The organism is uncultured Parasphingorhabdus sp., assembly GCF_963975735.1.
GTDB lineage: Bacteria > Pseudomonadota > Alphaproteobacteria > Sphingomonadales > Sphingomonadaceae > Parasphingorhabdus.
This window is the reverse complement of the sequence record NZ_CAXBIA010000013.1, coordinates 1-93,183: the sequence shown is the minus strand read 5'-3', so window position 1 is coordinate 93,183 and position 93,183 is coordinate 1. Positions and strand designations below refer to the sequence as shown.

Genomic DNA, 93,183 nt, shown 5'->3' with positions numbered 1-93,183 from the left:
GCTTCAACAAGATGAAGGGCATGGGCCAGATCGTCACCTGGTCGATCCGCGACGAAAGCCTGCACTGCGAAGGCATTATCAAGATGTTCCACACCTTCGTGCAGGAACGCGACTGCCTGACCAAGTCGGTCCGCGACGATATCATCGACTGCTGCCAGAAGACCGTGCGGCTGGAAGATGCGTTCATCGACCTCGCGTTCAGCGACGGCCCGGTCACCGGCATGACCGCCAAGGAAATCAAACGCTATATCCGCTATATCGCCGACTGGCGTCTTGGACAGCTCGGCTTCCAGCCGATCTACATGGTCGAAGACCACCCGCTGCCATGGCTCGCGCCCCTCCTGAACGGCGTCGAACACGCCAATTTCTTCGAAGCCCGCGCCACCGAATATTCAAAAGGCGCGACCAAGGGCGAATGGAACGACGTCTGGTCAAGCTTCGACCAGCGCAAGGGCAAGGTCGCCAACGAAGATGCGCCGGTTGATGACGGGCCGGATATGTTTGAAGAGGCTGGCGTTGCTGCGGAGTAGGGTGGTTTGGATCCGATCGTCATAGGGCTTCAGAAAGATTGCTTGAAAGCGGATGCGCCCATATCGATCTTGCTCCGCAAAGCCAAATTAATTGCATCAAAGTTGAAGTTGGAAGAATCGCAGGAGTGGATCGAATCCGAACTAAATGGGTTCCGTTGTCCACTGGGAGATTTGCCGCAATACAGAATTGGAATAGGTCAACCAAAGTTTCATAATCCGGTCCACGGATGGTTGGATATTGTAATCACGAATTCATCAACTAAGGAGATGGTGAGCACAGCCTATTTTGCCCAACCTATAGCTGAGATCGAGTCACTAGCAGGTGGTGAAGGCCAGTTTATTATCATTGGCTTTCTACCACCAATTAACGATTTCCTTCATGATAATTTGCAAATCCAATTTAATTGCGGACTGCACGTATCCAAAACAGTTTTGATCGGTGCGCTGGAGGGTGTGAGAAATTTAATACTCGATTGGGCGATTGATCTAGAATCACAAGGAATTGTCGGAGAAGGAGTTACGTTCTCAACCGATGAACTAGAAAAGGCACAATCTGTGGTTACAAATATTTATGATAGTAATGTTGGTGTGCTCGGTAATGTGGGAAAAAACGCAAAAGTCAGTGACTTTTCAGTACGCAAGGACCTAAATAATTTTGAAGAGATATTGTCATTGGTCAAAAAAATTAGGGAGGCGAGTCTTGGTCTGCCTTCTGATATTCGGCCCAAACTAGATATTGAAATTGAACGACTTGAAGGCGCCGCGAAGCAACAGGACCAAGGAAAGGTAAAGAAGGCAGTTAATGCTATGATTGTGCTTCTCCAAAACACGGGAGGAAGCTTAGCTGCCACGGGTATACTAGCAGCACTTGGCGTAACTTAGATATTCCAGTGATTAGAGACTAGGCATTACGGTGACAGGCGTAACAGTCCCTGAATTCGGCGACAGTGTTCAAACTATCGCCAGTTAGGGTGACAGGTTACTAAATGCACCAAATACACCACTTGTCACCGCCCATAAATCTCCCTCTCCGAAAGGTTATATCCCCCGGACCGCAAGCCGATTGATAGTTCCGGTCAATGGGTCGAAGCGCGGGTGATCGGACCCGACCTTTGTCCTAATCCCGATGGCGAACGCATTGCTGGGGGCCGCGCATGCCGAAGATTTTCGAATGGCAGGGCTATCGCTTTTACTTTTATTCCAACGAAGGCAATCCCCGGGAACCCGTGCACATCGAATTACGGTGAATTACGGTGACAGTTTACTAAATGCACTAACTCCTCGCCTTCATACCGGCCTGCATTTTCTCTTTGTGAGCACGGTCAAAATCCTTGAGATGGCCGTTACAACTCTTGTGGCAGAGCGCGAGATTTTCCATTGCAGAGGTGCCGCCTTTGGAAAGAGGCTGCAAATGTTCAAGCGTCGCATATTTGCGTGTATTCGGAATGCCGCCGAAGCGCATGACATTGCCGCAAAACCAGCAGTCGTCCCCGTCCCGCTGTCGCACGGCAGCGAGTTTGGACTTCTTGGCCTTCCGCTGGAAGAACCATGACTTTCCCGGATAATATTGCCATTTTGTCGCCGCGCTTGTCATGCAGATAGCTAAGCGAGTTTCGGTTAGAAAATAGTAAACAACAATATTTCCTACATTCGCAACAATCCATCCAACATCGCGCAAAATAACGCGTCCTTGGCCCTAACTTTGACTAACTTTGGGCTTTGGGTCCTCTCCCATAGGGAGTTTGGGATCGGGTCAGGTAAATTATGCTCCCAGCATAATTTAGAAACAGTTCGGGGAACTGTTTCGACCTGAGCCGCTCACAAACTCAAGGGGAGCTTGCCAGCTTGCTGGCTAGCGGAACTCGGTGAGGGGTTGGGAAGCTCTGAAGGGTTAAACCCCTCACCGACTGCGACTAAGCCTTTCGGCTAAGTCTTCGTTGCCTCTCCCTGCGGGAGAGGAAAGTAGAGCGCCTAAGCTCCGTTCAAACTCAACCACTATTCCCGAAATCCGCGCCGCCCTTCTCGCTCAGCGGCGCATCATCTTCCGCTGCGTCCAGGATGCCGAGGTCGCTTTCCTCGTCGTCGTCGTTGCGCTCGCCGGCAAAGGCACCGCCTTCGATGCGGCCGCTTTCGACCATTTGTTTCATATGGTCGACCGTGTCCTGGGTATCGTCGGGGATGATCTGCGCCGGGTCGCTGTGGCCGCCGTGCGTGCTGTCGGCGATATCCTCGCGCTTGGCCTTGGTCTGCCGCTGCGCCTGCTCGGCCACTTTCTGGGCTTGCGCGTCGTCCCGCTGGGACTGGTTGATGCTGCGTTCTTCGGTCATGATGTTCCTCTTTCTGTTGGTATTCCAACACAGAGGCGAGGCATTTGTTCCGTGGAGCGCGAGGATGGAGCGATCATAGGGGAAGGTCCCGTCATTGCGAGGAGCGGAGCGACGCGGCAATCCAGAACGGCGAGCGACGCACTGGATTGCTTCGCTGCGCTCGCAATGACAAAAGCCGATTGACGCTACGACGGGCTTGGCATAGCTTCGGCGCATAGAAACAGGGGAGGAAAAATTCATGAAATTTCTGGATGGATATACCGAGCATAGTTACGCGCTGCTGCGGATTGTCGCGGGGCTGTTGTTCATGGCGCATGGCGTACAAAAATTCTTCAATTTCCCGGTCGCCTTTGATTATCCGCTGAACCCGGTGCTTTATGCCGCCGGCGCGATCGAGCTGATCGGCGGCGCGATGATCGCGCTGGGGCTGTTCACCCGTCCCGTCGCCTTCATCGCCAGCGGCATGAGCGCAGCGGCTTACTGGATGGCGCATGGCTCGACCGGCCTGTTCCCGATTGCGAATGGCGGCGAACTGGTCGCGCTCTACTGCTTCATCTTCCTTTACATCGCCGCGCGCGGTGCCGGTATCTGGAGCGTCGATAGCAAGCGGGGATAAGACGAGGCTGCGGCGCGACGGGTCGCCGGTGCGGGTGTTTCGCGTCACAGGCCGTTCATATTGCAACTTGTAAATCCCGGTCACGTTATAAGAAAAACCGCAACGGGAGTTACATCATGCGCAATATCCTCATGTCCATCGCCGCCGCCTCTCTGGTCGTGCCCGCCGCCGCCGTCCTCGACAGCGCGCCGGCCTATGCCAAGAGCAAGCACAAGCATCGCTATGATGACCGCGGCCGCTATTACGAGCCTCGCCGCGTGAGCCGCGACGAACGCATCTGGCGCGGCAAGGACGGGCGTTATCATTGCAAGCGCGACAATGGCACCACCGGTCTGATCATCGGCGGCGCCGTCGGCGCTCTCGTCGGCCGCGAAATCGACAGCCGGGGCGATCGTACGGTCGGCACATTATTGGGCGCTGCCGGTGGCGCGCTGCTGGGCCGCGAGATCGATCGCGGCGGGATGAAGTGTCAGTAGATTAGGGGGAGGGGGGAAGCGTAATTCATCCCCCTTCGTCGTTATCCGCTTCCGCTCCATTGACGCCACTGCTGCCATGGCATAGCCTTCCCCGCCAAGTGGGGGATGATTGCGCATGATCAGATTTGTTTTTGCCTTTTCCGTCACGCTGTTCGCGATGTCGCCTGTCCTAGCCCAGCCGGTCAAAGATGCGCCGACAGCGAATCATTCTGTGGACGATCCGGAGACAGTTGTGCGCGGTCTCTATTCCGAAGCGGTTGATGTTGACGCACTGCCAATGTCGCAGCGTCTGGAGAGCCTGTTCCTGCGGGAGCGCGACTATCTCGAAGCCAGCGGCCACCCGTTCGACCGACTCGATTTCGACTGGATGGTAAATGGTCAGGATGCTTTGATCACGGAATTGGGCATCGAGACCATGGAGGTGCCGATGCGCGATTATGGCGATGAGGCGCTCGACCAGTTTGACCGCAAAATCGTGACTGCCTCTTTCAAGAATTTCGACAGCCCGACAATGATCCGATATTATTGGGTCCGGGAGCGCAGCGGCTGGAAGCTGGATGATGTCACCGGCCATGGTGAGGACAGCATGACCTGGACATTATCGCTGTTGCTGGCTTTCGGCGGCTAGGACTTCGTCATCCTGAACTAGTTTCAGGACCCCTTGATGATCACGCTCTGCCTTAGCCGAAGAACAGCGAAGCGAAACAATTTCAGGACGGCGAGCGTTGGTTCACGATTGATTATCGGCATTAAACCGTTTTTTACCGGTCTTTAAGCATGATCCTGTAAATTTGTACGATGGCATTCATTCTTACTTTGGTGCTGGCCTTCGCGGCGCTCAACTTGTGGACATTTGTTTTGTTCGGTTGGGACAAGATGCGGGCTGAACAGGGCGGCTGGCGGGTTAGCGAGACCAGTCTGCTAAGTCTTGCGCTGATCGGCGGTATTGGCGGGGCCTATGCGGGCCGGGCCTTGTTCCGGCACAAGACACGGAAAAAATCCTTCAATACTGCCCTGCAATCAATCGGATTTTTCCAGCTGGTCGCGCTAACCTTTTGCGGCGTCTATTTCTATGAACCGGGCGGTCTATCCACGCCAGCGCAGGCAGAGATTGTGCAGACTTTCGTCGAGCAACCCCGATCACTCGCCTATTATTCTAATTGCTCCGATGCCAGAAGCGCTGGCGCTGCGCCGCTTTATAGCGGCAATCCCGGCTATCGGCCAGCGCTGGACCGCGACAATGACGGTATCGCCTGCGAACCCTATCGCGGGCGCTAAGCTTTTTCCCTCTCCCATAGGGAGAGGCAACTAAGACTTGGTCCGTATGGACCTAGTCGCAGTCGGTGAGGGGTTTTCACCCTCTCGACAGTTCAAACCCCTCACCGAGTTACGCTAGTCAGGCAAGCTGACAAGCTCCACTTGCCTCTCCCTATGGGAGAGGAAAAAGTGATAGTGACCGCGAGTCTGGTTTCACCGCTGCGGCAACAACCGCCGCCAGTCGCCCCACAACACCACCGCCAGACACGCTCCGATCACCGCAAGATCAACCACGGGTGCGACCGGATCATATTGCAGCCCGGCGAGCGCCGCCAGACCCGAGATCGCGGCCCAGATCACAAACAGCTTCCGTCCGCCGTCCCAGCCTTTGACCAGACCGATGCCGGCGGCGAAGAGAAGCATCGGGGAGATCATCATCAGGATCGGACCGATGGCGGGCAGCAGCAGGAACATCGAGGCCGACAGCATCGGTGGCAGAGCGGGCAGGAAGGAGAGCGGGAGAAAATTGAGCGCCGCAACGACGATCGCGCCCCAGCCGATATATTCGCGATATTGTTTCATGCCGACCGATTATCATAGCCCGCCGGATTTGCCATCTCTTCTTGCGTTTTTCCGGACCGGCCTCTGTCCTACACCATCGCATTGTGGTAAAGACGCGCTCATGAGACACTATCGCGCCCGTCCGGTTCAACCACCTGTAAAAACGCCGTAAATTGCGTTTTCGGGGGGAGCGGGACTTTTTTCTTTTAACACTGTAAAGTTTGTCAAGATCATGCCGGAGCTATCATGAAATTTGTCCGAATCATTTTTGCCGTTGCCGCCGCCTGGGGCTTCGTCGCGCTGGTCCCCGGATTATTTGCAGAAGCAGGGCCCCGACCCGAATATTATTACGGTTTCATCGGGCTGGCTTTGGTGTTCCAGTTGATCTTCATCCTGATCGCCCTTTATCCGGCCCGTTATCGCGCGCTGATTCCGATCGCGATACTGGAAAAGCTGTCTTTCTTCCTGCCGGTCGCGATTCTCTATCAACAGGGCAGGGTGGCGATGGGGCCCGTATTTGTCGGCGCAATGGTCGACGGGCTGTTGATGCTGTTGTTCGCGCTTGCGTGGCTGGTTTCGCGCAGGGCGGGGCAGTCCGGCTAGCACCAGTCGCGGCGATAACCCTGCCAGCGTTCGGCTAGCCCCTCGGTGACCAATATCTCGCCCAGGCTGTGCCCGCCGCGGGTAATGATGCGCAGGTCGCGACCATATTTATCCTGATCGCGGTCGATCGATTGCAGGGAGAAACTGCCTTCGTTGAGCAGGGCCAGAAGCCTGAACTTGGCCTGCTCGCCGAGCCGTTTTTCGGAGGCGCAGCCGGGGCTGGAGATTTCCGGTGTGTTGATATCGGCGATGCGGATCTTGCGGCCCTCGAACCAGATCGTGTCGCCGTCGACGACGCAGGTGGTGCGGTCGGAGCCGAAGCAGATGCCGAAGCTGGCGCGATGGGGATCAATGCCGACCGCTGCGCTGGTGGTGGCCGGGCCGCCGCTGAGGAAGATCGCCAGAAACAGCGCGGCGCACATGGCCGCGGTGATGGTGATGAAGGTGGGCCAGCGGATGTTATCCATCCGTCTGAAAATAGTGGAGAAATGTTAAAAGAGATTGAAGCGCGATCGTTTTGACCGGCGGAACCGGGAGCCATCGCGGCAGCGGCTGCTGCGAGCGGAGATTAGAACCAATATGAGTCTATCTCTGTCTACCCGACGGCCCATCTTGCTGTTAGGACATCTATCATGTTGAAAAGATACACCTTGTCCGCCGCCGCCATCGTCCTCGCTTTGGTGGCATCCTCTGGCAACGCTACCCAATCCGGTGCTGTTGAAGATGAAATGGCCAAGCCGGCCATCCCGTCGCGCGAAGATTATCCCGATGCCGGTCAGGCGTTCGGGATGGTCTGGCACAATGAAAGCGATGGCAAACGGCCAATGCTGACGTTCATGGTGCCGGAGACCGACAACCGGCTATGGACCATGCGTTGTGAAAAGCTCGACAACGGCAGCGTCCGGATCGCGCATATGATCATCGCGACGCCGCGGGAGATGGTCGCGGAAGACCAGTTCGGATTCACCGTCCGGGTCGACGACGGCGCATCGATCGGTGTGCTGGCGCGGATGTTGCCGACGCAGATCGAGGGCCAGGACCTAGTAATGCCGCAATTCTATCTGCCCAATAATCATGCGCTGTTTCCGGCGCTGGCGCGGGGCAATCGTGCCTTTGTCAATCTCAACGGCAATAAATTCTCCCTTCATCTGAAGGGATCGGGCGACGCACTGATCACATTCTTGCGCGCCTGCCAATAGCGGCGTCTCCGGTGATCAGATCACCAAGGACGCGCTGTTGTTCACCGCGGGGCCGATAGAGGCCGTGACGAAGACGGCAGCCGAAACGAACGCGGCAAAGGCGGCTGCGAGGCGGTTGTGAAATTCGGGGGATAACATGGTCAGGGTTCCTTTGATGGGGGTCTGGCTAATGAAGGTCTAGGCGATCAGGGCGGCGGCATTGTTGACAGCCGGGCCAACGCTGGCGCTGACAAATACAGCGGCTGCGAAAATTGCGGCAAAGGCGGCGGCGATCTGGTTCTGGATGTTGCTGTTGGTCATGATGAAGTTCCTTTTTGGTTCAATTGGGTGCTTCACAAATTGTTCTGCGAAGATGCCAATAACATTGCACAGGCCGTGCCAGTTCAGGAAAATCTATATATATCAGAATGTTATTGGAATTAGCCAGTCGGCCAAATGTGAACCGAAACTGAATAATGGTAAAAATTACCAATGATTGGCTTGGGTGGGTCGCGTAAGTATGGGGTAATCTGTTAACGCTGCTCTGCTATCTGCAAAGCCATGTTCGGACCGCGCCTCAATCGAGTCTTCGCCAGCCGCGCCAATGCACTTTGGTGGTCAGCCATGGTGCTGGTCACGGCCTATTGCGTCGCCGCCGATCCCCCCGCCGAAGTGGCACCAGCGCCAGACGCCGCGGTGGCCCACGCCGGGGAGAAATCGGGAGATCCCTGGGCCGCTATGAAGGATGTCGCGAAAAAGCGCCAAGAACTGCTGCGCTGACCCCCGCAAACGGTGTCGCGAGGGTTCAGTCAGGCCACCTCAATATTGTGAGGTGCCGCCGTCGACGCTCAGCGTCCCGCCGGTGATGCCCCCGCCTGCGTCCGATGCCAGCAACACCGCCATCGCCGCGACTTCCTCGACTTTGCCCGGCCGCTTGAGCGCACTTTCCTGAGAGAACATATCGATCATCTCGTCAAAGGTCATACCGAGGCCTTCGGCTGTGGCAGGACCGCCTTCCATGATCAGGTCGGTCAGGATCAGTCCGGGGCAGATAGCATTGACGGTGATGCCCGAAGTGCCGACTTCCTGCGCCACTGCCTTGGTCATGCCGTTGATGCCATGTTTGGCGATCGTATAAGGTGCAAAGGTCGGCTTGCCCATCTTGCCCTCGGTCGAGCTGATATTGATGATGCGACCCCATTTTTGCGCGATCATGGGTTTGAGTGCCCGGCGGGTCGCCCAGAAGGTGGAGTAGATGTTCCATTTCATCGCCTGATCAAAGGCTTCGTCAGTCAGGTCAACCAGAGGCGCGAGATCTCCGGCGCCGCCCGCATTGTTGACGAGAATATCGATCGAACCGAAATGCGCGGCAGTCTGGTCGATAAAAGACTCGACCTGGTCCTGCTCCATCACGTCGCCGGCAATGAATATCGCCCGGTCTCCGGCATCCAGTTCCGCAATGACTTTCGCACCCTTGTCCGGATTGCGTGCCATCAGGGCGACATTCGCCCCCTCTGCCAGAAACGCCTCGGCAATCCCGCGCCCGATACCCGCCGTGCCGCCCGTAATCGCAGCTGTCTTGCCCTTCAGTTTCATCATTTTTCCTCTTCGCTATATTCGCCATTTGCTATCGGAGAGGATGAAACTCGGCAATGGCCTAAAACGCTAGTCCCTCTGCTTCCGGTCATCTTATTCAGAAAAACCGTATTGAATATGAACCTGAGATAAAACGGCCATTCAGTATGTGGACAAGGCCGCACTAGTAAACCGGCAAATGTAGGGCAGCAATTGATTCGGGTTCCGGAAGAACCCTTTTGGAGTGAAGAAAATGATCAACAAGATTTTGGGAAGTCTAGCAATTTCAACAGCAGCCATGGCGACAATGGCCTTCGCTGCTCCGGCAGAAGCGCGTGGCGGCTATTATAATGGCGCCTCATATGAGCAAGTCCGAAGCAATGGCCGCCGCGAATACCGTCGGGGCGATACTTATCGCGGTGATCGCTATCGGGATCGTCGCGATTATCGTGACCAGCGCCGTTACCGGGATACCCGTTATTCGAACAACAGTCGTTACCGGGGTTGCGATCGCGGAACCGGCGGTACCATTATCGGTGCAATAGCCGGTGGTTTGCTCGGTAACGAAGTCGCGGGGCGCGGCAGCAAAACCGAAGGCACAATCATTGGCGGAGCCGTCGGTGCACTGGCTGGCCGCGCGATCGACGGCAATTGCTGATCCGTTTCTATTCTAAGCTATAAAGTTAAACCCCTGCGTACGTGCGCGCAGGGGATTCCATTCCCTCGAGTTGTGTATTGGGGGACAGGGGGTCGGCGTCTTTAGACAGTCCGGCCCCCGTTCATTTTTACGGTTTGGCTAGCATCGCTGGAACGGGACCAATCCAGTCCGCCAAATCCGGTTCGTCTTTGACGAAATAGGGCTTGCCCTTGCTGTTCAGGTAGAAGCGCTGCATCTCGCTGCGGGTGAACGGTCGCGAACCCAGCCGACCAAAAACAGCCATCTGCCCGCCAGTCTCATCCACCGCCCGGTCACGATCGAGCCCCTTAGACAGCGCCAGTGCCGGTTTGGGCGTGCGGGCAAAGGCAATCAGTTCCGGCTTCGGTGCCGGTGAGAAACCATAGAAGTTCTTCTGACTGTCCGGGGTGGTCAACTGGACTACCTTCAAGCCATTGCGTCCGTCGGCCACGTAAGCAAATAGTGTTGCATTGGTCGAGCCGACGATGACGTCCTCTGCATCATTCATCGTGCCGCCGAATGTTTCCTTCAGGTAGACCGTCGGTGCTTCAGGCCGGGTAATATTGGCAATCACCAGGCCTTCATCCTTGGCCGCGATATAGGCATAGGTGCGCGCGAGATAGAGTCGGCGGGCGTTGCGCAGCGGGATTGTTCCTGACGGCACCGCAACCGGATTTTCCATGTCGGTAACGTTGAACAATTTTACGCCATCGGCATCGGTCACCCAGAGATAGCGAAATTGCAGCGCCGATGCTCGTGCGTCAGTCAATGGCAAAGTGATGACGTGACGGGGTTTCAGCGGATCATCCAGATCGATCAGGGTCAATCCTGCCGCAGTGGTAATATAGGCATAATGACCGGCCAGGGTGATATGCTGCGCTCCGTCAAGCACTCCGCCTTCGTTCCAAGTCAGGCTGCGCTTGAAGAAATTGTTGCGGAATTCGCCGTCGGCTAATGTGTTGATATTGACGAGGATCAGGCCTTCTTCGCTGTCGGTAACCACGGCGTAATTGTAGATCGGATGGAATGCCTGTTCTTCGTTGACTTCCCGTAGCTCCTCTGTGTTGCGCGTTGGCGCAATCGGCTGGTTGGTCGCCAGCGCCATACAGGTCGCGTTCTTGGTGTCGACATGCGTGTCATGGCCAAGCGACGAGAAGGGTGCCTTGATGATGCGTTCTGAGAAGCCTTTGTTGCCGATCGACGCGACGTCATAAGCGCGGAAACCGCCTTTGCCTTCGGCTACGAACATATATTCGCCGCGTAATTGCAAGCACCGGACCGCATCGCCAGTTCCCTGAACGACATTCTTGAATTCTTCGAGCGCCTTGGTCTCGCCGGACAGGTCCTTGTCGAGCCGCTCTCCGCGCACCCAGTCGATCAGTTCGCGACCGTTATTCTCGACATGCATCCGCCAATAGTCGGGATAGGCATATTTTTGCAGATACGAACCGATGACCGCTTGCGGTTCATCCCATTCGGTAACCCTGACCGCTTCAAAGCCTTTTTCCAGACCGACCCAGGCGTGGAGGCCGATGAAGTTGACGAAGTTGGTGCCCTGCAACAATGTTTGCGCTATGATCGCATTATTGTCATTGGCCTCGCTAACGTGACAATCCGAGCATTGCTTGGTTTCGGTCTTGCGCACGGTATGCGGGAAATGCGGCGCAAAAGCTTGTGACGAAAAGCCGATACCGGAAATCGGGGGCTGCTGGACGTAGATGCGTTCGCGATTGATGTTGGTCGAGGACAGGATCAGTGCCGAGGTTGAACGGACCGGAGCGATGACATTGCCCTTGGTTGTCTGGTGACGGCCGAGCTGGAACATCTGGTCACGGGCAACCTGCGGATTATAGGTCGCGTAGTTCCGGGTCGTGCCACCTTCATATTTGTGATTGTCGGCCTGCCAGTTTGCTTCGATCGGCAGATGGCAACCACCACAGCTGGTGGTCCAGCTGAGATGACAGGTGAAGCAGACCATATTCTCATCTTTATGCGCCCGATCGTCTTTGGCAACGCCGCTTCCGAAGGCAAAATTACCCGTTTCTGCTCCGCTTTTTGACATGAGCTTGGCTCGCGCCGCCTTGACGTTGAAATCAGGATGGGATCGGTCGACGCTGTTCTTGACTAGACTGACCCGCCAGCTGAGTTTTGGATCGACGATGGACCTCTGGATCAGAACACGTTTGCCATTGGGTTCTTCGAACCATTCGAAGCGCCGCTCGCCATTGGCGTTGCGCAGAAGGCCGAGATTCTTGCCCTTCGGCCGCGCCGCCAGATTGCTGGTCATCAGTGTCGGATAGGCGTCGGCGGTGCCGTGGCAATCCTTGCAGCTGATTTCGACAGCATTGGCGACTTCGCCGTAGATCAGGCCATTGCCGTGGCTGTCTTGCGAGAAATGGCAATCGGCGCATTGCATGCCGACTTCGGCATGGATGCTCATCATGTGGACGGATTTGCCCGGATTTACGCCCGGTTCGACGAATTTTCCTTCGCCTTTCTTGCGGAATTTTTCAGGATCGTCATTGGCCACGATATTCTCGGTATCGGTGCTGTAGCTTGCCTGATTGCCCTCGGCGTCGAGCAGATTGCCGTCGCGATCACGCTTCAGAACCGCGCGGAAATTCCAGCCATGACCGTGATAGTCGGCAAATTGCGTGTCCTTGGCGTCGCTGTTGACGTCGTAGACATTGCGCAGGAAATCGATGTCGGCCCAGAGACCTTTGGGCGCCGCGCCTTCGGGGTTTCTGTCGAGCACCTTGCGGACTTCTTCGGCATCGGGATATTTCTGCTGTTTGTAGGTCTTCTGATATTCCTCGTCGCTCATGCCTTCGGGCTTGGGTGTCTTGTTGTCCGGGCCCGGCCACATGTAAGGCGCGTCGGATTCATAGTCCCACATCGTGTAGCCGAGATAGCTGTTCAGGAATATATTCGGCTGGTGCATGTGGCAGTTCATGCACTGGGCGGTCGGAATGGCGCGGGTGAAGGCATGTTGTATCGGATGGCCTTTTTCGCGCTTGGCGGGATCTATGTCGGCGGCGTGATCGTCGCCATGGCCGGTGTCACCTCCATGACCGTCTTTTGCGCCGTGAGATGCATCATAGCTGCCGAAACTGCCGAAACGATGTTCGCCCTCTTTCAGATTGCGGATCGTCGGGTCCACCGTCTGCGTCTGGCCGTCGCGACCAAATTTCGCCCAGATCGAACTGTGCCGCGGTTCGCGGTCATTGGCGTAGACAACGTGACAACCGGCGCAGCCTGACTGGCGATAATCGCCCGGTTGGTCATTGGTGCCCATGAACCACATGAAGGGATCGTTGAGGCGGGTCTTGTGGATATTGAGCACCGGAATGGCGACGCGCAGGCCGGTGCCGGGGCCGCGATTGCTTTGCTTGAGATCTGGACGGCCGGGCTCTTCCAGCCGCTGGATGATGCCACCGATATTGGGCAAGCCGATCTCGGGGAACTGGGTGTTGATATTCCGGCCACCGCGTTCAAACACACGGAAGATATCGCCCGGCGGAACCGTGTGCCAGGTCGGGAGCGGATAGAGGATTGGCAGCGCGCCGCGTTTCTTTTCTGCCTCGGTCACCGTGCCATGCGGGTTGCCGGGAGACTTGATCGTCGCTGGTTCGCCCTTGCGGGTATAGGCCTCGCCGAACACATAATTTTTGAACGGCACAATGCCGTTATTATAGGCCGCGCCACCCCATAGCATCGCACCGGTGGCCATCAGCGACCGTTCCGAAGCCTCGATGATTTCCATATGACAAGCGCCGCAGGATTCGCGCGCAACCCGATAGTCCGATGGATTGACGAATCGCACAAATTCCGGCGATTCACTGTTCAGCAGCCCATAGCTGCGCTTGGGATTGGCGGAGGAGGGCCAGTGCCAGCTTTCCGGATATTTGGGCAGGACGTGCGCCTTGGTCAGCGCGTCCATATAGGCGAGGCTGTTCTTGCCCCATTTGTTGTCACCGACAATTGAGGCATCACCGCCGTGACAATCGACACAGCCAAGAACCACTGCCGGCGTTTCGTGCATGGTCTTCTGGTCACTGTCCGTATGGCAGGTCTGGCAACCGCTGCTTTTGGCTTGGGCTTCGTCCCAGGTCTGATTCTGGGGGGCAGGGGGCGTGAAACTATAGTCTACCTTTTGCGGCTTTTCCTTGCCTGCAGCGAGCAGCAGAGAGGCAGGGGTGGCGGTCAGCGCCAAAGCGCCCAGTCCCGCGAGAATCAATTTGCTATTGCCGGTCAGGAGGTTCCGAAAGCCCATCAGAAAGCCAGTATCGCGTTGAGCAGAATCGAATAGTGGAAGTCGCGTTTGTCGGTCTGGTCGAACAAATCCTTGAATCCTTTTCCGGGTATCAAAGCAGCGCCCGAGAGGCGAAATACCATATTCTGCGTAGCTTTCGGGCGGTAGATGGCAGCCAGCGACAGGTCCCATCCGATATCCCTTGGAATTGATCCTTCAACGCGCAGGGTTTCGAGACTCTCGGTCTTGTGAAACCAGAGATGGTTGGCATTGCCGGAAAGCCGGAAATCAGGCGTCAGATCAGCGTCAACGCCCACGCCGGCCAATATCGTGCCGGGGTTGTTGAAATTGCTCTGGCCCTGTTCCTTGGATGAACGGAGGCTGTTGAGGATACCGTTGCGGCCGTTGATCGAGATCACCCGACCACCGCCGGCGAAAGGAATAGTCTGGCGGATCCAGTAGCTGGTGTCGGCCCCGGCAAAAATCGGGTTCTCGAATATCGCGTCAAAGCCGGCTTCTGTATTGTTATAGGGATTGCCGTCGCCGCTGGCGAACAGGCCGGAAGCGCGAAAGCGTAAGAAATCAACGTCATAGCTGGCTTCCAAAGCGCCAAAATAGGCTTCGATTTTCGCCGGTTCGCTGGTGAAGAAGCTGTTCCGGTCCTCGCCAAAGGCGCCGTAAACCTGTCCGGTGAGATTGATCCGACCGATCCGGCCGTCAAAGGCATAGCCGGGATAGACGACATCATAGGCCCGGCCCCTGAGGTCGCCGAGCAGGGCGGGGCGAACCGGAAAGCCGTTGTCGTCAATCTCGATATCCGATTTCTCGCGGTTCATATTATAGGTCAGGCTGAACTGGCTGGTCAGGCCGACAAAGGGCAAATCCTGCCGGTAGAGATTGGCGAAGAAAATATAGCTTTCGCGCGGGGTCTGGGTGATGTCGTTGAGACCGGAATTGGTGTCTTTTTCCAGCTGGACAAAGGCCCCCAGATTATACTGGATCCGATTGTTGTCGCGGGTCCCGAACAGGCGGAAGCCAAGCTGGTTGTCCTGAAACAGAAAACCCCGGAAATCTGCCTGCATCGGCTGGATACCGATGCGGAAACTGTCGAAGTCATAGCGCGCCGAAGTGTTGCGGATATGATAGTCGAAAAAGGCTTCCTGCACGCCGACAAACCAGTCGGTGCGATGCGAGGATTTCGACGGCTCGACGAACAGGACCCGGCGTTCCGGCACATTCACATGATTCACCTGGGTCGCCAAAGTCAGGCGATATTCCACATCAGGTGGCTTGTAGGCGGTGGAGCCCTTGATCAGGGCAAAGCCGGTGATGAATGTCTGGGCATAGACTTCCGAACCGGAGCGTCCGAACACGTCGATGCTGTTTGGCCGTTCGGTGGTCTGGACGCCGACGGGAATAGGAAAACTACGGGGTTCGACGACCGTGTCGGAAATTACATTGGCGACGAAGAACCAGTCATCGCCCTTGAGAAAGCCCGGCTTTTTGTCAGCCGGGATCGGCTTGTCACCCTTCAACACATTCTGATGATAGGGATTGAGCGTGCTGTGGCAATTGTTCCGCAGTGCTCCGAACAAAGTGTAGATTGCTTCATCGCCGCCTTTGGCAGGGCAGAGGCTTTGCATGATCCGCCAGCGATCAGGAACCGGAAATTCGTCGGTCGGAAAGGCTTCCGGTGGCGGGGCATTGACCGCGCCGGGGTTGTTCTGGGTCACCCGATCCGGCAGTGTTTTCTGGACACCAGGGCGGCGGCGGCCGTCGATCAGGGCGTCATCGGCGGCCAGTCCATCAAAGTCCATTTCCAGCTGATCGGGGGTTTCGGATTGCTCTAAATTGGAAGATTTGGAAGCATCTTTCTGGTCTGGCTGTCCGGCGCTGTCCTGTCCGTCCTTTTCAGCCTCTTCTTCGTCCGGATCCGGTCCGCCCATGCCCGTTTGTTGACCAAAACCGGCAGATTTACTACTTATCCATGCAAATCTTTCCCCGGCCAGCAGCGCCGTCAACGACGCTTCCATATCCTCGACCGAGGCACGCTGCGCCTCCATCTGCTCGGCCTGACCCGACATCACCGCCATGATCGGCACAAAGGAGGCTGAGAGTCCCGACATCGGTCCTATAGTCCCTCGCAGACATTTTGTTCGGCGCTGTCGAGAAATGGCGCAAAGGGACAGTTTACATAGCGCAAGCGGACATTGGCGTTGCCAAGATCTACCACGATATTGTCGGCCCGCATCGCCTTTGGCGCGTTGCCGATGGTTGTGAGACGCTGGCCGGCATTGTGCAATCCGAGAAAGCTGATCATATCATCCTGATCGATACCGTCACCCGACACGCCGAGACCGCCGATCAATTGATTGCCGCGATAGATCGGTACGCTGCCGGGGAAAATCTGGATGCCGTTTTCGAGCCGGTTCTGTCCTGCGACCACATCCGGCGTGTTGGTGCAGCGCATGGGCGTGTCCATGGCGGAAGCTCCGGTAACAAAGGCGAGATGCTGCCCCAAATTGGGGAAGATCAACGCCGCCTGCAGTCCGGTCGCGAACGGATTAAAATCTTCAATTGGTCTCGATAATGGCCCGTTGGGGCGACCCAGTTCGCCATCCGGAAAATAAGGGCGGGAGAGATTGCCGCCCGAGCGATCGGCAAAGGCAACCGTACCGGTGAGGGCATTGGGATCGTTCAAAAAGGTTCTGACCCGTCCGACAAAGGCGGCAACATCGCCGTCGGGATTGCCGAGCAGGTCCGATGCCGCAGTGCTGTTGGAAAAGAAGGAGGCTGTCCGTGCTTTCTGCAGGGAAACATCCGTCCCGAAAATCGGTGCATCGGGCGAACGGACAATGCCCAGTATCTCGCCATGGGTATCGACTATGGAAATCGACACCTGCGCGCGGCTGTCGAGTGGTTGACGGATCTGTGCCCGGGCGCGCGACATGACGATAAAGGCTTCTTCCAAGATCGCCCGTGTTTCGGCGGCTGTCAGCGGTACAGGGACGTCCGCAGCATCGGTTGCTGCGCGTATTGTGAAACGATTGGTTCCGGCTCCATCGGTCAACACGAAAGCATCGCGGTTCTTGAACTCGGCTGCCGTCGATGCGCGGATGCCGGAAGCTTCCGTACCATAAGCTGTGCCAGCGATGATGACGTTCGAGGCATAGCCGGTAACGGCGATCAAATTGCCCGCAGTGCCGTTGATGGCAGCAAAATTATTCTGAAGCGGGGACAGAACGCTTACCACGACGTCGCTGAACCGAAGCTGCGTGCCATCAACATTGATTCGATTGGCGGTCACCGCTGCGGGCGGAGCAAAACCCTGAATGCCTGCCAGGGCGATCGCTTCCTCGTCATCGTCATCGATATCGAGGGTGTTGGAATCGAACCCATAGTCGCCATCACCCATCACGCCGATGGCTCCGACAACGACGCCATTCTTGTAAAGCGGCAAGCCGCCGGGATCGGCAGACAGGCCGAGCGGAGAACGCTTCGGTCCGATCAGCGCTGCGCTTCCGATATTACCGAATCTCTGGTTGAGATCGGAACATGGCAACTGGCTGAATTGCACGCCGAATAGCGGGCCGCTTTCCAGACCCGCCGTGGTCGGGGCGGGCGGGAAATGTTCCTGAACGATCTGGCTGGCGGTACGGCTGGAAAATGCATTGCCGGCACTGGACAGATAGGCGCCAGTCACGGCTTTTGCGATAGCGCCTGCTGCTGATGGCACAACGACGCCCTGAACGTCGACCAGGGGATTGTTGATCGCTCCCGATGCGGTGCGCGCGCTGGTGGTTGCGGTCGGCCTTGCGCCGTTCATTTCAAACACCGCCAGCACATTGCCGACCCTGTCCGTCACCGCGATAACCGAAGGCAGGTTGCGGGCGGTCGCTTCACCGACGGCCTGCGCGATAATGGTCTGTACGTCGGTAACGCTAAGCGATTCTTGTGCCGGTGGCGTATAAGCGCCGCCATTGCCGTCAACCGTTACTGGTGCGGGTGTCGGAGTTGGCGAGGGTGCCGGTGTCCCGCCAAAATCATTGCTGTCGCCACCGCCGCCGCAGGAGGTCAGCACCAGCGCGAAGGCAGAGATGGCGGAGGTCAAATAGGGGTTGCGCATTATCAGATCCCCTACCTGAGCGACCGGATCGTGCGCACGGCGCTGCCGAGTGCCCGGCGATATTTCAGCGGTTCATAATCATTGGGCTCGGCAACGGCGGCATAAGCGACATTGATCTGTCCGCGCAGGCTGGATGCGGCGGATTCGCTGACCTGACCGCTGTTGACCAGTCCGTTGAGCAAAGTGTCGACGGCCATGACCGCCTGTACGCTGCCTTCATAATCTGTGAAGCGTGGCGATATCGCCTGACCGGCAATGGTCTCCATGATCTGGAAGGTCTGGTCCCGGCCAAAGCTGGCGCGGGAGAAACGATCGGCCAGCTGGTTCGCATATTGCCGCAATTTCGCCGCTTCCTGAACGGCGGGCTCCCGACCTTGTGCCATCGCCGCATGGAAGGCTTTGGACCGGCTATCGAAATCAGCCGCAATGTCTGGCGCCGCTATTTTGATCGCAGCGCTGAGCATGATCATATTTTCGTCATTATAGGGCGGCATGCCTTCGGGAATGGGGCGTCCGGGATTGTCGATCGATGTCGGACGGGCGGATGCATCGTCATAAATCCGGCGGTGACAGCTGTGGCAGTCGTAGAAATAAAATTCCGGAAAAATACCCTCGGTGCCCAGAGATGGTTTGGTGAACAGGTTCAGCGAGCGTTCGAGCGCCATTGCCTGACCCACCGCCCAGAACTGGACGCTGTTGGTCCGGCCCTTGCGGCGGACGTAATCGACATCCTCGTCATGATGCTGTTGCAGGGTGGAGAAAAGATCCATTTCAAAGGAAATGCGCGGATGGCCGGCGGCCATGATCTTGTGGTCGACAAACTGGCCCTTTTTGGCACTGCCGAAATGGCAGTCGAGGCAGACGCTGGCGCGGGCCTTGGGATTGTCCAGTGGCACAAGTCCCTTGGCAACATTGCGGGCATGGCTGGCGCCGACCGCATAATGGCTGGAGAGCCAGCCGGACGATGCTCCGTGACAGGATTCGCACCCGACGCCGTCGTTTAGCTGGAACCTTGGTCCCTTGCTTGCTGCGGTCGTGGTGTGACAACCGAGGCATTCCGATGCGGACGCCGCATCCTTGAGGCCGAGACGCTTGGCTATTGCAATGCTGCGCGGTTCGCGGAGAACACGGAAGGCGCGGCTATGGGCTCCGCCGGGCGTCGACTCTTCCTGCCAGCGCATAATTTCATCCTGCCTGACAATTTTTCCGTCCGCTTCCTGCCGTCCGTGACAGGTCGTCGCGCCGCAGGAAGCCACGCCCAGATAGGTGCCGCTGGCGACATCTGTGGCGGCCTCGACGGGAGTGGTGCTGGCCATGGTCGAGATGAACAATGCCGTGCCGACGAGTGCCGAGCAGAACAGGCTAGCGGCCAGTAACGACCAGCCAGGAATCCAAGATTTTATATTCCCCATTTGCATCGTTGCCCATTTCGGTTTTGCAACCGATCCCCTGATCCAGCACGACGCGACCCTTGCCGTTCAATATAACGATCACGTTACCTATCCTCCAACCCATGCTCAATGCAAACGAAAATCGCCCGATTTCTTTTATTTTTTAGGGCTTTGCTGCTCGAACTGTTGAGTAACGGAAACAGTCTGTTGCGCACAGGCAACGGTTGTCGCCTGATCGCCTAGCCCGGTTTGCGCCGGATCACCAGATTGCGGATTTCGGTCATATCTTCCATGGCGAAGCGGATCCCTTCACGGCCCAGACCGCTGTCCTTGACGCCGCCATAAGGCATATTGTCGACGCGGTAGGATGGTACATCATTGATCACCACGCCGCCGACATCAAGATGATCCCAGGCGTCGAGCGACTTGAACAGATCGCGGGTGAAGATACCGGCCTGCAGCCCGAACTTGCTGTCGTTGACTTCGTTCAGCGCGGCACCGAAATCGCTGAATTTTGAGAGCAGGGCGAGCGGACCAAAGGCTTCTTCGCGATAGGCGTCCGCGCTGGTGTCGACATTTTCCAGCAGCGTGGCTTCGAGCATATTGCCCGTGCGATTGCCGCCGCAGAGAAGCGTCGCGCCTCCCGCCACAGCGGCTTCGATCCAGCCGTGCAGGCGGCTCGCTTCGCCCTCGGAAATCATCGGACCGATGAAGGTCTCGCGTTCCTTGGGATCGCCAGCGATCAGGCTTTTGGTCTTGGCGACCAGCATGTCCTTGAACCTGTCGTAGATGCTCTCGTGGATGATGATCCGCTGCACACCGATGCAGCTTTGGCCGGATTGATAAAATGCTCCGAAAACGACACGCTCCAGCGCATCGTCCAGATCGGCGTCATGATCGACGATCACGGCTGCATTGCCGCCCAGTTCGAGCACGATTTTCTTCTTGCCGGCCTTGGCCTTGAGATCCCAGCCAACGCCCGGCGAACCTGTAAAGGATAGCAGTTTCAGACGCTCGTCGACCGTGAACAAATCGGCGCCGTCCCGACTTGCGGGCAGAATCGAGAAGGCGCCTTTTGGCAGATCGGTCTCTGCCAGTATCTCGCCCATGATGATCGCGCCGAGCGGTGTCTTGCTTGCCGGTTTCATCACGAACGGACAGCCCACAGCAATGGCCGGTGCGATTTTATGCGCTGCCAGATTGAGCGGGAAATTAAACGGGGAAATGAAGCTGCACGGGCCGATGGGCACGCGTTTCCACATGCCCATATAGCCTTTTGCACGAGCGGAAATGTCCAGCGGCTGGACCTCGCCATAATTGCGCACCGCTTCTTCGGCGGCTATCCGGAAGGTGTCGATCAAACGTCCGACTTCGCCTTCCGCATCCTTGATCGGCTTTCCCGCCTCGACACAGAGGGCATATGAGAGTTCGTCAAACCGCTCCTTGAACCGGTCGACACAATGTTGCAGCACATTTTGCCGCTCGTAGCTGGCCATGGCCGCCATCGGCGCCGCTGCCTCCACGGCCCCCGCGATTGCCTTTTCAATGACATCGGGGGTGGCGAGGGCAGTCCGGAAGGCGACTTCATTGGTATATTTGTCGGTGACTTCCAGATCGGTATTGGGCTGCACCGCTTCATTGTTGAGATAAAGCGGGTAGACGTCTTTTAACTGTGTCATACGTGTCTCGTTCAAACCTTCGCGCTGAGTTCCTTGATCTCGTGATTCAAGATTCGGTCATTGTCGGAATAGTCGACCGGAACCTCGATCAGATGCACGCCATGGCTGTTCAGGCATTTGTCGATCGTTTCCTGAAGATCTTTCGCGCTGGTGATCCGGTAGCCGTTGGCACCATAAGCCTCTGCATATTTAACAAAATCGGGGTTACCATAAGTCAGGCCCCAGTCCTTGAAGCCCATGTTTGCCTGTTTCCAACGGATCATGCCGTAGCTGTTGTCGTTCAGCACCAGCACGGTGATGTTGAGCTTTAACCGAACAGCGGTTTCCATTTCCTGACTGTTCATCATGAAGCCGCCGTCGCCGCAAATCGCCATGACCTTGCGGTCGGGATAGACCATCGCTGATGCCATGGCCGACGGCAGGCCGGCACCCATTGTCGCCAGCGCATTGTCGAGCAGGACGGTATTGGCCTGGCGCGCCTTGTAGTTGCGCGCGAACCAGATTTTATAGACACCATTGTCGAGACAGATGATGCCGTCGGCCGGCATCGCTTCGCGGACGACCTTGACGAGATGGGGCGGATAGATCGGGCAACGGACATCGTCGTCCATCGAATCGGTATGCTCTTCCTCGGCCCGGCGCGCCTTGTACATCGCGTCGAAATTCCAGCTGCCGGAGGGAACGATATCTTCCTTCATCTGCCAGATCGCGTTGCCGATATCGCCGATCACCTCGATCTGCGGGAAATAGACCGGATCGACCTCGGCGCTGTTCATCGAGACGTGAATGACTTCTGTGCTGCCGGTCGCCATGAAGAAGGGCGGCTTCTCGATCACGTCATGACCGACGTTGATGATCAGGTCGGCGGCGCCGATGGCGCGATGGACAAAATCATTGGCCGATAGCGCTGCGCAACCCATGAATTCCTTGTGGGTCTCGTCGACCACGCCCTTGCCGAGCTGGGTGGTGACAAAAGGTATACCGGTCTTCTCTATAAATTGCGTGAGCATGCGGCCGGTGGTGGTCCGGTTGGCACCACCCCCGACGACGATGATCGGGGATTTGGCATTTTCGATTTTCTTGGTCGCGGCGCGGACGGCTTTCGCTTCGGCGACGGGACGCCGGGCCAAGCTCGGTTTGATCGGGGTGGAGTCCGTTTCCTCGTCGGCAATATCTTCCGGGAATTCGATATGGGTGGCGCCGGGCTTTTCTTCTTCGGCGAGACGGATCGCTTCGCGCACGCGGCTTGGGATATTATCCGCCGAAGCGAGCTGGTGGGTGAATTTGGTGATCGGTCCCATCATGTCGACGACGTCGAGAATCTGGAAGCGGCCCTGCTTGGATTTCTTGATCGGTTTCTGGCCGGTGACCATCAGGATCGGCATGCCGCCGAGCTGGGCATAAGCCGCCGCGGTCACCAGATTGGTGGCTCCGGGACCGAGTGTCGCCATGCAGACGCCGGTCTTGCCGGTATGGCGTCCGTAGGTCGCGGCCATGAAGCCGGCGCCCTGTTCGTGACGGGTGAGAATGAGCTTGATTTTCTTCGAGCGCGACAGGCTGTCGAGCATGTCGAGATTTTCTTCGCCGGGAACGCCGAACAGATATTCAACGCCTTCGTTTTCCAGACATTCTACAAAAAGATCGGATGCTTTGGTCATGTGGGTCCTTCCCTGATCGTGATGACCAGTGTTTGTGCGAGTAATTGGCAACGACCCCAATGATCCTCAATCCCCCTCAAGAACGAGACTCACTCTACCCCTATGTTCTTGGATGGTAAGTCAAAAAAGCCGCGAAGTCACCCCCTCAATATCCCCGATCAAAGTCGGCGACGGCAATCATATCGTCGCCATTTTTATAGCGCTTCAGGTTTTCGACGAAGCGGGCAGCGGCACGCTGGAACATGCGGGTTTGTGCTACCCCCGACAAATGCATGGTGATGATGCAATTGGGCGCGTCCCACAGCGGGTGGTCGGCCGGTAGCGGTTCGGGGTCGGTGACGTCGAGGGCAGCGCCGCCGATCGCCTTGTCATTGAGCGCTGCGAGCAGGGCATCCTGATCGACCAGAGTTCCGCGCGCGACATTGACCAGCCAGGCAGAGGATTTCATCGCGGCAAATTCGTCGGCGCCAAACATATGTTTCGTATCGCTGGTGGCGGGCGCGGAAACAAAGACCCAGTCAAATTCGCCGAGCCGGTCGCGCCAGTCCTCGAGGCCGATGACATTGGCTTCGCCGGTTGCGGTGCGGCGGACGGCGGTCACATCGACGTCAAAGCCGGAAAGTTTTTTGGCGATCTGCTGGCCGATACCGCCATAGCCGATGATCAGCGCCTTGCTGTCGTCGATCTCGGTTGTGCCCGGTGCCGTTTCCAGCCAGTTGTGCTGACGCTGGTTGTCGACGATCTGATCCATGCGCTTGGCGGCGGCCAGCATCATCATGACGGCGAATTCAGCGATTGGAGCGCTGTTGAGACCGGCGCCATTGGTCAGTTTCGTGCCCTGTGCCTTGAGCTGATCGAGCGGGAAATGTTCGACACCCGCATAAATGCTGTTGAGCCATTTGAGGTTGGTCGCGGCGGAGATGATTTCCGCCATCTTCTCCTTGTCATACATGTCGAACCAGCCGATCTCGGCGTGCGGCGCGATTGCCATCGCTTCTTCGGTGCTGGTGAACCAGGTGACATCGAGGTCGCCGCAATGCGGTTCAACCAGCGGACGGACGAGAGAAGCCATCGCGGCTTTCGGTTTGGCGGTCATAGCGTCATACTCCTAAAATTACCGTTCCCGTTTGACGGGAATCTCTATTTCTATTCAAACGTTGTGCAACCGGCTCGCCCGTCTGGATGCGGATAACAGGAAGCAAAAACTATATTTCTATCTTCCAGTCCCAGCGCAGCGGATCGCCATCCATCAATTCCACACCCCGGGCGGTGAGTTCATCGCGGATGCTATCGGCGGTCGCGAAATCCTTTTCCACCTTCGCCTGTTGGCGCTGGTCGAGTTTTGCCTCGATACTGCTTTCATCAATTTTCGCGTCTGCCGGTCGAACGCGCAATTGATCGCGTTTAAGAGTTGCAAGCTCCAGACCCAAAACCGAGTCCATTTCAGTCAGCAGCGCGAGCCTTTGATCGGCGGGCAGTTTTTTGAGGCCGAGCAATTCTTCCAGCAGAGGCAGGCTTTTCGAACTGTTCAAATCCTCGCTCAACGCAGCATCAAACTTGTCCCGCAATTGCACGAGGGCCGGGTGGACTAACTTTGCCGTTTGTCCGTCCGCTTTTTCCTGCAGGCGTTCCACGCCCATCACGATGCGTTTCAACCGTGTCAGCGCCGCAACCAGATTGTCCCAGGTGAATTCCAGCTCGCTGCGATAATGGGCCTGCAGGCACATCAAGCGATAGGCGAGGGGATGGATGCCCTTGTCGATCAGCAACTGCACCCGCAAAAACTCTCCCGAAGATTTGGACATTTTCCCGGTCCGGTCGATCAGGAAATTATTGTGCATCCAGATTTTCGCGCCGCTGTGATCGGAGCAACTATGCGCCTGGTTCTGCGCGATCTCGTTGGGATGGTGAATCTCGCGATGGTCGATGCCGCCGGTGTGGATGTCGAACGGCAGTCCGAGCAGGGCTTCCGACATGACTGAACATTCCAGATGCCAGCCCGGCGCGCCCTTACCCCAGGGACTGTCCCATTCCATTTGCCGCTTCTCGCCGGGCGGTGTCTTGCGCCAGATCGCGAAATCGGCAGCGTTGCGCTTGCCCTCGACTGTCTCGATCCGGCCTTCGCCATCGTCGGTGGATGCGCGGGCGAGGGTGCCGTAATTGGCGACGGTCGAGACATCGAAGTAAAGACCGCTCTCGAGCTCGTAGCAATGTTTGCCGGCAATGCCTTTGGCATAGTCGATCATCGCCGGAACATAATCGGTGGCAATCGACCAGTGGGCCGGTTGCCGGATATTGAGCGCCTTGATGTCCTGCCAATAGGCCTCGGTATAATGTTTCGCGATATCCCAGATCGACTGGGCTTTCTCGGCCGCCATTTTCTCGAGCTTGTCTTCGCCATCGTCCGCATCATCGGTCAGATGGCCGACATCTGTGATGTTGATGACATGGGTGAGTTTATAGCCCTTCCAGCTCAGCGTGCGCCCGAGAAGGTCGGCAAAGATATAGGCCCGCATATTGCCGATATGGGGATAATTATAAACCGTGGGGCCACAGGTATAGACGCGTGCTTCACCGGGGTGAACGGGGACAAACTCTTCCATCTGGCGAGTCAGACTGTTGAACAGTTTTAGCGGATGCGCGGCAGTGTCATTCATCATCCATCGCCTAATGGCTTTCCGCGCAAAAGGTCAACCGATCAATTGTTTGCAGGTGTCATTCTGCGGGTTGGACCTCTTCCACGTCTTCATCCTTGTCGATCAGGCATTTTCCGTCATTGTCGAGCTCGCAATCGAAGCCGTTCACCCACAGATCATCATTGCCCGCGCCGGTCACCGGTTCATCGATCAGCGGATCATCCACCCGTTCTTCATTTTCCTTGATCTCGATCAGATTGCTCGCGAACGGATCCGCAGCATATTCTTCCGGCGTTACCTCTTCTTCAATCACATCCTGAACCGGTTCCTGAGTGGGATCTGGCGTAGGAGTAGGCGTTGGGGTCGGAGTAGGCGTTGGCGTCGGCGTCGGCGCGCAACTCGCCGGATCGTTGATAACGCAGCCATTGATGGTGGACGCAGCATTGAAGCCAGCCCCCGTTATATTTGTTGCAGGGATCGCAGGTATACCCGCTGCGCCATTGACAGTGCCGTTGATGACTATGGGCGTGATGCCACTGGGACCAGAATTGATCGACAGCCCGCCAGAACCGGCAACAAAGCCGCGCCGGGCATCGAAGGCGGTGCCGCTGCCGGTATTCTGGACATAGAACTGGCTGGCAAGCAGAGTGACGGTGATAGCGTCCGCCCGGATAAACCCGTTGTCCCGGACATTGCCGTCATTCTCGGCAAGACGCGCATCAATTTCAGCGGTGCTCATGCCTTGAATATCGTCAAAAGCCTGATCCGTCATCGCATATATATTGCGCGCGGTGAGGGAAAGATTACCAGCCAGACTAGCGTCATTGGCCATCGTGATTGAACCGGTTGCGGCGTTTACAAACAGATCATCGCCGGCGGCGAGGTTCAGATTCGTGTTTGAGTCGCCCTGGACGGACAGGTCGCCGATCACATTTATCGATTGATCGGCCGTAATATTGAAGGTCCCATCCGCACCGAAATTGCCCTCGGAAAAGGCGCTTGCCGAAAGGGTTTGGATCGTTAAGTCAAATCCGCTGAGTCCGGTATCCGCTGCGTTGATCGTCAAATCGCCGCCCGAATGAATCCGGCTGAATTCGTCATTTGTGAGAGAGAATACGCCTCCCAGATCCGTTTCGTCGCCGAGCCTCATCTGCGTGGTGCCGTCGGTGGAAATCCGGATGTCGCTGGTTGAAGCGTTCTGGCCCAGACTGCCGGCAGATCCGATATTCATATCGGCGCTGACCGTCTGGATAGTGCCGCCCATTGCATCCGCCTGAATGTCGATTGCACGGCCAGCTGTGATCTGCAGGTCATTCGACGCGCTTACCGAGCCGTTGATCAAAACATTGTCGCCGGCGCTGAGGGTGATGTCGCCTGTGGCTTGCGCGGCCTCGACTTCCAAACCGGTCGCTGAGGACAGATTCACGTCACCATCCGTGGCTTCGGCACTGACCGTCATATCCTGCTGTGTAACGATAGAGACGGCTTCACCCGACGCGACAATGCTGTTGGTCACGTCGACGTTATTGGTGACATTGACCAGGCCGGTTGCCGCGGTCAAGAATATGTCATTGCCCGAGACATCGGCTATATCGATTCCATTATTGGCGCTGATATCGACTTCGCCCTCGTCCGCCTTGGCGGCATTAACTTCACTTGCAACGAAGGCGCCCTGCAATTGGGCGCTGACATTTGTGCTGCTGTTAACCGACCCCAGATTGGCGTCACCGCTACCCATGATCGTGACATCGTCGTCGGACGTCATATCGTCGCCGGTGATATCACCACCGGCATTCAGGGTCGTGCCACTTGTGCTGGCTGCGCTGGCGAAGTTTATATTGCCGCCGGCATCGACTGTGAAAGTGCCGCCCTGGGCATCAAGGTCGCCAAATCCGACATTGCCGGTGGCATCGAGGTCGATGTCGCCGCCCACAATCACGCTACCGTTGCCATCGATATCGCCTGATAGAGCTGCCAGCGTCAAATTGCCCCCAATAGTGCCGTTGTTGAGGGTAACGGAGGCACCGGTGATAGTGGTGTCGCCCCCGCTGATTGCGTTGGCAACGGTCGGCGTTCCGGTTGCGGTGACATTGATATCATCCAATGCATCAAGCGCACCGGTGGCCGTCACATCGCTTCCGCTGTCCAGCTGGATGTTCGAGCCGGTCAGTGTCTCGCCGGCAAAGGCGATCGATCCGGCCTGACCGGCATTGGCGGTGTTGAACGACAAGGCGAACAGGTCGATTCCGGTGCCGCTGGTGGTTGCGCTGGTCAGGCTGATCGAACCGTCCGCGTCAACCGACATGTCGTCGCCCGCCGATACGGTCGTCAGGGCAACATCGCCCAGCGCCCGGATCGCCACGTCTTCGCCGGCGTTCAGAGTGCCGGTCGAGGCAATGTCGTTGCCGGCGAGCAAGCCGATCGAGCCTGCCGTCGGCGTGCCGGCACTGGTGGCCGCGGAGCCGAGCGTGATATCCTGTGCCGCTGAAACCAGAATGTCACCGCTATTTGCAGTGAGAGCATCGGCTGCGATATTATTGGCGGACATGTTGATGCTTTGTCCAAGACCCGTGGTAGTGGCGTTGCCGATATCGATAGCATTGACAGCGTCGAGATTGACACTGCCGCCTGCCGTCAGGTCACCGGGACCGGTTCCGGTCAGGTCGCCGGTCGTGGCGCTGAGCGTGATGCCGCCGGATGACAGCAAGTCATTGAAGCCGACATTATTGCCCAGAACCGAGATTGATGTCGCGCTGCTGTTGCTACCGAGAAAAGCGTCTCCGGTAGCGGCGGTCAGCGTGATGGAACGGTTTGCGGGCAGGTTGATCTGGTCAAAGCTGATGTCGCCGCCAGCGCTGATGTCGATATCGATATCGGCGCTTTGCGACAGGGCACCAACATTGATGCTGCCCGGCACCGTATAGCTGGTTTCAAGCGGAGCACCGACCAGCGCGACGGTCGTCAATTGACCGCCGGTTGTGATCGAAGCAGCGTTGATGTCCGCGCCGACCGTGATACCGATATCATTGGCGCTGTTGAGGTTGGCGGTTCCCAGCAGGCTGCCAGCGGCGTTGACGGTTATGGCGTTGCTGGTCGCGGAAACGCCGGCCAGATCGATATCGCCCTCGGTACTTTGGAGTGCCAATTGATTGCTGGCGTCTAGCGTGGTTGCGACGCCGGTCGTACCCATGACTATGTCGCGGCGTGTGGTGACCAATATGTCAGTGGACGAGACGGTCCCGCTTTCGACGATCGCCTGGATCACATCATTGTTGCTCGCCTGGCCGATATAGACCAGATTGTCGGCATTGAGCGTGCCCAGACAGACATTGCCTTCCAGACATTGGGCGCTCAGCAGGCCGTTATCATCGCTCTGGGTCACGCCATTGGCGGGAGCGTCGTTGACGTCCGCGCTGATCGAACTGGCGGTGATCGTGCCGCCAAGACCGTCGACTGCGTTGGCGGTCATGACGACGGCGAAGTCATTGGCGTCGAGATCACCGGCTGCGACGATTGACGCAATGGGCGTCAGCGGCGTGGTGCCGAGCGTCCCGATCGGCGTGCCGAACAGACCGGTGAAGTCACCCGCCTGCAAAATGAGATTGCCTGGATTAGTGAATGTAAACGCAGTGCTGGGTGTGGTCGACGGATTAGCGCCCGCCGTCAGACTGGCGCCAGATTCGATGATGATATCGTCGCCGGTCCGGACGGCCAGACCATTGTCTGACACGACATTGCTGCCGGTGCGGAAATAGGCGTTGCCACCCGCACCGATGGCGATGAGCCCGGTCGATGTGACATCGCCAGTTATGGTGGCGTTGTAATTCGGATCGAAGATCGGCGAGGGCGATCCGGTCGGATCATATCCTGCGTTGATCGTCAATTGCGGGGCTATCACATAGGAGATCAGTCCCACTGAAATGACCGCGGGAATCCCGGTAACGGCGGCATTGTTGACAGCGACATTCTGCAGCGCCGAAATGTCGACCGAGCCGACACCTGCGATATCGGCGACGGTGGCATTTTGTTCTGCGCGAACCGTAGCGGCGTCGCCTGCATTGATCCGCGAGCCGTCAGTGCTGATAAAATCGCCCTGCGCCGTCGCATCGAAAGTCCCGGCGACGTCGAGGGAGTTCACTAGCGTCGAGTTGTTGCTGTGATTGATCAATATGTCCTGGTCGCTGACCAATGCGGCATTGCCGCCGACGGTCATCTGCGCGTCGCCGTCGAGATCATATTCGATATTGCCGGCGACGATCACCGTCAGATTGCCGAGAACCGACACAGCTCCGCTGTCACCGGTCACGAAAAAGCCGCCCAGAGGGGCCGAAGCCGAACCGACCCCGGGGCCGATCGCGGTATCGAAGGCGGTGGCGGTCAGGTTGCCCAGCGTTATCAGTCCGGCAGGATCGGTCGAACTGTCGGAAATTTCGATGCGGCCACCCGCGCCGGAACCGACAATAGGGCCGCCGCCGCCCGTACCGCTGGAATTTATGTCGACATCGGCGAAGGTCACGATACCGGGACTGCCTTCCTGAACTTCGATAATGCCGGTTCCGCCGGTGCCGCTCCCGCCGGTGCCGTCGACCCCGTTGGTGCCGAAAGCGCCATAATAGCCGCGGGTCCCGCCATCACCGGCCAAACCGGCTGTGGTAATGGTCAGATTATTGCCGGAAATCGTGCCACCTTGCGCGAGCAGGCGGCCGGTACCGCCAGTTGCGTCCCCGCCATTGCCCGCGTCGCCGGCAGCGCTGTCATAAGAGTTGCCGCCATCTCCACCAGTTCCACCGGAACCGGTGCTGGTCATGGTAAAATCGCTGGATAACAATGTAAGGGTTCCGCCCGTGCGCGCGATCAGTTCGACGGTGCCGCCTGTGGCATTACCGCCCGTTCCGCCATCACCGCCATCTAGGCCACCGCCAAACTGATAGAAGCCGTCTGTGCCGCTGCCGCCGGTTGCATCGGCTTCCAACGCAATGAAGCCGAGATCGATATTCCCGCCCGCGCCAGTGACCTGTAATCGTGCCGTGCCCGCGGTCGCATCGCCGCCATTGCCGCTGTTGCCGGTGTTATTTGCCGGGTCAATCCGGCCCTGACCGCCATCACCGCCGGTGGCATTCGCCAATATCGTCGGATCGTCCAGATCGACGGCTGCATTATTGACGTTGATTGCGGCGACACCGCCATAGGCGCTGCCTCCGTTGCCGCCGGTCGAGCCATAGTCGCCTTGCCCGCCGGTAGCGCTGGCATCGACGGTGACCGTCCTGCTTGTGGCATTATCCTGATTAAGATTGAGTGTTGCATTCCCGCCTCGAGCGGTTCCGCCATTCCCGCCCGAACCATTCCCGTAGAATGAGCCGCGGTTGTCGGAATTGCTCCCTCCGTCACCACCTACAGCCACCGACTGTATCGTCGCAGACGTGAAGTCTAGCGTGCCGGATGTGTCGTTCATAACAGCATCACCGCCGGTCGCATCGCCACCAGACCCCGCCGGTCCGCCACTGATGAAGGTGTTGACGACGAATCGATCGCTGGTAGAGCCCCCGTCGCCGCCGCTTGCGGAGGTGCTAACCTGTATGTCTCCGGCGTTAATGGTAGCCGTTCCTGCCATGTTGAATGTTGCCGTACCACCCAGTCCGGCACCACCGTCGCCGCCGTCGCTGCCATAGCCGAAGCCACCTGAGGCGCTAGCCCCGTACGGAGCAGAGGCCGGGTTATTCGCATCTGCCGACACGGTCAGGGTATTGGTGATGGTCAGGTTGCCAGTTATGGCGTTGAAGGTCGCGTCGCCGCCGATGCCACGACCGCCATCGCCACCGGCGGTTCCGCTGTCGATATCGCCATAAGCGCCATCGCCGCCAAAGCCGTTCGCGCTAATCGTCAAATTGGTGACGGTGGCGTTGCCGCCATTGAGATTGAACGTCACACTTCCGCCCTGGCCATCCCCGCCATCGCCTGCCGAAACGCCGCCTGCAAATGGCGTATCAACCACCGTAAGATCCATCGGCGCGGCAAAAGCGGAAACGGCAGGTATCAGCAGATTCTCTGTCACTTCGGATCCGCCCCGGCCACCGGCACCGCCCGCACTGACTTCGATATCGCCTGCAATGAATGTACCTCCGAGAAGGTCAAAGATCACGCTGCCACCAACACCGGAGCCGCCATTTCCTTCAAACGGCCCTGAAAATTCCGGACCGGAAACAATCGATCCGTCGGAATTGAAATCAATGTCGGTAAAAGTCATTCTGCTGGTGATTGGCGACGTGCCTTCCAGCAGGATTGTGGTTGAACCACCTTGGGCAGATGTCGGTGCAAAAGTTGATGAGTCATTTGCGCCCGCTTGTGCACTGGCATTTACGGAGAAAAGTCCGGTCAGGGTTATGAAACCATCATTCGCGTTAACCAGAATATTTCCTCCGGCCGCATTCACGCCGTTCGTGCCTGTGGTGTCAGAAAAGCTATAAAAATCGACATCGCCACCGGAAATTCGTCCATTATTCCGGGCGACTAAATCGATATCACCTGCGGTCAGAAGCGAACTCAATTCGGTTGAGGAAAATCCAATTGAGGCGCTGGTATCGACGGCCAGGCTGCCGAAGCCTATAGTGCCGTTGTCGGCAGTTATAGAGACTGATCCGGAGGTGAGGCTACTGCCTGCAAGACCACTGGACGCCTCGGTCAGTATCGAGATTCCGTTCGTAACATCGAGTCCTGCACCTTCGTCGCTTGTGTTGAGAATGCTGATTGTTACCGCGTCTATCGCAGGATCGCTCACGATATTGCCGGATGTTCTGGCGTCAATAACCATGTTGTCGGTTATGGATACATTGGTGCCGGAATTGCTGACGGCAAAATTAACCGTGCCGCGGCTGAGGTTGCCTGCGATGTCGTTGCCGCCGGCGTCAAGGGATACTCCTCCCTCTGCAAAACTGGAGATTCCCACGCTTCCAAAACTGTGCAACCCACCTGAGATGGCAAGATCAACTGCGCCTGCGACGGCGACATTGTTCTGGATTGCTGAAGTGTCTGACCCGCTGGTACGTTCCGCATCGGTTGTTATCTGAAGATTTCCGTCGACCGTCATCTCGCCGCCCGACAGATTCAGCCCGACATTGCCGGCGATGCCGTCACTACCCAGTAAGCCGGCTCCGTTTCCGCCAATCTTTCCCGACCCTGTATCTATGGCCGAAGCGTTGAAAGCAATGTTGCCGCCGAATTGCGCTGTGCCGCTGTCCATGTTGAACGCGATATTGCCTGCCTGACTGAACCCGTTCTGGATCTCGCCTTTTCCGCCTTGGGCGCTGGTCAGGAAGGATGCGTTTCCACCTACATCCAGCACGCCGCCGTTGGTGATGTTGATGGTGACGTCTCCGCCGGTGGCATCCTGACCTATCCCGGTACCGCCATTGTTAAGTACCGTAAAGAAATCGTCGGCACCGATACCGCGGCTGTCGAAGTTCAGATCGCCGGACAGGGCAAGTCCGGTATTGAACTGAGACCCAAAGCCGGTGCGATCGATGTTGAGGTTGATGTCGCCGCCGGTGGCACCGGTTCCGGCAGTCAGGTTCACATCACCGTTGACCAATATCTGGCCACCGGCCGATGTGTTCAGATTGATTTGGTTACCCGCAGTCAGGTTCAAGTCCTGCGTTCCAACCAAGTTACTGATAACGACTCTGCCGGTTTCCGATTGCGAGGAAATTGTGATGTCATTTGACGCAAACATCTCGAGCGTCGAGCCGAATGCAGTCAGGCCCGCGCCGCCGATCTGAACATTGGTGGCAGCGGTTGACGTCGCATTTTCTTCGATTGCATTAACCGGTGCGGCAAGCGACCCGGATGCCGTGACATTCCCGCCAGCGCTGAGGATGATTTTGCCATTGTCAATCATGGCGGAAGCTGCTTGCAGATAACCCACTGTACCACCGACAAGCATGGTCACGGCATCATTCTTGGGTACTGCAACCATGTAAATGGCGCGGGCATCGGCATCGGTAATCTGGTTGTCGCCGTTCAATGTCGGGGTAGAAGCGGGACCGATGGTCGATCCTGTATGGACAATACCATTGGCATCGGATGTTCCAACGCCGATCGAAATGTCAAATAGCCCGTTGTTGATGGTCAGATCGGCTTGTTCCGCAGCGACATAAGCGACGGCACCGTCGGCGTTGACCCTGCCGCCTTGCACGACACGCGGCGCGACCAAAGCCACATAGGTTTCTCCGCCGAGGGCATCATTGACGGTTATCTGATCTGTGCCGGGGCTGACGTTCAAAAACGGTTCTATGGTGACGGCACCGCTCGAGGAGTCGCCCCTGAACCGTATCTCGCCCGAAGGACCGAATAGTCCGCCGGTTGTATCAATGTCATTGGTTGTCAGCAAAAGGCTGCCCACATTGAAACGTGCGTTCCCGCCCACGAGGATACCGCCGGGGCTGTAGAACCAGACGTCGCCACCGACCGGCCCACTGGGATTGCCCAGCAGGCTGGCAACACTGCCACTGAAGGCGATACCACGGAGGTCGCCGGACGCGGTCGTACCTGTGGGTATAATCCGGTTCAGCACCGTATATCCGGTATTGGGGCCAACAAATGTCAGCGCCGTGCCGGAAGGGAGAATATTGATCAGGTCATCGCTGTTCGCCGTGTCCTGCGGAGACCAGTTGATAACTGTTTGCGCCGAGCCAAGCGTGTAAATATCCGCACTGGCTCCCCTCTGGATTATCACGGGTGCCGACACGGAATCGATATTTGCCTGAAATGCTCTCCCGGCGTCAATTCTGGAGCCGATGGTCTGAGACTGCGCCTGCGCGGTTTGTGGAGCCGAGGCCAACAAGAACGCTGCCGCAGCCATCGAGCCTCCAGCCAGCCAGCGCATTTTTCTGGCTGATTTCGGGGCGCTTTTTGCGCTACTGTTTTGGGTTCTTATAGTCATCTTGCTGTCCTCGGTTGAACTGCGTATTCTCTGGTCGAATGATGATCTCATCATCTGCGCTTCCACGGCGCGAGCTGGATGGTCAAGCTCAGCAGCGCCCGCGCGCTATCACGCCGGGTTTGGAAACCAGCGCGTTTGAGCGGTACGACCGCGGTCAGGTCCAGACTGGCGTGCTGGCCAATGGTCGTGCGGACCCCCCCGCCAGCGGAATAGAGTTTTTGCGGATCACCCGGACTGTTCTTGTTCCAGACACCCATCAGGTCAAAAAACAGATAAGGCTGCACCGCGATGCCTTCGGGTGAATCGGGCACCAGGGAGCCGTAGCTGATCTCTGTCTGCAGGCCATAGCCACTATCGCCGATGATCGTTCCGGGATCATAGCCACGGCCGGTGGTGTAATTGCCTCCCGATATTTCTTCGTAGGAGAACAAGGCATCCGGCGAATATTGGAAGCGCGGCTTCAGCGTGAAGGCAAGCAGCGGGGTAGGGCGATAGTCGATTTTTGCCTGTCCCCTGACGACAAATGCTGTCGGGTCGCCATCAGCGCGGGTTGGAAAGACCGTCTGGCCAATACAGTTGACGAACGCCGCACCGCAGCCCTCGCTGGCACCCAATATGTCAAGGCCCTGGCGGAGCTCCAGCGAACCGCCGATTCCCCATTTGGGTTCAAAGGCGGAATAGCCGCCGCGTCCTGAAATGCTTCCCGGTTCGATCTGGCTGAAGTCGAGGCGGGCGTACGCTACGCTCAACCGGTCTTCGTTGGTGCGGGCGCTCAGAATATCGGTGCGCTGGTCGATATAGTCGAGGCCGATGGTTCCGAAGACATTGCGCGATTGTTTGCGGAGGAAGGGATAGCTTGCATAGGCGCTGGCGACCAATGTCTCGGATTTGATCGATAATCCGCCGGCCAGTTCCGGCTTGGTCCAGGCATAGGTGACATTGGCACCGAATTTCAGACCCTCGCCGCCAACACGGAATTCGTGGCTGGCCTGCAGAACCTGCTGCTCCTTCAGATCGGAGGTCGTGTAGCCGCTGATCACGGTTTCATCACCCATTCCGGTGAGCCCGTTGAACCGGAGCCGGCCAAGTCCGCCAAAGCGGCCGACAGCTTCGGACCCGAAATTCTGAAAATTGACGTCGGCGTAGACCGGCGTGCGGATAACGTTAAACTCACCGACCACTTCCCCGGGCTGTCCCCCGGATTCCGTCGATACCGGCCGCAGCGAAAGTCGTACATCCAGACCCGGAATGTCGCGCGCGAGCAACAGATAGCGGTCTGCGGTATTGATATTGAAAACCGGTTGTGCGGCAAGCTTTTCGATATATTTCTGCAACAGGCCTTCGGACGGTCCGGCATCTCCCCGGACTTGCACCGAGGTCATGCGTGCCATCAGCACATCGAAACGGACATTGCCCTGGTCAATTGTCTGAGGGGGGACTTGCACGGCGGCAAGATAACCATTGCCGCGCAATATCGTCGCTGCCCGGTCACGGATATCGCAGACGACCGAAACCGGAACTTCCTGACCGACATAGTCTGCGTAGGACGAAGCCAGCGAACCGGGGTCGACTGAAATCAGCCCGGTAAAATCAACCGTCTTCAGTGTGAAACGGACATCGGAAAATTCCGGTCCGGCTAGCGGGCAGGCGGACCGCTCGACGTCGCCGTCAACGGACAGTGTCTGGGACTGGCCCTTGAGCGCTTTGTCCACGACCCCGCGCTGGATTTCTTCCCTGGTCGGTCCCGCGACAGACGATTGCCCCCAGGCAGGCAGGCTTGCTGTCAACATGGCGATCCCCGCCGCCATAGTGGTTGTTCGAATTGTTGTGCGCGCGCGCGACATATTAATCCCCGTTTTTCGATGATCCATTTGCGACCCACTGAACCATCTTATCCCCATTCTGCCGTCCAGCCCTCATTCCGGACGGCAGAATCTATTCATATAAGCTAACCCTGATCTGCGGGTTCCCCGTTGTTCAGTTCAAGTGTTTCGACCAGCAGATCCAGTTGGCCGCTACATCCGTTTTCTATCAGCATGGATGCCGTATCATCGAGGTCTGTCGGCTGATTCTGCAATACCACGAAATTTACCTCGACAGACTGTGGTACATTTGAACCGAGCAGGCGATAACGTGCGCCGTCAGTGACTGGCAGAACGTCCTTCGGCCATGCTTTTAACGGATTGCCTTTCCGCCATGCTATCTCGGTGACGTTGCCGTCTTTCGGTTCGACAATCGATGCTGTCGCCGACCCTGTATAGTCGGGCCGCCAGACAACCAGTCCATCCGGATCGGCAACGCAGAATTTTCCGCCCTTGGTCACGTCAAGATACCAGAGATTCGGATTGTTCGGTGTTTCGACCGTTACGTTGCCTGCAGCGCGAACCGCTCCGGTCCTCGCCCGGCTGCTGCCGCGATTGCTGATGAAGCTCGACAGCCGGCGCGATGCGCTGGATGTGGATCCTGCGCCTTGCGCAAGGGAATAGGTTCCCGGACCCTTGAGAACGCGCGTTCCCGATTTGGTCAAAATGGTCACCTGGTCTTGCGCCTTCAGCGAGACTTTTGCGTCATTGGCCATTTTCTTGCCGGCAGGATAGCTGCTGGCCGAAGGTCCGGTCGAACGGACGACCATATTCTGTGCCATCGCAACGCCGCCAGCGCCGAACAGCAGAAGCGAACCGAGCGCCGCTTTCGCAAGAAGGGGAAGGGCTCCGCCGGATTTTGCCGGATCAATCTTATCCAAGTGCATAGCTTTCTCCATTTTTTGTCGTTTGCAGTCGTTTGAGCAAATTGACGAGACCCTGGTCGTCGCCATTTTGATCGATCATGGCACCCAGTGCCTGAATAGAACCAGTATCACCAATTTCGTGGGCCGCTATGACTGCGGTCACTGCTGCGCGATCTTTTTCTGCCCAGTCGGGGACCGGTTCGAACACATCGACCGGCGTCGATCGACCGCGCAGGGTGATCCGGCCCATCGGCCGGAACCAGTCGAGACCGGTCCGTTCCATCGCTTCCCTGCTCAGCAGGACCTTGGTCCCGAGGGTCTTGTTCGCCGCTTCCAGTCGTGCCGCGGTGTTCATGGCATCACCGAGAGCGGTATATTGGATACGGCCTTCACCACCGAAATTGCCGACAATGGCATCGCCATAATGCATGCCGACCCGCGTTCTGCCAATCGGCGGCACACCCTCGGGGACGTTCTTGCGAAACTCTTCACCCGCCTGATAAAGTGCGTAGGCCGCTTTGGCTGCGCGTTCGCCATCATCCGGATAGGCGATGGGCGCACCCCAGAAGGTGACCAGCGCATCGCCGACAAATTTGTCGATTGTGCCGCCATATTCCAGCGCCACATCGCTCAACCGGTCGAGATAATCATTCAGCAACGTTGCCACCATTTCCGGCTCGATCGCGTGGGTCAATTTTGTAAAACCTTCGAGATCGGTAAATACCGCGAAAATCTTCCGTTTCTCGCCGTGCAAAGCCAGTTTCTCCGGATCCTTCAATATCTCTGTTGCGATCGATTTTGGCAGATATTTGCCGAGGGCATTTTGCGCAAAGGCCCTCTGTTTGGAATTGATGGTCCGCGCCGCGGAACCGACCGAAGCATAGCCAAGCAGCCACCCGACACCCCAGCCGAAGGCGGGGAGGGTCAGCGTATCGATGCCGATATTCTGCAGCAGGAACGGGAAGATGAGAAAAAACACGAATTGGCCGAGCAGGATGAAGCCGACTTTCAGGGCGTCCCCGATGATCAGAGCCGACAGGCCACCGCAAATTGCGACAATCAGGGCGCCGACCCACAGGGTCCATGTGGCAATCGGGGTAGGCAGATCGTCATTGAGCAACTGGGCGAGCATATGGGCATGCACTTCCAGTCCGATCATCTTGCCATCATCACCGCTGATGTTGGTCAATCCGCCAACCGGGGTTTCGAACCGGTCGCGGTCGATGAAATCGCCGCCGATCAGTACGTGTTTGCCGGCAATGAACGAACCGAGCATTTCCGCAATGTCCGGATCTGCGAAACTCTCGATCGGGAATTTGTCGAAAACGGGAACATCGGTCGCTGCCGGAACATGGTAGCGGATTGCACCGTCATTTTTGGCAAATTTCGGATTGGGGCGGGTCAGCGCAATAGCCATGAACGGCGGCGCACCGGGTCTGTGCGGCGTCCACCGGCGCTGGACACCATCGCTATCGGTTTCCAGCTTGATATCGGTGGGCTGAACATTCTCGCTGCGGGCATCTTCGAAAAATTGTTGAAGAAACTCGTGTTCAGCGAAAGTGATTTCGGGGTTTTCCTTGGGATCGGCATAGGCAAGGAAGGTCGGCGTTTTCATGTTCTTGAAGGCCGAAATGAGCAGGTCATCGTCATCCTGCGGCATGGTGAAGAGAATATCTATGCCGATCGATTTGGGCTTCGCTGCGTCGATGCTTTCGAGCGCTTGCGCCAAAATTGTCCGGTCAACCGGAGACCGCTGGCCGGTCAGCTTCAGCGTGTCCTCATTATAGACGATCATGACGATATTTTCGTCTTTCTCCACTTCCGGCGCAAAGACGGAGGCGCGCAAATCATAGAGCGCGCGTTCGGCTTCCTGGATCAGCGGCGTCGTCCAGCTGTACCGCGCGACGAGAAGCGCGAGGATCATGAATATTATCGTGGATCCGAGGCGGATTGGTCCGAGTTGATCGAACAGCCGGCGCATGGATTGCAATATGCCCTTGGCACCTTCTTTCACATCGCGGTTATTATCAACCGGGTTTGATGGCTTGACGGATGCCGCCATTATTTCAGCGCTGCTTCCGTTGTGGACGCTTCATTGTTCATCGCCGTGTCCGTCGTGCCGGGCAAGAGCGGCCGGGCCCCGTCACCGATCAAGGCGAAACCCGACCAGTAATAGGGATGTGAAGTGACCGGGTCATCCATCAATTCCAGCTGGGATAATCTGAGTGCCTCGGTTATCGATCGTCCGCGACCGTCGCTGAAAAATCCGTTTATCAGCCGTTCCGTGGCGCGGAAATCATCCGGAGCAGGCCAGTGGCTGGCCAGTACCGAACGTCCGCCCGCTCCGATGAAGGATCGGACCAGACCGTCCAGAGCAGTCCCGCCGCCGCTGCTGACACCCGCGCTGCGGGTTGCCGCTATGCTGGCCTTGCCCGCTGTATCGCAGGCGGAGAGAATGACAATATCTGCATCCAGTTTGAGATCAAAAATTTCATCAAAGGCCAGAAGCCCGTCTGAATCCTGTCCCCCGAAAGACGTCAGCAGCGCGGGCTTCGCAGGGCATGACGGGTTAGGGGCAGTGACCAGACCATGGGTTGCAAAATGCAGGATGCGATAGTCGCTGATTTTATCGTTCGAAAGGATGGCGGTATCGGTGAAGGCGGCACCGGTTACGATGTCGGAACTGCCAGTGCCGACCAGAGACTGGGCTTCGCGCAGTTCGCGATCGGATATCGGACTGTTCCACTGGCTGAGTGGCCATTGGCAATTGGCGTTCATATTCTGGGAGCCGCCACGGATACCGGACATGTTGCTGCCCGGCGATACCGGTACGTTCTTTCCCAGACCGAGATATTGTCGAGAAGCACCCGACTGGGGAGCCTGCCGCGCGTCGGCGAATGCCCGTGCGGAAACGGCCGTGCTGATATCAATATTTCTGCCAAGCCATTTGACCCCGGAAAAATCGAAAGGATCGCTATCGGGTGCTTCGCTTTCTGCGAGATATCGCGAGACCGAGGCATCATCCGCAACCAGCAGATTGATCGGCAACCGGAGCATCGCGCCGTCCGGTTCGAATATCAGATGTTTCTTTGCTGCGAGCCGATCCGAGACCGGCTCGAAAAGATCGGCATATAGCGCGCGCGCTGCTTCGATATCGAAGGGATAGGTGACATATTGACCATTTTCATAAGCCGATATCGAGGCGCGCAATGTGTCGACCTTTCTATCGAGCGTGTTCTCGTCAAGCGGCACCTTGTACGTCTTCGCCTCAGTCTGATCGGAATAGAACATGAAAATATCGCTGCCGATGACCGTCAGCCGCATATAGGCTTCGCCGGGTCGCATGGTGGCGCGTAATTCGTCGAGGCTGAGAAAGCGGGCCGCTACCGCACGATATTGCGGAAATTCGGCAAGCCGGACCTGGGTGAGCTGCTGGCTTCGTTCCAGCGTTTCAATTTCGGAAGCGAGATCATTGCTCTGCTTGAGCGTCGATGCCGACTGGCTGCTCTTGCTCAACGCCGAAAATCGGATCCGCAATCGTTCGATGTTGCGCGCCAAATTGGTGGATTGTCTGAACAGTCGCGCGGCATCATCTGTGCCCGCGCTCAGTTCACGTGAAAGAACCGCCTGTGTTTCGGCGACGCCCGGGCGAACCAGTATCTGGGAAGCCTTGAAAAATTGTTCTGCCGCAGTTGTATCTGCGGCGAGAAGTCTGAAATAAGGTGCGAGCTGGTTCGCCATACCCGAAATTGCACTCCGTTTGCCCAGCGAATTGTCCACAACTTCACCATATAGCTGGCGTGCTTCGGCTTCTTCTCCATATCGCAACAGAAAGGCTGCGAGCCGCGCCTTGGCAGCGTTGACCGCCCGCGTTTCCGGATATTGAACGTTCAGCAAATCCAGACCGTCGCGGAGCAATTGTTCCGCCTCGCCCAAGTTGCCGTTGGCTTCCGCAACCAGGGCCAGTTCGGAGAGAATCTGGACTCTCAGCCGTGTGATCGACGTGACCCGGCCATCGCGAACGGTGATGGCGCGGTTATAAGCGGTTATCAGCGATTCACGCGCGGTCTTGTAATCGCCATTTATCCGCTGGGCAGTGCCCAAAAGTTGCAAGGCTTGTGCATCGATGATCTCGGCACGTTCCCGCTCGCTCAATTTCGTTTCGTCAACGAAGCCGAGCAGGCTGCGGGTACGAATGCTGCCGTTAATCCGCATCGAAATCGGATCGGTAATTTCGAGGCGCTCTGTCAGCGCGATTTGCTGGGCCAGCGACGTCTGTAGCGGGACATTGAGCCGCTCGACGGCCGCATCAAACAGCCCGTGGTTGAGCAGGTGCATGGCTTCAAAATTGCGTTGCAGCCGCTCGGTCACCGGGTCAGCGCCATTCAGTTCCCGGGCTTGTTCGAACAGATCATTGGCTTCCGCAAATTCACCCAGATTGGACTTTTGCAAGGCCCGGTTGATCAGATATTCGTGGGGGTTGATGTCCTCCCCCTCCATGCCGGACGTCCGTTGTTGCAGGGTTTCGAAAAAGGCTGCTGCCTCCGCATAGTCGCCGCTGAGATTCCGCCTGTACCCTTCCGCAAGTGCCTGATCGGGTTTCAGCGTTGCCGCCTGAACCCGGGCGAAGGCAAAGGGATCTTCTACAGAGGTAGAGGCGACATCGATTGTGCCTTCGGCAATTGAGTCATTCAAGATGGATCTGAGTGCCAGCAAGGTCGCGCCATCGTAAACGGCCAATCCCTCTGCGACATAGGAAACGCCGTTTTGCCGGCCAAGAAACTGTGAAAAGGCAACCGGTTCGGTCGTCAGATGGCATTCGTTATGACGAAAATTTCCGAGCGCGGTTGCGGCCCCGCTAGTGGCACAAGATACGGGTTCGTTGCGATGGGGCGCAATACGGTCAAGCAGGTTCTGCTCCGGCGATCGGGACGAATAGACAAAGCCGACCGGTCTTGCGGAATCGCGGCAGACGACTGCCCAGCTGCGGTCGAACATATCGGCTTTCGCCTTGTTCTCGATGCTGCGATCCTGCACCTGGCACAAAATGCCCTGGCTGTTCCCTATGGGAAAACTGTCACGCAGGGAAACCGGCTTGCCTTGAGCAAAAGCAGTGACCGGGGTCGACGCCAATCCCAATGCCAATATTATTGAACCGATACTCGTCCGGTGCACGATATTCTCCCCACAATATTTGTGCATTGCCATGTCCCCTCAGACACCGGCAACCGCGATAGCGACCCTGTTATCCTCCTAACTACACCAATTAATTGGAGAATCCCAGTCTCGGATAGGAGAATATCGACTTTGATGTCGAATGGAGTGATGATTGTCACATCGCGGGACATTTCCGGGCGAAGATTGCCCGAAACCCGGAAGCTTCAATGGTTAAAAACCGCGAAACTCAATTGCATCGGCGATCGCGACGCGGGGCACATCGAAATTGTTGATCGGCGCTTCGGGGTCGCGGTGGCCGATGGCCATGCCGCAGAAGAAAATATAATCGTCGCTGATGCCGAGCAATTCCCGCATATAGGTGCCGTACATCGCCCAGATTTCCTGAGGGCAACTGTCGAGTCCCTCTTCGCGGAGGAGCAACATCACCGTTTGTAGCCACATGCCCATGTCCGACCATTGCGGCGGACCCATATATTTTCTGGTATAGGTGAACAATTGCACCGGTGCGCCGAAACTGTCCCAGTTTTTCGCCATCTGCGCGACCCGTCCGGCGCTATCGCCCCGTTCCAGGCCGACGGCGTCGAACATCCCCTTGCCGACTGCGCGGCGCTGCTCTTCATAGCGGCCGTCGAGATCCTTGGGATAGATGGCATATTCCATATTCTCGCCCATTGGCGCAGTCGCGGCCTTGGCCTTGATCTTGGCGGTGATGTCCTTGAGCGCATCGCCGCCAACGACAACCGCGCTCCAAGGCTGGGTGTTGCCGCCGGAAGGGGAGCGTTGGGCGGTTTCGAGAACGCGTTCGAGCGTCGCCTGGTCAACCGGCTTGTCGAGAAACTGGCGGACGGACCGGCGGGAGGTGACGGCTTCGGTTACGTTCATTCAATCAATCCTCATCAAACAACCCGGCGAGCTGCTCGACCATCGTGCCGCCCAGTTGCTCGGCATCCATGATCGTCACGGCTTTCTTGTAATAGCGGGTCACGTCATGGCCGATGCCGATGGCGACCAGTTGCACCGGCGAACGGCTTTCGATCCATTCGATCACCTTGCGCAGATGGTTTTCCAGATAGGCGCCATGGTTGACTGACAGGGTGCTGTCGTCGACCGGCGCGCCGTCGGAGATCACCATCAATATGCGGCGTTCTTCGGGGCGGGCGATCAGCCGGCTGTGGGCCCAGAGCAGGGCCTCGCCGTCGATATTTTCCTTTAGCAGGCCTTCGCGCATCATCAGGCCGAGATTTTTCTTGGCATGGCGCCAGGGCTCGTCGGCTTTCTTGTAGACGATATGGCGCAGGTCGTTGAGTCGTCCGGGATTGGCCGGGCGGTCCGCCGCGAGCCAGTCTTCGCGGGTCTGGCCGCCTTTCCAGGCGCGGGTGGTGAAACCAAGAATCTCGGTCTTGACGCCGCAGCGTTCCAGCGTGCGAGCCATGATGTCGGCAGAGATTGCGGCGATCGAAATCGGACGCCCGCGCATCGAACCGCTGTTGTCGATCAGCAGGGTCACGACCGTGTCGCGGAAATCGGTCTCGCGCTCGATCTTGTAGGACAGGCTGTGCGACGGGTTGCTGACCACGCGGGCGAGCCGGGCGGCGTCGAGCATGCCTTCTTCCTGATCGAAATCCCAGCTGCGGTTCTGTTGCGCCATTAGGCGGCGTTGCAGGCGGTTGGCGAGCTTGGTCACCGCGCCCTGCAAATTGGTCAGTTGCTGGTCGAGGAAGGCGCGCAGGCGCGTTAGTTCTTCTTCGTCGCACAGCTCGGTGGCGCTGACCACTTCGTCATATTTTTCGGTCCACGGCGCATAGTTGAAGCCGGGGGGCAGGTCGGACATCGCCCGGTTGGGACGGACCGGCATCATGCCGTCGTCGCCGGCATCTCCCATTTCCTCTTCGGCGCCTTCTTCCAGCTCTTCGGCATTCTGGTCGCTTTCGCCGTCCTGGCTATCATCGTCCGATGGTTCCGACCGCATTTCAGATTCGCCCTGATCGCCGGTTGCTTCCTCGTCGGCGCCGTCATCTTGGCTGTCGTCGCTATCCTCGTCGCTATCGTCATCGTCGCTGTCGTCGGCTTCGGACTGGTCATCGCTTTTGATCAGATCGAGATGCTGGAGCAGCTGGGTCGACAATTTGGCAAAGCTATTCTGGTCGTCGAGCGTCAGGTTGAGACCTTCGAGATCGGCGCCGGCGCTTTCCTCTATCCACTCGCGCAGCATGTCGAGGCCCTTGATCGTGCCCGCTGGCGGTGCCTGCCCGGTCAGTTTTTCGCGGGCCAGCAGGGCAAGAGCCGTGGAAATCGGGACTTCATCGCGATTCTGGGCCCGCGCGATCGGGTCGGAACGCATCCGCATTTCCAGCGCGGCGTTCAGATTCTCCTTGGCGCCAGCCATGACCCGCGATCCCAGCGCGTCGGTGCGGACCTGTTCGAGCGCATCGAAACAGGCACGTGCCACTGCTTCGTGGGGTGCGTTCTTGCGGTGCATGGCTTCGTTGTGATGACGCAATTTCAGCGAGAAACTGTCGGCAAACCCCCGCGCTTCGGCGACTTGCGCCGGTGGCAGGTCGCGGGCCGGCATCGGCACCTTGAGATGCTGGCCAGCCTGGGAAGGGGCTTCTGCGGTATAGGCCAGCTCAAGGTCCGGATCTCCGGCAATAGCGCGCGCCGCGCCGCCCAGCACGTCTTTCAGGTCATCAAGTTTGGAACGGTCAGCCATAGAAGCGAACAGCTTTAAGCGGAAAGGCGAAGGGAATCAAAGGCCTAATTTCCTGCATTTTTGTTAGGCGGAGCAATGCGCCTAGCGATCCTGTCCGGCGGGCGCTTCCTCTTGTCGCCGTTCGATCGCCACGCCGTCGCCGTTGATCTTGACATCTACCGGCACGCCGCCAATTTCGGTACCGAGCCGGACGCCGCTATCGCCGTTTATCCTGACTTCGGCGCCGCCGATATCTAGCGGAATATCCGGGATTTCCGGAAGATCGAGGGGGGTGACCGGTCCTTCGGGATCGGGCTTGGTGTCGGATTTGACGCTGCTGGCGGGCTTTTTCGACTGGAGGGCCTGCTGCATGAAGTCCTTCCAGATACTTGCGGGCAGGCTACCGCCGCTCACGCCTTTCAGCGGCTTATTGTCATCATTGCCGATCCAGACGCCGACAACCAGCCGGTCATCGCCGTCGCCAGCATAGCCGACGAATAGCGCATCGCGATTATTCTGGCTGGTGCCGGTCTTGCCGTAATTGGGGATGGTCAGCATCGCGCGGCGCCCGGTGCCGTCGTTGACCGCGGACCGCAGCAGCGCTTCCATATTGCCATGGATTCTGGATTCGAAACGTCCCGGCCAGTCGAACAGCCATTCGAACCATGTCTGTTTCTCTTTTTTAAACGCATAAGGCTCGACCGGCCAGCTGTTACCGGCAACCCCTGCATAGGCAGCGGTGAGTTCCATAAGGTTCATCGTCGATGTGCCCAGCGCGAGGCTGGGGTCATCTTCGGCCAGTCGCGATTTGACCCCGAGATTGCGCGCTTCGCGGATCACGGCCTTGTCGCCGACCTGACCGAACAGGCGGACCGCCGCGACATTGCTCGACTTGGCGAAAGCGTCTTTCAAACTGAGCGTGCCGCGATAATTTTCACCGGCATTTTTCGGGAGATAGCCGCCTTTGGTGATCGGGCTGTCGTCGACCATGTCATCGGGGCTCATGCCCGAACGTAATGCGGCCAGCCAGACGAACAGCTTGAAGGTCGAACCCGGCTGACGCTGTGCCTGGGTGACCCGGTTGAAGGCGGATTTTGCATAATCCTTGCCGCCGATCATTGCCACGACTTCGCCGTCCGGCCGCATCGCGACCAAGGCAACCTGCGCCTGTCCAAGCGGTGCGCGAGCGACCGCGCGGCGGGCAATTTCCTGCATCCGCGCGTCGAGGGTGGTGGTGAGGTTCAGCTTCTCATAGCTGAGGTCGGTCAAAGCCCGCGCTTGCGGCATCGCCCAATCGGCAAAATAGGTACCGGTGGGCAGAGCGTTTTTGGCGCGGACATCCAGTCGGGCGATACCGAGACGATCGGCTTCTTTCTGGGTCAGATAGCCGGCACTGACCATCGCTGCCTTGACGAGACTGGCCCGTTTCGCGGCCAGTTCCGGATTTCGGGTCGGGGCGAGGCGGGACGGGGCCTGAACCAGTCCGGCCAGCATGATTGACTGCTCGAGCGTCAGCTTTTCCGGCTGGCGATAGTAATAATGCAGCGATGCGGCGCGCAGGCCGTATACATTGTCGCCGAAATAGACGTTGGACAGATAGCGCTCCAATATCTCGTCCTTGGTCAGCCATGCCTCCAGCCAGAAGGCGATCAGCATTTCCCGTGCCTTGCGGGTCAGGCTGCGTTCCGGTGTCAGAAATGTGGTCTTGGCCAGTTGCTGGGTGATCGTGCTGCCGCCCTGTGTCATCCCGCTGCCGGAAATATTGCTCAACAGCGCTCTAGCGAACCCGCGTGGATCAACGCCCCAGTGCGTATAGAAGCGCCGGTCCTCAATCGACATGAAGGCCTGCATCACATGATCGGGCAATTTTACGACCTGTACCGGATCATCGACCACTGCGCCATTGCGTGCGAACGGCTGGCCGTCAGAGGTCAGCAGCGTGATTTGCGGCGGAACAATCGGTTGCAGGGATTTGGACAAAGGCGCTGTGATCGCGAGATAGGCAACCAGCAGGATGAATATGAAAAGCGCTGCCGCCGAGCCTCTGCTGATCCACCACCATTTGCCACGCGGCTTTTTGAGCGATGCAACCGGTTCCTCGATGCGCGGCGGGATGGCATCGCCATAGGGTTCGTAGAATGTGGTTTCGGCGGTCTTGTTCCGGCCGAATGGCCAGTACCAGCGACGTCGCCCGGTTTCAGAAGAGGTTCTATCGTGCATCAATTTGCTGTATTACAAAAATAATACGCCATAAGCGAGCGGAAATAGTCGATTAGCAATTGCTGGCCGATGAACATCAATCTTTGGTAATATGTTCGCGGAACCATGAGGCGAGTTCTTCTTCCGGGAGTTCTCCGGCTGCGAGGGTTTGGACTGTTGCAATTGCCTCCTCCCGGTCAAAAACTAGCTGGAGATCGTTCAGTACCATAAAAGTTCGCGCCAGCACCCAGGCCGTACGCTTGTTGCCATCGGTAAATGGGTGGTTGCGGGCAACGCCAAAAGCGTAAGCCGCCGCCAAGGCGAACAAATCATTTTCGCCGTAACCCCATTTGTTGACCGGTTTTGCTAGAACGAACTCGAGCAGGCCTTGATCACGGACACCCGATGGGCCGCCATGTTCGGCAAGCTGTCGATCGTGAATGGCAAGGGCAATGTCGGCACCGAGCCAGATTGGCTCAATTCGGTCGCCGGTCATTTTGCCAAGACACGAAGGATATCGCGATCTTCGCGCATCACACCTTCGGCGGCAGCCATTTTCTTCTGGAAGTCGGGGTTGATCGCGGTCAGCCTGACACCATCAGGTGACTCGGTCAAAAAGACTGTATCGCCCTGAGAAACGCGAAGCTTCTCGAGCAAATCCTTGGGCAGGATTACGCCGGTGGAGTTGCCGATTTTGACCAGCTTGAGCGCATGGCCAGAGGGAAGCGGGGTCATCTTGTTCATACGGGCGTTATAACAAAAGCATGAAGTGAACGCAATCGGCATCAAATAGCCGGTAGCTTAGCAGCACGGGGTGAGTTAGTTCTCAGCCAATATAGTTAGGACGCGATCAAGAATGCCTGACTGTAAGCCTAACTACCCATCACGCTTTCCGGCAGATCTTCACCAAAGACCCGCTGATAATATTCGGCGACCAGCATCCGCTCCGCTTCGTCGCATTTGTTGAGGAAGGAGAGGCGGAAGGCGAAGCCGATATTTTTGAAGATCGCGGCATTTTGCGCCCAGCTGATCACCGTCCGCGGGCTCATCACCGTGGAAATATCGCCATTGACGAAGCCTTGCCGGGTCAGATCGGCGACCTTGATCATATTCTCGACCGTCTTGTCACCGGCGTCCGGCACTTTCGACAGGATCACCTTTGCTTCGGTCGCCGCGGGCAGATAGTTCAATGTCACGACGATGTTCCAGCGATCCATCTGGCCCTGGTTGATCTGCTGCGTGCCGTGATAAAGGCCGCTGGTGTCGCCGAGACCGACGGTGTTGGCGGTGGCGAACAGGCGGAAATAAGGGTTGGGGCGGATGACGCGGTTCTGGTCGAGCAGGGTCAGCTTGCCTTCCGCTTCCAATATCCGCTGGATCACGAACATCACGTCGGGGCGACCGGCGTCATATTCGTCGAACACCAGGGCGGTCGGCGTCTGCAGCGCCCAAGGGAGCAGGCCTTCGCGGAATTCGGTGACCTGCTGGCCGTCCTTCAGGACAATCGCATCGCGTCCGACCAGATCGATCCGGCTGATATGGGCGTCGAGATTGATCCGGATACAGGGCCAGTTGAGACGTGCGGCAACCTGTTCGATATGGGTCGATTTTCCGGTGCCGTGATAGCCCTGAACCATCACCCGGCGGTTGAAAGCGAAGCCGGCCAGGATGGCAGTAGTGGTTTCGGGATCAAAAACATAGGAGGGATCGAGATCGGGAACCCGTTCGTCCTTCACGCTGAACGCAGGCACCTGCATGTCGAGATCAATACCAAATATTTCGCGCGCATCGACCATCTTGTCGGGTGCATCCATTATGGTTTCGCCGCTGGTGTCGGAATTGGTATTTGGTATCTCAGTCATGTTCGCCCTTCGAAATTGGTCATCCGTTGGCCCTAGCCCCTATCATCGGGCCTGTCGAAACACGTTCATCAAAATCGACAGGCGCCGAGGACCTGAAGCGTCCCTCGACAAGTTAAGGACCAACGGGAATTGGATTCTCATCGAAAATCCGGTGATTCCTTAAGCTGCGTATAGGCCTCGATCACATTTGCCAACTGTTTCTCGTGGCTGCGGTCGCCGCCGTTGCGATCGGGATGATATTTGCGGACCAGCGCGGAATAGGCACGGCGGATGTCACTGCGGCCTATGGACCCGGCGTCACTGTCGCCAAGCCCTAGCGTCTTCAGAGCTTTCTGGTCTGCGCGAGAGACAGCGGGTCCCGAGGTCTGGCGGCGGTTGAGACCGCCTGCAAATCGTGCGCCGATTGCATCGAGCGGGTCGGCAAAATCCGCCCATGCCGGTTGTGCACCGGCACCGCCGTCATAGACTCGTCGCGTCGAGTCCCACCCGCGCACCGGATGTTGCGCGTCGAAAATCTGCTCCGCATCCATCCCGGCAAAATAGTCATATCCCTGATTAAACTCGCGGACATGGTCGAGGCACAGCCAGCGATATTCGCCGGGTCCGTCGGAGCTGCGGCTACTGCCATAGATTGGCGGCGCGCGAAATTCTCCCGCTTCGGGGCATCCCTCGATGGTGCAAGGTTGGCCATCGGTTTCGACGCGGCCATGAAAGCGGTTGGGTTTTCTTTTGGGAGAAACGGTCAATCTTGCTCCGTTGGTCCCGCGCGGTTCGAAGGACGGTTTGAAAGCCGCAAAGGCGCTTCGACAAGCGCAGCAAAAACGGCTAATATGTTGAGTGAAAATGCAATATGGAGATTCGATGTCAAAAGGTCCAGTCCACAGCGAGATCGAAAAGCGGCTCACCGCCGAACTCTCGCCAATATCGCTCAATGTCATCAACGATAGCGCCAGCCATCATGGCCATGCCGGCGATGACGGCAGCGGCGAATCGCATTTTACTGTCGAGATTGTTTGCGCGGCCTTCGAAGGGCTGTCCCGTCTCAACCGCCAGCGGATGGTCAACAAGGCGCTGGGCGACATGATGCGTGACAAGGTCCACGCGATGGTGATTCAAGCAAGGGCGCCGGGGGAGTGATCCGTTGCGCCTGCCTTTTGGAGACAAAAGACAAGGCGATCATGCTGGTACGGGTTCGTGACAACGACCTGTGGTATTTGCCCGGCGGGACAATCGAAGATGGTGAAACACCCCCCGATACGTTGATCCGTGAAATTGCTGAAGAGCTGAACGTCAGGATCGACGAAGCTTCGGTCGGGTTTGAGCGGGTTGTCGTCGGGCCAGCGCTTGGCAGAGCCGGAGATGTCGAGCTGAATTGTTTTCGCGCCCGATGGGCTGGCGACATGCGTGCAACCGCCGAGGTGTCGGAAGTTGCTTATCTGGGCTTTGACCAACGCGACAGAATGGCGCCAGCTGTCAGAATATTGGTGGAGCAATTGCAGAGCGAGTTGGCGGCGTCATGATCGAAACAGCAAGCCTCGCGAACGTCATGTGCTTTAGCTTGAGGCAAAATCGACCCTGAATAGGGGCAGCGCGATAACAGAGAAAACCAATGGAAGGCTGGATAAATTATGACCAACATCATGCAAACCATCACTCCCACCACCCACGATCTTGGCGAGTTTGAAGTTCGCCGCGTTCTGCCTTCGCGGCACCGCCGGACGGTCGGGCCGTTTATCTTTGTCGACGAATTTGGTCCGGCGGTCCTGCCGGAAGGCGATGGCATGGGCGTCCGCCCGCATCCGCATATCAATCTGGCGACGGTGACCTATTTGTTTGAAGGCGCGATCGATCATCGCGACAGTCTGGGCACATTCCAGACGATCCGGCCCGGTGCGGTGAACCTGATGACGGCGGGCAGGGGGATTGTCCATTCCGAGCGGTCTCCGCTGGAGAGTCGCGATCAAAAGAAGCCGATGTTCGGCATGCAGACATGGCTGGCTTTGCCCGATGGCAAGGAAGAGATTGATCCGGCGTTCGAGAATGTCGGAGTAGATGATTTGCCGCTGGTCGAGGACAATGGCGCAAAGGCACGGATCATCATGGGGTCGCTCTGGGGACAGACTGCTCCGACCACCTGTCATTCCGAGACGATCTATGCCGATATCCTGCTCTACGCCAATGGCGGGATACCGGTTGACGCGGAGGCCGACGAACGGGCGGTGATGCTGGTTGACGGCGACGGCGCGCTAGATGGGGTGCCGCTGGAAAAATATGTGCTCTATGTCATCGCGCCGGGGGCGAAAGTCTCGCTCTCGTCTCTGTCAGGTGGCCGTGCGATGCTGCTCGGTGGAGTGGCCTTTACCAGCGAACGGCATGTCTGGTGGAATTTTGTTTCCTCGAGCAAGGAACGGATCGAGCAGGCAAAGTCGGACTGGTTCGAAGGGCGCTTTCCCAAGGTACCGGGTGATCCGGACGAGTTTATTCCGCTGCCCGAGGGGCGGCCCAATACGATTACGGATTAGATAACCCTCTCCCTTTGGGAGAGGAAAATTCAATATTTTTACTCCTCAAGCCACTCGACCCACGCGCCATGGGCATGGGCGCTGCCCAGTAGCGTCGGTTGCTCGCCGCCGGGCCAGTAGCGGATGGTCAGTTCGTGTCGGAAGGTCTTGCGGTTGGTTTCCAGCGACATCCATGCGAGCGGCCTGTCCGCCGTCGCGGCTTTGCCTGCCGTCTCCATCGCCATGGTGATCCGGTCCTTGGTTGGCTGGGGCAGATATTGCCAGACGATCGAATGCATCAACACCCGGGCCACGCCGCTTTCCTGCGGCCGGGTCAGCTGCTCTTCGGTCCAGTCGGCGGCATCGGCCTTTACCAGATCGGGCGCGGCCTGTTTTGCCAGGGTGATGGATGCTTCCATGCGCTCGAAGCGGGCGGGCATTTCGGGCCAGATATAGCCTTTGAGCCGGGCTGCGGTTTCGTCGTCGGTTAGATCAATCGGATTCTGGTCGCAGCCGCGGATGCTGACGATATCGACCGGTGCTTGCGGGGGCGGGGGGCCGCGCCATTCCGGCTTGATCCGCATCGGCGAATCCTTCGGCCCGGCAAGCACGCCATTCAGGTCATAATGATAGCGTTCCATCATCGTATTGACCCCGGCGCTGGCACCGAGCTCGAGCAGTTCGAATCGGGGGCCGACAGGTTCCGATAACCACAATAGCCCCGCCATGAAGCTGGCCGAACGACCCGACTCGTTGGTCTGGGGCGGGCTGTCGAACCAGGGCAGTAATTCTGCATCATGGTCGGCCACGACCTGTCCGACGAGAAGGTCAATCGCATCCTGATCGCTGGTCCGGCCTTCGTAAATTTCGGCCAGACGCGGTTCCTTGCCGCTGAGATAGAGATGGTGGAGGCCGCCGGTAAGGCGCAGCGGCATCGCGTCTTCCAGCGGTTTTCCCGGCCAGTTGGCGATTTTCTTTCCGCAGGCCGTCGGGCCGTTGATCAGGGCCAATTGGGCGATGATGATCGAGGCGGTAACCGGTGCATCGTTACGCAAACAATGTTCCGCCTGACTGCGCATTCCCTGCGCGATATCTTCCACGTCCAAAATGTCCATAACTCGTTGCCCTTTCATCTGCGAACCCGTAAAGCCGCGGCCACCATGGCCAAACCACTAATCTTTGCAATTCCGAAAGGGAGGATTCTCGACGATGCCTTGCCGCTCCTGGAGCAGGCGGGGATCGTGCCAGAGGACGCCTTTTTTGACAAGTCCAACCGCAGTCTGAAATTCGCGACCAATCTGCCGCATATGTCGATCATCCGGGTGCGGGCGTTCGATGTGGCGACCTTCGTCGCCCACGGCGCAGCGCAGATCGGTATCGTCGGATCCGATGTGATCGAGGAATTCGGCTATAGCGAGCTTTACGCGCCGGTCGATCTCGGCATCGGCCGCTGCCGCCTGTCGGTGGCGCAGCCGAAGGATGATGCGGAGCAGGTCGGCAATATTTCCCATCTCCGGGTCGCGACCAAATATCCCAATCTCACCAGCCGCTATTTCGAGAGCAAGGGCATTCAGGCCGAGTGCGTGAAGCTGAACGGCGCGATGGAACTGGCACCATCATTGGGCCTGTCGCGGCATATCGTCGATCTGGTCGAATCGGGCAGCACGTTGAAAGCGAACAATCTGGTCGAGACCGACCGGATACTGGATATTTCCGGCCGTCTGGTCGTCAACCGCGCGGCGTATAAGATGCGCAGCGCCGAACTGACGCCGCTGGTGCAGAAATTCCGCGAGCTGGCGGGGCAGGTCTGATGTCGATGCGGATGGCTATCACCGACACCGGTTTTGCCGAAGCCTTTGACGCGCTGGTCAACGCCCGGCGCGAGGCGGACGACGATGTGTCTGCCGATGTGCGGGCGATTATCCAGGATGTCCGCGATCGCGGCGATGAAGCCGTTGCGCAGCTGACCGGCAAGTTTGACCAGCATGATCTGGAGCAGACCGGCTGGCGGGTGGACAAGGCCGAGTCAGCCGCTGCATTGGAAGATTTGGAAGCATCTTTGCGGATCGCGCTGGAACTGGCGGCCTTAAGAATTCGTGATTATCATGAGGGACAACTTCCTGATAACAGGGACTATATGGACGATGCCGGCGTGCGCATCGGCGCTCGCTGGAACGGCGTAGAGCGCGCAGGCATCTATATTCCCGGTGGCCGCGCCGCCTATCCGTCTTCGGTGCTGATGAACGCCATTCCGGCCAAGGTTGCCGGTGTCGAGCGGATCATCATGGTGACCCCGGCACCCGGCGGTTATATAAACCCGCTGGTGCTGGCCGCAGCCGAACTGGCCGGAGTCGACGAAATCTGGCGGATTGGCGGCGCGCAAGCGGTGGCGGCGCTGGCTTATGGTACGGAAAAAATTGCGCCGGTTGACGTCATCACCGGCCCCGGCAACGCCTGGGTAGCGGAAGCGAAACGGCAGGTTTTCGGGGTTGTCGGCATCGATATGGTCGCTGGTCCATCGGAAATTGTCGTCGTTGCCGATGGCAAGAATGATCCCGACTGGATTGCCGCCGACCTGCTCAGCCAGGCCGAACATGATCCGACCAGCCAATCAATATTATTCACAAATGATGAGAAGTTTGCCGAACAAGTTTCTGCAAAAATTGATGAACAGTTGAAGATTCTGGCAACGTCGGAGACCGCGACGACCAGCTGGAATGACAATGGCGCGATCATCATCGTCGACCGGCTGGAACAGGCGCTTCCTCTGGTCGACCGTTTGGCTGCCGAACATCTCGAGCTGGCGGTCGACGATCCCGACGCCATGTTCAAGAAGATCCGCCACGCCGGTTCGGTCTTTCTCGGTCGGCACACGCCCGAGGCCGTTGGTGATTATGTCGCCGGGCCCAACCATGTATTGCCAACCGGAAGGCGGGCGCGTTTCTCGTCCGGCCTTTCGGTCACCGACTTCATGAAACGCACCAGCTTCATACATTGCGATGAACAGGCTCTTCGCAACATCGGTCCGGCTGCGGTTGCTTTGGCAAAAGCAGAGGGCTTGCCAGCACATGCCGCCAGCGTACAGAAGCGGCTCGACCGGCGCTGACAATCAGCAGAAAGAAGATATCCATGACTATTTCCCTATATGATGCCGTAATTCCAACCCAGTTGCAGATCATCGCAGCCGTCCGCGAGCTGGTTGACGAAGCGAAAGCCCATTGCCAAGAAAAGGGCATGGCGCCGGACGAGATTATTGGCGCACGGCTGATCGAGGATATGCAGCCATTTTCCTATCAGGTGAAATGCTGCCGCGAACATTCTCTGGGCGCGATTGAAGCTGTCAGAGAAGGCGTGTTTACGCCAAGTCTGGCCGCGCCACCCACCGACTGGGCCGGCCTGTATGAAAAGCTCGACGAAGCAAAGGCCGGGCTGGAAGCGGTCACGGAAGCCGAGATGGAGGGATTTATCGGCCAGCATATGGAATTCCGGTTCAAGGATGCCGTGATGCCTTTCACCGCCGAGAATTTTCTGCTGAGCTTTGCCCAGCCGAATTTCTATTTTCATGCCACAACGGCCTATGACCTGCTCCGCGAGAACGGACTACGGATTGGCAAACGTGACTTTCTCGGCATGCCACGGATGAAAAAAATATGACCGCAAAATCCACATCCCGCTCCGCCGCCCGGCTGGCAGCGGTCCAGGCGCTGTTCCAGCACCAGATGGAAAAGACGCCGGTGACGAAGCTGATCAAGGAATTTCATGATCACCGTCTCGGCAAGGAAATCGAGGATGACCAATATCATCCGGCCGAGCGTGATTTTTTCGATGATCTGGTCATTGGCGTGACATCGCGCCAGCCGGAAATCGACGAACTGGTGGCTTCGAAACTGGCCTCGGGCTGGACGCTGGGGCGTCTCGACAAGACGATGGTCCAGATACTTCGCTGCGGAACATTTGAATTGGTCGCACATGAGGATGTGCCGATCGCAACCGTGATTGACGAGTATCTGGATGTGGCGCATGCCTTTTTCAACAAAAAGGATGCCGGTTTTGTAAACGGGCTGCTGGATAGTATCGCGAAGCAGGTTCGGGGTTGATCGAAAACCCCCGGCTGCCACGGGGGAAACGGATTGTCAGACTTCACGGGCCAGACTGATATTATAGCCCGTGACATTTCCGTTCCGGAAATCTTCGCGGCAGGACCGCTCTGTTCATCCGCTGTTCCAATTGCGCCTGCTATGCGGGCCGGCGCGCCGCATATATTCATTGGATTTGCCCCACAGGCAGCGGTCAGCAAGCGCGCCAACGCTTCCATCAGAATGGCACTGGAGCACGCCCTCTCTTGAACGAATTACAATTTATCGACCGCTTAAAGGCCATCACCACCCATCCGGCAGCACGCGGACTGGTCGACGATGTCGCGATGATGCCGTTCGGCCGGCACAAGCTGGTGATGACCCATGACATGATGGTCGAGGGGGTGCATTTCCTTCCCGATGCCGACCCTGCCGATGTCGCGTGGAAGCTGGTTGCGGTGAATCTTTCCGATCTGGCGGCAAAGGGCGCGAAGCCGCTCGGCGTCCTGCTCGGTTACGGCCGCACGTCCGGTGATCAATGGGATGCCGCTTTCGTCGAGGGTCTGAAGCAGGCAATTGACCGCTTTGCGGTGCCGCTCCTTGGCGGCGACACGGTGGCAATGGGTGAAAATGCTCCGAGAACCTTTGGCCTGACCGCCATTGGCGAAGCAAAAGGCCATATCGTGCCCTCGCGCAGCAACGCGAAGCCGGGCAACGCCGTCTATGTCACCGGAACCATTGGTGACGCCTGGGCAGGCCTGCAGATCGCTTCGGGATTGCTCCGGTCAACCGACATCGACGTCACGGCGTCGCTGTTGAAAGCGCACACGCGTCCGGTGCCGAGACTGGAAGAGGGCCGGGCATTGTCCAATCTGGTCAGCAGCATGATGGATGTTTCGGACGGGCTGTTGCTCGACGCATCGCGGATCGCAGCGGCCAGTGGCATACAGATTGAAATCGATCTGGCGGAAATTCCGCTATCCAAACAATTCCAGACTTTGGTCGGTGACGATCGCGAGGCACGGATCAAGGCAGCGACCGGTGGCGATGACTATCAGCTGCTGCTCACCGCCAGCCCGGAAACCGTACTGTCCATTCCGCTGACCTGCGTCGGCGTTTGCCGGCCGGGATCGGGAGTGAGCTTGCACAGCCATGGGGAAAGACTGGAATTGCCGGAGCATCTCGGCTTCGTGCACGTCTGATCCGGGCCAAGCCGGTTTCATGCGACATGTTTGAAATGTGCCGTGTCACCCCCTCAAAATCAACGCTTGCAGGTTTTTACTCCCGCCCTATAGTTTGAGCCGACAGCCCCGCGTCTGACGGGGCGTTTAACTATAACAATGGAGGGGATTTGAATCGATGACCGTTGTCACCATTTCAATTTTATGCGGATTTATCGCCATATTATATGGCTTTATAACCAGCCGTCAGGTGCTCAATGCGCCAGCCGGCAATGAAAAAATGCAATCTATCGCAGGGGCAATTCAGGAAGGCGCACAAGCCTATCTGAACCGCCAGTATCGGGCAATCGGGCTCGTCGGAATCGTGGTCGCGGTTCTGGTGTTCGTGTTCCTCGGTGCTATTTCAACAGTAGGCTTTCTGCTCGGCGCGATCCTTTCGGGCGTCGCAGGCTATATCGGTATGAACATTTCTGTTCGTGCCAATGTCCGGACGGCTCAAGGTGCCAGCGAAAGTCTGCAAACCGGTCTGACCGTGGCATTTCGCGCCGGTGCGGTGACGGGTATGCTGGTGGCCGGCCTCGCATTGCTGGCGATCTCGATCTTCTTCTACGTGCTGACCACCCAGATGGGCATGGCCGCCAATGACCGTACGGTCATTGACTCGCTGGTCGCTCTGGCCTTCGGCGCTTCGCTGATTTCGATCTTCGCGCGTCTCGGCGGTGGTATCTTTACCAAGGCTGCGGACGTCGGTGCCGATCTGGTCGGCAAGGTGGAAGCGGGCATCCCCGAGGATGATCCACGCAACCCTGCGACCATCGCCGATAATGTCGGCGACAATGTCGGTGACTGCGCCGGCATGGCCGCCGATCTGTTCGAAACCTATGTCGTGACCGTTGGCGCGACGATGGTGCTTCTGGCGCTGTTGTTTGGCGATCTGGTCGGTAGCGCAATGCTCTATGACCTGATGTCCCTGCCTCTGATCGTTGGCGGTGTCTGTATCCTGACCTCGATCATCGGTACCTACATGGTTCGCCTTGGCAGTGGCACCAATATCATGGGTGCGCTGTACAAGGGTTTCATCACCACTGCGGTGCTTTCGATCCCGGCGATCTATTATGTCACCATGCGTACGCTGGGTGACATGAACACGGCAATCGGAACCGAGCTTGATGGTTCTGGCGGATTTACCGGCATGGCCCTGTTCTGGTCGATGATGGTTGGTCTGGTCGTAACCGGCCTGATCATCTGGATCACCGAATATTACACCGGTACGCAATATCGTCCGGTGCGGTCGATCGCCAAATCATCGGAAACCGGCCACGGCACGAACGTGATCCAGGGACTGGCGATTTCGATGGAAGCAACGGCCCTGCCGACGCTCGTCATCGTTGTCGGCATCGTTGTCGCGTTCCAGCTCGCTGGTCTGATCGGTATCGCCTTTGCGGCAACCGCCATGCTGGCACTCGCCGGTATGGTTGTGGCGCTCGATGCTTATGGTCCGGTAACGGATAACGCAGGCGGCATCGCTGAAATGGCTGGTCTGGACGAAAGCGTCCGGAACAAGACCGATGCGCTCGACGCCGTGGGCAATACCACGAAGGCTGTAACCAAAGGCTATGCCATTGGTTCTGCCGGTCTTGCGGCACTGGTGCTTTTCTCGGCTTACACGGCCGACCTCAAGGAGTTCTTCCCGAACCTTGAAGTCAGCTTCAGCCTTGAAAATCCCTATGTGATCGTGGGTCTGTTGCTGGGTGCATTGCTGCCCTATCTGTTCGGGTCCATGGGCATGACCGCTGTTGGTCGTGCTGCCGGTGACGTCGTCAAGGACGTTCGCGAGCAGTTTGCCAGCGATCCGGGCATCATGGCGGGTACTTCTCGTCCCAACTATGCACGGACCGTGGATCTGGTGACCAAGGCGGCGATCAAGGAAATGATCCTGCCGTCCTTGCTGCCGGTTCTTGCACCGATCGTGGTCTATTTCGTGATCACCGCGGTTGCAGGGCAGGCAAACGGCTTTGCCGCTCTCGGCGCCTTGTTGCTTGGCGTGATCGTCTCCGGCCTGTTCGTTGCCCTGTCGATGACAGCGGGTGGCGGAGCCTGGGACAATGCCAAGAAATATATCGAGGACGGTAATCACGGCGGCAAGGGCTCGGACGCCCACCATGCTGCGGTGACCGGCGATACCGTAGGCGATCCTTACAAGGATACCGCGGGTCCGGCCGTCAACCCGATGATCAAGATCACCAATATCGTCGCGTTGCTGCTGCTCGCAGCGCTTTATGCGGCGCAGGGCGGCGTTCACTAGAACGTCATTCCCGTTGGTTTGAAACAAGACCCCGCCGGAAGCGATTCCGGCGGGGTTTTTTCATGGTTGATGCCACTGGTCATGGCCAGGCATAGCGTTAATCACATATTACCCCTTTGCTGCTAGCCTGATGACCAGACCAGAAACCAGTGTGAGCAGGCGGATTTTGATGAATTTGAACGGGTTACAGAAGTTGGAAGGCAAGGATATCCGCGCCAGCCGGTTTCGCGACAGCCTGTCCGAATCCGGAGTCCGGGCGATATTCCATCCGGTAAGCGCGATAGACGCCAATCTGGCGGCGGCGTGGGGCGAATTGGCCAACCAGGCGAGCGAGCCGAATATTTTCTACGAGCACTGGTTCCTCAATCCCGCTCTGGCCCAGTTTGATCATCACCCAGACTTGCAGCTGTTCCTGCTCTGGGCAGGGCAGCCGGGGCAATCGCAACTGCTCGGCCTGCTGCCGCTGGGGCCGGACAACCGGTTCGGCCGCTGGCCGGTGCCACATGTCGAGAACTGGCTGCATCATAATTGTTTTCTCGGTACCCCGCTGGTCCGCAAGGGTTTCGAAACGGTTTTCTGGGACCATCTGCTCGCCGCGCTAGACGAAGGGGACTGGCCGGGTTTTCTGCATATCAATGGCATGACCATCGGCGGACAGCTGGATAGGGCCTTGCGGGCGCTGTGCAGCGACCAGCACCGCCGCTGTGACCTTGTCCATAGCGAAGCGCGGGCGCTGTTGCAGAGCGACCTTGGCTCCGAGGACTATCTGAACGCGACGGTTCGCGGGAAAAAGCGCAAGGAGTTGCGGCGACAGGCCAAGCGGTTGAGCGAATTGGGCGAGGTAACATTTTGCCACCTTGAAGACGCCACCGGTCTGGAGCCGTGGATCGACGAATTTCTGCAGCTCGAACGCAGCGGCTGGAAAGGCCATAACGGATCGGCGCTGGATTCCTCCGGGCAGACGCGCGCCTTTTTCCGCGAGGCTCTGCTGGGCGCAGCGCGGGCAGGGCAGCTGGAGCGCCATGACATCCGCCTCGAGGGAAGCCCGCTGGTGATGCTGGTGAATTTCCATAGCGGTCGCGGCAGCTTTTCCTTCAAGACCGCCTTTAACGAAGCCTTTGCCCGTTTTTCTCCCGGTGTGCTGCTGCAACTGGAAAATCTCAAGATACTCGAGAATCCGGCAATCGACTGGATGGACAGCTGTGCTTCGGAAAATCACCCGATGATCGACAGCTTATGGTCGGATCGCCGGCATATCGGGCGCTTCTCGATCGAATTGAAGGGCGTATCCCGCCGCGCTATCTTCCGTGGCTTGCGGCTCGGCGAAGATCTGATGGGGAAGATCAAGGGCCGTACAATTTTTGATCCGACAGAGGTGCAGCAATGAACCAGATTTCCGGCAGGGACAGCTTTCGGCAAGCGGTTTTCGGCGAAGAAACCCGGCGGCAATTCGATGCCTGCTATCCCGAACAGGCGCGGGTGCTCGATCATGCGATGGCGTCGCACGACCTGCTGACCCTCGAAGCGCTGGCCCGGCTGGGCACGGCGCTCCCGAAAGCCAGCGTCGAGTATAATCCCGGTGATCTACCGGTCGGGATCAAGCCTGAAGATGTGCCGGAAAACGGCATGACCATCGGCGACACGATCCGGATGATCGACCAGTCGGCAAGCTGGGCTGTGCTCAAGAATATCGAGCAGATGCCGGAATATGAAGAATTGCTGCTTTCGCTGCTCGGTGAAATCCGCCCGATACTGGAAGCCAAGACCGGCAAGATGCTGAAACCGCAGGGCTTCATCTTCGTCTCCTCGCCCGATGCGGTCACCCCTTATCATTTCGATCCGGAGCATAATATCCTGCTGCAGCTGCGCGGCGAAAAATGGATGACGACATTTCCCGCCGGCAACGCCCGCTTTGCTGCCGATGAGATCCACGAGGGCTATCATGTCGGCGGCCATCGCAATCTCGTCTGGCAGGATCATTTTGAAGGCGAAGGCACGCGGCACCATCTGACGCCGGGCAAGGCTATATTTGTGCCCGTCATGGCCCCGCATTATGTGCAGAACGGGCCGGAGCCGAGCATATCGCTGTCGATTACCTGGCGCAGCGACTGGAGTTTTGAAGAGGCGGATGCGCGGGCCTTTAATGGCTGGTTGCGCAAGCGTGGCATCACGCCCAAGGCACCGGGGCGGTTTCCGGCGCGGAGCAAGGCGAAGGCGCTGGCGTGGCGGGTCTTGCGGAAGTTTGCTGGCTAGTGATCGAATAGGCGCTGGTAAAAGCCCCTCATCTTAAGAGGAGGGGTTTAATAAGGCTTAGACTGGCGCGGGCTTTTACGTAGAAAAATACCGAGTGGTTCAAATTTTGGGGCGCTATCGTGACAGGCGCAGCAATCCCCATATCCCCAAAAACCAACCACCACTTGACATTCCCCCCACCACCGTCACTCTCACCAAAAAGACAGGGAGAGAGAATATGGCCACCATTGTCGCCGCAGCCGCACCAACCACCATGGACGCCTTTGTCGAGAGGCAGGCGCGGGCGGATGCGGTGGTGAATATCGTGCTGGCGGGCGGGATCAATTACTGGCTGACCCGCGATCTGGCCTTTGTTCCCGCTACTTTGCCCTTCGGCGATTCGGCACCCAATCTGGGCGGAACCCTGATTGCCATTGCTGTGCTGATGAGCATTTTGCTGACGCTGATCGTCTATCCGATCACCGTGTCGCAGCGCAAATCGGGCAAGGTCACGCCGGGGCTGCCGGCGGACAGGCGGGTCGGGCTGGCGCCCTTTGTTCTGGCGTTCAAACATCTGGCAATAACGCTGATCCCGGCCTTTCTGATCGTGATGGTCCTGCAGGGCGCGGGGCCGGCGCTGCGGTTCACTCCGATGGCCTTTACGGTGATTGTCACGATCATCGCGGCGGTACTGGCCTATTTCATGTCGAAGAGCACCACCAGGGCGACACTGAAACTATGATCATTATCACCGCGACCATTTCCACCGCCTTTGCCGCCATTCCCGAAGACATTGTCGCGCTGTGCGTCGAGCATAGCGCCCGGTCCCGCGCCGAACCGGGCTGTATCTCGCATCATATCCACGCGGATTGCGAAGATCCGGCGCGGCTGTTCTTCCACGAAGAATGGCAGGATGAAGCCGCCGTCGCCGCCCATTTCGCGGTTCCGGAATCGGGCGAATTTGTGAAGCGATTGACCACATTGCTTGGCGAACAACCGAAGATTAAGATCCACCGGGCGGACGTTATCTCGGTGGGAGACCTGAGCTAGTTTTTAGCTTGTCACCCCAGCGCAGGCTGGGGCCTAGCCCGCGTATTGCGAGAGAAGTGAACGCGGTTTGGATCCCGGCCTGCGCCGGGTGACTTCGTCAAAACCGCTTGCGGAAATCAATCTCGACATAACGCCCGACCGGATCGACGAAGCCGCTCTGGTAACTGAGCGGGATCAGGCCGTTGCCGTCGCGGATGGTCTGGATATCATCGAAGATGTTGTCGACCTTGAAGGCGATACGGCTGCCTTTCAGGAACGGGATTTTCTCGGTCAGATTGCCGCGGTCATCAAGGTTGATGAACATGCGCAGGTTGAACGTGGTCAGATCGGAAAAGCGCAGGTCGGAACTGGTCAGCCCGCCGTTGACGCGCGTTGCCACCTGATGCTTGCCGTCGAGACGGAAGCCGATGCCGTTGTTGAACCAGCCACCGTTGATCTCGAACTCGTGCCGCGGGCTGCCGCCGGTCGAGCCGACAGCCGAGCCGTCCAGCAAGTCCAGTTCATCGACGCCGTCCCTGATCTTGATACGGTCTTCGAGGCGGATGGTGTGAAATGCCGACAGTTGCCAGCGTCCGCCGCTCGGGCGACCGCCTGCGCCGGGACCACCGCGCGGTGCTGGTGGCCGCGCTTCCGCGTTGCCTTCGGGAGTGGCACCCTCAGCCGGTTTGTCGCCTTGCGGCTGACCGTCAGGCGCTCCTCCGCCAGCCGGGCGCGCTGCCCGGTCCGGTCTTCCCGATCCGCCACCGCGTTCCTGACCAAAGCGTTTGGAAAAATCGATGCCGTAGCGAATCCGTTCGCTGCTGACATTGGCGTAATTGACCGGTCGCCGGTCGATTGCAATCAGCTGACCGCTGGCATCGCGAGTCACGCGGTCGGGGAAGGCTGCCTCGATCTCGGGCGTCAGCAGCGGGAAGCTGGACGCGACATTATCGCTGTTGTTGCGGAAATATTCGCCAAGAAAAGTAAAGCCGTCGAGCCATTCGGGACGATAATTGACCGCCAGCTTGATATCCCGCTGTTTCTCTGCCGGTAGCGAGAAATTGCCGCCGGTGGTAATCGCAGCGAGCACGGTTTCGCCATTGGTAAAGTCGAAGACCGTGACATCGGGTGTGATGATGACCGGATTGCCAAGCTGGGCGATGCTCGGTGCTGCGTCTTCGCCGATGGCCGAGGCTGAGAAGACCAGCCCGTCAAACGGTTCCCAGTTCAGGCCGAAGCCGAATTCGACCAGGCCGCCGAAGTCGGACAGGTCGGAATATCCGAAATTTCCGTTGATCGACAATTTGCCGATCGCTTCCACGACATCGATATTCTCGTCGGCCAGCGGGATATCGATATTGATCCCGGTGCTGAGCTCGTCGCGACTGAGACCTGTGGTGGTAACAATCGCACCGCGCGTTTCCCGACTGTCCAGATCTTCGCGGTTATAGCCGGCGCGGACGGTGGTGGTCACGGCGCCGGATGGCAGAACCAGCAAGGTGCCCGACAGGGTGGCGAGATTGTTGATCGTCTGGTCGACAACCTTGGCGCTGTCGGTAACGGGCGCGCCGAGCAGGGGACCGAAACTGGTCGCCAGAGGATCGACCGAACCGGCATCAATTGCCGCCTGCAGTGCGGTGATGTCGCCGGACCTGTCGGTGTCGGTGTTGACCTGCGTGCGGGTGTAATCGCTGGTCAGCGACCAGCGCCAGTCGCTAAGCGTGCCGTTCAAAGTCAGTCCGGCCTGCGCTGTATTCGTTTCCTGCACCCGGTTCAGCGGGCCATATTCGTTGAAATAACGAAACAGCGGATCGCCTGCTACTTGCAGCGTGCCGCTGGGAAGACCCTGCAGACCATTGGATTTATCATATATATAGCCGCCGTTGAGCGAGAGCGACATGCCGTTGTCGAAATTCCGGCTGTAATTGGCGTTGAGTTCGACATTGTCCGATGGCGCGACCAATGTGCGGAACTCCCCCAGGTTGACCAGGTCACCGGCTTCATCCTGGATGATATTGCGCTCGCTCTCGGTGATCGCGGTGTTATTCTGCCATTCCAGATTGATATTGACCCGGCTGTTCTTGCCGATGCGTGTGATGGTCGTCTCGACCTCGGATCGTCCCTGCGCGCCGCGTGTCGGCACGCCATATTCGGCTGACGCGCTGACCCCGGTATAATTGTCCTTGAGGATGAAATTGATCACCCGCTGATCGGGGCGATAGCCATATTGCAGCGCCAGTTCTTCCGGAAAGACCTGGACCGTGCGGATGGCTTCGGGCGGAAGATCGCGGATTTCGCGGAAACCGGAAGTGCGCTGGCCGTTGATCAGAACAATCGGCCGTCCGCTGCCGCGTCCCCGGCTGGAAGTGGTTTGCGAAGAAATTGCCTCGAGAAGGTCCTGTACCGACGAAGCGCCATAGCTGGCGATGTCTGCTTCGCTCAGTTCAACCACTGGGGGAATTTCGCTGACAACCGCACCGCGTGGGCGCTCCGCTATGACGATGATTTCCTCGTCCGCATAATCGGTGTCTGCGTCAGGGATTTGTGCGCCTACGGACGGCGCGAATAACATGCTTGCCAAAATGATGGGAGATGCGGTGAAGAAGGATTTTGGGGAAGAAATCATGATTTGGTTCATTAGCTCTTATATGGGGGGAATGAATATGTCCGAAGTGCCATGTGAACCGCGCTAATGGTATAATTTCTGTGTATTAAATTGTCGCAGAGAAATTGCTGCCGAGGCGATAGATATTATCATATTGGTTGATGCAGCTAATCCTTCCCTTTTTGCGCATTTGTCGTTATGGCGCACTGCAACACGCGGAATTGCCGCAATATCAGGGAAAATGTACCGCCATATGGCAAAAGAAGAACTACTGGAAATGAAGGGGATGGTTCGCGAACTGCTCCCCAACGCCATGTTCCGGGTCGAGCTGGAAAACGGCCACGAGATTTTGGGTCATACCGCTGGCAAGATGCGCAAGAACCGCATCCGCGTGCTGGTCGGTGATGAGGTGCTCGTCGAGCTCACCCCTTATGACCTGACCAAGGGTCGCATCACCTATCGTTTCAAGTGATGGTATGCCGCTTGTCCTGAGCCTGTCGAAGGACGGCGATCGGCGAGCATTGCCTTCGGCCATATGGCGTCTACAAGTTCAGCCCGAACGGTTTAGAGGGTGTTCAACATGAAACTGGTTCTGGCCTCATCCAGCCCGCGTCGGCTGGAATTGCTCGGTCGCCTTGGCGTTACGCCCGACCGGATCATCTCTCCCGATATCGACGAAGCCCCCCGCAAGGGCGAGTTGCCGCGCGACTATGTCTTGCGCATGGCGCAGGAAAAGGCTGCCGCTGTCGAGCGCGAAGATCAGGAAATCCTGGTCGCCGGCGATACCACGGTTGCGGTCGGTCGCCGGATATTGGGGCAGGCCGGTGATGCGGCGGAGCAGCGCAAATCCATGCAATTGATCAGCGGACGGCGGCATCATGTGATGTCGGCGGTCTGCGTGATCGCGGCCGACGGCACCGCGCGGACGAAATTGTCCGACAGCATTGTAAAATTCAAGCGCTTCGAAGCCCATGAGATCGAAGCCTATATTGCGACCGGCGAAGGCCAGGGCAAAGCGGGCGGCTATGCTATTCAGGGCACGGCGGAAGCCTTTGTCACCTGGATGTCGGGTAGTTACAGTGGGATCATGGGACTTCCGCTCTACGAAACCCGCAATCTGCTGATCAGCGCGGGCTATCCCCTTGGCTGATTTCGTCAACGGCTGGCTTTACGAAGCCGGGATCGGCGAGACCCGCGCGATGCGGCTGGAAAATGGCGAGCTGATCCAGATACGGGCCGAGCGGACCGATGGCAGGGCCAGAGCCGGTGCGGTTGTCGAAGCAAAATTTACCCGGCAGTGGGTTTCCGGAAGATCGGGAATCATCACCTTGGCCGACGGGCAGGAAGCTTTGTTGCAGCCGCTACCCAAAGGCTTGACCGAAGGATCGATGGTCCGGGTGGAGATTGTCCGGGCAGCGATGACCGAACGCGGCGGGCAGGCCAAACGGGCCAGGGCGCGGCCGGCTGACGCGGACAGTCCCCTGAACGATGGTCCCGACCTGCTGGCAGAGATCAATGCAAGCGGACTGCCGGTCAAACAGGTCCATGCCCATGACGAAGATGTCTTTGCCCGGCACGGCTGGCATGAAGCGATAGAGCAGGCCGAAACCGGCCGGATCGATTTCGAGGGCGGGAGACTGCTGGTCTCGCTGACCCCGGCGATGACATTGTTCGATGTCGACGGACCGCTGGCACCGTTTGAACTGGCGAAACGGGCGGCGAAAGAAATTGCTCTGGCGCTGGTCCGGTTCGATATATCCGGCAATATCGGGGTCGATTTTCCGACCTTGCAAGCCAAGGCCGAACGCGCCGCCGTCACCGCCATTTTTGATGAATATATGACCGCCAACTGCGAACGCACGGCGATCAACGGCTTTGGCTTCATGCAGATTGTCAGCCGCAAGCTCCGGCCATCGGTGCTCGAGATCATGCAGGCCAACCGCTCGGTCAACGCCGCCCTGCAACTGTTGCGGCAGGCGGAGCGCGATCGTGGCACCGGCGCGATGCGGCTGGACGTGCATCCGGCTGTGGCCAACAAGATGCAACCGATGTTGCTGGAAGAATTGGCGAGGCGGACGGGCAGGCCGGTGTCGGTTGAACCGCGTGGTGAAGTTTCGATCGACGGCGGCTCGACAGGATAATTGTCCGCGGGCTTGCAATCCCGCCGTCCCGACTGCAAAGCCAGCGCATGACCGATATCATTCTCTACGACTATTGGCGCAGCTCGGCGAGCTACCGGGTGCGCACCGCGCTCAACCTCAAGGGTGTCTCTTACACTTCGATCAACACCAGCCTGCTCGACGGCGACCAGAAGGCTCCTGCCTATGTCGCGCGCAATCCGCAGGGCTTCGTGCCGATGCTGTCGATTGACGGGCACGATCTCACGCAGTCGCTGGCGATTATCGATTATCTCGATGCAAATTATGACGATCCTCCGATGGTCTCGGGTGACCCCGCTGAGCGGGCCAAAACACTGGCGCAGGCATTGGTCATCGCGGCCGATATTCATCCGGTGAACAATCTTCGGATATTGAAATATCTCAAGAATGAACTGGGGCATGATCAGGAGGTGACCGACAACTGGTATCGCCACTGGATCAAAGAAGGTTTTGTCGCGCTGGAAGCCATGGCACCGGAAGCCGGTCTGTTCGGCGGCGAAAAACCCAATCTGGCTGACGTCTGCCTCGTGCCGCAAATGTATAATGCGCGGCGTTTCGATCTGGACCTCTCGGCCTTTCCCCGGCTCGTGCGGATCGATGCCGAATGCAATAAATTGGAGGCTTTCCAGAAGGCCGCTCCCGAAGCAGTGAAGGAAGACTGACATGACAATCGAAGGCGGATGCTATTGCGGCGCGGTGCGTTACAAGGCCGAGGGCGAACCGATGCTGAAAGCGGAATGTTTCTGCCGGGAATGTCAATATACGACTGGCGGAAACAGCCTGCTGCTGATGGCGATGCCGGCGGACGGATACGAAATCACCAAGGGCGCCGTGAAGGGCTTTAAACGGGACGATCTGGAAAAAGGTGTAACCCGCGAATTCTGCGCCGACTGCGGCACCCATCTGGCGACCCGCGCGCCGGGCTTTGAAGTGGCTGTGATTGTCAAAGTCGGGACACTCGATGACCCGAGCGTATTCGGCAAGGCGGACAGCGCCCATTTCGCCTGTGACGCGCAGGACTATCACCGGCTGCCGGACGACATGCCGGTCCATCAGAAATGGACAGACAACTAAGTCATGAAAAAATCAGTTTTGGCCTATCCGCTATTGGTATCAATGGCGTCGGTGGCTCTCCCCGCGTGGGGGCAAGAGCAAGCCGTCAATGATGATGTCCAGATTGCGGAGATCATTGTTTCCGGATTGCCCGTTACACGTGGCGACAGTGTCTATAACGCGACCGAAATTGAGATGGATCCGTCACAAACTGTCGAAAATGCATTGCGCGACGTGCCCGGACTGCAACAATTTCGCCGGTCGGACGCGCGTTCGGCCAATCCCACCAGCCAAGGGGTTACGCTGCGCGGATTGGGCGGCAATGCCTCGTCGCGCGCCCTACTGATATTGGACGGTGTGCCGCAGGCCGATCCTTTCGGCGGCTGGGTGGCCTGGCCCGGCTATGATGCACTTGCTCTTGGCAGCGCCAGAATCACCCGCGGCGGCGGCAGCGTAACGGACGGGCAGGGCGCAATTTCCGGAACCATCGAACTGTTCAGCGACAATGTCGGTGACCGGATCGAACTGGGCGCTGCTTATGGCAGCCGCAACAGCGTTGATGCCGATCTGCTGTTCGGACGCGAACTGGGGCAGGGACAGCTGACGATATCCGCCAATTATGCGCGTGGCGACGGTTTCATCCCGATCATCGAAGGCCAGCGCGGTTCGGTCGATCGTCCGGCGGAATATGAGCAAGCCGGTCTCGCCGTCCGCTTCGTTGCACCGCTTTCCGACAATGTTGAATTACAGAGCAATGTCCGCGCCTTCACCGATGACCGCGAACGCGGCTTTGCCTTTAGTGAAAACCACAATGACGGAGCGGACGCCAGCATCCGGCTGGTCGACCGGACCTCGGACTGGCAATGGTCGGCACTGGCCTATGTGCAAATCCGCAATTTCGATGTCAGCTTTGGCGGCGTTGCGGATGATCGCAATTCTGTCAGCCGGGTATTCGAACAGTTCAGCGTGCCTTCCACAGGGCTCGGCGGGCGTTTTGAAATACGGCCACCGGTTGGTGACAAGGTTGAAATGCGGATCGGCGGCGACTGGCGCCGCACCGAAGGGACCACCAACGAGAATTTCTTCTATCTCGACGATGACACCCCGCAGCGCAGCCGCAGGGCAGGGGGTAGCACCGCCACCTATGGCGGCTTTGTCGAAGCCAGCCTGCAGGCCAGCGACGCGCTGGTTCTGACCGGTGGCGGACGCGTTGATTTCTGGTCGATCGACGACGGCTTTCGCAAAGAGATCGAGCTGATAAACCCGTTTCCCGGATCGGTTCGGACGGACGAGATGTTCACCAAACGCAGTGATACGGAATTTACCGGGCGTGGCGGCTTTGCCTTTGCTGCAACTGAAAAGCTCAGCCTGCGCGGAGCGGCCTATCTCGGCTGGCGCTTGCCGACCTTGAACGAATTGTTCCGGCCCTTCCGGGTCGGCTCGGACGCGACAGCGGCCAATGAATTGCTGGAGCCGGAACGAGTCAAGGGGGCCGAGCTGGGGCTCGACTGGGAAAGCGGCGTGGCAAAGTTCGGTATTACTGCTTTCTACAACCAGCTGGACAATGCGGTCGCCAATGTCACGCTAGGCAATGGCCCGGGCGTTTTTCCTGGCGTCGGGTTTGTTGCGCCAGACGGCACATATAGCCAGCGTCAGAATCTCGATGCAATAGAATCCAGAGGTATTGAAATCGACGCCGAGTTCGATCTCGGCACTCTGGCCGATGGACTGAGCGTCCGTGCCGCTTATGCCTTTATCGATGCAGAGGTCGACGGATCCGGGGACGCCGCTGCGGTTGATGGATTTCGACCGGCTCAGGTCCAGCGGCATAACGCATCCGGCTCTATCCGGTGGCAAACGGCCAATGGTAGCGGCGCCAGCCTGTCGGCGCGCTATGTCGGCCAACAATATGAGGATGACGTGAATATCCTCAGTCTGGCGGATGCGTTCACGATAGATGGCCGGATGACGCTGGCCGTCAATGATCGGTTGCTGGTCGAAACCCGGGTTGAAAACCTTCTCGATGCACGGGTAGAGGCGGCGGTTAGTAGCAATGGAATAATAGAACGCGCCTTCCCCCGGACATTTTGGATTGGACTTCGTGCCAGAATTGAATAAATATTACTTATGACCTTTAAACTTGATGATTATCTGCCCTACCAGCTGTCGACGACCTCCAACGTCGTCAGCGACGTGATCGCGGGCGAGTATAAGAGCCTTTTTGGCCTCAAGATTCCCGAATGGCGGGTGATGTCGGTGCTTGGCGTGCGCGGTGCCTCGACCCAAAGGCATTTGGTCGAAGCAACGTTGATGGACAAGGTGACCGTCAATCGTGCGGTGAAAAATCTGGTCGACCGTGCATTGCTCGATCGCAGTCCCAATACCGCCGATGGCCGTTCCCACCATCTGATGCTCAGCGCCAAGGGACGCGATCTTTACGAAAAGATCATGCCCGCTGCTCTGGCCATGGAAAAGAAAATCATGGCCGTGCTCACCGCTCAGGAGAAAGCCGAACTATCCGCCATGCTGGCGAAGATAAAAAAATCGGCTGATACCCTGGCAGCGGAATGAAAAAGAGCGGCAGTCGCCTGCCGCTCTCTTGATTTTCTGATTCTGTTTCCGCGCTATATCAATGCATCGGAGATCGAGCAGGCCGCGGGGCCGAGGATCACGATGAACAAAACCGGCAGAATGAACAGAATGAGCGGAATCGTCATAATGGCCGGCAAGCGGGCTGCCTTTTCTTCGGCGCGCATCATCCGGTCGTTACGGAATTCTGCCGAAAGTACACGCAGCGAGGAGGCTAGCGGGGTACCGTATTTTTCGGTCTGGATCATCGTCGTCACCACGCCTTTGACATGGTCAAGCGCGACGCGGTAGGCGAGGTTTTCAAACGCCTGCCGTCGCTCGGTAAGGAAACCCAGTTCGATGGAAGTCAGTGAAAATTCGTCGGCGAGCTCCGGATAGGCGCTACCGAGTTCTTTGGAAACTCGTGCAAAGGCCGTGTCGACCGTCAGTCCGGCTTCTGCGCAAATAACGAGCAGATCGATGGCGTCGGGCAGGCCCTTCCGAACCAGGTCAGTCCGCTTGGCAATCAGGTTGTTGATGTAAATATCAGCGCCTTTGTAGCCGAGGATCGTCGCGCCGGCGAACGCGCCGAAACGTTTGAGGTCCGACCAGTCCCCCAGATAATCGAAGCCATATATGGCCAGTGCCGCGCCGCCGCCCAGAATGATCGGCAAAACAAGTCGGCTGAAAATGACGACGAAGGCAAGATCCTTTGAACGGATGCCGGCTTGCGCCAGCTTCTGTTGTGCTTCCTTGACCTGCGTGTCCTGCAACACCTGCATCGACGACAGTGCATTGCGCACGCGGTCCGTCGTATCGCTCTGCTGAACCAGTTTTGCGCGCTTCTTTGTCGTCGAGGCGGTGATACCGGCCTTGAGTTGTTCACGACGCTGGTTGAGTGCCTTGACCCGTTTCGCCATCGGATCGCGCACCGTTACGGCGGCGTAGATCGCGAAAAAGACTGCTGCCGCTGCGACGGCTGACAATATTGTCGCCACCCACAGGACGTCTACGCCCAATAATGTTGGTCCGCCTCCGGTTGTCATTTGCCTTGTACCTTCATCCTAAATCTCGAAGCTGACCATTTTGGCCATGATGAACACGCCGATGCTCATCCATGTCAGTCCGCCCAAACCAGCGATAATCAGCCGTTCTTCATAGAAAAAACCGCCGAGATATGTCGGGTTCACGCTGTAAACCAGCCCGAACACAATGAACGGCAGTGACCCCACGATATAGGCGGAAGCCTTGGATTCCGATGACATGGCCTTGATCTTGAGCTTCATCTGCCCGCGCTTGCGCAGTACGTCGGCAAGATTGGACAATGTTTCGGCTAGGTTACCGCCGGTTTCACGCTGAATAGCCAGGGTGATACAGAAAAACTTGAATTCAGGTGTTTCCATGCGCTTTGCGCTTTCCTGCAGCGCATCTTCCATGGTCTGGCCAATCTTGATCCGGTCGACCACCTTCTGGAATTCCTCGCCAACCGGTCCGCCAATTTCCTTGGCGACCACGCCGATTGTTTCGGTTACCGGCAGGCCCGAACGCAGGCCGCGGACGAGCAATTCGATGGCATCGGGAAAAGAAGCCGTAAATTTTCCAACCCGCCGCTTGATCAGGAAGCCGACGATGAAATGCGGCAATCCGGCGCCAACGAGAAGTGCGATAGACACACATAACAGGATCGGTGCACCCTTGAACAACAGCAGCCCGAAAATAACCGCAAACAATCCACCGACCGCGTAGAAGAAATAGGACAGGGGCCAGCCTTTGCCGGTTTTCTCCAGCCGAATCGCCAGAGTTTCCATCTTGGTCATGGTGTCGCCCTTGGGGCGTGTGGTTTTGCGGCGCGCCGAGAGCGCCTTTTTCATTTGCGCTTCAACCTGCACGTTGGCGTTTTCAGAGTGGCGATATTTGACCTTGTCCAGCCGTCTGGCCTTAGCCTTGGCCTCCGATGGGCCTGCAAATGCAAATATGATCAGCAGCAAAACTACCAAAACACCTGCACTCAACATTGCAATTTGCATTATACCCATAGTCTAATTCCTTTTAAGCTGAAGAATGTTCGCACCTGCTTCAGACTTTAGGAGCCTCTTCCTTGACTTTTTTCGACGGGAGGAATGACTTGAATTCGCCAAGCTTTCCCATGAATGATCGTTTGTCGCCGCTGGCGCTTTCGTCATCATTCTCGACAGATCCCAGAACCAGATTCGCCAGTTCGACGATCTTCGCGGCAGCTTTGCTCGATTTTCCAGCTTCTACCAATGCTTGACCCAATTTCGCAGATTGTGCTGCGGTTCGGATATCATAAGGGATCAGGATATCGATCTTACGTTCGATGGAACTTTCAAAATCCTGACGACTGATTTCCAGATTGGCGGTTTGCACCTTGTTGGCAACGACATAGACCTTGCTCTGTGCAGCATGGGATTTCAGCCAGGACAGCAAGCGAATGCAGTCGCGGGCCGACGCCAGGGTCAGTTCCGTCGTGATGACGGTCGCGTTCACATCGCCAAGGAGATGCGGATAGTTGATCAGCATGTCACGAGGCAAATCGATCACGGTGCAATCGAAGGCCGCGCGGAATTCTTCCTGCAATTGGAAGAAGGCGGTGCCATCGGTCATCATTGGCGAGTTGATCGGTGCTTCTGCAGAAAGCAGTGACAATTTCTCATTGGCCTTGATCATGGCGCGTTCGATAAACAGACCATCGATCCGGCTTGGATTGTCGATCGCATCGGTAAGGCCGCGGCCAGGTTCAAGGTCCAGCGACAGCGCTCCGGTACCGAAATGGACATCCAGATCGAGTAACGCGGTCAGGCGTTCCTTTTCATGGCTGAGCAACCAGGCCAGTGACGTCGCAATGGTTGATGCTCCGACACCGCCGCGCGTGCCGATGACGGCCGTCGAAATATGCGGTTTTTCGGAATGTGCATCGTCGGCTTTCGGAGCGTTGATGACCGCTTGTGCGTGAGACAGGACGTCGCGCAACTGATCCGGTGTAAAGGGCTTCAGAAGATAATCCTGCAAGCCGCTGACAATCAAATCGCGGTAGAGACGGACATCGTTGACCTGGCCCATGGCAATCACAGTCGTGCCCGGTTCGCAGACTTCGGCCAGCGAATTAATGTCGTTCAACGGATCTCCGGATTCCGACAGGTCTACCAGCAAGATATTGGGACTGGCTGAAACGGAAAGCGTTTGCACGGCATTGCGTAGTCCGCCCATGTTGCATTTGTCAGCCGACCAACCCATTTCCTCGACGACCGGACGGAGTAAATCCAGCGTGTCTTCATCGCAAACAAATGCGGCAAACGGATCACGTCCGTTGATCGAGCCGGGTTTCCAGGGAGCGTTCATTATTGTCCTCCAACTTTCTTGTCACGATAGGATCGGATAGCCTTGGAAGCCTGAGCCTGGTCTTCACCAGCCTTATTCTGGCCGCGAACCAGATCCTCAGGATCGGCAATCATGGCGGCCATGGTACTGTTCGTTCCGCAGCCATAATTTTCACTGGTGCGCACCTGAAAGTCGGTGTGGCTACGGTGGCTGAAATCAGGGCATCCAGGCACCGAAGCAGAGGTCCGCGATACCACGACCCGCATCAAACCGGCAGGTACATAACCGTCCGTAATGGGCGCCGTGTCGCTGATCAGCAGACCATAGCGAGCCACAATGGCTTCAACGGCGGCCTTTGCCACGGGGCTTGTAGAATAGCCTGGATCATCAATCGCAACGCGATCACCATAGCCAAGTTCCAAGGCGTCGAACCAGCCGCTCAGGCGGGCTTGCTCTGTTGACGATAATCCACCGTTGCCGGCGCTCAGGTCCAGCACATAGTTCGCTTTCGAAACGACGGGTTGGCGTTCGCTATAAACGCTGCGGTTTGCGGTAGTGCTGCCACATGCTGTAACCGAGAGCCCGAGGGCGGTGACAAGTGCCATTGAAATGATGCGCATGATCTGTTCTCCTGATCGGGCTTATTTGTCGAAACTGAAACCGGGAGCCGCGCTGCCGGATTTCCTGGTCGATTTGGCAGGAACTTGTGGTTCCAGGCTACCAAAGGTCTGACCTTCCGGTGCAGTGGGAGCCACGCTCGGTTTGGGCCGATCACCACCGGAGCCGGAATGATTGCGGTTTAACAGGAACCGTTCTGCATCATTGGCGGCCTTGAAGCCGTCGGTCGGCAGCACAATCTCGCTGTCGCTCACCGGCTTTACCAGATAAGGCGTTACCACGATCATCAGTTCCGTTTCATTGCGACGATAACCGTCGGACTTGAACAATGAACCGAGGATTGGAACGTCGGCCAGACCCGGCGTCTTGTCGATTGCCGAGTTGTAGCTATTCTGCATAAGGCCGGCGATCATGAAGCTTTCGCCCGAGCCCAGTTCTACGGTGGTTTCCGCCCGCCGGGTGGAAACGGCAGGGATACTGAAACCGTTGAGGACAACCGCGCCGTTAGAGGTAATTTCCGATACCTCTGGTGCGACGCGGATGGAAATCCGGCCGTTCGAGAGCACGGTCGGGGTATAGGAGAGGCTGACCCCGTAATTTTTATACTGAACCGAGACTTCGCCCAGCCCGGTCGAAATCGGGATTGGAAACTCGCCGCCCGCCAGGAAGGTTGCGGTTTCACCCGAAATCGCGGTCAGATTTGGTGACGCCAGTGTGCTCACCAGACCAACTCTCTCGGAAACGTCCAGCGCGGTGGCAATGTCGATGCCGAACAGGCGACCTGCCGCCTGTACGGTGTTTAGATCGGACCCGGTATTATAGTTAAATTGGGATCCGGTTGCCGTCACGAACTGGCCGGTTGTAGTGTTGAAAGGAAGAGAGACCGAACCAGCTGGCAGGCCAAATAGCCCAGAAGCGTCCAGTTGCGGGAAGCCTGATGTATTATCGCTGAACGAACCGAACGCACGGCCGCGTGACACACCAAATTGGAAGCCACCGGTTGTATCCTGCGTCAGAATGTTGCCGTTAATTTCTTTCGCCAGCGAGCGGCTGACTTCGGCGAAGCGGACCTTCAGATTGACCTGCATCGGCGTTGCCGTTTTCAGGCGGCTGACCACACGCGTATCAGCACCGACAAAAGCCTGCACAAGATTTTCCGCTTCTTCAGCATCATCCGGATTGGCAATCGTGCCGGTTAGCAGCACGAAATTATTGGTCGTGCTGACCGCTATTTTTGCTTCCGGCATCGCCAGGCCAAGCATCTGGTCGATGGAAGAAATTTCCGCGCCGACCGAGACTTCAGCCGAATAAACGACTTTGCCGGAGGCACTGGTAGCATAAAAGCTGGTCTGACCACCTTTTTTACCGAAGATATAGACTTGGCGCGGCGACCGTACCTGGACATCGGCAATATTATTTTCAGCGATGAAAATATCTTCGATTGGTGCCGGCAGCGTGATCAGCTTGCCACGACCGACGGCAACAGAAATGCGGCTATCCGGTTGCGATATGTTGACCGACTGTGCGTTCAGCGGTGTCGCGTTATTGGCAGCCAGAGCCAGGGCGAGAGCGGCAACGACGCCAGCGGCCATTACCTTTTTCGCCGAACGGCTATGCTGTGCATATTTTACGGCCATTACTTGTCTCCAAACTCGATTTCATTGACCGCATTGCCACGTGCGACGCGGACTACCGGACCTTTAGGTTTTTCCTTTTCGGCCAGCGGGGGTGGCGAGCGCGTTTCAAAGCGCGATACGTCACCACCGGTCGAGAAGGTTGATTTTGTGCTGCTAGGACGTGCAGCCAGCGAACGGATCATATCGGCTTCGACAACTGGATCATCCGTTTTCGGAAGTTTGATTGCGCCGGACGCAATGGCTTCTTCCAGCTCGGCGGCACTGTCTGCCAGCGAACGCAGCGACAGGCTCAACGTACCCAGCGTCTGGGCGACCGAAATCTGCTCGGCAATTTTTGGAGTGGCTTCAAGCGTTACCAGTTTAGCCTTTTGAGCGACTTGTTGGCCTTCTTCATTCGTGGTTGCGGTCACCCGGTTATCAGTGGCAAGCACCCGCAGGTTGCGGATCACGGTTTCTGAAACCTTGAGTTCGGGACCTTCGCCTTGCACGGACTGCGTCAACATCAAATCGACGCGGTCGCCGGGAAATATAAAGCCAGCGACGCCGGTCAGTCCCGATACCGGGATGGTGACAGCGCGCATGCCAGGGCCGAGCGCTGCAGCAAGGAAGCCGCGATCGCCTGGCGCAACCAGCGAACCTTTGGTCATTGGCTGGCCGGCGGTGATCGGAATACGTACCACGGTGCCAGCAAGCGCTTCAATGTCGGTGCCGTCCTTCATGAAATAAACGTCTTCAATCAGGTTTTTCGGCCAGGGCTGGAACCGGAAACTGTCGGGCGTGATAATCGTACCCACCGGCAGCGCGCGAGTTGCGACGAGGATCTCGTCACCAATCACTTCTGTTTTTCTCGCCTCGGCCTGTGGTGCGGAAGCACCATCAAACATGTTCTTGGCGAGCAATGCCGTGACCGCAGCCACGATCAGTGCACCAACCAGCAAAATGATCTTCTTCTTGTCCATGACGTCTCACGCCTCCTGAATGCCCCCGCCCGAATGGTTCCATCGGCGGTCGTTTCCTCTTTCGAGTAAAATGGTTAAAATATCGTTTGTGAACTTTGCCCCACAATGCCCCAGATGGTCCAAAGCCCCGAAAAGGCGATAGCCACACCATATGGAACCTTTATTGGACCCTCGGTCTTTTTGATTCTCTTGCTGATCATCATTAACAGCGAGAGCAGCCCGCCAGCGATTGACATGATCACGATCAGTTCCAGAAACGTCAGCCAATGCAGCCACAAAGCGAGGGCTGCCAGTAGCTTCACGTCACCACCACCCATCGCGCCGATCGCGAATAATCCGGCAAATATCGTTAATATAATGGCAGCCAAGCCAATTTGTCCGATCATGTCGGGCCAAAATGTTAGGCCGCTGGCGATCCAGAAGACCGGTGCGCCTACGGCAATGCCGAGATTGAGCCAGTTCGAGATGTGACGGCTCTTGATGTCGGTAATCGCTGCTGCAATCAGTGCAATTGCCAATCCGCCCCAGAGCAAGTAGATGAAGGTTTCGCTATCCATAGACAGTCCGTCTAGCTAATTTGCCTTACCAAATAGTAACCACGATTTCCGGAGCGGTTTTCATCTGCCGACACTGTGACAATGACAAAGCCTGATATGACAGACTTGAAAAAGGCGAGCTTTGATCGGCGGTCGGTTCCCGGAGACGTAGTAGAAGAGGCTTGGACCGGACCCGATGGCTGGAAATTCCGGCGACTGGAATGGCGACAGGACAAGCCCAGAGGGTCGCTCCTGTTCATGACCGGCCGCGCCGATTTCTATGAAAAATATCTGGAGACCTTTCACGATTTTCACGCGCGTGGATGGAATGTCACTTCTGTCGACTGGCGCGGGCAAGGCGGATCGGGACGCTGTGGACCGCACCCGCACGTTGGCCATATCGATGATTTTGCGACATGGGTGACTGATCTGGTAGCGATATTTGATGATTGGCGCGCCAGCCATGCCGGACCGCATATCGTGCTGGGCCACAGCATGGGTGGGCATCTGGTGCTGCGCGCGCTGGTCGAAAAGCGCATCCATCCCGATGCAGCGATCTTGAGCGCACCGATGCTCGCTCCGGCTGGCGGCGGCATGCCCGAATGGACTGCGCAACTGGCCGCCAAGATGATGTGCATTAGCGGTCGCGGCGAACGGCGTGCCTGGAAGCCGATTGAAAACCCGCTGGAGCCCTATGTGCCGCGGCAGGCTTTGCTGACTCATGATATCGACCGCTATTCGGACGAGTTTTTCTGGTTCCGAGAGCGGCCCTTCGTCCGGTTGGGGCCGGCGAGCTGGCGCTGGGTCGAACGCGCTTATTCCTCGACCAGATTGTTACGGAACCGGAAAAAGCTGAAGCAGATGAAAGTCCCAATATTGATACTGGCGACGTCCACCGACGAACTGGTAGATCATCCAACAATCGAACGCGCCGTGCATCTGATCCCTAATGCCGAGTTGAAGCTTTTCGGTGAGGAATGCGCGCATGAAATTTTCCGTGAAGTTGATGAAGTGCGCAACGACGCACTCGCCAGCTGTTTTTCCTTTCTCGACCGGGTGGCACCCAAAAAATGAAGCAATTTGACGTCGTCATAATCGGAGCCGGTATCGCCGGCGCCAGTATCGCATCGGAAATCGGCGGGGACCGTTCGGTTCTGCTGCTCGAGGCCGAAGACCATCCCGGATATCATTCTACCGGTCGTTCTGCTGCTTTCTGGACCGAAACCTACGGTGGACCGCTGGTGCAGCCGCTGACCTCTGCTTCGCAATCATTTCTCGACAATCCTCCGGCAGCCTTTTCAGAATCGGCCTTTCTCGGCCCGCGCGGTGCGGTCAATATAGGCCGGGACGATGAGCAGCATCTGGCCGACCAGTTTCTGGCCGATTTTGCCGATAGCGGGCTGTCCATGGATCGCTGGTCCTGGGAACAGGCTATTTCCCTGGTTCCTGACCTGAAACCGATATGGAAACATGCGGTTTATGAGCCGGATTGCCGTGATATCGATGTTGCAGCGCTTCATGCCGCCTATCTGCGGGACGCCAAACGGAAAGGCGTGGAACTGGTCTGCCGGGCGCCGGTTTCGCAAATCCGCAAGGATGGCCGGGGTTGGGAACTGACCGCGAGGGACGAAAATTATCGCGCGACCGTGCTGGTCAACGCAGCCGGTGCCTGGGCGGACAGCGTCGCCCGGCTGGCCGGAGCAAAACCGGTTGGGATCCAGCCTATGATTCGCAATATGGTCCAGATCGAAACCGATCCGCCTTCATCGATGGATATGCCGCTGGTGGTTGGTCTGGATGGCAGTTTCTATTTCAAACCGGAAGCCGGCGGTGGCTATTGGCTTAGTCCGCATGACGAAATACCGTCCGAGCCCGCGGATGTTGCGCCGGACGAACTGAGCGTTGCGATCGCCATAGACCGGTTTGAAAAAGCACTGGATGTGCAGGTCAAACGGGTTAGCCGAAAATGGGCCGGTCTGCGCAGTTTTGCCCCGGATCGCTTGCCGGTCATCGGTTTTGATGGCGCACTCGATGATTTCTTCTGGTTCGCAGGACAGGGTGGTTTTGGCATCCAGACCGCTCCGGCTGCCGCGAAACTGGCCCGATCGGTTCTGCTGGATCAGGCACCCGATGACAGTCTGCAAGCGGTCGATGCCAGTCTCTACGCGGCGTCGCGCTTTTCCTAGGAAACAATGTTTTACAACGGCATTGTTGCGCCGCCGGCCGGTTAGCTTATGTTCCTTGTGACTCAATCGAAGGAGAGCATCGACATGGCGCACAAATTTGAAATCTGGAAAGACAAGAAGGGCGAGTTTCGGGTTCGCTTCAAATATAATAGCGAAATCATCTTCGCGACCGAAGGCTATACAAGCAAGGCGAGCGCCAAGAACGCGATCAGTTCGATCCAGAAAAACGGGCCGAATGCCGAGATTGAAGACAATAGCTAGTAATTATTGCGAGCGGCGTTGAGCGCGGCGTCGCTCGCCAACTGATCCGCACGCTCGTTATCAGCGTCACCGGCATGACCTTTGACCCACAGCCATTCGATCTGGTGGGGTTCGACCGCTTTTAGCAGGTCCTGCCAGAGATCGGCATTTTTGACCGGCTTTCTGGCGGCTGTTCGCCAGCCGTTTTTCTGCCAGCCGAATATCCATTTGGTAATGCCGTCCTTGACATAAGTGCTGTCGATCGAGAGCTTGACCCTGCACGGCCGCTTCAGCGCGTTGAGCGCCTCGATAGCCGCACGAAGCTCCATGCGGTTGTTGGTCGTGTCCGGCTCGCCGCCGGAAATTTCCTTTTCCGTATCGCCATGGCGGATTAGCGCGCCCCAGCCACCCGGACCGGGATTGCCCTTGCACGCGCCATCGGTGGCGATTTCTACGATTTTCGTCTCGGTCATATAGTGAAAATATCCGGGTGATTTTGATAATATTGCAAGCGATTGAGAAAAGCCCGGGGATCCTTGCGGGTAACCAGGGCACCGGCTGGCGTGTTGATCCAGTCATAGGCCCGGGTCAGCAAGAAGCGCAAAGCCGCGCCGCGGGCCAGCAGGGGAAGCGCCTGGCGTTCCGCATCGCTGAGCGCGAAGGCTGATATATATCCGGCGATCAGTGCTTGCGATACGGCATCGTGAAAGTCGGTGCCGTCTTCGGAAAAACACCAGGCAGCGTGGGTTACCGCGAGATCATAAGCGCGGATATCGGTGCAGGAGAAATAAAAGTCGATCAGGCCGGTGACCTTGTCGCCTAGCATCAGCACATTGTCGGGGAAGAGATCGGCATGAATGGCTGACCGGGGCAGGTCATGCGGCCAATGTTCGTCGAGATGATCAAGTTCCCGCGAAATCGCCTTGGCCAGGCCAGGGGCAATTTTGTCGAGTTCTGCCGGACCGCATTGTTCTGCCAGCGTCCGCCAGCCATCATGGTCCATGCTGTTGCGCCGCTCCGGCGTAAAATCGGTCAACGCGCGATGCATGTCTCCCAGGGCCTGCCCCGTTGCCCTGGCTTGAGCGCTCGTGGGGTGGCTTACCGATACACCGGTAAGAAAGGTAATCAGGCAAGCGCTGCGTCCGCAGAGTTGCTGGATCTTCTCGCCGTCGCGATCGGCGATCATTGGCGGTACCAGACAGCCACCGGCAGCCAGATGATCGAGCAAGGCGATGAAAAACGGCAGGTCCGCCGGATCAACCCGCTTTTCATATAGCGTCAGAATATATTTGCCTTGCGTCGTTTCGAGCAGATAATTGCTGTTCTCCACGCCTTCGGCAATGCCCTTGGCGGACACCAGCGTACCGACATCAAAGCGGGTGAGGAACTGGTCGATTTCCTCCGCGCTGACCTTCGTATAAACCGCCATCAGGCTGTTTCGAGACCGCGGGGGAGTTTGAAAACCATATTTTCGTCAGCGGTCTGGACCTTTTCCTCGCGGATTTCGAAATGTTCTTCGAGGAAGGCCTTTACTTCGTTCACCAATATTTCCGGTGCCGAGGCTCCGGCGGTCAGACCCAAATTATCGACACCATCCAGCCAGGCAAGCTGGATCTCATCGGCGCGCTGGATCAATTTTGCTGTCGCGCCGCATCGTTGGGCTACTTCCACCAGACGCAGGCTATTCGAGCTATTCGGGGCGCCGATCACGAGGACGAGTTCACAGGTTTCCGCGATTTTCTTCACCGCATCCTGACGGTTGGAGGTTGCGTAGCAGATGTCCTCGCCTTTCGGACCGACGATATTGGGAAAGCGGGCCTGCAGCGCCTCGACGATGGCGTGCGTGTCATCGACCGACAAGGTCGTCTGGGTCAGAAAGGCCAGTGCGTCCGGATCTGCCGGTTCCAGTCCGGCTACATCTGCGAGGGTTTCGACCAAGGTCATCTGGCCCTCTGCGACCTGGCCGAAAGTACCGATCACCTCGGGGTGATTGGCATGGCCGACGAATATGATATGGCGGCCGGCATCCGTCTGCCGTTCCGCCTGACGATGCACTTTGGATACCAGCGGGCAAGTCGCGTCGAGATATTCCAGCCCTCGTTCTTCTGCTTTATGCGGCACTGCCTTGGGCACGCCATGAGCGGAAAATACCACCGGGACACCGTCGGGCACTTCGTCCAGTTCCTCGACAAAAATCGCGCCCAGTTTCTTCAATTCATCCACGACAAAACGATTGTGGACGATTTCGTGCCGCACGTAGACTGGTGCGCCATATTTTTTAATTGCCAGTTCAACGATTTTTATAGCCCGGTCGACACCCGCACAAAAGCCGCGAGGCGCTGCCACAAGCAAGTTAATCTGCCGTTTTTGCTTATCCGAATGAATCATATGAAAGTCCTTAGGGAATAACTGCACCGGCGAAAAGCCCGTCCGTTCATCTTATGGACGGTTGCACCGGATTAAAGGCACCGATAAGGGTTGCGAGACTTTTTTTGGCGCACATGAAGCCTATGTGTGTCGCCCGTGATTAAAGGCAAGGATAGAAAATGATGGCGAATGGCCGGTTGAAAAATATAGTTTTGGCGGCGGTCACGGTTTTGGCTGTTAGCGGATGTGCAAAAGATGGAGCGATTGATATCAGTTCGGGCGTAGGTGTTTCGGTTACCCGGTCCGGTTGCCCTCCGGTTGCGGTTCCCGACTATACCGGGGATGTCACTATCTTTGATCCGGTGAACAGCACCAATGCCAGCGCCATCGATGTCGTTGCAAACATCACCAATGTCCGGTCGACATGCAATAGCGAAGGCGAGCGGATCTATACCGAAGCGACATTTGATGTCCGCGCTGTGCGGAGCAATACTTCCGGCGCCCGTACGGTCACAGTGCCCTATTTTTCCACCGTCGTGCAAGGCGGCACCGCAGTCGTGGCCAAGCGCGTTAACAACGTAACGCTGCAATTTGCCGATGGCGCCTATCGCGCGTCCGCGTCGGGCAAGGCGGGCTCCTATGTTGATGCTTCTGCGGCACGTTTGCCGGAAGATGTGATCGAACGGCTGACTAAGCGCCGCAAGCCCGGGGATCCCGATGCAGCGCTCGACCCGCTGGCCGATCCAGCCGTCAAGGCGGCCGTTGCCCGGTCATCGTTCGAACTGCTCATCGGTTTTCAGCTGACCCAGGCACAGTTGCAATATAACGCTACCCGATAGGGGGCCTGACTTGACGAATAATCGCGCCTGATCAACCCGGGCCCTTCTTCCTATGACGAATTGAACCAATCATGCTGTTCCAGATTTTCCAGAAACATATTGATGCTATTTTGGATGAGCTTACCGGTGCCGGGACTCTACCGGCGGGAATTGATCGATCCAACGTCACTCTGGAACCGCCGCGCGATCCTTCGCATGGTGACCTGTCGACCAACGCGGCGATGGTATTGTCAAAAGCGGCTGGCATGAAACCGCGCGATCTGGCCGAGAAAATAACGGAAAAGCTTGGCACGCTCGACGACGTGCAATCGGTCGAGATTGCCGGTCCGGGATTTATCAACCTGAGGGTTGCCGCACCCGTGCTTCTGGGCGAGCTGCTCGAGATCGAGCAGCTCGGGCCGGAATATGGCCGCTCCGACAAGGGCAAGGGCGTTACCGTCAATATCGAATATGTCTCTGCCAATCCGACCGGACCGATGCACATGGGCCATTGCCGTGGCGCGGTTGTCGGAGATGCGCTGGCGGACTTGCTCGAGGCGGTCGGTAATAAGGTGATCCGCGAATATTATGTCAATGATGCGGGCTCGCAGGTCGCGACGCTCGCCCGTTCTGCCCATTTGCGCTACCGTGAAGCGCTTGGCGAGGATATTGGAACGATACCCGAAGGTCTCTATCCCGGCGATTATCTGAAACCGGTCGGAGAAGCGCTTGCCGCCGAATTTGGCGACAAATATCAGGGCGCTCCGGAATCCGAATGGCTGCTGATCTTCCGCAAGGCGGCGGTCGGGAAGATGATGGACATGATCCGATTGGATCTGGCCCTGCTCGGCATCAAGCATGATGTATTTTCGTCCGAAGCCGAACTGCACGAAGCGGGCAAGGCGGATATCGCCGAGGCCGAGCTGCGGTCGCGCGATCTCGTCTATGACGGCGTCCTCGAACAGCCCAAGGGCAAGGTGATCGAGGATTGGGAAGCGGTCGAGCTGCCCTTGTTCCGGTCGACCCAATTTGGCGATGATCAGGATCGTCCGATCAAGAAATCCGACGGCAGCTGGACCTATTTCGGCGGCGATCTGGCTTATCATTTCCAGAAAGCACAAGCCGCTGACGAGCTGATCGATATCTGGGGCGCGGATCACAGCGGGACGGTCAAGCGGATCAAGGCTGCGGTAGCGGCGCTGACCGAAGGCAAGGCCAAATTTGATGTAAAGCTGGTCCAGATGGTGCGCTTGCTGCGCAATGGCGAGCCCGAAAAAATGTCCAAACGCTCGGGCAATTTCGTCACCATTGCCGATATGGTCGAGGAAGTCGGCAAGAATGCCGTGCGCTTCACTATGTTGATGCGCAAGGCGGACGCGCAGATGGACTTTGACTTTGCCAAGGTGATGGAGGCGTCTCGCGACAATCCTGTCTTCTACGTGCAATATGCGCATGCGCGTATCCAGTCGACTTTGCGCAAAGCGGCTGACGAGGGTATCCTGCCGTCCTCCGACGCACTGGACGGGCTGGGTGAAGAGGAACTGGACCTGATCAAAATGGCGGCGCAATTCCCGCGCATTGTCGAATCGGCAGCGGCTTCGCGGGAACCGCACCGAGTCGCATTCTATCTGAATGACCTCGCGGCGGCGTTTCATGCCTTTTATAATCTGGGCAATGACCGGCCTGAGAAGCGGATCATCATGGTTAACGACCCGGTAATGACATCAGCAAGGCTTTTCTTAGCCAAGAATATAGGGCAGACTATCAAGAATGGCCTTGCCCTGATGGGTGTCGAGGCCGCTGAATCGATGTGATCAGCCCTTTGGTCTATGGAGCGAATAATGTCAGACACCACCCGCGATAATCTTGATCTGGACGACGATGATCGTCTGCCATGGCTGGAATCAGCCGAAGATTATGACGATGACGGAGAATATTCTCCCGTCCGGGTAGCGCTGTTCGTCGGCGCCGGATTGTTACTTCTGGCGGCGATTGTTGGCGGCATCTACTGGTTGCAGAACCGCGACGGTGGCGGGCTGGACGGCAATGGCGAATTGATCGCGGCTCAGGAAGGTGATTACAAGGTCCGCCCTGACGATCCGCAGGCACGGCAATTTGAAGGCGAAGGCGATGCCAGCTTCGCTGCGAGCGAAGGCAAGGAGACGCCCGCGCAAATGGGCGATCCCGTGGTCACCGAAGCCCCGATCCGCAAGCCGGATGCCGCACCTGCCACCGAAGGCGCTGGCACAGCCATGGTCCAGCTTGGCGCATTCAGCTCGGCCAGTCTCGCAGACAGCAGCTGGGCTGGCTCTGCACGGCGCTTTGAAGCGGTCGGGGCATTGCCGAAGAAAATTGTTCCCGGTACGGTCGAGGGCGGTACGATTTACCGGCTCAATGCGGTGGCGCCAAGCTATGATGCGGCCCAGCAATTGTGCAATAATCTGAAGGCTGCCGGCGAAAGCTGCCTCGTCGTTCGCTAGTTTTCTTGCAATTGATGGTTGAAGCGCTGTGGATAACGGCGCTTTCACCTTTACCCTGCTCTGAAACGGCGCAAGTATAAGATATGTTGCGTGGGAAAATATCATCATGGCTATAACAGCTGCGGTATTCGGCATCTCGGGTCTGAGCCTGACCGCTGACGAAAAGGCATTTTTCCGCGATAGTGATCCTGCGGGATATATTATTTTCGGTCGTAATATCGATAGCAAGGCGCAGCTCAGGGCGCTGACCGACGAATTGCGCGCTGTCCACGGTCGTGATGATCTGGCGATCCTGATCGATCAGGAAGGTGGCCGCGTCGCGCGGATGCAGGGACCGCTCTGGCCCAAATTCCCGGCAGGGGAGGTTTTCGACAGGCTTTACGACATTGCCCCTGCCACCGCGATCGAAGCGGCGCGGCTCAATGCGCAGGCGATTGCTGTCACCCTGAATGAGGTCGGCATCACCGTCGATTGCCATCCGTTGCTCGATGTGCGCCAACCTGATGCCGACAATGTCATCGGTGACCGCGCACTGGGCAGCGAACCGATGCGGGTCGCGGCTCTCGGTCGGGCCATTCTGGACGGCTTGCAGCGCGGCGGCGTGGTCGGCGTGGTCAAGCATCTGCCGGGCCATGGCCGGACCAGCGTCGATACGCACAAGGCTTTGCCGACGGTGACGGCCAGCGACGAGGAACTGCAGTTGGATCTGGCTCCGTTCCAGACGCTCAACAAGGCGCCAATGGGCATGACCGGGCATCTTCTGTTCACCGCATGGGATGCGGAGACACCGTCGACCCTGTCGAAAACCGTGATTCAGGATATCATTCGCGACCGGATCGGCTTTGACGGCCTGTTGTTCACCGACGATCTTGACATGGAAGCTCTTTCCGGAACCGTTCCGGAGCGGGCCGAACGGGCGCAGATAGCGGGATGCGACATTGCGCTCAATTGCTGGGCCAGGATGGATGACATGACCGGCATTGCCGAACGGCTGGCACCGATGTCGGACAAGACGCAACAACGGCTGGACCGGGCGATGGCCACAATTGCTGACACAAAAGACGGCGATTCCGCTGATGAACTGGCCGGACTGCTTGCCCGGCGCGACGAACTGATAGCGGCAACGGCATGAGCGAAGAACGGGAAAACGAAAGCTTCTTTTTTCCGCCCGAATCGGTCGCGCCGGAGGAAGGCGCACTGACGCTGAACATCGATGGCTGGGAAGGGCCGCTGGATCTCCTGCTCGCCCTGGCGCGTAACCAGAAAGTCGATTTGCGTGAAATCTCGATTCTCGAACTGGTTCAGGAATATCTGAAATATATCGCCAGTGCCCAGACGCTGCGTCTGGAACTGGCTGCCGATTATCTGGTGATGGCGGCCTGGCTGACCTATTTGAAGTCGGGGCTGCTATTGCCCCGCGATCCGGAAATCGAGCCGTCGCCCGAAGAACTGGCCTTGCGGTTGCAGATGCGGCTGGAACGGTTGAATGCGATGCGGGAATCGGCTGCGCGTTTGCTCGCGCGGGACCGGGTCGGCCGCGACGTGTTCATGCGCGGCGCACCGGAAGGGCTCCGGGTGGTCAAGGACCGGCAGTGGCAGGCGGAATATTATGATCTGATTGCTGCTTATGCCCGCGTCAAAGTACGCAGTGCGCCGGCGATTCACATCGTCCGGCAACGGATGGTGATGACCCTCGAGGATGCGCTGTCGCGGGTGTCGCTGATGCTGGGCGAAGCGATTGACTGGATGGATATCAGGCATTTTCTGCCTCCGGGCGCGCCGCCTGAATTACGGAAATCAGCGCTCGCTTCGAGTTTTCTCGCGACACTGGAACTGGCCCGGCAGGGGAAATTGATATTGCAGCAGGAAGGCAGCTTTGCACCGCTCAGGATAAAGGCGACAACACATGGGTGAACATGACAGGGAAGACACCAGCCTGATTGATCCGATGCCCGAGGTGATGGATATCGGCAAGCGTGCGGTCGAAGCGACTCTTTTTGCCTCCGAAACGCCGATGACGGTCGCCGATATCAAGGCCTATGTCGGCGATGAGCTCGACATTCGCCAGATACTCGCGGACCTGCAGGAGGATTTCCAGCATCGCGGGATTGTGCTGATCAAAACCGGCGACCGCTGGCATTTCCAGACCGCGCAGGATCTTTCCCATCTTTTGCGCCGCGAACGGGCGGAAATGCGCAAACTCAGCCGCGCCGGCATGGAAACGCTGGCGATCATTGCCTATCATGAACCGGTCAGCCGCGCCGAAATCGAAGCCATAAGGGGCGTTCAGGTTGCCAAGGGCACGCTCGATGTATTGATGGAAGCGGGCTGGGTGCGCCCGGCCGGTCGCCGCGAAGTACCGGGCAGGCCCTTGATTTACGCAACCACCGCAGAATTTCTGACCCATTTCGGCTTGCAAAGCCGCAGGGATTTGCCCGGCATTGATGATCTGAAAGCCGCAGGATTGCTGGACCCCGTCGATCTGGTGCTGGAGCAAATGGGGCTGGATGACGAAGCAGAGCAGGCGACAGAAGAGTCCGTAGAGCGAGAGATTGCGGATGATGATGGTGTTTTGCTGGAAAACGGGATCGAAAGCGCTTAAATAGGATGTTCAAGGAGAATATCGCATGCAACCGAGTGTTTGGCAGATTTTAATTGTAGCAGCGCTTGTGCTGATTCTGTTCGGCCGTGGCCGGATTTCCGAAATGATGGGTGATGTCGGAAAAGGCATCCGCTCCTTCAAAAAAGGCATTACCGAGGAAGAAGCGAGTGCTGCCAAGCCTGCCGCCAAGATTGAGAGCAAGGCTGGTGACGAGGCAGTTGATAGCAGTAAAACCGCTGATAAAACGGCTGTTTGATCCGATCGCCCTCCAGGCTTAGGGCCGCATAATATATGTTTGATCTTTCCATATCCGAGATCGCGATTATCGCGATTATTGCCGTTGTCTTCATCGGACCTAAGGAACTGCCGCGCGCTCTGGCCACGGCAGGCAAATGGATGGCCAAGGGACGTGGTGTGATGGCCAATTTCCGCACCGGCCTTGATGCCATGGTCCGCGAAGCCGAGCTTCAGGAAATGGAAAAGAAATGGGCGGCTGAAAATGACCGGATCATGCAAGAGCATCCGGCGCTTCCCGATGACAGTGCGGCCGACGAACCAAAGATGGAACCGCTGGACGGACCTCCTGCAGCTGGAGATGTCGAGACCAATAGCAGTTCAGCCACTCCTGACGACAAAGCGACGGGCAATTGAGGGTGGCGGGTGATTTTGCTCCGTTCGCCCTGAGCCTGTCGAAGGGCTTCTCTCGATCAGCGCTGTGCTTCGACAAGCTCGGCACGAACGGTAAATATTACCCGGTTTCCGGCGGCCTGTCATGAACGATCAAAGCAAACCGGATCTCGATGAAAGCAAGGCGCCGCTGATCGAGCATCTGATCGAGCTGCGGCAGCGGTTGCTCTGGTCGGTTGCGGCACTGACTGTAGCCTTTCTGATCAGCATGTTTTTTGCCGACGAGATTTTCGGCATTCTCGTGCAGCCGCTCACCGCCGCCTTTCCTGCGGGAGAAGGCAAGCTGATATATACCAAGCTTTACGAAGCCTTTTTTGTCGAGATCAAGGTGGCGATGTTCGCGGCCTTCTTTCTGGCTTTTCCGATCATTTCCAACCAGCTGTGGGCCTTCGTAGCGCCGGGCCTCTATGCCAAGGAAAAAAAGGCATTTCTGCCTTTCCTGATCGCTACGCCATTATTGTTCATGGCCGGCGCATCGCTGGCTTATTTCATCGTCATGCCGACGGCGTTCCGGTTTTTTCTGGGATTTGAAGGGCCGGTCGGCGGCCTGCAACAGGAAGCCTTGCCGGCGATGGGCGATTATCTGTCGCTGGTGATGCAGTTCATATTGGCGTTTGGGGTATGTTTCCAGCTGCCGGTGCTGCTGTTGCTGCTCAACCGCGCGGGGATTGTCAGCCGGGAGCAGTTAAAGGGCGCGCGCCGCTATATGATCGTCGGAGCTTTCGCGGTTGCCGCCATCCTGACTCCGCCGGATGTTGTGTCACAGTTGATGCTGGGGATTCCGCTGATCATGCTTTACGAGGTCTCGCTGGCCATCATGTGGTTCACCGAGCGCAAGAAGAGCAAAGAGATTGCGCCCTGATTTCTGTCGATGATGGCCTTGCCGAACCACGCCGCTATGCGGCGGGTTCGACAAGATCATAAGCAATTATTCTCAGTCAATCGCATCCTGGCCGGCCTGGCCGATCGATTCGATATCACGACCGGCACCCTTGACGGTTGCACAGGCGCTGAGCAAAACCATAGTAGAAATCAAGATCATTGCGGTAATTTTCTGCATTTCAAAATATCCTAAAAACTGAACTTCGCACTGACGCGAATATCACGACCGGACAAAGGTACATAGTCTTTAGTGAACGAGGCATGACGGCGGGCGCTGACGTCGAAAATATTGTTCGCGGAGGCGAGCAAGGTAACACCGCCATCCTTGCCGAACGGGCGCCAGGCTGCCGTCGCGTTGACCATGGTGAAGCCCTCGGTCGGGGTTTCGAACGTGGTCACTTTTTTCTGGCTGTCCGACCATTCGACTTCAGCGCGCAGGTCAAGATTGTCGCTATGCGCCTTGATGCCGCCGAGCAGTCGCAACGGCGGAATACGCGGAACCGCGCCGCCGCCGTTGTTGATCTTGGCCCGGACATAGTCGGCCACGCCGTCTGCGATGAAATCAAAGCCGCCGGCGCGCGCAAATACCACCGATGCCGAGGCTTCGAAGCCGTAATAGGTGGCATCGCGCTGGAAATACTCGAACACGGGCAGGCCGTCTTCTTCCGCAGCGGTTTCCGTCTCGAAAATATAGTCGTCGAAGAAATTTGCATAGGCGGTCGCGCTCAACTGGACATCATTGCTGTCCCAGCGGGCATATAGTTCGCCGCCCCAGCTTTTCTCGGTGGTGAAATCCGGGTTGCCGATTTCATAGGCCTGGGTCGCGATATGCGGCCCGTCGGAAAGCAGCTCCTCGGCCGAGGGCGCGCGCTCGGACCGGGAAATATTGGCGCCGACCTTCAGCGCGCTGGCATCAGGGGCATAAGCGAGGCCGATGGCACCGGACAATGTGTTGAAGCTGCGGTCGAAGCCGATGCTGTTGGCGGAAATGTCGGTCTGTTCAACGCGCATCGCGCCTTCCACTTCCCAGTTGCCGAGATCGACTTCCTGGACGGTGAACAGGGCCCAGCTTTCGAGGCTGTTCTTGGGAACAAAAGCTTCTGCGCCGATGGCGTTGAAATCCCGAACCAGAACCTGCGTGCCGATCACGCCGCGCCAGCCGTCATGGTCAGCCTGCACCAGTTCGGCGCGGGCTTCGATGCCGGAAACGGAAAAGACGGTGCCGATTTCGTCACCCTCGAATTCGGTATGTTCATAGTCGGAATAGCCGGCACGGAAATTCAGGGCTTCGAAAAATCCGCCCATATTGACGCCGCCGCGAAGATCGGCGCGGTACTGTTTCAGGCCGATGGTGACCGGGCCTTCTTCCTCATGGTCTTCCTCTTCTTCACCGTGGGCATGTTCGGTACCGGGGCGGGCAGGAACGCCGTAATTCGTGTCATAATAGCTCACCGAGAAACCAAGATTCCCGCCATCATCAATATAGGCGATCCCGGCGCCTGCGGTCTGGGTACGGCTCGCAGTATTGGCGATCCGGCCGCTCTGGTTAGCGGTCTCGGTCAGCTCTTCTGCCTCTTCCAGATGACCTTCCTCGGTCTCTTCAGCAGCTTGCGCCAGCACTTCGGCGCGCAAGGCCGGGGCCAGCACATAGCCGGGTATATTCACATCACCGGTGTCGCGGAAGCTGCCGTCGGCGTGCATTACCAGCTTGGAGGTCAGGGGCACGTCGACCGATCCGGCGATGCTCCAGTCGTCGGCTGCGCTGCCATAGCCGCCAATCGCGTCGAGATGGACGGCGTCGTCGGGAATGTCGCGCGGGATACGCTTGTCGATTACGTTGACCGCGCCGCCGATCGCGTCACCGCCAAACAGCAGAACTGCTGGACCGCGCAAGACTTCGACCCGCTGGGCGGTCAGAGGATCAATGGTCACCGCATGGTCGACCGAGGTGTTGGATGCGTCCAGCGAGCCGATGCCGTCTGTCAGCACCCGCACCCGCGGGCCCTGAAAGCCGCGCAACACCGGGCGCGACGAGCCGGGAGCAAAGGAGGTGGACGAAACGCCGGGCAGGCCGGTCAGGCTATCGCCAATCTGGCCGCGCAGATCCTCTGCCAGCTGGTCTCCGGACAGGACAGAAGTGCCGGCCAATATGTCGAGCTGCTCGACATAGGGAGCCGTGACGACGATCATATCGTCATTGTGGAAATCGTCAGACAATCCGCTGCTGCGCTGCTCGGCAGCGGCATCTTTTTGAGCGAAGGCGGGAGCGGCAGGCAATGTCAGAATCGCGGCGGAAATCAGGAATCTTCTATGGGACAAGATCATCTCTTCTCTGCTTGAGGGTGGCGTTGGAGGGCTAGATAGGTGTAATGATATAATATATCAATCAGTAATTTCGCGGACTCGGCAAAACGAGTGAAATTTGCTATAAACGGCGATCAACCAGAGCGGAGAGCGATGATGACAGCGTGGAAGGAAGACGGATATCACAGCATTACACCCTATATTACGGTGGATGATGCCGAGGCGGCGATCGAATTCTATGCAGAAGCCTTTGGCGCGACCGAGCATATGCGGCTGCCAATGGGCGACAAGATAGGCCATGCCGACCTGCTGATCGGCGACAGTCATGTGATGCTGTCGGACGAATTTCCCGAAATGGACAAGCTCGGCCCGAACAAGCGGGGTGGCGCGACCGCGAGTTTGATGATCTATGTGCCGGATGTCGATGCGGCCTTCGCCAAGGCGGTCGCTGCGGGCGCAGAAATCGTGCGCCCGGTGGAGGACCAGTTTTACGGCGACCGTTCCGGCTGGGTGAAAGATCCTTTTGGTCATGAGTGGACCTTGTCGACCCATGTCGAGGATGTCTCGGAAGAGGAAATGGGTAGACGGATGGAAGCGATGATGGCGGGCGAGGGGGCTTAGCCATTATTTTTCCTCCCCGAAGCGAAGCTTTGGGGAGGGGGACCGCGCGTAGCGTGGTGGAGGGGC

84 protein-coding genes are annotated in these 93,183 nt (G+C 57.6%); 43 read left to right on the top strand and 41 right to left on the bottom strand.

Going from position 1 to position 93,183, the window contains the following annotated elements; all coding sequences use genetic code 11:
- Together AACZ86_RS13245 and AACZ86_RS13240 are read left to right on the top strand one after the other, a co-directional pair.
- On the top strand, nucleotides 1-530 hold a 530-nt coding region (locus tag AACZ86_RS13245; protein WP_339693294.1), incomplete at its 5' end, for a ribonucleotide-diphosphate reductase subunit beta.
- A 6-nt stretch (nucleotides 531-536) separates the two neighbouring features.
- The gene (locus AACZ86_RS13240; RefSeq protein ID WP_339693293.1) at nucleotides 537-1,412 is read left to right on the top strand and encodes a hypothetical protein; all 876 of its coding nucleotides are present in this window, start codon (nucleotides 537-539) and stop codon (nucleotides 1,410-1,412) included.
- A 391-nt stretch (nucleotides 1,413-1,803) separates the two neighbouring features.
- On the opposite strand, the gene AACZ86_RS13235 is transcribed toward AACZ86_RS13240, so the two are convergent.
- On the bottom strand, nucleotides 1,804-2,208 hold the full coding sequence (locus AACZ86_RS13235) for an HNH endonuclease signature motif containing protein (protein WP_339693292.1): 405 nt from the start codon (nucleotides 2,206-2,208) through the stop codon (nucleotides 1,804-1,806).
- Nucleotides 2,209-2,518: 310 nt separating this feature from the next.
- Nucleotides 2,519-2,857, bottom strand: a complete 339-nt coding sequence (locus tag AACZ86_RS13230; protein ID WP_339693290.1) for a hypothetical protein — start codon at nucleotides 2,855-2,857, stop codon at nucleotides 2,519-2,521.
- A 238-nt stretch (nucleotides 2,858-3,095) separates the two neighbouring features.
- Here AACZ86_RS13230 and AACZ86_RS13225 point away from each other — a divergent pair, with 238 nt between their 5' ends.
- The 4 genes from AACZ86_RS13225 to AACZ86_RS13210 all read left to right on the top strand — a co-directional run bounded on the left by AACZ86_RS13225 (nucleotide 3,096) and on the right by AACZ86_RS13210 (nucleotide 5,227).
- On the top strand, nucleotides 3,096-3,473 hold the full coding sequence (locus AACZ86_RS13225) for a DoxX family protein (protein WP_339693288.1): 378 nt from the start codon (nucleotides 3,096-3,098) through the stop codon (nucleotides 3,471-3,473).
- 116 nt (nucleotides 3,474-3,589) lie between these two features.
- The gene (locus AACZ86_RS13220; protein ID WP_339693286.1) at nucleotides 3,590-3,949 is read left to right on the top strand and encodes a glycine zipper 2TM domain-containing protein; all 360 of its coding nucleotides are present in this window, start codon (nucleotides 3,590-3,592) and stop codon (nucleotides 3,947-3,949) included.
- 115 nt (nucleotides 3,950-4,064) lie between these two features.
- Nucleotides 4,065-4,577, top strand: a complete 513-nt coding sequence (locus AACZ86_RS13215) for a hypothetical protein (protein WP_339693284.1) — start codon at nucleotides 4,065-4,067, stop codon at nucleotides 4,575-4,577.
- Nucleotides 4,578-4,747: 170 nt separating this feature from the next.
- On the top strand, nucleotides 4,748-5,227 hold the full coding sequence (locus tag AACZ86_RS13210) for a DUF1294 domain-containing protein (RefSeq protein ID WP_339693282.1): 480 nt from the start codon (nucleotides 4,748-4,750) through the stop codon (nucleotides 5,225-5,227).
- Between the two features lie 192 nt (nucleotides 5,228-5,419).
- On the opposite strand, the gene AACZ86_RS13205 is transcribed toward AACZ86_RS13210, so the two are convergent.
- Nucleotides 5,420-5,788 carry a hypothetical protein gene (locus AACZ86_RS13205; RefSeq protein ID WP_339693280.1) on the bottom strand — a complete coding sequence of 123 codons (369 nt, stop codon included), beginning with the start codon at nucleotides 5,786-5,788 and terminating at the stop codon, nucleotides 5,420-5,422.
- Nucleotides 5,789-6,013: 225 nt separating this feature from the next.
- Between AACZ86_RS13205 and AACZ86_RS13200 the strand changes: the two genes are divergently transcribed.
- The gene (locus AACZ86_RS13200) at nucleotides 6,014-6,370 is read left to right on the top strand and encodes a hypothetical protein (RefSeq protein WP_339693278.1); all 357 of its coding nucleotides are present in this window, start codon (nucleotides 6,014-6,016) and stop codon (nucleotides 6,368-6,370) included.
- On the opposite strand, the gene AACZ86_RS13195 is transcribed toward AACZ86_RS13200, so the two are convergent.
- Nucleotides 6,367-6,837, bottom strand: coding sequence for a thermonuclease family protein (locus AACZ86_RS13195; protein ID WP_339693276.1), 471 nt, complete (start codon nucleotides 6,835-6,837; stop codon nucleotides 6,367-6,369). The two genes, AACZ86_RS13200 and AACZ86_RS13195, sit on opposite strands and share 4 nt — an antisense overlap.
- 165 nt (nucleotides 6,838-7,002) lie before the next feature.
- Here AACZ86_RS13195 and AACZ86_RS13190 point away from each other — a divergent pair, with 165 nt between their 5' ends.
- A complete protein-coding gene (locus AACZ86_RS13190) occupies nucleotides 7,003-7,569 on the top strand; it encodes a hypothetical protein (RefSeq protein WP_339693274.1) in 567 nt (188 codons plus the stop codon).
- A gap of 15 nt (nucleotides 7,570-7,584) precedes the next feature.
- Here the strand turns inward: AACZ86_RS13190 and AACZ86_RS13185 are convergent, their stop codons facing one another.
- A complete protein-coding gene (locus AACZ86_RS13185; RefSeq protein ID WP_339693272.1) occupies nucleotides 7,585-7,707 on the bottom strand; it encodes a hypothetical protein in 123 nt (40 codons plus the stop codon).
- Between the two features lie 39 nt (nucleotides 7,708-7,746).
- Complete coding sequence (locus AACZ86_RS13180; RefSeq protein ID WP_339693270.1) at nucleotides 7,747-7,869, bottom strand: hypothetical protein; 123 nt, start codon at nucleotides 7,867-7,869, stop codon at nucleotides 7,747-7,749.
- A 240-nt stretch (nucleotides 7,870-8,109) separates the two neighbouring features.
- Here AACZ86_RS13180 and AACZ86_RS13175 point away from each other — a divergent pair, with 240 nt between their 5' ends.
- Nucleotides 8,110-8,328 carry a hypothetical protein gene (locus tag AACZ86_RS13175; protein WP_339693269.1) on the top strand — a complete coding sequence of 73 codons (219 nt, stop codon included), beginning with the start codon at nucleotides 8,110-8,112 and terminating at the stop codon, nucleotides 8,326-8,328.
- Between the two features lie 39 nt (nucleotides 8,329-8,367).
- Here the strand turns inward: AACZ86_RS13175 and AACZ86_RS13170 are convergent, their stop codons facing one another.
- A complete protein-coding gene (locus tag AACZ86_RS13170; protein ID WP_339693268.1) occupies nucleotides 8,368-9,147 on the bottom strand; it encodes an SDR family NAD(P)-dependent oxidoreductase in 780 nt (259 codons plus the stop codon).
- Between the two features lie 229 nt (nucleotides 9,148-9,376).
- Here AACZ86_RS13170 and AACZ86_RS13165 point away from each other — a divergent pair, with 229 nt between their 5' ends.
- Entirely contained in the window at nucleotides 9,377-9,781 is a 405-nt protein-coding gene (locus tag AACZ86_RS13165; RefSeq protein ID WP_339693267.1) for a glycine zipper 2TM domain-containing protein, read from the top strand.
- Between the two features lie 127 nt (nucleotides 9,782-9,908).
- Here the strand turns inward: AACZ86_RS13165 and AACZ86_RS13160 are convergent, their stop codons facing one another.
- The 20 genes from AACZ86_RS13160 to AACZ86_RS13065 form a co-directional block, all read right to left on the bottom strand.
- Nucleotides 9,909-14,072: a hypothetical protein gene (locus AACZ86_RS13160; protein ID WP_339693265.1), complete on the bottom strand. Its 4,164-nt coding sequence runs from the start codon at nucleotides 14,070-14,072 to the stop codon at nucleotides 9,909-9,911.
- The gene (locus tag AACZ86_RS13155; protein WP_339693263.1) at nucleotides 14,072-16,177 is read right to left on the bottom strand and encodes a hypothetical protein; all 2,106 of its coding nucleotides are present in this window, start codon (nucleotides 16,175-16,177) and stop codon (nucleotides 14,072-14,074) included. The genes AACZ86_RS13160 and AACZ86_RS13155 overlap by 1 nt, the downstream gene beginning before the upstream one ends.
- A 5-nt stretch (nucleotides 16,178-16,182) precedes the next feature.
- Nucleotides 16,183-18,177: a heme-binding protein gene (locus AACZ86_RS13150; protein ID WP_339693261.1), complete on the bottom strand. Its 1,995-nt coding sequence runs from the start codon at nucleotides 18,175-18,177 to the stop codon at nucleotides 16,183-16,185.
- Nucleotides 18,178-18,188: 11 nt separating this feature from the next.
- Nucleotides 18,189-19,493, bottom strand: a complete 1,305-nt coding sequence (locus tag AACZ86_RS13145; protein ID WP_339693298.1) for a multiheme c-type cytochrome — start codon at nucleotides 19,491-19,493, stop codon at nucleotides 18,189-18,191.
- Between the two features lie 314 nt (nucleotides 19,494-19,807).
- Entirely contained in the window at nucleotides 19,808-21,247 is a 1,440-nt protein-coding gene (locus AACZ86_RS13140; RefSeq protein ID WP_339693259.1) for an aldehyde dehydrogenase family protein, read from the bottom strand.
- An 11-nt stretch (nucleotides 21,248-21,258) separates the two neighbouring features.
- On the bottom strand, nucleotides 21,259-22,905 hold the full coding sequence (locus tag AACZ86_RS13135; RefSeq protein ID WP_339693258.1) for an acetolactate synthase large subunit: 1,647 nt from the start codon (nucleotides 22,903-22,905) through the stop codon (nucleotides 21,259-21,261).
- Nucleotides 22,906-23,050: 145 nt separating this feature from the next.
- Nucleotides 23,051-24,001: a D-2-hydroxyacid dehydrogenase gene (locus tag AACZ86_RS13130; RefSeq protein ID WP_339693257.1), complete on the bottom strand. Its 951-nt coding sequence runs from the start codon at nucleotides 23,999-24,001 to the stop codon at nucleotides 23,051-23,053.
- Nucleotides 24,002-24,110: 109 nt separating this feature from the next.
- Nucleotides 24,111-25,562 carry a cysteine--tRNA ligase gene (cysS, locus tag AACZ86_RS13125; protein WP_339693297.1) on the bottom strand — a complete coding sequence of 484 codons (1,452 nt, stop codon included), beginning with the start codon at nucleotides 25,560-25,562 and terminating at the stop codon, nucleotides 24,111-24,113.
- Between the two features lie 58 nt (nucleotides 25,563-25,620).
- Nucleotides 25,621-34,419, bottom strand: coding sequence for a hypothetical protein (locus AACZ86_RS13120; RefSeq protein ID WP_339693256.1), 8,799 nt, complete (start codon nucleotides 34,417-34,419; stop codon nucleotides 25,621-25,623).
- A 107-nt stretch (nucleotides 34,420-34,526) separates the two neighbouring features.
- Entirely contained in the window at nucleotides 34,527-36,266 is a 1,740-nt protein-coding gene (locus AACZ86_RS13115; protein WP_339693255.1) for a ShlB/FhaC/HecB family hemolysin secretion/activation protein, read from the bottom strand.
- Between the two features lie 158 nt (nucleotides 36,267-36,424).
- Nucleotides 36,425-37,225 carry a hypothetical protein gene (locus AACZ86_RS13110; protein WP_339693254.1) on the bottom strand — a complete coding sequence of 267 codons (801 nt, stop codon included), beginning with the start codon at nucleotides 37,223-37,225 and terminating at the stop codon, nucleotides 36,425-36,427.
- Nucleotides 37,212-39,266: an adenylate/guanylate cyclase domain-containing protein gene (locus tag AACZ86_RS13105; RefSeq protein WP_339693253.1), complete on the bottom strand. Its 2,055-nt coding sequence runs from the start codon at nucleotides 39,264-39,266 to the stop codon at nucleotides 37,212-37,214. Before AACZ86_RS13105 ends, AACZ86_RS13110 begins: the two co-directional genes overlap by 14 nt.
- Entirely contained in the window at nucleotides 39,266-42,406 is a 3,141-nt protein-coding gene (locus tag AACZ86_RS13100) for a CHAT domain-containing tetratricopeptide repeat protein (RefSeq protein WP_339693252.1), read from the bottom strand. Before AACZ86_RS13100 ends, AACZ86_RS13105 begins: the two co-directional genes overlap by 1 nt.
- Nucleotides 42,407-42,592: 186 nt before the next feature.
- On the bottom strand, nucleotides 42,593-43,264 hold the full coding sequence (locus tag AACZ86_RS13095; protein WP_339693251.1) for a nitroreductase: 672 nt from the start codon (nucleotides 43,262-43,264) through the stop codon (nucleotides 42,593-42,595).
- 4 nt (nucleotides 43,265-43,268) lie between these two features.
- On the bottom strand, nucleotides 43,269-45,092 hold the full coding sequence (gene cobT / locus AACZ86_RS13090) for a cobaltochelatase subunit CobT (RefSeq protein ID WP_339693250.1): 1,824 nt from the start codon (nucleotides 45,090-45,092) through the stop codon (nucleotides 43,269-43,271).
- 81 nt (nucleotides 45,093-45,173) lie between these two features.
- A complete protein-coding gene (locus AACZ86_RS13085) occupies nucleotides 45,174-47,291 on the bottom strand; it encodes a transglycosylase domain-containing protein (RefSeq protein ID WP_339693249.1) in 2,118 nt (705 codons plus the stop codon).
- 76 nt (nucleotides 47,292-47,367) lie between these two features.
- The gene (locus tag AACZ86_RS13080; protein ID WP_339693248.1) at nucleotides 47,368-47,766 is read right to left on the bottom strand and encodes a type II toxin-antitoxin system death-on-curing family toxin; all 399 of its coding nucleotides are present in this window, start codon (nucleotides 47,764-47,766) and stop codon (nucleotides 47,368-47,370) included.
- Nucleotides 47,763-48,014, bottom strand: a complete 252-nt coding sequence (locus AACZ86_RS13075) for an AbrB/MazE/SpoVT family DNA-binding domain-containing protein (RefSeq protein ID WP_339693247.1) — start codon at nucleotides 48,012-48,014, stop codon at nucleotides 47,763-47,765. Before AACZ86_RS13075 ends, AACZ86_RS13080 begins: the two co-directional genes overlap by 4 nt.
- A 128-nt stretch (nucleotides 48,015-48,142) precedes the next feature.
- Nucleotides 48,143-49,132, bottom strand: a complete 990-nt coding sequence (gene cobS, locus AACZ86_RS13070; RefSeq protein WP_339693246.1) for a cobaltochelatase subunit CobS — start codon at nucleotides 49,130-49,132, stop codon at nucleotides 48,143-48,145.
- A gap of 137 nt (nucleotides 49,133-49,269) precedes the next feature.
- Nucleotides 49,270-49,878 carry a DnaJ domain-containing protein gene (locus AACZ86_RS13065; RefSeq protein ID WP_339693245.1) on the bottom strand — a complete coding sequence of 203 codons (609 nt, stop codon included), beginning with the start codon at nucleotides 49,876-49,878 and terminating at the stop codon, nucleotides 49,270-49,272.
- Nucleotides 49,879-49,993: 115 nt separating this feature from the next.
- Here AACZ86_RS13065 and AACZ86_RS13060 point away from each other — a divergent pair, with 115 nt between their 5' ends.
- From AACZ86_RS13060 to AACZ86_RS13050, 3 genes are all read left to right on the top strand, one after another.
- Entirely contained in the window at nucleotides 49,994-50,269 is a 276-nt protein-coding gene (locus AACZ86_RS13060; RefSeq protein ID WP_339693244.1) for a BolA family protein, read from the top strand.
- Entirely contained in the window at nucleotides 50,266-50,652 is a 387-nt protein-coding gene (locus AACZ86_RS13055) for an NUDIX domain-containing protein (protein ID WP_339693243.1), read from the top strand. The genes AACZ86_RS13060 and AACZ86_RS13055 overlap by 4 nt, the downstream gene beginning before the upstream one ends.
- Nucleotides 50,653-50,760: 108 nt before the next feature.
- Complete coding sequence (locus AACZ86_RS13050; protein ID WP_339693242.1) at nucleotides 50,761-51,654, top strand: pirin family protein; 894 nt, start codon at nucleotides 50,761-50,763, stop codon at nucleotides 51,652-51,654.
- Nucleotides 51,655-51,692: 38 nt separating this feature from the next.
- Here the strand turns inward: AACZ86_RS13050 and AACZ86_RS13045 are convergent, their stop codons facing one another.
- The gene (locus AACZ86_RS13045) at nucleotides 51,693-52,748 is read right to left on the bottom strand and encodes a DUF2332 domain-containing protein (protein ID WP_339693241.1); all 1,056 of its coding nucleotides are present in this window, start codon (nucleotides 52,746-52,748) and stop codon (nucleotides 51,693-51,695) included.
- Nucleotides 52,749-52,793: 45 nt separating this feature from the next.
- Between AACZ86_RS13045 and hisG the strand changes: the two genes are divergently transcribed.
- The 10 genes from hisG (at nucleotide 52,794) to AACZ86_RS12995 (ending at nucleotide 62,477) form a co-directional block, all read left to right on the top strand.
- Nucleotides 52,794-53,444 carry an ATP phosphoribosyltransferase gene (gene hisG, locus AACZ86_RS13040; protein WP_339693240.1) on the top strand — a complete coding sequence of 217 codons (651 nt, stop codon included), beginning with the start codon at nucleotides 52,794-52,796 and terminating at the stop codon, nucleotides 53,442-53,444.
- Nucleotides 53,444-54,739 carry a histidinol dehydrogenase gene (hisD, locus tag AACZ86_RS13035; protein WP_339693239.1) on the top strand — a complete coding sequence of 432 codons (1,296 nt, stop codon included), beginning with the start codon at nucleotides 53,444-53,446 and terminating at the stop codon, nucleotides 54,737-54,739. The genes hisG and hisD overlap by 1 nt, the downstream gene beginning before the upstream one ends.
- Before the next feature lie 23 nt (nucleotides 54,740-54,762).
- Nucleotides 54,763-55,287 (top strand): DUF1993 domain-containing protein, encoded by a 525-nt coding sequence (locus AACZ86_RS13030; protein WP_339693238.1) that lies wholly within the window; start codon nucleotides 54,763-54,765, stop codon nucleotides 55,285-55,287.
- Entirely contained in the window at nucleotides 55,284-55,730 is a 447-nt protein-coding gene (gene nusB / locus AACZ86_RS13025; RefSeq protein ID WP_339693237.1) for a transcription antitermination factor NusB, read from the top strand. Before AACZ86_RS13030 ends, nusB begins: the two co-directional genes overlap by 4 nt.
- 245 nt (nucleotides 55,731-55,975) lie before the next feature.
- Nucleotides 55,976-56,911, top strand: a complete 936-nt coding sequence (gene thiL / locus AACZ86_RS13020) for a thiamine-phosphate kinase (RefSeq protein ID WP_339693236.1) — start codon at nucleotides 55,976-55,978, stop codon at nucleotides 56,909-56,911.
- 157 nt (nucleotides 56,912-57,068) lie between these two features.
- Nucleotides 57,069-59,195 (top strand): sodium-translocating pyrophosphatase, encoded by a 2,127-nt coding sequence (locus AACZ86_RS13015; RefSeq protein WP_339693235.1) that lies wholly within the window; start codon nucleotides 57,069-57,071, stop codon nucleotides 59,193-59,195.
- A gap of 130 nt (nucleotides 59,196-59,325) precedes the next feature.
- Nucleotides 59,326-60,582 (top strand): GNAT family N-acetyltransferase, encoded by a 1,257-nt coding sequence (locus AACZ86_RS13010; protein ID WP_339693234.1) that lies wholly within the window; start codon nucleotides 59,326-59,328, stop codon nucleotides 60,580-60,582.
- Complete coding sequence (locus AACZ86_RS13005; protein WP_339693232.1) at nucleotides 60,579-61,448, top strand: transcriptional regulator; 870 nt, start codon at nucleotides 60,579-60,581, stop codon at nucleotides 61,446-61,448. Before AACZ86_RS13010 ends, AACZ86_RS13005 begins: the two co-directional genes overlap by 4 nt.
- 217 nt (nucleotides 61,449-61,665) lie before the next feature.
- Nucleotides 61,666-62,169, top strand: coding sequence for a hypothetical protein (locus tag AACZ86_RS13000; protein WP_339693231.1), 504 nt, complete (start codon nucleotides 61,666-61,668; stop codon nucleotides 62,167-62,169).
- Complete coding sequence (locus tag AACZ86_RS12995) at nucleotides 62,166-62,477, top strand: putative quinol monooxygenase (protein WP_339693229.1); 312 nt, start codon at nucleotides 62,166-62,168, stop codon at nucleotides 62,475-62,477. Before AACZ86_RS13000 ends, AACZ86_RS12995 begins: the two co-directional genes overlap by 4 nt.
- Before the next feature lie 97 nt (nucleotides 62,478-62,574).
- Here the strand turns inward: AACZ86_RS12995 and AACZ86_RS12990 are convergent, their stop codons facing one another.
- On the bottom strand, nucleotides 62,575-65,082 hold the full coding sequence (locus AACZ86_RS12990) for a hypothetical protein (RefSeq protein WP_339693228.1): 2,508 nt from the start codon (nucleotides 65,080-65,082) through the stop codon (nucleotides 62,575-62,577).
- Nucleotides 65,083-65,314: 232 nt separating this feature from the next.
- On the opposite strand from AACZ86_RS12990, the gene infA reads away from it, so the two are divergent.
- From infA to AACZ86_RS12955, 7 genes are all read left to right on the top strand, one after another.
- The gene (gene infA, locus AACZ86_RS12985; protein WP_066742521.1) at nucleotides 65,315-65,533 is read left to right on the top strand and encodes a translation initiation factor IF-1; all 219 of its coding nucleotides are present in this window, start codon (nucleotides 65,315-65,317) and stop codon (nucleotides 65,531-65,533) included.
- Between the two features lie 108 nt (nucleotides 65,534-65,641).
- A complete protein-coding gene (locus tag AACZ86_RS12980; protein ID WP_339693222.1) occupies nucleotides 65,642-66,211 on the top strand; it encodes a nucleoside triphosphate pyrophosphatase in 570 nt (189 codons plus the stop codon).
- A complete protein-coding gene (locus AACZ86_RS12975) occupies nucleotides 66,204-67,202 on the top strand; it encodes a ribonuclease E/G (RefSeq protein WP_339693220.1) in 999 nt (332 codons plus the stop codon). The genes AACZ86_RS12980 and AACZ86_RS12975 overlap by 8 nt, the downstream gene beginning before the upstream one ends.
- A gap of 47 nt (nucleotides 67,203-67,249) precedes the next feature.
- Nucleotides 67,250-67,882, top strand: coding sequence for a maleylacetoacetate isomerase (maiA, locus tag AACZ86_RS12970; RefSeq protein ID WP_339693218.1), 633 nt, complete (start codon nucleotides 67,250-67,252; stop codon nucleotides 67,880-67,882).
- Between the two features lies 1 nt (nucleotide 67,883).
- Nucleotides 67,884-68,294: a GFA family protein gene (locus tag AACZ86_RS12965; RefSeq protein ID WP_339693216.1), complete on the top strand. Its 411-nt coding sequence runs from the start codon at nucleotides 67,884-67,886 to the stop codon at nucleotides 68,292-68,294.
- Between the two features lie 3 nt (nucleotides 68,295-68,297).
- The gene (locus tag AACZ86_RS12960; RefSeq protein ID WP_339693214.1) at nucleotides 68,298-70,391 is read left to right on the top strand and encodes a TonB-dependent receptor; all 2,094 of its coding nucleotides are present in this window, start codon (nucleotides 68,298-68,300) and stop codon (nucleotides 70,389-70,391) included.
- Between the two features lie 9 nt (nucleotides 70,392-70,400).
- On the top strand, nucleotides 70,401-70,844 hold the full coding sequence (locus tag AACZ86_RS12955) for a MarR family winged helix-turn-helix transcriptional regulator (protein ID WP_339693213.1): 444 nt from the start codon (nucleotides 70,401-70,403) through the stop codon (nucleotides 70,842-70,844).
- Between the two features lie 53 nt (nucleotides 70,845-70,897).
- Here the strand turns inward: AACZ86_RS12955 and AACZ86_RS12950 are convergent, their stop codons facing one another.
- The 7 genes from AACZ86_RS12950 to AACZ86_RS12920 form a co-directional block, all read right to left on the bottom strand.
- On the bottom strand, nucleotides 70,898-71,887 hold the full coding sequence (locus tag AACZ86_RS12950; RefSeq protein WP_339693211.1) for a type II secretion system F family protein: 990 nt from the start codon (nucleotides 71,885-71,887) through the stop codon (nucleotides 70,898-70,900).
- Nucleotides 71,888-71,905: 18 nt separating this feature from the next.
- Complete coding sequence (locus tag AACZ86_RS12945) at nucleotides 71,906-72,877, bottom strand: type II secretion system F family protein (protein WP_339693209.1); 972 nt, start codon at nucleotides 72,875-72,877, stop codon at nucleotides 71,906-71,908.
- 40 nt (nucleotides 72,878-72,917) lie between these two features.
- Complete coding sequence (locus tag AACZ86_RS12940; RefSeq protein WP_339693207.1) at nucleotides 72,918-74,201, bottom strand: pilus assembly protein CpaE; 1,284 nt, start codon at nucleotides 74,199-74,201, stop codon at nucleotides 72,918-72,920.
- Nucleotides 74,201-74,800, bottom strand: coding sequence for a CpaD family pilus assembly protein (locus AACZ86_RS12935; RefSeq protein WP_339693206.1), 600 nt, complete (start codon nucleotides 74,798-74,800; stop codon nucleotides 74,201-74,203). Before AACZ86_RS12935 ends, AACZ86_RS12940 begins: the two co-directional genes overlap by 1 nt.
- Before the next feature lie 21 nt (nucleotides 74,801-74,821).
- Nucleotides 74,822-76,435 (bottom strand): type II and III secretion system protein family protein, encoded by a 1,614-nt coding sequence (locus AACZ86_RS12930; protein ID WP_339693204.1) that lies wholly within the window; start codon nucleotides 76,433-76,435, stop codon nucleotides 74,822-74,824.
- Entirely contained in the window at nucleotides 76,435-77,394 is a 960-nt protein-coding gene (cpaB, locus tag AACZ86_RS12925; RefSeq protein ID WP_339693202.1) for a Flp pilus assembly protein CpaB, read from the bottom strand. Before cpaB ends, AACZ86_RS12930 begins: the two co-directional genes overlap by 1 nt.
- A 74-nt stretch (nucleotides 77,395-77,468) precedes the next feature.
- Nucleotides 77,469-77,951, bottom strand: a complete 483-nt coding sequence (locus tag AACZ86_RS12920) for a prepilin peptidase (RefSeq protein WP_339693201.1) — start codon at nucleotides 77,949-77,951, stop codon at nucleotides 77,469-77,471.
- Between the two features lie 96 nt (nucleotides 77,952-78,047).
- On the opposite strand from AACZ86_RS12920, the gene AACZ86_RS12915 reads away from it, so the two are divergent.
- The 3 genes from AACZ86_RS12915 to AACZ86_RS12905 all read left to right on the top strand — a co-directional run bounded on the left by AACZ86_RS12915 (nucleotide 78,048) and on the right by AACZ86_RS12905 (nucleotide 80,377).
- Entirely contained in the window at nucleotides 78,048-79,004 is a 957-nt protein-coding gene (locus AACZ86_RS12915; RefSeq protein ID WP_339693199.1) for an alpha/beta hydrolase, read from the top strand.
- Nucleotides 79,001-80,116 carry an FAD-dependent oxidoreductase gene (locus tag AACZ86_RS12910; protein ID WP_339693197.1) on the top strand — a complete coding sequence of 372 codons (1,116 nt, stop codon included), beginning with the start codon at nucleotides 79,001-79,003 and terminating at the stop codon, nucleotides 80,114-80,116. The genes AACZ86_RS12915 and AACZ86_RS12910 overlap by 4 nt, the downstream gene beginning before the upstream one ends.
- A gap of 84 nt (nucleotides 80,117-80,200) precedes the next feature.
- Nucleotides 80,201-80,377 (top strand): YegP family protein, encoded by a 177-nt coding sequence (locus tag AACZ86_RS12905; protein ID WP_339693195.1) that lies wholly within the window; start codon nucleotides 80,201-80,203, stop codon nucleotides 80,375-80,377.
- Here AACZ86_RS12905 and rnhA read toward each other — a convergent pair.
- Genes rnhA through ispH form a run of 3 tightly spaced genes read right to left on the bottom strand, consistent with a single transcriptional unit; the run spans nucleotide 80,374 to nucleotide 82,744 of the window.
- On the bottom strand, nucleotides 80,374-80,829 hold the full coding sequence (gene rnhA, locus AACZ86_RS12900) for a ribonuclease HI (protein WP_339693193.1): 456 nt from the start codon (nucleotides 80,827-80,829) through the stop codon (nucleotides 80,374-80,376). The genes AACZ86_RS12905 and rnhA overlap by 4 nt on opposite strands.
- A complete protein-coding gene (gene thrB, locus AACZ86_RS12895) occupies nucleotides 80,826-81,785 on the bottom strand; it encodes a homoserine kinase (RefSeq protein WP_339693192.1) in 960 nt (319 codons plus the stop codon). The genes rnhA and thrB overlap by 4 nt, the downstream gene beginning before the upstream one ends.
- Entirely contained in the window at nucleotides 81,785-82,744 is a 960-nt protein-coding gene (gene ispH / locus AACZ86_RS12890; protein ID WP_339693190.1) for a 4-hydroxy-3-methylbut-2-enyl diphosphate reductase, read from the bottom strand. The genes thrB and ispH overlap by 1 nt, the downstream gene beginning before the upstream one ends.
- Before the next feature lie 158 nt (nucleotides 82,745-82,902).
- On the opposite strand from ispH, the gene AACZ86_RS12885 reads away from it, so the two are divergent.
- The 9 genes from AACZ86_RS12885 to tatC all read left to right on the top strand — a co-directional run bounded on the left by AACZ86_RS12885 (nucleotide 82,903) and on the right by tatC (nucleotide 90,172).
- On the top strand, nucleotides 82,903-83,562 hold the full coding sequence (locus tag AACZ86_RS12885; RefSeq protein WP_339693188.1) for a hypothetical protein: 660 nt from the start codon (nucleotides 82,903-82,905) through the stop codon (nucleotides 83,560-83,562).
- 71 nt (nucleotides 83,563-83,633) lie between these two features.
- A complete protein-coding gene (gene argS, locus AACZ86_RS12880; protein ID WP_339693186.1) occupies nucleotides 83,634-85,355 on the top strand; it encodes an arginine--tRNA ligase in 1,722 nt (573 codons plus the stop codon).
- A gap of 27 nt (nucleotides 85,356-85,382) precedes the next feature.
- Nucleotides 85,383-86,021 carry an SPOR domain-containing protein gene (locus AACZ86_RS12875; RefSeq protein ID WP_339693185.1) on the top strand — a complete coding sequence of 213 codons (639 nt, stop codon included), beginning with the start codon at nucleotides 85,383-85,385 and terminating at the stop codon, nucleotides 86,019-86,021.
- 112 nt (nucleotides 86,022-86,133) lie between these two features.
- A complete protein-coding gene (nagZ, locus tag AACZ86_RS12870) occupies nucleotides 86,134-87,153 on the top strand; it encodes a beta-N-acetylhexosaminidase (RefSeq protein WP_339693296.1) in 1,020 nt (339 codons plus the stop codon).
- The gene (locus tag AACZ86_RS12865) at nucleotides 87,150-87,935 is read left to right on the top strand and encodes a ScpA family protein (protein ID WP_339693183.1); all 786 of its coding nucleotides are present in this window, start codon (nucleotides 87,150-87,152) and stop codon (nucleotides 87,933-87,935) included. The genes nagZ and AACZ86_RS12865 overlap by 4 nt, the downstream gene beginning before the upstream one ends.
- Nucleotides 87,936-87,981: 46 nt before the next feature.
- Nucleotides 87,982-88,623 carry an SMC-Scp complex subunit ScpB gene (scpB, locus tag AACZ86_RS12860; RefSeq protein ID WP_339693295.1) on the top strand — a complete coding sequence of 214 codons (642 nt, stop codon included), beginning with the start codon at nucleotides 87,982-87,984 and terminating at the stop codon, nucleotides 88,621-88,623.
- Between the two features lie 25 nt (nucleotides 88,624-88,648).
- Nucleotides 88,649-88,879: a twin-arginine translocase TatA/TatE family subunit gene (tatA, locus tag AACZ86_RS12855; protein ID WP_339693181.1), complete on the top strand. Its 231-nt coding sequence runs from the start codon at nucleotides 88,649-88,651 to the stop codon at nucleotides 88,877-88,879.
- Nucleotides 88,880-88,914: 35 nt separating this feature from the next.
- Complete coding sequence (gene tatB, locus AACZ86_RS12850) at nucleotides 88,915-89,274, top strand: Sec-independent protein translocase protein TatB (RefSeq protein ID WP_339693179.1); 360 nt, start codon at nucleotides 88,915-88,917, stop codon at nucleotides 89,272-89,274.
- A gap of 121 nt (nucleotides 89,275-89,395) precedes the next feature.
- The gene (gene tatC / locus AACZ86_RS12845; protein WP_339693177.1) at nucleotides 89,396-90,172 is read left to right on the top strand and encodes a twin-arginine translocase subunit TatC; all 777 of its coding nucleotides are present in this window, start codon (nucleotides 89,396-89,398) and stop codon (nucleotides 90,170-90,172) included.
- 72 nt (nucleotides 90,173-90,244) lie between these two features.
- On the opposite strand, the gene AACZ86_RS12840 is transcribed toward tatC, so the two are convergent.
- Nucleotides 90,245-90,370, bottom strand: a complete 126-nt coding sequence (locus tag AACZ86_RS12840) for an entericidin (RefSeq protein ID WP_339693176.1) — start codon at nucleotides 90,368-90,370, stop codon at nucleotides 90,245-90,247.
- Between the two features lie 11 nt (nucleotides 90,371-90,381).
- The gene (locus AACZ86_RS12835; RefSeq protein ID WP_339693174.1) at nucleotides 90,382-92,511 is read right to left on the bottom strand and encodes a TonB-dependent receptor; all 2,130 of its coding nucleotides are present in this window, start codon (nucleotides 92,509-92,511) and stop codon (nucleotides 90,382-90,384) included.
- Nucleotides 92,512-92,649: 138 nt separating this feature from the next.
- Between AACZ86_RS12835 and AACZ86_RS12830 the strand changes: the two genes are divergently transcribed.
- Nucleotides 92,650-93,117 (top strand): VOC family protein, encoded by a 468-nt coding sequence (locus tag AACZ86_RS12830; RefSeq protein ID WP_339693172.1) that lies wholly within the window; start codon nucleotides 92,650-92,652, stop codon nucleotides 93,115-93,117.
- Nucleotides 93,118-93,183: the final 66 nt, after the last annotated feature.

Excerpts from the sequence above, each read along its gene's own strand:
- AACZ86_RS13230 (WP_339693290.1), bottom strand. The coding sequence starts at position 2,857 with ATGACCGAAGAACGCAGCATCAACCAGTCCCAGCGGGACGACGCGCAA.
- AACZ86_RS13225 (WP_339693288.1), top strand. The coding sequence starts at position 3,096 with ATGAAATTTCTGGATGGATATACCGAGCATAGTTACGCGCTGCTGCGG.
- AACZ86_RS13220 (WP_339693286.1), top strand. The coding sequence starts at position 3,590 with ATGCGCAATATCCTCATGTCCATCGCCGCCGCCTCTCTGGTCGTGCCC.
- AACZ86_RS13215 (WP_339693284.1), top strand. The coding sequence starts at position 4,065 with ATGATCAGATTTGTTTTTGCCTTTTCCGTCACGCTGTTCGCGATGTCG.
- AACZ86_RS13210 (WP_339693282.1), top strand. The coding sequence starts at position 4,748 with ATGGCATTCATTCTTACTTTGGTGCTGGCCTTCGCGGCGCTCAACTTG.
- AACZ86_RS13205 (WP_339693280.1), bottom strand. The coding sequence starts at position 5,788 with ATGAAACAATATCGCGAATATATCGGCTGGGGCGCGATCGTCGTTGCG.
- AACZ86_RS13200 (WP_339693278.1), top strand. The coding sequence starts at position 6,014 with ATGAAATTTGTCCGAATCATTTTTGCCGTTGCCGCCGCCTGGGGCTTC.
- AACZ86_RS13195 (WP_339693276.1), bottom strand. The coding sequence starts at position 6,837 with ATGGATAACATCCGCTGGCCCACCTTCATCACCATCACCGCGGCCATG.
- AACZ86_RS13190 (WP_339693274.1), top strand. The coding sequence starts at position 7,003 with ATGTTGAAAAGATACACCTTGTCCGCCGCCGCCATCGTCCTCGCTTTG.
- AACZ86_RS13185 (WP_339693272.1), bottom strand. The coding sequence starts at position 7,707 with ATGTTATCCCCCGAATTTCACAACCGCCTCGCAGCCGCCTTTGCCGCG.
- AACZ86_RS13180 (WP_339693270.1), bottom strand. The coding sequence starts at position 7,869 with ATGACCAACAGCAACATCCAGAACCAGATCGCCGCCGCCTTTGCCGCA.
- AACZ86_RS13175 (WP_339693269.1), top strand. The coding sequence starts at position 8,110 with ATGTTCGGACCGCGCCTCAATCGAGTCTTCGCCAGCCGCGCCAATGCA.
- AACZ86_RS13170 (WP_339693268.1), bottom strand. The coding sequence starts at position 9,147 with ATGATGAAACTGAAGGGCAAGACAGCTGCGATTACGGGCGGCACGGCG.
- AACZ86_RS13165 (WP_339693267.1), top strand. The coding sequence starts at position 9,377 with ATGATCAACAAGATTTTGGGAAGTCTAGCAATTTCAACAGCAGCCATG.
- AACZ86_RS13160 (WP_339693265.1), bottom strand. The coding sequence starts at position 14,072 with ATGGGCTTTCGGAACCTCCTGACCGGCAATAGCAAATTGATTCTCGCG.
- AACZ86_RS13155 (WP_339693263.1), bottom strand. The coding sequence starts at position 16,177 with ATGTCGGGACTCTCAGCCTCCTTTGTGCCGATCATGGCGGTGATGTCG.
- AACZ86_RS13150 (WP_339693261.1), bottom strand. The coding sequence starts at position 18,177 with ATGCGCAACCCCTATTTGACCTCCGCCATCTCTGCCTTCGCGCTGGTG.
- AACZ86_RS13145 (WP_339693298.1), bottom strand. The coding sequence starts at position 19,493 with ATGGCCAGCACCACTCCCGTCGAGGCCGCCACAGATGTCGCCAGCGGC.
- AACZ86_RS13140 (WP_339693259.1), bottom strand. The coding sequence starts at position 21,247 with ATGACACAGTTAAAAGACGTCTACCCGCTTTATCTCAACAATGAAGCG.
- AACZ86_RS13135 (WP_339693258.1), bottom strand. The coding sequence starts at position 22,905 with ATGACCAAAGCATCCGATCTTTTTGTAGAATGTCTGGAAAACGAAGGC.
- AACZ86_RS13130 (WP_339693257.1), bottom strand. The coding sequence starts at position 24,001 with ATGACCGCCAAACCGAAAGCCGCGATGGCTTCTCTCGTCCGTCCGCTG.
- cysS (WP_339693297.1), bottom strand. The coding sequence starts at position 25,562 with ATGAATGACACTGCCGCGCATCCGCTAAAACTGTTCAACAGTCTGACT.
- AACZ86_RS13120 (WP_339693256.1), bottom strand. The coding sequence starts at position 34,419 with ATGCGCTGGCTGGCTGGAGGCTCGATGGCTGCGGCAGCGTTCTTGTTG.
- AACZ86_RS13115 (WP_339693255.1), bottom strand. The coding sequence starts at position 36,266 with ATGTTGACAGCAAGCCTGCCTGCCTGGGGGCAATCGTCTGTCGCGGGA.
- AACZ86_RS13110 (WP_339693254.1), bottom strand. The coding sequence starts at position 37,225 with ATGCACTTGGATAAGATTGATCCGGCAAAATCCGGCGGAGCCCTTCCC.
- AACZ86_RS13105 (WP_339693253.1), bottom strand. The coding sequence starts at position 39,266 with ATGGCGGCATCCGTCAAGCCATCAAACCCGGTTGATAATAACCGCGAT.
- AACZ86_RS13100 (WP_339693252.1), bottom strand. The coding sequence starts at position 42,406 with ATGCACAAATATTGTGGGGAGAATATCGTGCACCGGACGAGTATCGGT.
- AACZ86_RS13095 (WP_339693251.1), bottom strand. The coding sequence starts at position 43,264 with ATGAACGTAACCGAAGCCGTCACCTCCCGCCGGTCCGTCCGCCAGTTT.
- cobT (WP_339693250.1), bottom strand. The coding sequence starts at position 45,092 with ATGGCTGACCGTTCCAAACTTGATGACCTGAAAGACGTGCTGGGCGGC.
- AACZ86_RS13085 (WP_339693249.1), bottom strand. The coding sequence starts at position 47,291 with ATGCACGATAGAACCTCTTCTGAAACCGGGCGACGTCGCTGGTACTGG.
- AACZ86_RS13080 (WP_339693248.1), bottom strand. The coding sequence starts at position 47,766 with ATGACCGGCGACCGAATTGAGCCAATCTGGCTCGGTGCCGACATTGCC.
- AACZ86_RS13075 (WP_339693247.1), bottom strand. The coding sequence starts at position 48,014 with ATGAACAAGATGACCCCGCTTCCCTCTGGCCATGCGCTCAAGCTGGTC.
- cobS (WP_339693246.1), bottom strand. The coding sequence starts at position 49,132 with ATGACTGAGATACCAAATACCAATTCCGACACCAGCGGCGAAACCATA.
- AACZ86_RS13060 (WP_339693244.1), top strand. The coding sequence starts at position 49,994 with ATGTCAAAAGGTCCAGTCCACAGCGAGATCGAAAAGCGGCTCACCGCC.
- AACZ86_RS13050 (WP_339693242.1), top strand. The coding sequence starts at position 50,761 with ATGACCAACATCATGCAAACCATCACTCCCACCACCCACGATCTTGGC.
- AACZ86_RS13045 (WP_339693241.1), bottom strand. The coding sequence starts at position 52,748 with ATGGACATTTTGGACGTGGAAGATATCGCGCAGGGAATGCGCAGTCAG.
- hisG (WP_339693240.1), top strand. The coding sequence starts at position 52,794 with ATGGCCAAACCACTAATCTTTGCAATTCCGAAAGGGAGGATTCTCGAC.
- hisD (WP_339693239.1), top strand. The coding sequence starts at position 53,444 with ATGTCGATGCGGATGGCTATCACCGACACCGGTTTTGCCGAAGCCTTT.
- AACZ86_RS13030 (WP_339693238.1), top strand. The coding sequence starts at position 54,763 with ATGACTATTTCCCTATATGATGCCGTAATTCCAACCCAGTTGCAGATC.
- nusB (WP_339693237.1), top strand. The coding sequence starts at position 55,284 with ATGACCGCAAAATCCACATCCCGCTCCGCCGCCCGGCTGGCAGCGGTC.
- AACZ86_RS13015 (WP_339693235.1), top strand. The coding sequence starts at position 57,069 with ATGACCGTTGTCACCATTTCAATTTTATGCGGATTTATCGCCATATTA.
- AACZ86_RS13010 (WP_339693234.1), top strand. The coding sequence starts at position 59,326 with ATGACCAGACCAGAAACCAGTGTGAGCAGGCGGATTTTGATGAATTTG.
- AACZ86_RS13005 (WP_339693232.1), top strand. The coding sequence starts at position 60,579 with ATGAACCAGATTTCCGGCAGGGACAGCTTTCGGCAAGCGGTTTTCGGC.
- AACZ86_RS13000 (WP_339693231.1), top strand. The coding sequence starts at position 61,666 with ATGGCCACCATTGTCGCCGCAGCCGCACCAACCACCATGGACGCCTTT.
- AACZ86_RS12995 (WP_339693229.1), top strand. The coding sequence starts at position 62,166 with ATGATCATTATCACCGCGACCATTTCCACCGCCTTTGCCGCCATTCCC.
- AACZ86_RS12990 (WP_339693228.1), bottom strand. The coding sequence starts at position 65,082 with ATGATTTCTTCCCCAAAATCCTTCTTCACCGCATCTCCCATCATTTTG.
- infA (WP_066742521.1), top strand. The coding sequence starts at position 65,315 with ATGGCAAAAGAAGAACTACTGGAAATGAAGGGGATGGTTCGCGAACTG.
- AACZ86_RS12980 (WP_339693222.1), top strand. The coding sequence starts at position 65,642 with ATGAAACTGGTTCTGGCCTCATCCAGCCCGCGTCGGCTGGAATTGCTC.
- maiA (WP_339693218.1), top strand. The coding sequence starts at position 67,250 with ATGACCGATATCATTCTCTACGACTATTGGCGCAGCTCGGCGAGCTAC.
- AACZ86_RS12965 (WP_339693216.1), top strand. The coding sequence starts at position 67,884 with ATGACAATCGAAGGCGGATGCTATTGCGGCGCGGTGCGTTACAAGGCC.
- AACZ86_RS12960 (WP_339693214.1), top strand. The coding sequence starts at position 68,298 with ATGAAAAAATCAGTTTTGGCCTATCCGCTATTGGTATCAATGGCGTCG.
- AACZ86_RS12955 (WP_339693213.1), top strand. The coding sequence starts at position 70,401 with ATGACCTTTAAACTTGATGATTATCTGCCCTACCAGCTGTCGACGACC.
- AACZ86_RS12950 (WP_339693211.1), bottom strand. The coding sequence starts at position 71,887 with ATGACAACCGGAGGCGGACCAACATTATTGGGCGTAGACGTCCTGTGG.
- AACZ86_RS12945 (WP_339693209.1), bottom strand. The coding sequence starts at position 72,877 with ATGGGTATAATGCAAATTGCAATGTTGAGTGCAGGTGTTTTGGTAGTT.
- AACZ86_RS12940 (WP_339693207.1), bottom strand. The coding sequence starts at position 74,201 with ATGAACGCTCCCTGGAAACCCGGCTCGATCAACGGACGTGATCCGTTT.
- AACZ86_RS12935 (WP_339693206.1), bottom strand. The coding sequence starts at position 74,800 with ATGCGCATCATTTCAATGGCACTTGTCACCGCCCTCGGGCTCTCGGTT.
- AACZ86_RS12930 (WP_339693204.1), bottom strand. The coding sequence starts at position 76,435 with ATGGCCGTAAAATATGCACAGCATAGCCGTTCGGCGAAAAAGGTAATG.
- cpaB (WP_339693202.1), bottom strand. The coding sequence starts at position 77,394 with ATGGACAAGAAGAAGATCATTTTGCTGGTTGGTGCACTGATCGTGGCT.
- AACZ86_RS12920 (WP_339693201.1), bottom strand. The coding sequence starts at position 77,951 with ATGGATAGCGAAACCTTCATCTACTTGCTCTGGGGCGGATTGGCAATT.
- AACZ86_RS12915 (WP_339693199.1), top strand. The coding sequence starts at position 78,048 with ATGACAGACTTGAAAAAGGCGAGCTTTGATCGGCGGTCGGTTCCCGGA.
- AACZ86_RS12910 (WP_339693197.1), top strand. The coding sequence starts at position 79,001 with ATGAAGCAATTTGACGTCGTCATAATCGGAGCCGGTATCGCCGGCGCC.
- AACZ86_RS12905 (WP_339693195.1), top strand. The coding sequence starts at position 80,201 with ATGGCGCACAAATTTGAAATCTGGAAAGACAAGAAGGGCGAGTTTCGG.
- rnhA (WP_339693193.1), bottom strand. The coding sequence starts at position 80,829 with ATGACCGAGACGAAAATCGTAGAAATCGCCACCGATGGCGCGTGCAAG.
- thrB (WP_339693192.1), bottom strand. The coding sequence starts at position 81,785 with ATGGCGGTTTATACGAAGGTCAGCGCGGAGGAAATCGACCAGTTCCTC.
- ispH (WP_339693190.1), bottom strand. The coding sequence starts at position 82,744 with ATGATTCATTCGGATAAGCAAAAACGGCAGATTAACTTGCTTGTGGCA.
- AACZ86_RS12885 (WP_339693188.1), top strand. The coding sequence starts at position 82,903 with ATGATGGCGAATGGCCGGTTGAAAAATATAGTTTTGGCGGCGGTCACG.
- argS (WP_339693186.1), top strand. The coding sequence starts at position 83,634 with ATGCTGTTCCAGATTTTCCAGAAACATATTGATGCTATTTTGGATGAG.
- AACZ86_RS12875 (WP_339693185.1), top strand. The coding sequence starts at position 85,383 with ATGTCAGACACCACCCGCGATAATCTTGATCTGGACGACGATGATCGT.
- AACZ86_RS12865 (WP_339693183.1), top strand. The coding sequence starts at position 87,150 with ATGAGCGAAGAACGGGAAAACGAAAGCTTCTTTTTTCCGCCCGAATCG.
- scpB (WP_339693295.1), top strand. The coding sequence starts at position 87,982 with ATGGATATCGGCAAGCGTGCGGTCGAAGCGACTCTTTTTGCCTCCGAA.
- tatA (WP_339693181.1), top strand. The coding sequence starts at position 88,649 with ATGCAACCGAGTGTTTGGCAGATTTTAATTGTAGCAGCGCTTGTGCTG.
- tatB (WP_339693179.1), top strand. The coding sequence starts at position 88,915 with ATGTTTGATCTTTCCATATCCGAGATCGCGATTATCGCGATTATTGCC.
- tatC (WP_339693177.1), top strand. The coding sequence starts at position 89,396 with ATGAACGATCAAAGCAAACCGGATCTCGATGAAAGCAAGGCGCCGCTG.
- AACZ86_RS12840 (WP_339693176.1), bottom strand. The coding sequence starts at position 90,370 with ATGCAGAAAATTACCGCAATGATCTTGATTTCTACTATGGTTTTGCTC.
- AACZ86_RS12830 (WP_339693172.1), top strand. The coding sequence starts at position 92,650 with ATGATGACAGCGTGGAAGGAAGACGGATATCACAGCATTACACCCTAT.